Here is an 89429-nt window from a genome sequence, read left to right on the forward strand (position 1 = left end):
CAGGCGTTATAATGTTTTTGGTGCAACTCTTCTACAACCGCTAACATATCATCATCTGCTTTAAATAAATTAAAGAAGGCTTCATCAAGCTTTGTGCTCGCTATACCATTATAGGGATGACCATAGCCAGAAATCGCTTTTGCTCCAGTAATATCTAAAAAGTATTGTGCTTCTTCCTCGTCTAAATCCAAAATTTTTGCATTTGAAAAATGTAAAATCTTTCCGTTTAATTGGCCTTCAAAAAGTTCTGCGATTTCTTGTAAACTATAGTAATAGTCATTTAAACAAATGTTATTGGCTTCTCCCCTAATCACCAAATAGATGATTTCATAAGCCTTAAAATTATGATCATCTAATACCAGTGCGTTTAAACTATCTTCTAGGCCTTCAATGGTGTCGCACGTTTTATATATACTGGCTATGCCATAGTTTAGGGCCAATTGCTCTAAGTTTTCTTGTGCTTCTGTTACCGTGTTGGCGTCTACATCATCAACGCCTTCTAAGCAATAAATAAAGTAATCTATTTCTGTAATTTGTTCTTGTGGTAATTGTGGTCTTTTTTCTAGCAAGCTTCTAAATTTAGGCAGCGTTTGTAAAGCACAAAATTAAAACAACGCTTTTAATCTTTTTAGTGGTTTGGTATGAAATTTTATGAGGTCTTATATGAGTATTATTAGAAATTAGATTCTTCTTCATAACCAAGTAATTCTAGAGCTTTTACTAGTAGAAAATACGACAGCCAACAGCTATGTGTATAAAGTCGCTAGCAATAATTAAAAACAATCTATACCTATGCAAATAATGTATTAGAACAAGGCACGACTAATCATACCTTGTATAATTTTACTTTTAGGTTGAAGGAGTGAAACTACATTTAAAATACAAAATTTGTCAATTTCAATAATTACAAAATATTAGAGGATTGTAATCCGCCATATTCCCACAAAGTCTTATTAGCAGAAAATAAGATTGGAACCAAATGCGGTAATAGATATGCTTTAAAACATCATAAATAATGGAGCGCAGCTATCAGATACAGGAGAGTGTATTTATATTCTTTTCCACCTAAGGTATAATGAAGAGTATAAAAAAATTATAAGGCATGATATTCATCATCATTGAATTGCTGATAACAGTCTTTCTATAATTCTAATAAACATCGTAAAATTTCACTTTTACCTTTTATGAAATTGAAATATGGACCTTTATATATATCTTTAGTGTCGTAAAACCTAAAGTCATTAGATTTTAGTATGTGGTGTTTTTTTATCTTAAGATTTAATTATTCTAAATCCATTCATCCATTAATATATTTATCAATAACCCCTATAATAATGCTGATACCTATCTATCCGTTTTCAAAAATTTTATGAGGACATTTTGAGATGCATTTACGTTAATATTATTCTACATTTTTATTATATCCAAATAGTTTTAAAATTGATAATTCGAACTTTTTTCTAAATGCAGCGAAAAGGCCTCCACTTATTGCTAAATAACCGAATAAGCCTAAAACGGCATTCAAATTATCTAAAAAAGCTTTCACATCTTTATTTAGAGATACTAATACATATAAATAATAGACCGCTAACAATAAAAATAAAGAATAAATAAAACTTGAAAAAATCTTAATTCTTTTTTTAAATCTAATTTCGAATGATTTAAGGAAATTATGTTCTTCTCTATTAGGGAATTCTTTAATTAAAGACAATATAGATTCAAAAGCCTTTAAAGAAATTATAATATGGAAGTCATTTTTATTTTCAAATAAGTTGGAATTATTTAAAATCGATTTATAAGTAAATTCCAAAATATCACTTGTAAGTTTACGTTCCTTAGTCAAGTATAAAAAAACGGTAACAATCTCTTGAACATTACTGTTACTTTGATAATTTTCATTTAATATATTTTCAAAAGTTGTTGAAATTGATGATTTAGTTCTTTTTCCAATCACCATTTTTATCCAATTCCTATCTACCTTAAAAATAAAAACAGCTAAGATAATTGAGAAAATCAGTAAGTCATTATGGATAAAAGGAGAATTCTCTGTCGGTATGCGCTTACTTATAACTTTATAGCAATCTTTGAAGTCTTTTCTGCTGTTCTTTATGACACTATTTATAATTCTATAATAGATTTCATCAATTTCACTCAAATCAATACTTGAATACTTAAATTTTGAAAGTTGGAGTAATGAATAAAAAGCTAGAAGCTTTTCATTTTTAATTGCCTTTGTTAGATAATTATTTTGTTCTTCTAAAGAAACCATTTCTTTCTTTTTAATTTATAATTCAAACTATCAGGATCCCAACCTTCAACTTTTCTCATTTTACCTAATAACTTTGATATTAAATCCGAATATAACATTGATGCTGGTTTTTCGCCAGGTAAAAAACTTCTCCAAGATAAATAAGTAAAAGAATAAATTTGTTGAACAATATAATTTAAATCTGTAAATAGCAATCTATCCAATTCTTTATCTTCAAAATTACCAGTTGGCATATGTATTTTTATCTGAATTGGATTACTCATACCATGTGTATGCATTTTCAATTCTCTGGCTCCTAACATTTGAACCAAGCACGTTGTAGAATCAAGAAAAATATTAGTTCCTCTTTTCGGTATATTTTCCCCTTTTAATTGTTTGCTATTATAACTAATAGGTACTCCTTTTTCATTCCCATCAAACATTTTATATGGATGTCTTTTACCAATTGTTACAAAGGCAAATTGAATCTTAAAATCTTCGAATTTTTTGATTAAAGAACTAACAACATCATATTCGATGTTTTTAATTGGTTTAAATATGTGAAATATTAATCTTACTGTATCTCCCTTACTCCAACCTTGTTCCGATTTTAATCTCTCAAAAGAATTTTCCAAACTAGAGAGTAATTCTTCAAAATAGTAATCATATTCAACATCTTTTACCTTATCACCGAGTAGATATTGACCATCACTAGACATAAACGTCGTTATACCCACAATCCTTTTTTGTTCAGCTCCTTTATATGTGTTTGCTCTTAGCCAACTATTTCCGATACCAATTATCAACTCTCTATCGACAGACCTATTAGAAGGCAAAACCCATGGAGTACCACCAATTTTCGCATATAACTGAAGTGCTATTGAATTTAAAATATAGTCATTATGAGCTTTAATTTTACTTGTAGTTATAAATTGAACAGGGATTTCTAATGATAAAAGCTTTGCTTTTATACTATAATATGGATTATGCTCATCATCTAAAATCCTGAATTCATTAGGGATTTCAATTATGGCTAAATCAGGTTTCATATCTAATTCACTTCTTATTATTGTATTATAGTTTTCAAATTGATAAGATGTGATTTCATCTATTAACAAATTAACATTATGCAAATCATATTTCTTTTTGAATCCTTTTTTAAAATACTTTGAAGAAGGCAATCCATCAATTAAATTTGCTAAAAATGCAGTAAAACTACCTCTTATATCTTTATGACAAATACATAAAACATTAGGTGTTTTTATATCAAAATTCACGCTATCATAAGGACCAAAATCATTTAGTCCTGAATCGGGACGATTATTTTTTGTTTTAATGCCAGCATGATCAAATATAAATGTAGGAACTCTCAAATTCATTGAATTCGTAGTTCTCTTTAATGAATTTTCAACAGTAAAACAAAAACCATCTTTGTTTTGAAATAGGATAGGTTGCTTATAACCTTTAGAAGAAACTCTTTCACTAAACAGTAAAGTTGCAATACTATTAATTTCTACGGATAATTTTTTCGCATTATATATTTCACTACGCTTTCCCTCTATTATTTCAAATATCTCTCTACTTTTAGTTTCAGAAATACTGTATGTTAAATACTTTTCGATATTAGATTTATTTTTTTTTATAAATAATTCTTTCAAATCGACTTTGACAATTCCTTCATTAGTATCAACTAATGCTTTGTTTTTTTCTACAGCCTTTATAACACCTATGAATTCTTCATTAGGTGCCAAAATACTTTCTAAACCAGGAAAGATTTCCGACCTTAAAACCTCAATGCCTATTAAATTAAACCCTTCTTCATTTAATTCAAAACATGATTTGGTAAATATCCAATTTCGCTTAATATTAATAATAAAACCAAATTGCTCCTTTCCGTCAACTTTCAATATTCTCAACTGAATCTCAATGAGCTTTTTATAGGCAATCTTATCTTTTAAATCGTCTGGAAGTAATCTATATATTACATTATCTTTTTCTTGTCTAGAAAAAAATCTAAATGGATAAAAATCTATAGGTTTAAGACTAGGAAACCTTTCTTTAAATGTTCTAAAAAACAAATGCTTTATTAAAGAGGAAGTGATTTTGAAATCATCATAGACACTCACTGTTTCTGTTTCTCCTAGTTTAACGTCTTCATCACCATCTTTATTAGAAATAAATAGTTCATCCCCATTTCTAAAAAATGAATGTGTATGATTATGTTTCCCTCTTAATTCCAATAATCTATCTTCGGAATAGGAGACTTTACTAATCTGATAATCTTCAAATTCAAAGTTTATTGGGTAAAAATTCAAATTCATATTATATAATTCTTGTTATTAATATTATGTTCAATAGTTTATTCAATAAAACTGTCATCTTGATAATAATCAAAATGATAATTGAATAACTATTATTAATTAAGGGAGAGTTAAATATAGTAAATTTTGTAGGAATTGATTTGCGTGAAAACCGTAAATAATTGAAAGTTATTAACTCATAAACATTTCACGCTCATTCCACTATAGCCCTATCATCGTTTCGTAAAAAAAAGAGTTTGTTCACAAAATTCGCATGTTTGGAGTGAGTGCATTTATCTTCTTCCCAAAGTTGTTAATTAAATGTGGTATAGTAAGATTTACTCCTGACGCCTAGCCAACCGCTCCATCAAAAAAATCAAAGCCAAACGATACGCACTATCACTAAACCCAACAAATCTGTCAGAACCATCAGAATGGCCATTAGAAAAGTTTGTTTTTAATTGTTTATAAGGTTCTCGATACATCCTGACGAAAAAGGTCGGGACACTTGAGCTGACGCAAAGGTTCTCGATACATTTATTAATTCTTCGTTGCACTTCGCATTAAGAAACACTCGAACTGACGTAGAGGGTTTTTGATATTTTATGGTGGAATGGTCTAACCACTCCAACTGACGATTGATATTTAAATGACCTTAAGGTTTAGAAACCTTTAACTCCTTCGCTTTTCTCAATCGCTCCATCTCAAAAATCAAAGCCAAACGGTACGCACTATCCCTAAACCCAGCAAAACGGCCAGAACCACCAGAATGACCATTAGAAAAATCGGTTTTTAAGAGTCTACGCTACTAAACCTCATTATAAAACAGCATCAAAGAAACAATAAAAAAGCAAACAGTCACCTCCTACATTCCGATACAATCGGAAGCAACGATTTTCAGAAATAATGAGCTAAAAACAAAGTTAATTTACTCAATCAAGTATCAGCACTATTACTATCATAAAAACCTTAAATCACTAATTTATTAGCGAATGGTACCTCAGGTAATTTCCTAATAAATCGTTTTGATTTTTTGGGCAGCCTGTCCTGATCTCAGTCGAAGGGTTTGAAACAAGGCAAATGCGATAGCATTCATAAACACCTATTTAATAAAATAGAAAAATAGTGCACTAAAATGAATAAACAATCAACACCCACATTCCAACATACTAAACTAATTACAATCAAAACGTTTGAATCAAGAACCTATTTCCCTTTATAATAGTATGAGAACAGCTAAGAAATAAACAATCAAAGAACAGAAACAACTACTAAGCAAACAATCACCACCATATTCCGACAGCGTCGGAAGCAACGATTTTCAGAAATAATGAGCTAAAAATAAAGTTAATTTACCCAATCAAGTATTAGCACTATTACTATCATAAAAATCTTTGATCATTAATGCCTTAGCGAATGGTACCTTAGGTAATTTCCTAACAAATCGTTTTGATTTTTTGGTTCGTTTTGTATCAAGACAAAATGAACACATAAACAATCAACTCCCTAACTCCGACATGTCACAGCATCATGAACTACCAAGCACATCATGAGTTCTTAAACAATAGAAAACAACGAATACAAATGCGATAGCATTCATTAGCTCGTATTTAATAAAATAGAAACCTAGTGCACTAAAATGAATAAAGAAACAAGTAAAACACCTACTCCTCAAGCCTAGCCAATCGATCCAACTCAAAAATCAAAGCCAAACGATACGCACTATCTCTAAAACCAGAAAAACGGCCAGAACCACCAGAATGGCCATTAGAAAAATCTGTTTTTAACAGCAACACATTATCATCAGTTTTAGTAGCTCTCAGTTTCGCTACCATTTTTGCAGGTTCCCAGTACCCTACTCTAGTATCATTAAGGCCTGTAAAAAACAACAAATTGGGATAGTTTTGCGCTTTTACATTATCATAAGGACTATAAGATTTAATGTACTGGTACTGCTTTTTGTTTTTAGGATTTCCCCATTCTTCAAACTCACCAACGGTTAAAGGTAAATTTTCATCTAACATAGTATTAATCACATCTACAAAAGGAACGTCTAGAATGACGGTATTAAATAAATCTGGGCGTTCATTAACCACTGCTCCCATTAATAAACCGCCTGCGCTTCCGCCAGAGGCAACAATACTGCCTGCTTTGGCATAATTTTCTGCGACTAAATAATCGGCACAGGCTATAAAATCGGTGAATGTATTTTTCTTGTTAAACAGTTTACCGTCCTCATACCATTCTTTTCCCATGTCATCACCACCTCTAACATGTGCAATGGCATAGGTATAACCTGAGTTTACCAAATGATGTACGGTTGGTCCGCCAGGAATCCCTTGACCAGAACCGTAAGAACCGTAAGAGGTTAAATACACCTTATGATTATTGTTTTTATTAGAATTATACTTGTTTCTAATCAACGTCAACGGAATCAGTTTGCCATCTTTTGCCGTTACCCATTTGCGTTCTACCACATATTTAAAATACGGATGCGTAATGGGTTTGCTATGTTGCTTTACCAGTCGTTTCTTCTTGGTGCTCATGTGATAGTTATACGTGGTAGCTGGTGTTTCAAATGAACTATAACTAAATTGTAAGCTATCGGTGGCAAACTCTGGATTGTAACCCATACTAATATTATAAAAGTCTTCTTTCAGTTTAATGAAATGACTTTTTTGAGTGGTTTGGTTGATGATTTTTAGTCGCGATTGTGCATTTTCTTTTTCATTAATCACGAGGTAATTATCAAACACTTGCAAATCTTGAATTAAAACGCCTTTTTGATGTGGAATGACATCCGTCCATTTCCCTTTTGAAACGTCATCAGCATTAACCGTGGCAATTTTATAATTGAGCGCATTTTTATTGGTGACAATATAAAACAGGTCCTTATAATGCGTAATTCCATATAAATGATTTTTTTCGCGTGGTCGAATCACTTTAAAGTCGCCTGTTGGGTTATCTGTTTTTAAGTACCACATTTCGGAAGATGTACTGCTACTGGCACTTAAGAAAATATAAGCTTTAGACTTTGATTTCTGAATGCTAACACTAAACATTGGGTCTTTTTCCTCGTAAATAATAGTATCTGTTTTAGAATCGGTACCTAAGATATGACGCATCACTTTTGAAGCTCTATACGTCCCTTTTTCAATGTTGACGTAAAGAAAAGTCTCGTCGTCTAACCAAAGCATACCACCAACACGACTAATAGAATCGGTTAAAAAAGTACGGTTGCTAAGGTCTTTTATTTTTAGCATATACGCATCAGTACCTGTGGTGTTTTCATACACAGTAACTTTTTGATTATTTGGACTCACAGCACCTAAACGCGCATTGTAATAGTCTTTCTCTTTGGCTAATTCATTAACATTGAGTAATTCTTCGGGTATGGTATCATTGGCAACCGCTTTTCTGTAATAAATAGGATAGTCGTCATCTTCACTATACGAGGTGTAATAGACATAGCCATTCTTTTTAATGGGTAATGAGGTTGTGTTTTTTTCGATAGTATTAACCAATAGCTTGTAGATGTTCCGTTGTGCTTTTTTTAGTGGAATGATATAGTTGTCGGTGTATTTGTTTTCTTGGCGCAAATAATCCATTACTGGTTGATTGTTTTTAGGCGCTTTGGTATCCTTTAACCAGGCATAATTATCCGTATAAGTTTCACCATGTATCTTAAAACTAGAAGGCTTAATTTCAGCAATTGGTGCTGGCATAGAATCGTTTCGGATGTGCTTATCTCTAAATTGTTTTTCTAGGGTTTTCTCGAATTCCATATCGGTTCTAATGGCTGTATCGATAGTTGCTAAAGGGTTTTTAGAGGTATAGTTGTCCCAGAATTTGGCATCGTAATCTAATGGGAATTCATACAACTGATTAGACATTGTATTGGCAAAATTGTCGTCTCTCGCGAATTTCTTGACGTTTTGGGTGTTGATTGCTGTGGTCTTAAATTCCGAAATAGCAGAATAATACGTGGTGGCTAAACTGATGCTGTCTTTATAGATAAACTCATCCTCATGTCTCATGTTATCAATGTAATACTGACTGCCTTTTTTCTTAAACCGAACGTCTAACTTGTAATCAAAGTGCTTTACTTGGTTGAATTTGTAACCACAGAAGTAGGCTTTCAGTTGGTTAGGCACCACACACTCATAGCGCACAATAGCCAAATCCTTTTGGTCGATATAAATTCTACCTTTTAATAATTTACGTTTGTTAGCCTTTAACCATTGCTTTCTGTTTCTAGGATTAGGTGATGCTAAATCGTCTAAATCTGCTTTGGTGGTTTTGGTATGAAAATCTAAAACGTATAACCAGTTACCTGTCTCGCTGTCTAGTTCTTCTGAAATGGTATAGTCGAAATCACGAATCGCTTTTTTACCGAGAAAACTCTGTTGGTATTTCACTCTATTTCTGGCAAACAACCCTAAAGGACCACCTTCAATATTCGCATGAAACTCGCGTTGACTCAGGCTACTACTAGAACGTGAATTAATAATGTTCACCTGCTCCTCTTTTAAAGTTTGATGATGAAAGTGAATGCGATGTAAGGAATGATCACTAAAACTAAACGTACCACTGCTCATTGAAAAATCATAAGGACTTTGGTAATCGCGCCATTTGTATTTCTTTTTACTGTAAGGCGCTTCGTAATAATCACAAGCAGCATCTGTGTATTTAATATACACACCATTTTCTTTCATCGTCTCACGATAATAACCAGAAAGTAAGGCTGGCGAACTGGTATAATTAGAAGGGATTTTCTTTATGGCTTTTCGCAATAAGGATTTAGCGCTAGGCAGTTTCTTTTGTTTCTCAACTAAAACTTCATCTAGTGAAACGGCTTCGGAGGTGAGATAAAAAATGCTTCCGGTTTTAGCTTTAAAAACCGAAATCTCTAAGGTTAAATCTTGAAAGCCTAAATAGCTTAGTGTAATGGTATGATTATCGTATTTTTTCGGAATAGTAATCTGGAATTTACCATTACCATCCGTTACTGTACCCAAGGCAACTTGGTCTATTTTTAAATACGCATAAGGCAATGGCGAACCATCAGCTTTATCTACTATAGTCCCTTTAATAGTGGTTTGTGAAGTTGGGTTGTTTTGTGCGTTTGTAAGTGATGTGATAACTAATAACAAGGTTAAAAGCAGTCTTGATGTCATAATTGGTCGATTGATTGATATAGATTACAATTGTAATTATACCAAATAAAACAGTTCTAATACCCTAATTAACATTTTGTTGTCATTTTAATTAGGGAATTAATAAGTAATTAACCAGGAAAATATTGATGTGTTTTTTACGTGTTTTGAACTATTTATGGAATGTGCTGGAAAAGGTTAGAATTAAACAATCAAAGAATAAAAACAACTACCAAGCAAACAGTCACCTCCTACATTCCGATACAATCGGAAGCAACGATTATAAGTTATAAAAACAAGAACTTAAATGAATAGAACGACAACAAAATAAAGCTGAAAAGAAAAAACATAAATATTAAGCTGAAAGATAATTAACAAGCATCACCCAAATTCCGATACAATCGGAAGCAACGATTTTCAGAAATAATGAGCTAAAAACAAAGTTAATTTACCTAATCAAGTATCAGTACTATTACTACAATAAAAACCCTAAATCATTAATGCCTTAGCGAATGGTACCTCAGGTAATTTCCTAACAAATCGTTTTGATTATTTGGTTCGTTTATTCGCTCTTACTAATTTTATGGAGCTCATGATGTGCTTCGCAGTTTGTATCAAGACAAATGCAATAGCATTCATAAACACCTATTTAATAAAATAGAAACATAGTGCACTAAAATGAACACATAAGCAAGAAAGACACCAATAGCCACCTACTCCTCAACTCTAGCCAATCACTCCAACAAAAAAATAAAAGCCAAACGATAAGCACTATCTCTAAACCCAGCAAATCTGCCAGAACCACCAGAATATATAAACTTTTATAAAAACAGGATCAAAAATGGTCATAATGTGCAATAGATGCTCATTCGGGTTTGCGTCGGGTCAGCAGAATAAATAATTAGAAGGACACTATGCCTACCAAGTTTAGAAATAACTAATCAAAGAAACAATTAAAAAGTAAACAAGCACCACCCACATTCCGATACAATCGGAAGCAACGATTTTCAGAAATAATGAGCTAAAAATAAAGTTAATTGACACAATCAAGTATTACCACTATTACTATCATAAAAACCTTAAATCATTAATGCCTTAGCGAATGGTACCTCAGGTAATTTCCTAACAAATCGTTTTGATTTTTTGGTTCGTTTTGCATCAAGGCAAAATGAACACATAAACAAGAAAAACAACAATAGCCACCTACACCTCAAGCCTAGCCAATCACTCCATCTCAAAACTCAAAGCCAAACGATACGCACTATCTCTAAACCCAGAAAATCTCCCAGAACCACCAGAATATATAAACTCTTATAAAAACAGCATCAAAAATGGTCATAATGTACAATAGGTGCTCATTCGGGTTTGCGTCGGGTCAGCAGAATAAATAATTTAGAAGGACACTATGCCTACCAAGTTTAGAAATAACTAATCAAAGAAACAATTAAAAAATAAACAAGCACCACCCACATTCCGATACAATCGGAAGCAACGATTTTCAGAAATAATGAGCTAAAAATAAAGTTAATTGACACAATCAAGTATTAGCACTATTACTATCATAAAAACCTTAAATCACTAATTTATTAGCGAATGGTACCTCAGGTAATTTCCTAACAAATCGTTTTGATTTTTTGGTTCGTTTATTCGCTCTTACTAATTTTATGGAGCTCATGATGTGCTTCGCAGTTTGCATCAAGGCAAAATGAATAGATAAAAGAGCAACTACCATACTCCAAGATATCAAACACAGCAATCATTCACGAATTCCGATATATACAATAAGAATCCATGAGTATTTCCTAACATATCGTTTTGATTTTTTGGGCAGCCTGTCCTGAGCATTACTGAAATGAAAATATATTTTCATTGAAAGTACCTTGTGCAACAAGTCGAAGGGTTTGTATCATGACAAATGCGATAGCATTCATAAACACCTATTTAATAAAATAGAAACATAGTGCACTAAAATGAATAAAGAAACAAGAAAAACACCAATAGCCACCTACACCTCAAGCCTAGCCAATCACTCCATCTCAAAACTCAAAGCCAAACGATACGCACTATCTCTAAACCCAGAAAATCTGCCAGAACCACCAGAATATATAAACTCTTATAAAAACAGCATCAAAAATGGTCATAATGTGCAATAGGTGCTCATTCGGGTTTGCGTCGGGTCAGCAGAATAAATAATTAGAAGGACACTATGCCTACCAAGTTTAGAAATAACTAATCAAAGAAACAATTAAAAAGTAAACAAGCACCACCCACATTCCGATACAATCGGAAGCAACGATTTTCAGAAATAATGAGCTAAAAATAAAGTTAATTGACACAATCAAGTATTAGCACTATTACTATCATAAAAACCTTAAATCATTAATGCCTTAGCGAATGGTACCTCAGGTAATTTCCTAACAAATCGTTTTGATTTTTTGGTTCGTTTTGCATCAAGGCAAAATGAACACATAAGCAAACAAATCACCTACTCCTCAAGCATAGCCAATCACTCCATCTCAAAACTCAAAGCCAAACGATAAGCACTATCTCTAAACCCAGCAAATCGGCCAGAACCACCAGAATATATAAACTCTTATAAAAACAGCATCAAAAATGGTCATAATGTACAATAGGTGCTCCTTCGGGTTTGCGTCGGGTCTCCTTCGGGTATGCGTCGGATATGCGTCGGGTCAGCTATAGTAAATTCCTACAAAGAATAAAGGATTAGAAGACACTATGACACCAAGTAGGAAATGACTAACCAAAGAAACAATAAAAAAGTAAACAAGAACCACCACATTCCGATACAATCGGAAGCAACGATTTTCAGAAATAATGAGCAATAATCATTATTATTAATTCAAATCTAGGATCGGAACTCATATATCCATTACAACTATAAAACACCCTAATCTCCACTATTGACTGTTTATTTCATAAATAATAGCCAATAATAGCTGCTACAATGCCGCCTATAATAAATAAGATGTAAACCGCTTTGCCTGCAATGGCAACTGCTTCTCCCATAAGAGCATATATTGCTGCACCAATCATAGCACCAACACCTATGCCAGCGACAGACCATAAGCTCATTTTTTTTGTAGTAGTATTTAAATGTAAAAATGGTTTGTCTGTTAGTCTAACAGTTGGTTGGATTTTATACTATAAATATCAATTCCGTGTTCCAGTAATAGCATCTATTTCTATAGTAAATATGATGGGAATATCGTTTTTATTAATCTTACTAGAAAACTGATTGATAAAATCCAATTGGCTTTCTTTCTTATTTCTCATGAGTTTCTGTATCCCTAAATGCATATTGTGGAGTATGGATTTAGCACCACTGCCTTTGTGCTCTTTAAAAGTACCATGCACTAAAACCGATTTCCAATCATTAATAGAGTGGATTGCAGAGACACATAACGACACACTACGATTTTCTCGTAAAGCTTTTATTTTATGTGTATTACTTAAATGACACGTAATATTATTTTCGTCTTCATTATAAAAATAAGTAATGGGTGCAATTGAAGGTTCATTATGATATAAATAGCCTAAATCACCAATGTAATTCGTATGAAGTATGAAGGCTTTTTCATTAGTATTTAAGTTGTCAATCATAATTTCTATTATTTAATTTTAAAAGTAATACATTGTTTAGACCTGCAGAATGACTACAGTCAACTTAATAAGAAACCACCAACACTATGTTTTGCTAAAACTTATAATGTTTAAGCCTATAAAAAAAGCACCAATTTTATAATGTAATTGTACACTATGGTATTGATGCTTTTACTTTGTTTAAAATCACTTATGTGATTAATAGCTCAATAATTACTTGTTAAAATAGTTTTCTACAAAAGCAACTTTCTCATTATTTGTCATCTTATCTGCTGATTCTACCTTAACATTAATGTCCTTAAAATGTAAATCGGTATTTAAGTAATTATGGAGTTCAGTTTTGGCATGCGTTGGACCAAATAAAAGCACCTTGTTATATTTTAAAATAACAGCTGCAATGTCTTTGTAATAATCGCCTTGCATTTGCTGCCTTTTATTATGCATAAGGCTTTCGCTTCTATTTAATGCATCTTCTTTTGTATCGAAAGTAAATTTAGATGCGATAGCATAACTGTTTTTCTTGGAGGCTAAATCAATCAAATTTGCGGTTGAATGATCCATCCATATTCCTAATTTTTTTTGAGTATTCATTTTATGAAGTGTTTTAATGATTTTGTAATCTACCAAAAATGGTATCTAAAGAAGCGCTAAGTTTATCTATAGCGCCTGACACGGCAAGTTCAACGGTATTATCTTGACATGATACAGCAATCGGTTGTTTGCCTTCAATTCTGGCTTCTAGTAAGCATCGCACATCATGGACGCCTTCTTTATTTCCATTCTCATCGGCAAGATGAACTTCTACTCTTGTAATATGGTCTTCATAATTAGTTAAAGCTTCTGCAATCATGGCTGTAAAATAGTTCTGATTTTTTTCACTTCCACTTATTGTTTTATCGGTATTAAATTGAATTGTCATAATTGTATTATTTAATTATTAAGGGGAATTATTTATGTTCTACTTTGGTTTTCATCTATGGTTTTTTTATCGATATTAAATTCTCTATTTTTAATATCGGTTCCACCAGTTGGATTTGTAGGATTGGTTTGACGTACTTTAGTCTTAAATTTTCTGTTATCGCTCATAAATGTATTTTATTGATTTTTAATTACTTATAAGGTAACGTATTACTTACGGATGCACGATGAAATAAGGTTAAGTCTTTGTTAAAGCTAGCCTTCAGGCTATAGAGATAACCTTCTGTAGAACTAAAATAATGGCATAGAATTACCTCCTTATTCTAAACAAAAAAAAAGGGCTACCTATAATAGGACTTGTTTAGTAGATATAAAAGATAAGATATTTGAGGATTTTATTTAATTAAGTATTTAAGGGTTTCATAAACCATTGCTTACACTAACACCTACTCCACCACAAAACGAACCGAAGCCGTTTCAGTTTTTAAAATATAAACACCAGAAGAAAACTCACGAATATCAATTTGAGCACTTTCATCTTCTATATGCTTAGTAAGAAGTAATTTTCCTTGAATATCAAATATGTTGATTGTTCCGATAACTTCATTCTTTTTTGAAATAATTAATTCACCAAAACTAGGTATAGGATACAATTTAAGAGCATTCGCTTCTAAAGTTACATCACTAACAGACAAAGCATTAAACGCACCAAAACCTATGGTACTACCAACATTAGCAACGTCATAAGGTCCAACGGTTCCACCTGCGCCAAACTCTTCTGCTCCTGCATCAAAATTAGCGTCTCTGTTTCCATAGAGAATATCATTGGTTAAAAATGAATACGTTCCTACACCTGCATCAATAGCTGCGCTTCCTGTGGCTAGTCTGTAAAAATCACTTCCACTAGTTAATAAACCAGAAGTTACCGTCTGATTTGAATTGACACCATTGCTTAAATCCCAACTTCCGTTTTGAGTGATGTTGCCTTCGTAGATTGAATTCCCTATAGGTGCTGTAGTTTCTTGAAACGCATTATCACTTGAGTTTAAGATGATGTTATTAGCCACTATTAAGTTTTCTGGGGCTAGAGTCGCGCCACTCAAACTCGTTCCGATTCTAATACCGAGATCACAGTCCACTAATGTATTATTAACTACAAGCACATTTTTTACTTGATAATAACCACTTAAAGGCGAATTTTCTAAACCATTCATAACATTTAAAGCTCCTGTAGTGCTAGAACCTGAACCACTTGGTTTTCTATATCTAAGCCCTTCAAAATAATTATTATAGACTTTATGATCTTCGCCAATAATCCTTACACCACCCGAAAATGAATTGTTATTCCCGAAGAAATAATTTCCATAAACCTCAGTATTATTGCCATGTCTAAGCGTTAAAGTACCTTGGTAATCCCTAAAAGTGTTATTGTAATATTTATTACTTCCGCTTTTGTTTGAAATGATCTCTACTTCACCAGCCCAATTATTAAAAAGATTATCATAAACCTCAGTAAAGGAATCGGAAAGCGATGTTGTACTAACACCAATTCTTATCGCATCTTGGTCATTTAAGCCTAAAACATCATTATTTACAGGAACTCTATCTGCAAAATAGTTATGATGTATTTTAGAATAATCTGGTGTAGAATTGTTATGGTTATCGTTGATAATACTACCAACGCCATTTTTTCCAATAAAAGACGAATAGCTGACCTCATTATAGGCGCCATAAATAATAACCCATTTAAAAACGTCCTCTTCTTGTGCTGACGTCCCATTATAAGCATCCACTTTTATATTTCTAACTGTACAATTAAAACAATCGTTGTTGCTAGTATCTCTGAATTCGATAATAGGCTCTATTCTATCATTATTAGATATTAATCCAGATGCATTTTGAAAAATAACACCTTCAAAAATAATATACGAACCTCCTAAGCTGATGTTTGAACGTCCTTCAAAAAACACATTTCCAGGATTCTGAGCCTTTATAACACATGGTTGCGATGCCGTAGCAGTGACATTTATGGATAATTGCACATTAGTCCAAGTGCCATCAGCAAGTTCAATGATAGTGCCAGCCTGGGCATTTGATACCGCATTTTGAAGTTCGGTGTTAGTATTAACAATTTGTGCGTTAACATTAATAATTAATACGAGTAAAAACAGTGTTACATAATTTTTCATAATTTCTTTATAAAATGGCACACCAAACTGGTTAACCAATTTCAAATATACACATTTATAAAATAGATGTTTTATAAACATATGCTGTATTTGGGTCTTAAACAGTTGTATTTTTGCACCTCTTTTAATTTACTGCATTCAACATGATAATACCTAAGCTACATTATATAACTCAAGGAAATTCTCCAAAGGAGCATATTGCTAATATTCAAAAAGCATGTACGTCTGGTGCCGAATTAGTACAGTTGCGTTTAAAAGATATATCTGAGAAAAAGATATTAAAATTAGCAACAGAAGCTCGAGAAATCACTTCTCATTATCAAACCCGATTAATCATTAATGATCATTACAAAATAGCTAAAGACGTTAAAGCTGATGGTGTGCACTTAGGATTAACTGACATCTGTCCTACTGTGGCTAGAAAACATTTATTTACTTGGCAAATGATTGGAGGCACTGCAAATAATCTGGAAGATTGTGAAACATTAATTGCTAAAAACATTGACTATATTAGCTTAAGTCCGTTTAGAATTGCAGCAGACACTAACCCTTTAATTAAGGCTTTAGGCTTAAAAGGTTACACGGCAATTACTGAAGTTTTAAACACCGAGACTCCAATTCTTGGTTTTGGAGGAATTACTACAAATGATGTTAAAGCGATATTAGAAGCTGGTATTTCTGGTATAGCAGTTGCTACTGAAATCACTAATGATTTTGATAGCATAAAAACATTTAATCAATTGTTAAATGCTTCTGCTACAGCAGAACAACGCCATACATTCAAATAAAAGCTTTTCTTACATAGTAATCATGCCGACTTAGAATCAATCAAGATTTACAAATAACTTTTTATATGAAAAGAAGTAAGCTTGGGTTTATTAAAACTTAATTTTAAAAGCATCAAATAAATGACTCATTGTCCAAGCAGGACCAATCATTAAAAACTGTAAATCTTTTAAGAATGATGGTTTTTTACCTTCATGATTATGACCTATAAATTGACCAATCCAAGACACTACAAAAATGCCAAGCATCACTAGCCAAAGTGGTGCAATTTGTAATAGCGAAATTTGGTCTATTGTTAAAAGTACAATCGCAGAAAACACAAGCATACCAATAAATAATACAAGAGATAAACGCAAATAATAGATGAGACCTAATACAATTACAAGCGTCCCAAAATGAATATAAGGTACCAAAACATGAGGAAAAACAGCACGTATAGCTTCTGGTACAGGAATACTAGCCAATAAACCAATAAGACTAAAAAAGATGAGAGGTACACAAACATAATGTATGGCAATATTTAATTTGGTTTGGTGACTCACTGCATATTCGCTTAAAAGGGCATCTATTTTTCTCATCTAATAGTATTTAGTTTGTTGTTGTTTTAATAAATTTTCGGAGTTCTTGGTATTCGTTTAACCCTTTTTCAGTTAAATATGGCAAGAGCAAATTCCACTGAATTTCTATAGATGGTCGCTTGTTAACCTCGTACTGTTCCGTTTTCATTATTTTTTTTTGGGCTTGCCAAAATGTGCTAATCATCCAAATGGTATAAATAACCTGATCGTAATCAATAGTTTGGTTTTCTGCTACCATTCTACCCGATTCTACATAGTAATCAATCAGTTTTCTAGCATCTTTAAAACGCACTAAATTTGAGGCTTCATATGGTTTTGAAATGCTAGGGTAAACAGTAGAGATGTGCACTATGTCTTTAAAGAAAAAGGCATAACGTTGCTGCAGATTATCAAATTTCTGCATCATCTCTTCAAAATGAAACAAAGTGATATAGGTGTTCTCTGGAAGAATATAATCTAATGTTTCATCATACATTTCTGTATAAATAACCTTTAATAAAGCCTCCTTGTTTACGTAATGATATCTTAAATTCCCTGCACTAATCCCAAGTTTATCGGCTATTTGTTTCATAGAAACTACCGAAAATCCTAAGACATTAAATAAAGAAATCGCTTCTGTTTTAATTTTATGTTTCATAATGATGGTTACGAATATAGAACATAATTACTAGAATATAAAAATAATTAGTAGACGTTGACTAATTAAGGTTATTGTTAATTAGTGTTTTGAAAAAAGAAATTATTAACTATACCGATTGAGGAAGGTTTATCTCGTACAGTGTTTTATTTTATGAAAATTTATACTTTTTCTCGATGAATTCTAAATTGATTACAGAGATATAAAATTAGTTTAAGCTTTAGGTAAAACTCTAATCATCTAAGTTCTTTTTGAAGATTTTTTTTCTCATATATATTAAGTAAATAAGTCCACCAAGTAGAAAAGAATCAATGAAATACGCTTTTGTAAGTTCAAATACTTCTAAATAAGTAAAAATAGTAATGATTGAACTCAACACCCAACTTATTAATGCTGGGAATTCCCATTTGTTAATGTCTTCTAGATTATATTTCTGATTTTTTATCCAAAAGAAATGAATAAAATATATTGAAGAAATTGAAGGCGCAAGAATTCCTAAAAACTCTAAAAAATCAAAGAGATAAGTTGCAAAACCTAAAAGCGCCAAAATAGTTCCCAAAATACTTGAAACAATAGCTACTTTTTTGAATGTCCAGTTTTTATTAATTGTTGAAAATGTTAGACTAGCGGAATATAAATTAGTGGCATTAGTACTCCAGGTTGCAATAAACAATAATATAAAAGCAGGAATTACAAGATTGTATTGTTCCATTATCTTAATAATATCTACTTCGCCAGTTTGTATTGATGGCACAGCACTAAGCATATAAGCTAAAGGTGTGCCAATAGTTAAACCTAATACGGACAATAAACTTTGCTTATCTGTTTTTATAAATCTAGAAAAATCTGCCATTAATACCGGAAACAGAATAGCTGCACCTACTAAGATTGATGTAGCTTCAAAAAGTGTCATTGTACTTTCGTTAGGTACATAGTTGAAAAGTTGAGAAAGACTATCTAAATCCTCAACTGAAAGATAAAATACATAGCCTAAAAAAGCTGTTAAAATAGGAATTGAGATATTAGCAAGTTTTTCAATGCTACGAATACCATAAACAGTTGTTATAGTTATGAATAAACTTGTTACTATTATTATGAGTTCTTTTGATACTTCAATTTTAAATGTACTTATTGATGTATCATATATAGCAATGGCTAAAAGCTCAATGGCTACAGCAAACCAACCAATTAAAGTTATACCAAAAATAAAATTTACAATCTTAGCGCCATATTCTCCAAAACTAAAATGCAGAATCATGTAAGTTGATAAGCGAGAACGATTACCTATTAATGTGGTGGCCGTGCACATTATAGTTAATACAAATGTGGAAATACCAAAGGCTATTAATGCTTGCTTGAGTCCTAAATTAAGAGCAATTTCTGAACCTAAAAATAATGTAGAAACGGATAAACCTGTGCTGGCAATAATGAAACCAACAACCCAACCAGAAACAAAATCTTTTGGTTGTACTTTGGTCGTAGTATATTGGTTTCCTTCTTCTGCCATGTTTAGTTATTTAATAATTTATCTGCTAGTAGTTTTAAATCTTTATGACATACGTTTCCTTTATCTGTAATTTTAATATCATCAAAATAGATAGTAGTGTTAACAACCACGCCATCAAAATGAGATACTGCTTCTTGTCCTAAAGGAGGCATGTCCATAGGGCTTGTATGTCCAAAACCAAAATCTACGCCTCCCCAAATACGTTCATCTTCTACCAGCTCGTGTGTTAACTCTCTCACCTTTGGATTTAAACCTAGCATATTATGTGATATTTTGTACATGTTTTTATCTTTAAAAGCCTCTAAATAGCTTTTAAATTGATGGGCCTCTTCCCCTCCGCTGACTTCGATAATTAGGCCTTCTTTCATAGTAAATGTTACATTACTATTTAAACTGGTATGCTGTAAATGGTCAAAAACTATAGTGCCATTCATGCTACTTAATTTCGGAACAATATTTACAAAACCAGGTGCTGTACCAAATTTAGGCATTGAAAAATCGCCATCATCATAATCGAATGCATAATTTAAATCAACGTCATAAGACACATCAGTTCCATTATCACTAGTAATGTGTACTTTTTTAGAAGCCTTAGCCATTTTGGTAACTTCACTCAGCAACTGTTTTAAGGTTTCAATTTCAAAACCAGTAAAAACACGATGTAGAGAAGTAATAGAACTGTCTGCAATAATGAGGTAACGTAATTTTTTATTATCTCTCATAGCTGTTTCCCAAATATCGGAATATAATAGAACCACAGAATTAGCTTCTATCCAAACGTCAACTTTACAAAGTGCTGCAGTAAGTGCTTCAGAAGGCCAATCTTTCATGCCAGCTTGACTATCTTTTTCCGCTTTAGGAATCCACATTAATAACGGTAAGCCACCAACATCTTGTGTGGCTTTAGCTAAGGCTTCAACAATTTCGGGCTTAGAACCTATATCTACCGTAATGGCAACGGTTTCGCCTTTTTTTACTTTAAACATATTATTAATTAATATGTTAGCAAATTCAGTGATTTGTGATTGCATGTTTTTAATATTTTATTACAAAAGAAAGACGGAAAATTCCACTAATTATTTAAATCGTTTTAAAACTTGAAAGACAATGAGGTGCCAACTGAAAGCGGTTGTCCTCTCCAAGCCACATCATCTGGACTACCAACATATTCTCCTGGTGAGAATTCTTGGTAATACTGTTTATCAGTTAGGTTTTTGCCCCAAATCTCTAATTTCCAGTTCTTGTACGATAGACCTACTCTAGCATCTAAAAGAGAATAAGGGTCTGTGGTATTAGCATCTTGGTTGCTTTCGTGCCAGTACGTTTTCCCTGTAGTATCTAAATTTAAAAATCCATTAAATTTTAATGTATCTGTTATATTGAAAGAGGATTCTAAACCAACAGCAAATGTACTCACAGGTACAAAAGGTGTCTTATTTCCGTTATAGTTAGAGTTGTCCGTAGTTGTGCCATTATCTCCTCCTGTAGTTCCACCTTCAACGATTTCAGCATCAGATAATCCAAAGTTGGCAAATACATCTAAATAGTTGGTTAAACGTGCGCGAGATTCTATTTCAAAGCCAAATATTTTAGTTTCATCATAGTTGTAAACTCCAGCAATAAACGTATTAAGGTCTAATATATATTGTTGTTGATTCTTTAATTTTGAACTAAACACAGATCCATTGAAAATTAAGCGGTCATTCCAAGAGGTTGTTTTAAAACCAAATTCATAGTTGTCTGATGTCTCGTCGTCAAAATCTCTGTTAAATAAATCTGTCGCTTGAGCATTAAATCCTCCATTTCTATAACCTCTTCCGTAATTAGCATAAAACAATACATTTTTATTTGCTTGATATGAAAGTGAAACTTTTGGTTGAAACTCATTATTGTCTCTATCAGAGTTAGTTAAAAACAAATAATCATCTTGTGTAAATTTGTCAATATCATATCTAAATCCAGCAGAAAATGTAAGTTTGTCCGTGATTTTATAATCTCCAAATCCAAATAAAGCAACCGTTTTAGTTTCATTTAAATAGTCAGCAGTATCGTATTCAAAAGGACCGCCAAAGTCAACTCCAGTTGTTCCGTTTTGGTAAAATTCCTTTTTAATATTTTGATAAAACCCTCCTAAACTCCAATCTAATTTAGTATCAGTATTGGTATTAGAAAGTCTAAGTTCTTGGTTAAATGTTTTAGTTGTTATTTCTTCACCTTGTGTTAATCCATCTAATTCTAAGAAATCTAAATCACCAATGGTTGAGCGTTCAACACGATTAAAAGAAGTGATACTCTGCAATTTTACACCACCTAAATTATAGTCCATTTTAAAGTTACCGTAATTGTTAATCATATCTGATTTCCCTAATACATCAGCAAATATTACATTATTTCCGTCTGATGGATTAGGGTTGAGAATTCCACCAGTAAACTCACCATCAGTACCAGTTGGATTGACAGAATAATAGGTTGCACCACCATCTAATTTAAAATATTGGTAAGTGGCAGAAACCGTAAAATTATTAGTTAAATTGGCTTTAATTTGACCTCTTATATTGAAATCTTCAGCAAAATCAACCTTTTTGTCTAAAAACTCGTTGGTAAGTAAGCCGTCGAAGTTTTTGTACTGCGTAGAAAATCTATAAAACACTTTATCCTTAGCAATGGCACCTGACGAAATAAATTGGCCTTTAAAATAACCGCCATTTCCAACACCCAATTGAACGCGATTAGACATTTTATTTGTTGGGTCTTTAGTATAGATATTTACAGCTCCTCCTATGGCATTTTTACCATACAAAGCACCTTGTGGTCCTTTTACAACTTCTACTAAAGCTAAATCATACAATTCTTGACTCAATAAACTTGGATCTGGTATAGTAACTCCATCTACCACAAATGCTAAAGGTGCATCTCCTCCTCTAACTTGTGGTATACCTCTAACAGAAATGAAATTTAAACCTATAGATTGAGCTGAATTAAATTTTAAATTTGGAACTAAGGTTGAAAAAGAACTAATATCTGTTATTCCAGCACTTTCTATACCTTCAGCATTAAAAGCAGTAACCGATTCTGGTGTCACTTGAATAGATTCTGTACGTTTTCTAGATTTACCAATAACACCAGAAAAACCTTTAATATTAACTTCTCCTAAAGACTCTGCAGATTCCGCCAATTCTATATTTATACGGCTTAATCCACCTACATTTATTTCTTGACTTTCAAAACCTACATAAGATATTACTAAAACAGCATTTTCTGTTGTAGTTAATAACTGGTAATTACCATTAAAATCCGAGATAACGCCATTTGAAGTGCCTTTTTCTAAAACATTTGCGCCTGGTAATGGCTCACCAGTGTTGTCAGTAATTTTCCCTGTTACAATTATTTGAGAAAAACCTAAAGCGGAAACTAAAAGAAATACGATTAATATACTTTTTTTCATGATTCAATAAATTAATTAGTTAATCAAATTTAAAATATCAAATATTAATTATGGTTAATTCTTAATACTAAAAATATTTTTAATAATTTTATAATCATTTTAGGAATTTATGAAAACAACTAGCAATGCCTTGGTTTTAAGACCAGAATACTTCAAAATATTAATTGACAAAGTTCATGAGGTATTTATTAATAAACACCAACTTACAAGACTACCAAAAACGTTTCAATTGTATGGTTATGGAGATTTTGATGAGAAAAAACCTAATTTAAAGTCGGATTTTGAAGCCATTGGTTCAGAATTTATAAATGGAAAATATTTATATGATAAATCGAGAGATTTAGAAAAAGGTAAACCTCTTATAAAGCTAAATCAATATTATAAAACCATATTATTACTGTATTTAGGTTATGATAATATAAATACATTTTTAGAAGACCATAAGCTATCAGATTTTGAATACCAGAAACAGATAGATCTTATTTACAGTCATAACAAAGATGTGAGTTATTACTACAATAACTATTATTTTGGTGAGGATGATACGATATTAAAAGGTCAATCTATTATATATGACAACTGGAAAAAAATAAAACATATTTTTATGTATCCATTAGAAGATGGAACTATTAGAGAACATTATAGTCATGGCAGTATAAAAAGACAAGGTGATACTATTTCAATAAAAACCAATACACTTTCTGGCGATAGATATATTGATGGTGCAAGTGAGATTTATTATATAGGTCACAAATCACCATCAAACATAAAGTACCTTATTGGAACGTATTGCACATTTGATTTATTTAATAATTCTGTTGCTGGACGCTCTATTTTAGAAAAATGCAATAGCAAAGAAGAAATGGAAGCGAAATCTAAATCACCAAAAATACCGCCTTACATTGCTATGGAAGTGCGCAACAAACGTATAGTAAATAATAGAATAGTTCCAAGAAATGAATTAGAACTTTCTAGTAATAGTCCTTATGCTTCATTGTATGGGAAGCTTCCTGGTATTTATGATTTAACTTTTAATTTTGATGATGGTTTCGTAGAAACATTAAAATTTAAAATTCTACCAACCAATTTTAGAATTATCACTTTAACGGAAAATGTTTATATTGAGAAAGACCGTATTGAATTATTAAATAAAGGTACTGTAGTAAATTTTAGATTTAATTTTTCAGGTATTATCGCCTTGCAAAGGGTTAATATTTACTTTAAAAGTTATTATCTAAAAACGGATAGTAACACACAACAAGGCGTTTTTAGTGGTATAGACAATGAAAATAGATTAGTACATGGTAAACTTACTGTAAGTTATAGTATTGATTAATTCATATACAATTGGTGGTATACTTATAATTAGTAATAAGCGCAGACTAAAACGATAATATTCTATTTCAGAATATAAAAATAAATAGATATTGAGGTTGGGTAAAACTAGATTTTAAACGTAGTAAGGAAAGTATTGTGGCTTTTTTTATGCTTAATTTTAAGAGCGTAGTTCTATTTGTCTGCGGTTCATCGAAAAAATGTAGTAAAAAACCAACTATTCGATGACTGACATTCTTTTTTGGTTTAAATTATTAATTTTGATTTACTTAACCTACAAAATCAAATGATATGGAATTTAAAAAACTACTATTTAGTTTAGTTGTTGGGTCCTCATTTCTAAATATTACGAGTTATTTAGAAGCCCAAACTAACCCAATTAACCCAACAGAAGCCGCAACTCAATTTAATGTTTTTACCTCTGGTAATGCTATTGCTGTTAAAACAGAATCTGAAGGATCTTGGGCTATTGGTGGTGATTTAACCTTAGATGGCACCATCAATATCTTCGGTGGCGTAAATTATTTTAATGGCGATTCCCAACCTACTGCTTTAGTGGTTAACGGAAAAGTAATTTATACGTCTGGTAGATTACAAATTCTACAAAACAACTATGTTAAAATAGGTGACTTATCAACAAGCACTATTTTTGAAGTTGATCAAAACAATGTAACTAGTAACACCAGAATCACAGCTGTTGGAAATAATTATGATAGCACGCCAAGTATTGCATTAGCAACACCACAAGCTGCGAGTTCTATTGCAGAGAATCCTCAAATAGATTTTGACATTGCTTTTAATCAATTTGAAACAATTTCTACTTTTTTAAGCAGCCAAAGTACTAATGTCACTTGGAATGAAAATGAATTAAGCCAAGGAAAGTTGTGGGTTAATCTAATTGCTAATGAAACCAATATTATTAACTTAACTGTTGCCGAATTCAATGCCTTAGCTGAAATTAAATTTAATACTTTAGAGCCTTCAGAGACTACGCCTTTTATTATAAACATTACAGATACTAGCAATAATGACGAGCTTATTACCATTAACAGTTGGCCAAATATTGTAGGAAGCCCATTAAGTTATTCGCCTTACATATTATACAATTTCCCGAATATAACTTCGACAATAAACTACGTTGGAGGTGCACAGATATACGGAACTATATATGCACCAAAAGCACGTTTTAATAATCGAAGTAATTTTAATATTGATGGTCAAATTATTGTTGAAGCGTTTGAACAAAATTCAGGAGAAGTTCATCCTTATATATTTGATGCTACAATAGATATACCTGATACGCCTACGGAAGAAATATGTGACGGAATTGACAATGACAATGACGGACTCATAGACGAAGGTTTTGCGGATACAGATGGTGATGGTGTTGCGGATTGTATTGATAACTGTATTGATACATACAACCCAAACCAAACCGATGCAGATGAAAATGGCATTGGAGATATTTGTGAAACTACTGAAGAAGAAGAAATCTGTGACGGAATTGACAATGACAATGACGGACTCATAGACGAAGGTTTTGCGGATACAGATAGTGATGGTGTTGCGGATTGTATTGATAACTGTATTGATACTTACAACCCAAACCAAACCGATGCAGACGAAAATGGCATTGGAGATATTTGTGAAACTACTGAAGAAGAAGAAATCTGTGACGGAATTGACAATGACAATGACGGACTCATAGACGAAGGTTTTGCGGATACAGATGGTGATGGTGTTGCGGATTGTATTGATAACTGTATTGACACTTATAACCCTAACCAAACCGATGCAGATGAAAATGGCATTGGAGATATATGTGAGTCTCCTGAATTGGAAGATTATTGTGATGGCATTGATAATGATGGCGATGGTCTTATAGACGAAGGTTTTTTTGACACTGATGGCGATGGTGTTGCAGATTGTATAGATAATTGTCTGTACACTTTTAATCCGGATCAAGCAGACTTAGATGGTAATTTAATAGGTGATGTATGTGAATACCCAGATGGTGCTGCTGGTCGATCGGCTAATTATTTAGACGTATACCCTATTCCATTTGAAGGTATTATTAATTTAAAATACAATGCAGCTATAGGTACAACTGCCACTATTGAAATATTTGATGTTACAGGAAACGTACTTAAACGTATCAATAATTCTATTGGTAAAGCCACTACTTTAACCACTCTAGACTTAGGTGATACAGCCATTGGACATCATATTCTATTTGTACGTTTAACAACCAATGATGGCACCATAGTCAAAAAAATCATTAAAAATTAAAGCTAAAAGAGCAGAGAATTAAATAAGCAAAACTAAAAGCCAGATAAATATTATTTATCTGGCTTTTAATTTTAACACTATGCTTTAGTTATTTTATTTGTTTTCCGTTTCCGCTTTCCTAAAGGCTTCCATCATTTCTATTGCAGATAAATGTGGTCTTCCTGTAACTGTTTCAAAATCTGAAGGCACATCATTTGCACCTTCTTTAATGCCTTCATAAATACCTGCAATAACAGTTCCCATAAAATCACCTAAAGCTTCAATTCTTTCTGCTTTGTATGCTTCAACAGATTCGTTTTTAAAAACTAAATTGGTATTAAAAACCGTATTAATATCCTCTGCAAGTTGCTTTTGTGTAATGGCATTACCCACAAGATTATAAATATGATTATTGTGTTTCTCCTCAGTTAACATTTTAGCGTAAGCATAACCTAATTCTTCTCGGCTTGTGTATGTGCATTTTCCATCTGCAGCACAATTTCTTATTTCACCTTCTTTTACATAGGTGTCTATGTATTCTAAGTCTGGTTCTATATAAATGCCGTTTCTTCCAATAACCCATTCTAATCCTGAGTTTTGAATATCTTTTTCGGTTTGCCTGTTGGTTTGTACAATTGGACTAAATGCATTGTTTTCTTCGGCTCCAACAATACTTGTGTACACTATTTTTTTAACACCATTTTGCTTTGCTGCTTCAATAACATTTCTATGTTGCACAATTCTCTTATCTGGTGTGTCCATTCCGGAAACCAATAAAACAGCATCTATTCCACTTAAAACGGCATCAAACTGTTCTCTACTGTTATAATCTCCTTTTCTTATTTCAACACCTAAATGCGCTGCTTTTTCTGGTGTACGTGCAATTCCTATTACATTATCCTTACCAATTAAATTCACAAGATGTTTCACTATGGAAGCGCCTAATTTTCCGCTTGCTGATGTTACTGCTATTTTCATGATAGTTGTTTTTAACAATTAATAATTTGCTCATACAAAGATGCCTGATTTTCTAAGAAAACTTAAGATGAATCTTAGCCAAAAAATGGTAAATGTATGCGCTAAGCTAGACAGTGTTTTATAGCTTCTTCTATTTGTACATCTGCCATATCTAATAGATTCTTATTCCCTTTTGGTTTCAAAATAGATAACTCTGTACAAGATAATACCACAGGATGTTGAGCTGTATAAGTATTTATTATACTATGATATTTTTCAATTAATTGGGCTGTCTCAGTTTCGCTGTAAATTTGCTTTCTCACAGTATCGATAATTAGCATATCCTCTTCAGAAGGCAATATGACTTCAATACCATTTGCTACAAATTGATTTTTAATATATGTAGCATTCATGCTGAATAACGAACCAAACAAAACAACCTTAGTCCAATTGTTTTCTTTAATTCTTTTAATACTCAAATGAACAGGATGCAGTACGTTTTTGGTGATATTTAATCTATCTATAGTTTCGTGAAGTGTAATATTTGGAACTAAAACCTGCTGTATATTATAGGTTTCTATTTTGCTTGTATAAACTCTTAGAGCCGCATCTAATTCCTTTGAAGGGTTTGGTAATAAAGGATTAATAGCGTTGAAGTCTATATTTAATAATACAAATGGACATGTGCTGTAACCACCTTTCGCTTCATTGTATAAACGATTCAATTCGCTCAAATAAAATAAGGTTGAACGACTCCCAAGTCCTAATATGGCAAGTTTTGTTTCTGGCATTTTAGTCTCTTGTCAAAATATAATCTGCAAAATAGGCTTTGCTATCCATTATTTTGGTGTCTAGCTTAAAATCTGTTTCTGCAATAATTTGTTCAATCAAAGCATCATTATATTTTCTTGAAATTTCGGTATGTATTTTTTCACCAGCCTCAAAATGATAGGAAACTCCAATAGATTTTATGTGCACCGTTTGTTGGGTTGTACTAACAATAAAACTTTTCGCAATGCCATCATCTTCATTATATTCTGGCTCATGTTTAAATTGATTCAGGTTAAAATCACCTCCTAATTCATTATTGATTCGTTCTAATAAATTCAAGTTGAATTTTGCGGTAATCCCTTGATTATCATTGTAAGCAGGAAGTACAATATCCTTAGATTTTATTAAATCTACACCTAATAACAATTTATCACCAGGTTTTAGATTAGCGCCTAAATTATAGATGAATTGTGCGGCTTTTTCATCATTCATATTTCCAATATTAGACCCTAAAAACAAAATAACTTTGGGTTTGTTACTTTCTTTTAAAGACGCTAATACTTCAAAATAATCACCCTGTTGTGTTTTTACAGAAACGTTTGGTAAAACTTCCGATAAATCTTCCTTTAACAAACTCAATGCGTTTGCAGAGATATCAATTGGAAAATAATCGAAACTAAACTGTTGAGCATCTAATGCGTTTAGAAGTTTTTTTGTTTTTAAACCATCACCTGCACCTAACTCAATAAGTTCAAAATAAGAGTCTGGCTTTAACTGAAAAGCACTAATTAAATCTTGGGTTTTATTTTGAAAAATATCTAACTCACTACGTGTTAAATAATATTCAGGAAGATTCATTATTTCAACAAAAAGGGCATCACCGATTTTGTTGTAAAAATATTTTGAAGGTAGCGTTTTTGGATGGTTCTCTAATCCTTGTTTTACTTCTTTCTTAAACGTTTCAATCATCTATTTTACTAATCTTATTCCAGTAAATTGCCAGCTTTCTGTTGGGTTAAAAAAATTACGATATGTAGGTCTGCTGTGATTTTTAGATGTTGCCACAGATGCGCCTCGCAATACCATTTTATTACTCATAAATTTGCCGTTATACTCACCTACTGCTCCATTTGCTTTTTCAAAATTTGGGTATGGTAAATAGGCACTGTTTGTCCATTCCCAACGTTTTCCCCAATGTAGTTGCTGAGCAGCAATCTCCCATTCGAATTCTGTTGGCAATCGCATACCTTTCCACTCCGCATAGGCATTTGCTTCGTAATAATTGATATGACTTAATATCGCATTTTTGTCTACTTTTTGTAATCCTGAAAGGGAATAATAATGCCATTCTCCTTCAATATTATGCCAATATAATGGTGATTTTATATCATTTTTATTGACCCAAGACCAACCTTCATCTAACCAAAGATTAAAATCAGAATAGGCACCAGATGCCATAAACTCTAGATATTCTCCATTAGTCACCAAATGATTATTTATCTCAAAATCATCCACATATACTTTATGAACACCTAACTCGTTATCATAGCAAAAGTCATCTCCTTGGTGACCAATTTTATAAATGCCAGCTTTAATCTTGATGCTTTCGGTATTTGAATTTGTATCTTTTATAAGATTAAAATCTTCATCATACACAGGAAAAAGAGGATTGTGACCAAGCATGTACTTTATATCTGTCACCAATAATTCTTGATGTTGCTGCTCATGGTTTAAACCTAATGTTACTAATTCTATTATTTTAGTATCGGAAATAGCACTTAAAAGCTCTTGTATTTTAGCATCTACATAAGCTCTATATTCATAGATTTTATCTGTACTAGGTCGCGACATATTACCTCTATTGGTTTGCAATATTCGGTCTCCCACATTATTGTAATAGCTATTAAATAAAAAGTTAAAATCAGCATCAAAAGTTATATAATTCTGAACGTAATTTTTAAGAATAAAGGTTTCAAAAAACCAAGTTGTATGTGCTAAGTGCCATTTTGCCGGACTTGCAAATTGTACGACTTGAATCGAATAGTCTTCTATCTGTAAGGGTTTACAAATAGCTTCCGTTTGTTGTCGGATGTTTTTATATGTATGTATAATTTCTTTGGACAAAATAAATTGTTTAACTATTAATATTGGTTAATTGCTTCTTTAAAAAAATCTACAGCATCAGCTTCTGTTACATTTAAAGCTGGTAAGATAGCACCTTTGAAGCCATCAGTCTTCCAATCACCTTTTTTAAGTGAACTAAAATGAGATGGATTTATAGTGTTATTTTCTTTATAACCACTGATGTACAAATAATGGTAATCACTTAAACTATCTGGTATGGCAAGCCCAAGCCCTAAATATATGTCGTTATTAAGCAATTGACTATAAATACCAGTATCAAAATGATGAGGCCATATCCTGATGTCTGCATTTTTACCAAAGTCTTTATTAATTTGCTCGAGACTTAATTGTGCCATCGTTCTCAATTGTACCAACTCTTGTAATTCTTCCGTACTTTTTAATTGAAAAACGTAAGAATTATTAATACTGTATGGTAAATCGTAATGTAAATTATACCTGTATTCTTTACCTAAATGTGCTTTTGAAGTATCTGCTAACCAACTTAAAACATCTTGATGCGTTGCACCATCTAAATCAAAAGAAACTGTTCCAGTTTTTGATTTCCACTGTAATGAAAAGTCGTTATAATTTAGACATAATTGGTCTCCATTTTCTGAGAGCACATGTGTTTCTAAAGTGCCATTTTTAATATTAAATCCTAAATTGGTATGGCTGTCATCAGCTTTTTTGTCAAGGAAACTAATTCCTGCTGCTGCTAAATATTGTGCAGCTAAATGCATTTGTTCTTTCATGGATTCTTAGTTTATTCCTGCGTAATTAATTCCTGTAAGTTTATGAATATCAACATCAAAAGTGGATAAATCATCGTGATTAAATTTATTGACATCATCATAACCACAAGCTCTTGCTACGACTTTAATTAAATCATTTGTAGCATCAAAAAAGTTATGTAATTGTTTTGCTGAAGAGTCTATAATTAATCGACTACGTAAAGATTCTTTTTGAGTTGCAATTCCCACAGGACAATTGTTACTTCCACAAGCGCGCATGCCTAAGCAACCAATGGCTTGTAAAGCAGAGTTTGAAACTGCAATGGCATCTGCACCAAGCATTAATGCTTTTGCAAAATCTTCTGCAACCCTTAATCCACCAGTAATTACTAGAGTAACATGGTTGGCTCCAAATTTATCTAAATATTTACGCGCTCTAGCTAATGCCGGAATTGTTGGCACATTTATATGGTCTCTTAAAATGGTTGGTGCAGAACCTGTTCCGCCACCACGACCATCGAGTATGATGTAATCCACACCAACATCGAGTGCAAATTGGATATCTTTTTCAATATGACTTGCTGCTATTTTGAATCCAATAGGAATTCCACCAGTTCTCTCACGAACTTGTTTCGCGAATTTTTTAAAATCATCTACACCATGAAAATTAGGAAACGTTGCTGGTGAGATAGCCGTTTCTCCTTCTTTTAATCCTCTTACTTCAGCAATTTCTTTACTTACTTTACTACCTGGTAAATGTCCTCCTGTGCCTGTTTTTGCACCTTGACCACCTTTAAAATGAAAGGCTTGAACATTATCTAACTTATCCCAAGAAAACCCAAATTGAGCGGATGCCAATTCATAAAAATATCTCGAATTATTAGCTTGTTCCTCAGGAAGCATGCCGCCTTCACCAGAACAAATACCTGTTCCTGCAAGCTCTGCTCCTTTAGATAATGAGATTTTAGCTTCTCTAGATAAAGCACCAAAACTCATGTCACTAACAAATAAAGGAATATCTAATTCTAATGGTTTTTTAGCATTTGGACCAATAACCACTTTAGTTGCCACAGACTCTTCATCCAATAATGGACGAGTTGCTAATTGCGCTGGCAAAAACTGTATACTATCCCATTTAGGTAATGTATTTCTATCCACTCCCATGGAAGCAGAAAACCCATGGTGTCCAAGATTTTTAAGTCCGTTTTGAGCTAATTCTTTAATATAACCTGTATATGGTTCTGTCTCTTCAGGATGTGTATCTGCATAAGCACCTAAGTAGGCGTTGCGATTAAAGGGTTGTGGATAATTAACTAAGTAAGCATCGATTTCAAACGCATCTACATATAAATCATCACCTTCAATTTTTGTTGAAAATTTATGAAGTACTTCTTTGTTATTGTATTCAGAAACACCAGAATCTACACGATAATCCCATCCATGAACACCACAAATTAAGTTGTGTCCATCAACATGTCCATCAGACATTAAAGCGCCTCGATGCAAACACCTTCCATAAAGTACAGAAATATCGTCATCGAACTTTACAATGACTAAATCTAAACCATTGACCAAAGCGTGTTCAGGCTCTTTATTTTTTAATTGACTTACTTTAAATACTTTGGTTGGTTGTTTCATTTTTTGAGCTTTTTTTGGTTTTTGATTCTCTTTAGGTCGAACCAATTTTAAAAAAATTACAGAAGCACAAAATATAAAAGTAAAGACTGACCAACTTGACTAAGAATTTGCAATTTTTTTGTTTTTTCTAAAAATAACGAATTTATTTTTTACAACCGGAATTCTTATAACGAAACCTAAACCAACAATTACAGCATAAATCATCCAAGTTTTATCTAAAATGGCAACATGAATTAGGCTTAATAAAACAGCAACATATGCAAAGCTTTGTAGTTTTTTCCAATTCTTTTTAAGTCGCTTCATAGATTTTCTATTAGACGTAAAAAGCAACGGAATTAATATTAATATGGCAATAAAACCTAGAACATAATTAACTTGTGAAAATGTTTCCAAAAAACCTTCAGCTGCAATAAAAATAGCGAAATGAATTAAACTCCATATTGCCGTTGCAATTCCCATAGCTTGCCGTACAAAGAGGTTGTTAATTCCAAAAATAATAAAAACTGGTGTACATGTTAGTACTGCTGTCATCCATCTTATGGCAAATTCTCCAGAAACATGATATAACATCTCTACTGTTGTTTTGTCATTTCCCACTACATTCTCTGCAAAGGAAACTGACAAGCCATTAGAGAAATCAACGTTTATCATTTTAAAAATTACCAATAAAGGTAAACTAGCTAAAATGGCAACAATTATCCAACCGAAATTCTTTTTTAGAAAATTCATAGCATCTTATTTATACATGGTATTGTTATTATTAGACGTTTTTGGTATTTGCTGAATACTATCCCAATGCTCTACAATTTTTCCGTTTTCATCACATCTAAAAAAATCCATAGTAATATATTCATCATTATCTGGCCAAATTTGATGTGTATGCAATGCTACTAAATCACCTTCTGCAACATTTCTTACAAAATCAATAGATTTTACAGGAAACTCCTTTTGCATTCTGTCAAAATAATCTATAAAAGCCTGTGGACCATCAGCAACCATTGGGTTGTGTTGTATATATGTTTCACCAACATATAATTCTACAGCTTTGGTTGGGTTGCCTTCATAAGCCATTTTGTAAAACGCAATGGCATTTTTTTTATTCAGTTCTGTATTCATACTGTTACGTTTTAGACTTTAATTCTTCTAATTCTTTTTCTAAAGCTTCGGCTTTTTCTTTAAACTTTTGCATTGCTTTTTTAAGTTGACCTACTTTTTTTATCAATTCTTCATCTTGAAGGGATTGGTAAGAAATCACACTGTTAAGTTCTTTTATTTTTGACTTGCCACCACAAGTTGGGCAATTAGATACTTGACTCATAATCTCATTATTTTTTAATGGTTATTAATACTACTTTTCCGCCAAATTGATACTTTAATTGATACTTACTATTTTGACGAATAACATTTATAAATGCTTTAGTTTCTGCCATTTCTGCATTATCAACATAGATAAATGTATTGCTATGAAAATTAGATTCTAGCATTTGAAATATAGGTAAGTACAAATCTTTCCATCCATCTAACAATAATAAGTCAATTGGATCGTCATGATTTTTTAAGGTTTCCATAGCATCTCCAATTCTTACATCAATAAGGTCGCTAACTCTTGCTTTTTTAAAATTATCTATAGCCTTTTGGGCTTTCGAGTCAATTAATTCTGTGGTAATTATGTGTCCACCTGTTTCAATGACACCTTGAGCTAAAAACAGTGTTGAAATACCAAAAGAAGTTCCAAATTCTACAATATTTTTTAGTTTATTATCTTTAATTAGTTTTATTAATCCTTGGCCTTGTTCTTTAGAAATAGACAGATATGCATCTTTAAAATCTAATGGTTGCATTCGTCTAAAAATACTTTTTGCTGCACCCTTCATCATTTTTAGCATATCGTATTTTGAATCTTCAAATAGTTCGCTTATGGTTGTTTTTATTTGATTTTGTGGTGAAGTTATCATATTTTCTATTTTAAAAAAGAAGGAATATCAAAATAGTATTGATACTCCTTCATGCTATTAATCACTATTTAATTAAAACTTACCGTTTGTATTTTTCCATTCAGATTCTGCTGGAATTGGTGCAATTACATCCCAATGTTCAACAATTTGTCCATTTTCAAGTCTGAATAAATCATAAAAAGCTGTGTGTTCACCTTTACCAAATTTTCCTTCGCTCATTGCTAACACAAAGTTGCCTTGTCCTAATACCTTATGTACTTTCGTGAACTCCATAACCAATCCGTTTTCAACAAAATACTGCATTGCTGCGCCAAAGCCCTCCAAACCATCAGCAATAGCTGGATTGTGTTGGATGTATTTTTCAGGATTTATATAAGTCGTCAATTTATCCATTTCATGATTTATGACTACTTTTTCAAGAAACTGACTAACCGTATTTTTGTTTGCTTCTGTTTTTTCTAAATCTGATACTTCAGTTGCGCCATCAAATTGAGTGTGTCCACTTGGATTTGGCTTTTGAATCTCTAATAGATTATCCCAATGTTCTACAATTAAACCATCTTCAAAACGAAATACATCAAACCCTACTTTTGGTCCGTAAAAATCATATTCAGTTTGCGTAAACACATATTCTCCATCTTCAAAAGCACGAATTACATTTGCTTTAAAACCTCCTGGAGGCGCATGTTGCATAACTGCTCCAAAACCAGCTAAACCATCTGCTACACCTAAGTTATGTTGAATGTATTTGTTAGGATTGATATAAGAAATTGGTGTTTTATCTCCTGTATTAAAACTGTTTAATAATGCGACTACTTTATCCTTTTTTGATAATTTAGCACCATTGTTTTTTAATGAATTAAGTGTTTGATAACGTCCCATCCATATGGATGACTGATTCATCATACCCATAAATTCTTTGGATATGTTATTGTTCATAAATGGTTGTAAAGCTGCATCAGAATGACCTTTGTTATCCCAATACACAGCAACAATTTGCTCTCCATTTTCATTTACACCAGTAATACGTTGTAAAAAACCTTCTTGTTTTGATGTAAACCCTTTCTCTACTCTTTTATTGATTTTATTAAATGTATTCATGTCAATACCTTCTTTTGTTTCAAAAGACATGACTTCAACAAAATTGCTATTAGTTGCCTTAAATTTATCATCAATGATATAACGAGACATTTTCATAGAAGCACCCTCAATCATAGAAGCATAATCGGCTACAGATGCATCAGACATAAATTTTTCCATGGATGCTTTGGCATTTTCAAGAGTTTCCCAATATACCAAAACCACATATTCTCCATTTTCATTGATACCACTTTGACGCTTAATAAAACCTGGCTGCTTTTTTGTGAAATTGGCTTCTATTTCAGCATCAAGTTTATTAAAAACCGGTGTATTGGTAACAGATTTTGTTTTGAAGGTTGTAACCTCTAAAACAGATTTTGCATTACTACAACTGCCAACAAATAAACCTAGTATGACTAATGCTATTAATTTAATTTTCATTTTTAATATATTTTAATATTGGGTAATAATTTTTTGTAAGCAGGATTAAAACCAATCTGCACCTAGATCTCCTGGGAAAAAGGCTTCTGGTAACGATAAATAAAGTCCGCCGTCTAAATATGTTGGATACAACACTTCTAGTTCGTCTATAACTTCTTGGTGTGTAGTAGCTGTGCCACCACCAGTAATGGTTTGAGTACCTTTTATAATACCTTGAGCATTTTGTAAATAATCAATATTTTCATCGATAGCAGTGCCAACATCAGAGCGAGAACCATTATGACCTACAAAAAGATGATTGTAATTAGCAAAGTTTACTTTCAATATATTTAGACCAGCAATCCAATTATTAATCTCATCCTCTCCACTATTTGGTGTGTATTCTCTTAAATATGGATGCGATAAATTATAAACAAGATCTCCTGCAAAAACAACCTTATGTTCTTCGTTATAGATATAACCGTTTTCTCCAGTTTCAGCGTTAGATACCTTGTCAAAAATAAAAGTTAAACCTCCTATTTCTTGAGAACCAGTAACTCCAATTACATTATTAGGATATAAATTGGTAAAGTCTACAGTATTATTTAATTCTGCAGCAACAGTGCTTTCGGCATAAAAATCTAAATCTGTAAAATTTGCTGCACCACCATAATGATCGCCATGATTATGGGTAATAATTACTGCTCCTGATTTATTAATAGCATCTACATATGCTTCTAATTCATTTGCAAAAACAGGTGCAGGTCCTAAATCTACCAAAACAACATTGTTTTCCGTCTCTACAATAGTTACTGTATATGGAGCAGTATCAAAATTGATAGTGTGGTATCTTACGGTATTTTCTGTAATTACATTCACAGAACCTGTAGTTATAATCGAACTTGATGGAGCTATTCCAAAATCAATAACATGTTGTGAATTTGAATCATCGTCATCATTACTACAAGAGAAAACTGTGAAAGCCAACATAATAATGGCAATAAATTTTAATTTAAAATACTTCATCATTTTTATTTTTTATGTTAATAATTAATACCGCAAAATTATAGCAGCATAAAACTTAACTAAAGATGAATGTGAGTGTAAAAATGGTATATATCGAACCTAAAACTCTAATTTAACGGTTTTTTTAAATTGATTTGGGGTAAATCCTGTATGTTTCTTAAAGTATTTTACAAAGTTAGTTGGTTCTTCAAAACCTAAAGAATAAGCTAATTCTGTACTTTTTAATTCCGAATTAATAAGTAACCGTTTGGCTTCTAATATTAAAAACTGGTCAATAAATTGTTTGGCAGTAATCGCAACGGTCTCTTTACAAATGGTATTAAGATGTTTGTAAGTAATGTTTAATTTTTCAGCATAAAAATCTGCATTTCTACTTTTACTAAAGTGAACTTCAAGTAATGATTTAAAGCTTAAAAATGTGTTTAATTTATCTGAACGTTTAAGGTGCAAGGTTTGGTACTGCTTTAAGCGTTCTAACTTAGAAAAGATAATGGTATGCAACGCACTATACGTATTATCTTGATTATAATTTTCTTGAGAATTAGAATATTCTTCATCAAATAACCGAATATACGTCTCCACATTAGAATCTACAGGAACTTGAATAATTGGCGAAAATAATTGCGCGTTAAACAACCTATCAATTTCATTTTTTGGTAACGTGCTAATTTGTTTTTTTAAATACGCTTCCGTAAATAATATGATATATCCTTTTAGTTCTGGTGTAAACTGAAAGGCGTTAATTTGACCTTTAGAAATATGAATTAGCGTATTTTTTTTAACTGGATGCCAAACAAAATCTACCAAATGTTTACTCTCACCAGCAGTATAAAACACAATCATATTAAATGTAACTTGATGCGCTTTTTCAGGATTATGACCTGTTTCATCTTTACGTTCAGCAAGACTTTCAATAGTTAAAATCTCTATTCCACTATTATCTGGTTTTTTAGAATCAAATTCAATATGCGGAATATCTTTTGCCATTATTTTTTGGTGTTTGGATTTTCTAAAGCTTTTCTAATATGTTCGCTATCCCAATGATTATCATAGTCTACAACACCACGTTTAAAATCTTCATTTAAGAATTTCTCTTGTTGCTCTAATTCTTTTTTAGCTTTAAAAATATAGTCATCTTCTCGTTTAGGCTCTGATGCTAATCGTCTTAAACTATCTTCATCATACTTAATAAAGTTCTGAACCTGTCTGGTTAGCGTGTATTTTCTGAAGCCCATTTTGCTCAACACATCTTTAGCTAAAGTTAAGGACGTTTCTAAAGATTCTCTATATATGTTTTGATGCCCTAAATTTAATAATTCGTAGGCATCATATCTATTTTTAGTCCGAATCATGAATTCTACATGCGGATATTTCTCCTTCACTATTTTACTTATCGCTTTTGAAACACTGAGTTTATTAGTTGCACAAATAATAATTTTGGCTTCCGAAATTCCGGCTGATTCTAATAAATCTAGTCGTGTGGCATCTCCATAATACACTTCGAAACCCATTTTTCTAAGGAAATCTACACGGTTAGAATCGTGGTCTAAAATAGTAGCTTCAACACCATGAGAGCGTAAAAAACGTCCAATTGTACTTCCAAAATGACCAAAACCAACGAGTATTATTTTTTGCGATTTAGCAATGTGGTCCATTGGTCGTTTTATGGATTCTTTGGTACCAATTTTAGGCAGTATTAAACGTTCGTTAATCATGCTAATAATTGGTGTTATCGACATTGACAATGCTGTAATTACGAGCATCATATCCATTTGTTCTTGCTCTAAAATATTCAATCCGAAAGCAAAAGACAGCAGTACAAAAGCGAATTCTCCGATTTGAGCTAAACTAAAGGTTAGCAATAATTTTTGGTCTAGTTTTAGTTTGAAAATATGTCCGGTTATAAATAGCACCACTGCTTTTAAAACAATAATTGCTAATAAAATACCACCAATAGTCAATGGACTTTTGGCGATAACAATAAAGTTAATTGAAGCACCAACAGCCATAAAGAACAAACCTAAAAGCAGATTTTTAAAAGGCTCTAAGGTACTTTCTAGTTCATGTTTAAATTCACTATTAGAAAGTACAACGCCTCCTAAAAAGGCACCCAAAGCAGGACTAATACCAACATACTCCATTAAGAATGAAATACCAAAAACAATTAACAAAGCAGCAGCGATTAACAACTCACGAACACCTGTTTTTGCCACTTTACGTAACATTGGTACAATTAAATAACGACCAGCGACAATGATTAACACTACTGATAAAATTATTGCCAAAGTTTGAAGACCTACTGGAAGATTTTCTAATAAGTTAGCATGCTCGCTGTGATTTTCCGTGGACGTTTTATGTTCTGAATTAGCTAATAACGGAATAAAACCCAACATAAAAATCACAATGATATCTTGAAACAATAGTATGGAAAAAGACGACGTACCAAAGGTGGTATTCATCAATCCTTTTTCTTTTATGGTTTGCAATGCAATTGCGGTAGATGATAGTGCCACAGCCATTGAAATTACTAAAGCCACTTTCCAGTCGAAACCTAATGCAGCGAATAGAATATATGAGAGTAGCATGGTTCCTCCTACTTGTATACCTCCCATGCCCAGAATAGTTTTTCGCATGTTCCAGAAGTTTTTTGGCTCAATTTCTAGTCCAATTAAAAACAGCATAACCACCACACCAAATTCGGCAAAGTGTAAAATATCTTGCCCTTCTTGTCCTATAAATCCGAGGACATAAGGCCCAATTAACACACCTGCCAATAAATAACCAATAACAGAACTTAAGCCTAAACGTTTTGCGATAGAGACACAAATTATGGCTCCTGCTAAAAATACTATGGCTTCAAAAAGTATACTTCCAGTCATAGTTTATGTGGCTTTAAGTTGAGGAATATCGTTTAAAAACGATTTGTTATCAAAATCATTAATAGATAAATCAGCTTGTAATAAGTCAATTAGTTTACCGTAGTTATTTTTATAATCGTTTAAGTCTTCATCAGATAATGTATGCGTTCCCATAACAGCAAAAGGTGGAAAATAAGTCATACCACACAAAATTGCCGTTTGTTCAAAAGGCCTTAAAAATTGTCTAATAGTAAAGCTGTTATAACCCTCTGAGCAATAGACTTCTCTAGAACCTCCAGTAGTAATAACATTTAAGCATGTTTTATTCTGTAATGCATTACCTTCTGGGCCGTAAGCCCAATTAAACTCTAACACCATATCCATCCATTGTTTCATTAAAGGTGGACAACTATACCAATAAAAAGGGTGATGCCAAATGATAATATCATGTTGGCTTAGTAATTCCTTTTCTTTAACTACATCAATATGAAAATTGGGATATTCCTCGTACAAGTCATGAATAGTAACTTGTTCTTTATCTTTAATATGATTAACTAAAGCTTGGTTAACCCTAGATTTTTCGAACTTAGGATGCGAAAACAGAATAAGTATTTTTTTCATAGGACTAAAAGCTATAAATAAATAAGCGACTATAAAATTAATTTTAATCGCTTATAGTACAAACTTATGTGATTAAGTTCTTGTTATTTTTAAAGTAATTTAAGCCTAAGCCATTAAATTAAAAGATAATTTAATGCCTGTAATAATCATACCAGTTCCAATAATAGCAATGATTAATCCCATAATTTTTCCGATTACAGAAATGACATTATGGCCAACTATTTTTACAATTAAATCACTTAATTTAAAAGTAAAATAGGTAATTAAACTCATTGATCCAAAAATTAAAATCACCAAAATAATATGAATAGTTTCTACATTCGCAACAAAATTCATTGCGGTAACAATAGTACCTGGTCCTGCTAAAATTGGAATAGCTAAAGGGGAAACAGCAATGTTTTCATCTACATGTACATCATTAAGACTTTTTACATTAGATGTTTTGGACTGTAGCATATCAAAACCAATGAAAAATATCAAAATACCACCTGTAATCTTAAACGCAGGAATACTGATATTAAATAATTCGAAAATGTATTTACCTAAAAGGACAAAAACAGCAACAATAATAAACGCAATAAAATTTGACCGCTTATTTATATCGTGTTTTGTTTTTACATCTGCACCTTGCGTTAAGGACACAAAAACAGTCATATTTGATATAGGATTAGTTATAGCAAAAAAGGCTGTAAATACTGTAATTGAAAATGTAATTAAGTTATCCATCTATTGGAAATTTTTCATTTAAAAAAAACGCAAAACTACTTCTTTATCTCTAAAGTAATTTTATTTTTATTAAAATAGTTTTAAGACTAAAAAGTGGTGCCTTTTTATGACGCTTTAAAAGGTACAAAATTTGAAGAAACTTATTAAAAATCTTAAGCAACAAAGTCTAACATCCTAATAAATTACTGGTTAAATCTAACAAATTAGTGATTTTTGAAACATCATAAGCATCTGGATGCGCTGGTGCAAAATAACCTTTTGGATCACCTTTATCGTTGTCAAAATACTTTCCAGAATCATTTTTATAATCATCAGACAATGCCAAATCTAATAAGATATCCACTCCTTTTTCTGCTGGAGACCAATGTTGACCATACGCTTCATTAGCCATTTTGGTATTTAATAACGAACCAGGATTTACAGCAATAACCGTGATTTTAGGCTCTTGTTTTGCTAGATTAAAACTCCACATCGTTAATGCTAACTTACTTTGTGCATAAGTGCTATTTTCTGAATCTTGCTCCTTCCCTATTAAAACAGCTTCAGAAATTGGCGCTTGTGCAGCAGAACTTAAATTAATAATTCTTGGTGCTTCGGATTGCTTTATGTTTTCTAATATGGCATTTGTCAACACATAAGGTGCTAAATAATTTACCACCATTCTAATGTCTAATCCGTTTTTATTCTGAACCTCTTTCGTTTTAAAAATCCCTGCATTATTGATTAGTATATCAATTTTAGGAAGGTCCTTTTTAATCTGTGCTGCTAATTTTGAAACAGCTTCTAAATCGGAAAAATCAGCCACCAAACCATGAATGTTCTGATTGTTCGTTGTTGTTTTTATTTCTAAAACAATCGCGTCTACTTTTTCTCCATTTCTTCCATGTACATAAACCGTATGTCCTTTTTCAGCTAAGCTAAAAGCGGTTAACTTTCCAATACCGTCTGTACTTCCTGTTACTATTATTGTTTTACTCATCATTTTTTGTTTTTTTATTAAAACATCACCTTGAGTTCAGCTGTGAACTATAAAACCTTTCGGTTGTGCTCAAGGTGACATTTTCTTGTTTTTTTTTGAATCTTATTATAAAATTCTAATAAATAGTCCAGTAGCTATTTTTGCATATAATCATTGCCTAAAGCAAGATGAAAGATTTCTAATCCTTTTAAAAAGGTGCAAAGGTATCTTTGGTGCTCTTTGGTACACTCCAACGCTCACGAGCACTAATACTTTCTGGTGTAACAACTTTAGACTCTGAGTTATCGACACTACCGTAGCTACTTGCTCCACCTCTCGGAATTTGCATACGGTCTCCGTATAACCACACTACCAAGTTACTACGTTGTCCACTAATAATTGGGTGCGTAGCGTGTGCTACATCACCTCTATGAATAATTGCTTTACCTGATTCAAACGTAGTTTGCACTGTTTTTCCTGTGGTTTTATCATAGAAATCAACTTGTGAACCTGTAAATGCTTCATCGGGTAAGTTAATGTTGATATTCAAAGTGGCAGCAGAAGCATCCGTGTGACCATTTAAATCCTTGTCTTTATCTGGATTGTATTGAATAGAAAAACCAAATGTTTGGTTATCATAACCATAAGTCCCCAATAACAAACGTGCTATAGGACGCATATAACGATTCATAATTTCGTTATAAAATACTTGAAAATTAGGTGCTGCTAGGTATCCTTCTGAGCGTGGATCTAGCATAACTCCGTAACGATTTAATTGAATACCATAAGGTGCACGTCTAGGAATTTCAGAATTTACAGTAGCTTCTAAATACTTACGAAATTCCGCCAAGCGTTCTAAATCAAAAAACTGAGCAGAATACACACCCGGAATAATTTCTTCCCATAAATCTGCGACAGCAGATTCTTTTTCTGGGTTTTCCCATGCGTCTTTAATCGCCTTTTGTAATCGTGAATCTAGCAACGTCTCATCAGGAACTAATAAATTGTCTTTGTTTTCAATTTCCCATTCCGTCCATGCCTCTTCGAGTAAATCTCGGTTACTATTCCAAAAGTGTGAAACTGAAGCTTCACGATTTAACGAGGCTTCACGAGAAGGTAAAGCAAGTGCACGAGCTTGTGCTAATATATTTTTATTTGTCATTGTTTCTATTTTTTTTACCAAAAACTACTGTTATAGACTATTTGGGATTTGCATGCATTCTTGATTTTAAGTTAAAATCAATAGAAAAGCCACTTAAACAGTGGCTTCTCTTCTTATTTAATAATAATAAAAGGGATTCAACTATTAATCAATTCATAAATTATCTAAAAGAAACACCTGTTGTAATAGGCTTAAACCTGAAAATGTAAAATGGTTTTGTAGATAAATCTTTACCATCATTAAACGCAGCACCTTTGTTTACCTGGGCAGCGGACACATACATATAACCGTCTACATGATTGTAGCTTACACCATCTGGCCAAACCATATTAACATCTTTCACCATGGTTTTTACACTTTTATCTTTGGTCAAAACAACAGCAACACTATTGGTTTCTAAAGCTGTTAAATAAATATTACCTGTTGTATCAATACTCATTCCACCATTGTTTGGTTTTTCAGAATAAGTTTCAATTTTGCCATCTAATTCTGTTTCCGTAAAATCTTCATTTACTAAATCTAAGGTTTTAATTCTGTAAATTTTAGTTCCGTTTAACGGACCATAATAAATGTATTCAAAATTAGCATCTGCAGTAATACCATCATTTCCGACTAATAAATCCGTACCGTTAACCGCTAAATGTTTACCGTTAATTACTGTTGGTGTGTTTTCTGGTAATGTTGTGCGTGTACCTTCAAGTATTCGACGTGTTTTACCCGTTTTCATGTCTACAATAATAAATGCAGAATTTGTACCATCTCCTCCATTTCCAATACCTTCATCAGCAATTATAAAATAACCGTTTGTAGTATCAACAACCATATCATTGGGTTGTGCATGCTTTGGTACGGAAGATTTAGGTAAATAATAAATACGTTCTAACTGATTAGTTTTTGTGTTCCAACCCACTATTTTAGGTGTTACATTATCGCGTTGCGCCATATCTAACATCCAAACAATTCCGTTTTCATCGTTTCTAATACCTAAAACATTACTTAGATAATTATCGTCTGTAGTTCGTGGTGTATTCCACGCTTTATTTGGAAAAGGTTTGCTTGTTTTTGTTTTAGTATCCATAATCATTACTCTATTTTCTGGTGAGAAAAAAGGATGATGACTATAAACTAAATCGCCAGTATCAGTAAAGGTAATATTACCAACTGCTTGCGCTGTAGTTGCAAAAACTTCGGCTTCAGTTATTGTATTTTGTGCTTGTATCGACATCACTGACGTGATTAAAATTAATAAGAAACTAATATTTTTCATTTTACTTGCTCTTTTTTAAATATTCTGGTAACTCTTTAGATAACCAATCTTCACGTACAGGAACATGTACATCTAAATCTACGGTTTCTTCTAAAGCCCAAAACTCGTGAGGTACATTTTCTGGAAACACAATAACTTCTCCTGCTCCAACTTCTACAAAAGTTTCTTTACCATCAATAATGGTTTTAATTTTTACTTTTCCAGACATAATGTATGTAATCTGTTCGTTTGGATGCTGGTGCCAAGGAATATGAGCTCCTTTTTCTAAATTAAAAATGGTCATTTGTCCTTTTTCGCCATGAAACCATTTACGTTGGATTCCTTCTCCAATAGTTTCAGATTCCATGTCATCAAAATTGAAATGCTGCACTTTTGAAGTGGCTATAGAATCTTTGGTGGTGACTTGTGCATTTGCAGTATTACCAACAAACAGTGCTGTTACTGCTAATGCAGCTATAATTGATCTGAAATTCATTTTTTTATATGTTTCTTTTGTCCGTTCGAGTGAAATTCTCTTTTAGAATTTTGTATCGAGAACCATTAGAGTTAATAAGCTTCTCGATACTAATTTCTCGTGCCTCAAAATTCACTCGAAGTGACAATTCTATTTATGTTTTACTTCCTGAAAAGATTAAAATCCTTCTAAAACTATTTTACCTTTTGCTTTTCCTGTTTCTAGAAATGCATGTGCTTTACGTAGGTTTTCTGCATTAATACTTCCGAAATTTTCACCTAAGGTGGTTTTAATCGTTCCGTTGTCAATCAATTCAGAAACTTTGTTTAAAATGTTGTGCTGCTCTATCATATCTTCGGTTTGGAACATAGAACGTGTAAACATCAACTCGATATGCGTAGACACTGCTTTTGCTTTAAAAGGCATCACATTAAACGTTTTTGGATCGTCAATAAAACCAAATCTTCCTTGTGGTTTTATTACTTTAACAATCTCATCTGCATGCTGTTCGGTTGCATTTAAACTCACAATATAATCTGGTGCAGGAAGATTGTATTTCTCGAACTCTTCACTTAATTTATTTCTGTGGTTGATAACTGAATCTGCACCTAAATCTTTCAACCAAGCAGTAGTTTCTTCACGAGAAGCAGTTCCTATAATATTCAGTTTTGTTAGCTTTTTAGCTAATTGCACCAATATAGAACCAACACCTCCAGCAGCACCAATAACTAAAATGGATTTGCTAGCATCCTCTTTTGCAACTTGTAATCTATCAAACAATAGTTCGTAAGCAGTAAGCGATGTTAATGGTAACGCAGCAGCTTCAGGAAAAGATAAACCTGAAGGTTTTTTACCAACAATACGTTCATCTACAACTTGGTATTGTGCATAACTTCCTTGACGGGTAAAATCACCTGCATACCAAACTTCGTCTCCAACTTTAAATAGCGATACTTCATCACCAACTTCTTTTACAATTCCGGTAGCATCCCATCCAATAACTTTCCAATCGTCACCTTCTACTGGCATTCCTGCACGTACTTTGTATTCTGCAGGGTTTACAGAAATGGCTTTTATCTCTACTAAAATATCTCTTCCAGTAGCTTTTGGCGTATTTAATTCTATGTCTTGTAATGAGTTAACATCTTCTATTGGAAGATTCTCTTTATATCCTATTGCTTTCATTTTTTGTGTTTTTTAGAAGGAATTGTTTACTTGAATGTTACGATATCTTCAAAATTACGTCTTGATTTTCCAAATTCTGGATCCGCTTTTCTATACCCAAAAGCAACCATAAATGATAAACCATATTTATCTGTATCTACGCCGAATTTTTCTTTTAATAACGCTTCTGCTTTTTCTTGATGGAAACCTTCAATTGGACAAGAATCAATTCCTGTTAAAGCAGCAGCTGTCATCATATTTCCTAAAGCAATGTAAGTTTGTTTAGAAGACCAATCGAATAACTTTTTATCGGTATCTAAATCGAAATCACGCTCTTGAAACTCTCTGTAAAATGTAGAATACATATCAATAACTTCTTGTGGTAATTGTTTTACATCCTTCATCATGTGCATAATATATTCTGAATCATGTTTAACCATAGGTGCTTTCATACTTAAACCTAATACAAAATGACTAGCAGTATCCAATTTTAAAGGTGCTCCCCAAGCAACAGGTTTTAATAACTCACGTAATTCTTTATCCTGAACTACGATAAAATGCCAAGGCTCGAAACCAAATGAACTTGGTGATAAATGTGCTGTTTCTAGGATGAATTTCATATCCACATCTGAAACCTTTTTAGTGGCATCAAATTCCTTTGTTGCATGTCTAAAATTGAAAGCGTTTAATATATCTTCTTTTGCAAAGTTTGGTGTATTCATTTTATATGTTTTAATGATTAGTTTTAAATTTGATACAAAGATAAAACCACTACACAGGTAAATTGAAGTATAAAAAAAGGTGAATTAGGTATAAATGGAGGTTTTAGACTTTAAAAAACATAAATATTTCTTAATTTTAATAAAATAACCCGACTATAGCCAATCATTTATACTTTTAAAACCATCGTAATCCTTTATTAATACCAAAAAATATTACTGAACCCATCTAAAGGTTAAGTTAATTCTTGGTAGAATAGGTTTTACTGTTTTAGGGATTTTGTGTTTCCAGTTTTCTTGTGTAGCACCTTGCATTATTAGCATGCTACCATGGGTTAACGGAATTTCGATACGTTTTAAATCCTTACGTGTGGCGTGTTTTAACTGAAACGGTCGTGTGGCTCCTAAAGTTACCGATCCAATTACCGTGTTTTTACGTTTACCGACTTCATAATCTTGATGCCAATCTACACTATCCTTTCCGTCGCGATAATAATTAAGTAAGCAGCGTGTAAACTTGACATCGACCTCCTGCTCTATACGTTCCTTGATTTTAATTAATTCTGCAGTCCAAGGACGTAACTTTGCTGTTTTTCCAACATAAGCAACTTCTAAATCCGTATCACCATACCATGCTGTAAGTCTAGGTAAATCTATTTGCTTACCATAAATAGTCATTTGGTCCTGCTCCCAAGTTGTATTATTTAATAGACTTGTATATAAGGCATTACTTTCTTCTATGCTGAAGAAATTTTCGAATAAAGTAACATCTGCACCTGGTAAATCAAATACTGTTTTTACGACCTGATCTGTAGAAAATAAGTTAGATTGATTAAACACATCCATACTTTTATTGTTTATATATTAATCGAAAAAAGGGCTAAAAACTTACAGTAATTACTACTTTGTTTTACTAGGTATTGCTGTGTTTTTCCTTAGGTCTTTAACAAAAAGAATCAACATAATTATAATAAAGAAAGCGAACGGTAAAGACGTGATTATTAGTAAACGTTGTACTGCTTCTAAAACATTGATATCAGCCTTAATATTACCCAACAATACTAAAGCTATGGTTGCTAATAAAATAAAAATAGACCAGATAACACGATGTGCTTTACTTGGATTTTTAGCGCCTTTATCTGTAAACATACTTAATACAAATACTGTCGAATCTACAGAAGTAATTAAAAAGCTGATCAATAATATAATTGAAGTTATGTTTAAAAATGTCGCAAACGGATAATGTTCAAAGAATACAAAAATGGAAGAAAATACGTTGCTAAATTCATTATTATAAGTTCCCCATTCTTCTATTAATTGAAAGGCAGAGGTTCCGAAAACGGAAAACCAGAAAAAAGTCCCCAAAGACGGAATGATTAAAACTCCTAATAGCAGTTGTCTAATGGTACGACCTTTAGAAATACGCGCAATAAATATACCTGTAAATGGTGCCCAAGCCAACCAAAAGGCCCAATAGTAAAAGGTCCAACCGGTTAAGAATTCTAAACCAGGATTATAATCGCCAAGCGCTAAACTCATTGGCACAAAATCGATTATATAATGATATGTAGATGTGAAAAATGCTATTAATATTTGTTTTACATCACTAGTAAAAAAGATAAACAACAAGATGGCAAAAGTGACAATGATATTTAGGTTCGAGAATATTTTAATCCCTTTATTAACACCTTGCCAAGCAGAATAACAAGCCACAGTAGAAATAAACACACATAGCAAAATTGTAGTTATTAGTCCAAAATCTTGATTTGAAATATGATTTAAACCACCATTAATCTGCGTTGTTCCTAATCCAATTGCAGCCACCAAACCAAAGACAGTCGTTATAATAGTTATAACATCTACACTGTTTTTTAAGGTCTTACTTTTAACATCGTCTTCTATAGTTGCGCTTATTCTTACCTTCTTTTTCTTGACGTGCAAGGCGTAACCAACAATTACTGCAAAAAGTCCATAAAAAGCCCATGCTGTAAGTCCCCATTGATAAAACGTAAACTCTAAAGCGACGGTTTGTGCAGATAAACCAGAAGTAAAAGGCGGATTTTGTTGCATAAAAACAGGCTCTTGCACTGCTCTTAATAAAATACCAGATCCCATTCCTGCACTATAAAGCATAGCCGTCCAAGACCATAAAGAGTATTCTGGTTTAGACGATGGTTTCCCGAGTTTTATTCGTCCATATTTTGAAAACGCAATTAACAAAAGCGCTAAAACACAACCAAAACCTAAATACAGATAAAAATACCCAAAATAGTTCCTTACCCATAATGAAGCACTTTCAATAGCATTATAACTAGCTTCCGTAGCAAAAAACACAACCAATGTACACGCAAATATGATACTTACTGATATTGATAAAATGGTGTGTTTTTTAAGGTGTTTAAACATTAAAGGAGTTTTGATTTATTCAAAAATAGGGATTAGATTTCAAATCTTAATCCCTATTTATTGTTCTACAACCGTTCTATTTTTTAATTTACAGTTTCAGTCATTTCATTTAAAATAAATTCGTCAACCTTGCCTTCTGTTACTTTTAAATAATGCGCTAAATATTTATTACCCATATGTTTTTGCCATAACTCACGATTAACCCATTTTTCATGAAATATAAAGAAGTTTGGATTGTCATTATCCTGATTTAAATCATAACTTATATTACCTTCTTCGGCTCTAGTCACATCTAAAAGTTTTAATAATTCTGCTTTTACAAAATCTCTATGCTGCTCTTTAACTAAAATTCTTGCAACAATTGTTAAATACGATTTCTTCATAAGTATAATATTTAGATGTATTCAAGATTAGTCTTAAATACAATACAAAGATATCATCAGACACACCCCTTTTAATGTACTTTAAATGGATAATTATGTAGATATAAAGGTTAGAAACATAGAATTATAGGTTGATATTTCTTTTTTCTCTAAATTTGAATAGAATTTGTAACAAAACAAACCATAATGCAAGTAATTGAAGCGTATAAACCTTTTGAAATACAAGAAATAGAATTAACCGATTGGAAACAACGTCCTATTAAAAACAATTTTTTCGAATTGGTTTTAATTAAAAATGGCGAAGGATTTCAATGTATAAATTATAATGACTATACCTATACTAAAGGAAGTATGTTCTTATTACCACCATTGAAATGCCATTCTTTTACCATAGAAAAACCTACTCAATTTGTATTTTTAAAATTTACGGATTCATTTTTTAAAAATATAAATAGAATAAATATTGATCGAAACGAATGGTTTAAAGAGGCTTCCTATATTTTGTCTAACTACAACCAGTTACCTGGTGATATTATAAAAAATGAAATAGATAGAAATCATTTAGAAAGTTTAATCGCTATGATTTTGCAAGAATCAAGAAACTATGGAGACTCATCTATTAATTTAGTAACTAGCTTAATGACTAGTGTTTTAGAAATATTAATTAGAAACATTAAAAAGAGTAGCTATTTTGAATTACCTAAAAATAATTCGGATGATAGAATTACAAAAATGTTAACCTACATTAATGAAAACATTGATAAAACAGAACTACTTAAAGTTGAAAATTTAGCCGATGTTTTTATGATGTCTCCAACGTATGTTAGCGAGTTTTTTAAGAAACAAGTACGTATGTCTCTAAGGGAATATATTATTAAAGCAAAACTGAAATTGGTAGAAATACGTTTGTTAAATTCCGATTTTACACTAACACAAATCGCGGATGAATTAGGTTTTACTGACGTTAGCCATTTATCTAAAACTTTTAAACGATATGTAGGAACCTCCATTCGTGAATTTAAAAACAAAGGAGAATACATGTTGTTAAAGCGCAATGCATGTGCGAGTTAAAAATTCTAAAACGATTATTCAAATACAAGAACCACATCTTGTAGAAGCCATCGCACCTGTGTTATTGGCAATTACTAATTGCAGAACTACTGTTACCAAAGTAAAAGTAGAAATAATTGAATGGTTTTAAAAACTAGTTATCTTTTACAAAGGTAAAATAGAACGTAGTTCCTATACCCTCTTCACTTTCTAACCAAATAGAACCTTTATAAAAAGTAATAATCTTTTTAACGATTGATAACCCAATTCCCGAAGAAGAACCAGTACTTTCTAGTTTCGTAAATACCTTGAATATTTGATCGAAATAATTTGAATTAATACCAATCCCATTGTCTTTTACAAAAAATTCGTAACTATCACTTTTTTCAGTAAACCCAACTTCAATCGTTCCGTTATCTTTATCACTATACTTTATAGCATTTTGAATTAAATTCTGAAACACTTGCTTAAATCGCCAAGCATTACCATTAATACTAGGAAGATTTTCTTGAATTGTTACTTTGGTAGTACTAGGAATTAGCATGGTTTGAAGCACTTCTTCTATCATGACATTAAAATCAATAAGAAAGTCTTGTGATTCTAATTTAGTAATGGTAGAATAATCTAAAATACCTTTTATTAAAAAATCCATTTTTTCCACATTAAACAATACTTGGTTTAAAGGATAAAGGTCTTTTTCTTCCAATTTATCCTTGTTATCATCCATAAACCAACCAACTAAGGTGTGAATATTAATAAGTGGTGCTTTTAAATCATGAGACACAACATGAGCATATTCATTTAACTGCTCATTTTGAAATGATAAATTTTGTAATAATTCTTCTTTCTTCTGTTCTTGTGCTTTTATTTTTTCCTCCTGCTCTTTTCTCTGAAGTACGTTTACCAACATGTTTGCAAAAACGAAAAGTATATCCTTTTCATTATCATTATACTTATTGATTTTTTTTACTGAGTCGAAACCTACAAACCCAATCAGCTCATTGTTTTTTATTTTCGGAATAACAATTAAACTTTTAATGCCTTGTGGCTCTAAAATAGCACGCAAACCAAATTCTCCATCATCAGGCAGCAGACTTACATCTTCTACATAAAAAGCCTCTCCTTTTTTGTGCGCATCTAACCAATGCGTAATATAATCTATTGGTATGTTTTGTAAATTATCTAATTCTGGTTCAATACCTTCAGCACACCATTCATAAGTGTTAGAAGTTGTGTTATTTACAAAATCATAAGAAAAAATATAACTTCTATCCGATTCTACAAATTCTCCAATCTGTTGCAATGATTCTCTAATTAACGTATCTATATCAGATAAATCAGAATTAATATATTGTGTAGAAATGCTAATGAGAAGTTCTTGAAAACGTAATTGTCTTTCAATAATTTTATCTTTTTCTACCTGACTAAAATCACTGTTATTCTGAGATTTTTGAGATTCAGAATTCTTATTAATATCCTCTAAGTTTTGTTTTTCCATTTGATAATTAATGATTTAAGGCAGAAATTCAGTTTGCTTTCGAAATATACTATATTGATTATAATAATAAAAATTTAGATTAATAAATCAGCTTCACATTCTTAATAATTATTCCTAACCACTTCTTTTTTAACGGTTTTAGATTTTAAAATAAGTGCTTTATTATTGCATGTGTGCTAATATCGGGACCTAGAGTGCACTGTATTCTTTCACTTCTATTTCAAATTTCATTTTGTTAATTATAAAGCTTTGTTAAAAAAAGAATGAACGTTCACTTTTATTGTATATTTGTACAAGAATTACAATAAAAATGGCAAAACTTCAAAAAAGTATAGACAAACGTAATGCGTTGGTAAAAGCAACAATCGAGTTGGTTAACAACAACGGTTTTCATGCTACACCAATGAGTAAAATAGCTAAAATGGCTAACGTTTCTCCTGCTACAATTTATTTATATTTTGAAAACAAACAGGATTTAGTAAATCAAACCTATATAGAAGTAAAAGCAGAATATACAAAGTATGCTTTTGAGAATTTTGATACCACATTATCTGTTGAAGCTGGTTTTGAACACATCTGGAAACGCATTGCAGATTTTAAACTAAAGGAGTGTGAAAACGCTATGTTTTTAGCCCAATGTGATAATACACCAATGATTGATGAGGAAAGTAGACAACAAGGTATTAAACACTTACAACCACTACTCGACCTTTGGGCTCGTGGTAAAAAAGAAGGTATTATTAAACCCTTATCAGATTACCTTTTGTATGCGTATTCTATAAATCCATTATCATTTTTAATGATTAATCAAAAACGCGGCACTTTTCAATTAGATAAAACACATTTAGAAGAAGCCTATCAATCTGCTTGGAGCAGTATTAAAGCGTGTAAATAACATGAAAAAGACAGCAATAGTATTAGGTGCAACTGGATTAACTGGAGGTATTTTACTCCAAAAATTAATTGAAGACAAGAACTACCTGAGTATCAAATTATTTTCACGTTCCAAAATTGAAGGTTTACCATCTAAAGTCTCACAATATATTGGTGATTTACTAAATCTGGAGCAATTTAAAGCAGATTTTAAAGCAGACGAAGTCTACTGTTCCATTGGTACAACCAAAGCAAAAACACCAGATAAAGAGGTTTACAAACAAATAGATTATGGTATTCCTGTTGCTGCTGCAAAGCTTTCAAAAGAAAACAAAATTGATACCTTTTTAGTGGTTTCAGCATTAGGAGCAAATGCAAATAGTAGCGTTTTTTACAATAAAACTAAAGGCGAAATGGAACGCGATGTACAAAAGCAAAACATTAAAAACACCTTTATTTTTAGACCTTCTTTAATTGGAGGCGAACGTAAAGAACAACGTACGCTAGAAAAAATAGGGTTAGCCATTTTTAAAGTGATTCAACCTTTATTTTTAGGAAGACTTAAGCAATACAGAATCACAGAACCAAATGATATTGCGCAAGCCATGATTAATTTAGCCAATAGTACAAGTCATGCCGAAGTCATTATCACTTCAAACGATATAAAAAGAATTACAAAACACATATAATAAAACACAATTGAACATATGGAATTATTAGATAAATTAAAGTGGAGATACGCAGCAAAAGCAATGAATGGTAAAAAAGTTGCTGAAGATAAAATAGAACGTATTTTAGAAGCTGCTCGTTTAGCACCAACATCAAGTGGATTGCAACCTTTCGAGATTTTTGTAATAAAAAATCAAGACGTAAAAGAAAAAATTAAACCAGTAGCTTGGAACCAATCTGTAATTACAGACTGTTCTCACCTATTAGTTTTTGCAGCTTGGGACACTTATACTGCAGAGCGTATTAACCACATGTTTGATTTAACAAATGAAATTAGAGGATTTGAAAACGAAGGATGGGAAAATTACCGTCAAATGTTATTAAGTTCTTACCCACAAAAAGATGCCGAAGAAAACTTTAATCATGCTGCAAAACAAGCCTACATTGCGTTTGCAGAAGCTTTAACTGCTGCTGCTTTTGAAGGCGTTGATGCAACTCCTTTAGAAGGTTTTGATCCTTCTGCTGTAGATGAAATTTTAGGCTTACGCGACAAAGGATTGCGTAGTGCGGTAATGTTACCAATTGGTTACAGAAAAGAAGATGAAGATTGGTTAGTAAACTTAGTAAAGGTTAGAAAACCTATGAAAGAATTAGTGACTGTAATTGAATAAATAAAATAGCTATGAGAAAGACAATTTTATTAAATAACAGACCAAAAGGAAAACCTACAGTTTCAAATTTTGAATTTGTTACAGAGGATGCTGAACTTACAATTTCTGAAGGTGAAATCCTTTTAGAAGCAGCCTACGTATCTGTAGATCCTTATTTAAGAGGACGAATGAGCGATGCCAAATCTTACATTCCTCCTTTTGAGTTAAACAAACCTGTACATTCTGGTGTTGTTGCAAAAGTAATTGCTTCCAAAAACGAAAAATTTACTAAAGGCGATTACGTTTCTGGTATGTTAAACTGGTCGACGCAACAAATCTCGAATGGTGAAGGTTTAAATAAAGTAGATGGTTCTAAAGCACCTTTAAGCACCTATTTAGGTGTTTTAGGAATGACAGGATTAACGGCTTATTTAGGGTTAACACAAATTGGTAAACCTAAAGCTGGCGAAACAATTGTAGTGTCTGGAGCTGCTGGAGCTGTTGGTAGTGTTGTTGGACAAATAGCAAAAATATTAGGACTCCATGTTATTGGTATTGCTGGAACAGATGAAAAAATTAACATGTTAAAAAGCGAATTTGGCTTTGATGCAGGAATCAATTACAACACTAGCAAAGACATTAATGCAGACCTTAAAAAATTAACTCCAAATGGCGTTGATATTTATTTTGATAATGTTGGAGGACCAATTTCGGATGCTGTATTGTTTAACATTAATCGTTTTGCACGTATTATAATTTGTGGCGCAATTTCGGTTTATAATGAAACCGAATTACCAACAAGCCTAAGCGTACAACCTTTCTTAGTTAAGAATAGTGCTTTAATGCAAGGATTTATTGTCTCAAATTATGCAGATAAATTCCCAGAAGCTATGCAGCATTTAGCTGGTTGGTTAGCTGAAGGAAAATTAAAATACACCGAAACTATAGTAGAAGGTTTTGATAATATTCCAAATGCTTTTATCGATTTATTTGAAGGTAAAAACAAAGGGAAAATGATAGTTAAAATTTAGATTTTAATAATTTTAAAAAAGAAAAAGAAGATGAACAATTTTGAATTTAAAAATCCTACCAAAATTATTTTTGGAAAGGATACCATAGAAAAAGTAAAAGAAGAAATCCCTCAAGACGCCAAAGTATTACTACTTTATGGTGGAGGAAGTATCAAGAAAAACGGTATTTACGACCAAGTAAAAACAGCTTTAGTAAATGTAGATGTTACTGAGTTTGGAGGTATTCCTGCAAATCCTGAATATGCAACATTAATGGAAGCATTACAGGTTATAAAAGACAAAAAAATCACTTATTTGCTAGCTGTTGGTGGTGGTTCTGTAATAGATGGTACTAAATTTTTATCTGCTGCAGCAGTGTACGATGGCGACACACCTTGGGATATTTTAACTAAAAATATCAGAACCGAAAAAGGAATGCCTTTTGGAACGGTTTTAACCTTACCAGCAACAGGATCAGAAATGAATTCTGGAGCAGTAATTACAAGAGCAGAAACTAAAGAAAAATTGGCAATGGGTGGACCTGGTCTATTCCCTCAATTTTCAATATTAGACCCTCAAGTTATACAATCAATTCCGCAACGTCAATTGGCAAATGGTTTAACGGACGCTTTTACACACGTTTTAGAGCAATATATGACGTATCCAATTGGAGCGTTATTACAAGACCGTTTTGCTGAAAGTATTTTACAAACACTTATTGAAGTTGCACCAAAGGTTTTAAAAGACCCAACCGATTACAAAGCGGCTTCAAACTTTATGTGGAGTTGTACTATGGCTCTAAATGGCTTAATACAAAAAGGAGTGCCAACGGATTGGGCTGTTCATGCAATTGGTCACGAGTTAACTGCCTTATTTGGTATTGATCATGCACGTACATTAGCTGTAATTGCGCCAAGCCATTACAAGTTTAATTTTGAAGCTAAAAAAGAAAAATTAGCACAATATGGTGAACGTGTTTGGAATATTACTGAAGGTAGTACAGACGATAAAGCCTATGCTGCAATTGAAAAAACAGTAGATTTTTTCCATGAATTAGGAATCGATACAAAACTATCCGATTACACTAAAGACTATGAAGGTACAGCAGAAATAATTGTAAAACGTTTTACAGATCGTGGCTGGATGGGATTAGGTGAACACCAATCTTTATCACCAGATAAGGTAGAAAAGATTGTAAAAATGGCTTATTAGTTTTAATATGAAATTTATTAAAACAATCGCTATTGCATTAACAGTCATTGCAGCTTCAAATTGAAAAAACCAAGTAAGCAAAACACCTTCCGAAACCATTTCAGAAGGCATAACAACACTTAAAAAAGAAAAAGAAATGAAAGTATTATTTGTATTAACATCTCATGATAAATTAGGAGAAACAGGGAAAAAAACAGGATTTTGGGTAGAAGAATTTGCGAGTCCTTATTACACATTATTAGATAAAGGGGCAACTATCACTTTGGCAACTCCAAAAGGAGGCGCTGCACCAATTGACCCAAGTAGTGATTCTCCAGATGCTGCAACAGAAGCAACAGAACGTTTTAATAAGGATGAGAAAACTAAAGCATTAATAGCAAACACTAAAGTTTTAGCTGATATGAATGCAGATGATTTTGATGCCGTATTTTATCCTGGTGGTCATGGACCATTATGGGATTTAGCGAACGATAAAAATTCAATTGCTTTAATTGAAAAATTCAATACTCAGAAAAAACCAATTGCTTTTGTATGTCACGCACCAGCTGCATTAAAAGACGTAAAAAACGAAGATGGAACGCGTTTAGTAAAAGGTAAAAAAGTAACCGGATTTTCTAATCATGAAGAAGCTGCAGTTGGTTTAACAGAAGTTGTACCAATTTTAGTTGAAGACATGCTGATTGAAAATGGTGGCCACTACTCTAATGCAGACGCTTGGCAAGCTTATGCATTGCAAGATGGCAACTTAATTACAGGTCAAAATCCTGCGTCATCAGAGTTAGTAGCCGAAAAGTTATTAGATGCATTAAAATAAATTGTGCTTATTGATTGATAGCGAAAGCCTGTATAACATTATGTTTGCAGGCTTTTATTTTTTTTGCCATTTTAATAAATAAGTCATTAATACGCAATCAGCACTACCCTTCTCTACGTAACACTTCTAAAGGCGAACTCTTTAAAACTGATCTAATATTACTTAACCCAATTACTAAGACTAACAACGTAATACCTGGTAAAAACACTAGAAAAGGAATTAATGAAGGTGTAAAAGGTTCTTTAAAGACCAAGAGCGCCAAGCAGAAACTACTAATCAAAGCCAATAAAACACCTACTAAACTGCCAAGTAATCCTAGAAACAAATATTCAAACGCTGAGATTTGTAAAATTTGTTTGTTTTTAGCTCCAAGTGTTCGTAGCAAAACACTTTCCTTTATGCGCTGGTATTTACTCGTTCTCACAGAGCCAATTAATACAATAATACCAGTAACAATGCTAAAGAAAGCCATGAAATTTATAATCCATGATACCTTATTCAAAATATCTTCAATAATTGTGTAAACCTGTCGTAAATCTATAATAGATACATTTGGGTATTTCGCTACCAAATCGCGCTGTAAATCCGCAGAACCAGCTTCGTCTGGCACTGAAGTTAAAATAATATTAAACTGTGGTGCTTGTTCAAGAACACCTTTTGGAAACACAACATTAAAATTGGGTTGTAATTGTTTCCAATCGACTTCTCTTATGCTTCCAATGGTCGTTTCCATCAACACGCCTTGTACATTAAAAACAATAGTATCACCAATTGTCACTTTGGTTGACTCTGCTAAATTTTCAGAAATTGAAATAACCACAGGATCATTAGGTTTTAACTCTGCAATCCATTTACCATTTATCACCTCTTCTGAATCTATTACCGAATCACGATATGTACTTCTAAATTCATGATTTAAAAACCCACGACGTCTTTTTGTCGAATCTTGTCGCAAATCATTTACCAAATCTCCTTTTATTTTATGCATTCGCATCGTCACGATAGGAATATTATTTATAATCGGTAAATTCTTTGTCTTAATATTGTTTTCTATCGCTTCACGCTGTTCTGCTTGTACATCTAAAATAATAATATTAGCATTTTTAGAACTCTGCTCAATATCTGTTTTAGCTAACAAAATATCCTTTGTAAAATACAACGTACTGATTAAGCTTGTACCTAAACCAATAGCTACAATTAAAACAACAGTTTGATTATTAGGTCTAAACAAGTTTAATAAACTTTGTCTGGCTGTAAATCCCCAACTTTTAGGAAAAAAACGTCTGATACCTCTAATACATAATAAAGCGATACCTGCTAAAACAGCAAAAGCTACAAAAGTTGCGATTATAAAACCTAAGGCATACATTACATTATTAAGCAACCAGAACGAAAATAAAAACAGAAATACTAATATGGCAACAAGTACTAGTAATCTTACTTTTAGAGGTTCTTTTGAAGCCTGCTCATCTACACGCAATACTTCTAAAGGCGATACATACCATGTTCTCAACAATGGTAATAATGCAAACAACACAGACATAAACAGACCTAAAAAAATGCCCATAAATATCGGTTGAGCCGAAATTGAAATATCTACTGTAAACGGTAAAAAGTCTTTTAAAAATAAAGGAAACAACTCTTGAAGTCCCGCACCAATCAACGAACCAATTAATCCGCCAACAATACCAATTCCTGCAATTTGAATAAGATAAATAAGAAAACTTTGTTTTCTAGAAGCTCCCATACATTTTAAAACTGCAATAGCTCTTAGTTTTTCTTTTATATAAATATGAACCGAACTCGCAATCCCAATGCAACCTAACAATAAAGCGATAAAAGCTGCTAGATTGAGAAATTTGCTCACATTCTCATAACGATTTCCTAAACGTTCACTGGTTTTAATATGTGTGTTTATTGAGGCACTTTCAGCCTTTAACTTAGGCTGTAGCTTTTTGTCGAGTGCATTTAAATCTAAAGTTTCTGCTACTTTAAAAAAGAATTTGTATTCCTTTCGACTTCCAAATTGTAAGAGTTCTGTGTCTTTTACAAAGCGATAAGGAATCACTATTGGTGGAGCAACAGAAGTAGATATTGCTGTACTACCTGGAATTGCTTTTAGACTTCCTGAAATAGGCAATGTAACGTTACCCACTTTTATAGAATCACCAGGTTTTACATTAAACTGAAGCATTAAAGTCGCGTCAACTAATGCTCCACCTAATTCTTGGTAAGTCGTTGCAGCAGAAGTAGGTTGCGTGTCTATAGTTCCATAAAAAGGAAAGCCACCTTCTAAACCTCGTACTTCTACTAATTTAGTGCCTCCATTCTTTGGGAAAGCAATCATGGAAACAAAGTTGACTTCCGATGCATTAGGTTGTAAAGAGTCTACAATGGCTTGGGCTCGTTCTGTAGGAACTTGTCTGGTTTCTATTACATAATCGGCGCCTAATAAGGCTTTAGATTGGCGTTTAATATTATCGATAAGGTTGGTGCTGAATAATTGAATGGATACCACAGCAGCAATACCTAAAATAATAGAAGCCATAAATAACAACAAGCGTACTCTACTTGCTTTGGCATCTCGCCATGCCATTTTAAACAGCCACTTTGTATTTTGATTCATGTTTAAAATGAAGATTTACTGAACTAAAGTCTGTTCGTTGGTTAAAATTTGTCCACCCTTAAGCCTTAAGATTTGTTGTGTTCGGTTGGCTAAATCTAAATCGTGCGTAATAATAACCAAAGTAGTTCCTGCTTCTTTATTCAATTCAAACAACAACTGAATCACTTTTTCACCAGTTTCTTCATCTAAATTCCCTGTGGGTTCATCAGCAAATAATATAGAAGGTGCATTTGCAAAAGCACGTGCTAAGGCCACACGTTGTTGCTCGCCTCCAGATAGTTGTGATGGATAATGATGATAACGATCTGCCAAACCTACTTTTTCTAATAATGCCATACTCTTTTTAACAGCTTCTTTACTGCCTTGTAATTCTAATGGTACACTTACATTTTCAAGCGCTGTAAGTGTTGGTAATAATTGAAAATTCTGAAATATAAAGCCTACATTCTTATTTCGTAATTGAGCGCGTTGATCTTCATTTAGATTATTTAAATCTTCACCACAAAGCTCTACGCTTCCTGCATTAGGTTCATCTAGACCAGCACACAACCCTAATAAGGTTGTTTTACCGCTTCCTGATGGTCCAACGATAGAAAAGGTCTGCCCTTTTTCTACATCGAAAGAAATATTATGTAATACCGTTAATTGTTTGTTACCGCTAGAATATGTCTTTTCTAGACCACTTATCTTTAATATCTTTGGCATATTAATTTTAATTTATAGAACTTCTTATGTCGAAGGCTCAAAATAATCAATTGGTTTCACTTTCTCTCATTTCAATACGACCTAAATTCTTAAAGTTTTGTTATTTTATAATGGGCTTTTTATTACTAGCTTGTGGTGATGATAAATCTGAAAAAACTTCGGTAGAAGCTGAACCCTCTACCGAAATAGAAAAAAAAGAACAAGCCACAACTAATAATACCCAAACTAAAACCATCTTATGTTTTGGCGATAGCATCACAGCTGGTTATGGATTAGATGATAGTAATGACGCTTTTCCGGCAGTAATACAACAAAAAATAGATTCGTTAGCATTGAATTATACGGTAATTAATTCAGGTTTGAGTGGCGAAACTACAGCAGGTGGAAAAAGTAGAATCAGCTGGATTTTAAATCAACCGATTGATGTTTTCATACTAGAATTAGGCGCTAATGATGGGCTTCGTGGTGTTCCTTTAACTGAAACCAGAGCAAATCTACAAGGAATTATAGACGCAGTAAAAACTAAAAGTCCTGAAACTAAAATTATCCTTGCTGGTATGCAATTACCACCAAATATGGGACAAGATTATACCACAGAATTCAAGCAAATATTCATTGATTTAGCAGAAAAGAACGAATTAGAATTTATTCCTTTTATTTTGAAAGACGTTGGTGGTATTGCTGAATTTAATCAAAGAGATGGTATCCATCCTACTGTTGAAGGTCATAAAATACTTGCTAATACAGTTTGGGAGGTTTTAGAACCTCTAGTTAAATAGAATTAGAAGCTAAACTTAATCATCACAACTCGCAAAAAACAAACTGTTTTCTGAAACTACGACATCTTTTGAAGATTTAATAGTGACTTCTAAGCGCTTAAACGGAATAAGATCATTATCTGTTGGATCTTCTACATGCGGAAAAAACTCATTCCCATATTCTAAAAGACTTGGTAAAATTTCAGATTCTGTATGCGAGTTCACAAAATTGCATGTCTCTTCATCTATATCATTATAGGCTTTACCTCTTTTAAGATTAGTACTTTCGTCGAGAGATAAAATACCATCTTTATATTTAGCAATAAAAGAACCACCTTGTGAGTATTCTTCAGACAAACCTGCTATAATAAAATCATTATAATCGTCTGTAATCTCAAAATTGTAAAATCCAGGTAAATCATCTAGTTTTCCATCTCTATAATTTCTATAATCTGGAGAAAAAGCATCTACACTAGTCAACTTTTCTGTTTGTTTAAGTATATAAGGATAACTAAAACAATTGGCGCCTTTATTAAACATTGGTCTAAACTCATCGTTTTTATCTCCATTAATTCTAAATGCAATTCCTCTACTCCTATCTACAGCAAAACTAATCGCAACCGAATCTTTAAGCTGTGGATTTTGTCTTCCATATAATACAAACTTGGGTTCAGAATGGTATTTAAACTCATATGTATTATTTTCTAATAATTTCCAAGTGCCTTTTTGTACGCCTCCAAAATAAGCGACTACAAAATGATTATTCGGCGACACAATAAAACTTGTTCCACCTTCTGGATTTCCGCTACTTTGATAATAAGAACCAGCAATAGAATCATTTTGAGCATGCATAACTAATGAGAAAAAGATTAAGGCTACAGTTGTAAAAGACTTCATTGATTTTTGTTTAAAGAATTAAAGATAGATTTATTGTAACGCTAATTGCAATAGTTTTTAATCTTTTTTTTGATTGAAGATTGAATTTAGAATCTTCTTTTTGCAATCATTTTACACTTTTTTGACATTTAAAAACCACGACATCACTAATTTTACAAATACTAAATAATCAAAATATGTCTAAGTTGCTTTCAAAATGTATTATTCTATTATTTCTATTAAGCCTATCTTTTACTGCTGCGTGTCAAGATAGCATTCAGAAATCAATTGTAAAAGCAGACAGTACGTGGAGCACTGAAATTATTCCTTTTCCTGTTGATTGGTTACCTGAACTTACTTTTGAAGGTTTTGAAGAATTAAGATTCTCACCTAATTGGAACAATCCAAAGCATCAAGAATTTTGGACAATCGCTATGGCTTGGCAAGTTGAGACCACCTCAGAAATTCCTTTAGAAGCTATTGCCTTTAATTTCAATCACTATTTTACTGAATTAATGCATCCTAATCATTGGGCTCAAGAATTCCCTGACCCTAAACTCGAGTTAAAAGCTTTAGAAACTCCAGAAAATGGTGCACAATTTAAAGGGCACATCACCATATTTGATGGTTTTCATACAGGTAAAATTATCACGCTTAATATATTAGGTTACCAAACCTTATGTGAAACGACAAGTAAAGCTGTTATTCTATTTAAGTTATCTCCAAAGAATTTTGACACTCCTATTTGGGAGGAATTGAATGCTGTTGTTGTTAATGAGGATGATTGTTTAGACTAAAAACCCCTATTATATCAAAAGTTTTCAGGATTAAAAAAACAGTAGAAACGACATGTTTTAACTAATTGTTTTTAAGACTGTTTAATATTTACTGCAACGTCAGTTAGATTGTCACGACTTTTTTTGAAGATATGTACAGAACAATTATCAAAATAAATTAGCAATACTGTAACCTATTCATTCTCAAGTACGTCTTAATTTTATACATTCATAAAATCAAATCATCACATCATGAAAATTTTCAAAAATCAAATCGTATTTAGTTTACTCTTTTTAGTTTTTACACTAACCACATTGCATGCTCAAATGACGAGCCAGCAAATAGATAGTTTAGTCCTAAGAGCTATAGAAAAGATAGATTACACCGTAGGTTTTTCAATAGGTGTAGTAAAAGACGGAAAAATACTTCATGCTAAAGGTTACGGACTAACAGAAGTTAATTCTAATACAAATGTTACAGAGCATACACCTTTTGGTATTGCTTCTAATTCTAAAGCCTTTACATCTGCAGCACTAGCCATATTAGTGGATCAAGATAAAATTACGTGGACTGATAAAGTGATTGATCATATACCTGAGTTTAAAATGTATAATGATTATGTGACCAACAACTTTACCATTCAAGATCTATTAACCCATCGTAGTGGTTTAGCATTAGGTGTTGGTGATTTAATGCTATTTCCTAATGATTCAGACTTTACAATAGATGACGTCTTAAACAGTTTTCAATATTTTAAACCAATTTCAGAATTTAGAACTAAATTTGAATACGACAACTTACTCTATTTAGTTGCAGGCGAATTAACCGCAAGAGTTACTAGCCAAACTTGGGAAACCTTTGTAGAGACTAACATTCTAAAACCTCTTGGCATGACGAATTCTTCAGGGAGTTTATTTACTGCACTAAATTATGAAACTTTAGCAGCTCCACATGGTTTTATTAACGACACTATAGTTGCTTTAAATAATAAAACTTCTAACAACAAAATGAATGGAGCAGCCGGCGGAATTTGGGCAAGTGCAACAGATATGAGTCAATGGATTTTAACGCAGCTTAATGAAGGTAAATATGGTACAGATTTAAAGAACACCTTATTTTCTTTGGAGCAACAGCAAGAAATGTGGCGTATTCACACCATAATTCCTAGACAGACAGATCCTAATTCACCATTTAAATCGCACTTTTATGGTTATGGCTTGGGTTGGATGGTTTCTGATTTTAATGGTTTTTTACATATTGAACATTCCGGACTCATTGAAGGCATGACTTCTGATGTTGTTATTATTCCAGAATTAGAATTTGGTTTTGTACTACTTAACAATTCTGAAAAATCAGTAATACTAAATGGCCTAATTATGTATGCTTTGTTAGATGAGTTTTTAGATCTAAACACTGGTATTAATTGGGTAGAAATGGGTGATAAAAGACAAAAGCGCCAAAACAATAACATAGATACAATAACAGAATCAGTTTGGCAACAGGTAGAAACCCATAAAAACACCACCTATAACAAAGACCATTATGTCGGTATTTACGAAGACAATTGGTTTGGTAAAGTTGAAATTTTTAACAACAATGGCGACTTATGGTTTAAATCTTTTAAATCTCCAAGATTAAACGGAAAACTACAGTTTTACAAAGACCAGACTTTTGCCATAAAATGGGAATACCAAGACATGAATGCAGATGCATTAGCAACTTTTACTTTAGATCAAAAAGGAAAAGCCCAAAGTATTACAATGAAAGGTATTTCTGAATTTATTGACTTTAGTTTCGATTTTCAGGATTTGGATTTGAGACGTATTGGTGTGAATTAATTTTTGGTTATTTAATAAATTATCAGTTAGTCAATAAACCAAAATAAACCAATATCTTCGCGCGCATTATGTGGATGTATCTTGGACTATTAGCGGCTTTATTTTTAGGTTTACACAATTTGTGCAAAAAACATGCAGTACAAGGTAATGAAGTGTTTCCTGTGCTTTTTGGTACTATATTTTCTGGGTTTTTATTTTTATTACCACTTTATTTCGGTTCTCTATTTTATGAAGAACAGCTAATTAACATGCAATTATACATTGCCGAAATTCCGTGGAAAACACATGGTTTTATCGTTATAAAGTCTGCAATAATGGCAAGTTCTTGGATATTAGCTTATCAAGCTCTAAAGCATTTACCCATTACTATTGTAACTCCTATTCGTTCTGCTGGTCCGTTTTTCACTTTTATAGGTGCGATTTTAATTTACCAAGAGAAACCTAACTTTTTACAATGGATTGGTTTTTTCCTTATTATTTTTTCTGTGTTACTTTATTCTAGAATCGGAAAAAAAGAAGGCATTAACTTTAAACGTAACAAATGGATTTTTGCCATCATTGGAGCCACGTTTTTAGGAGCTTCTAGTGGCTTGTATGATAAATTTTTAATTCAGAGTTTAGAATTAAATCCGCAAACCTTACAATTCTGGTTTTGCTTTTACACCGTTTTAATTCTCTTAGTTATTTTATCCGTAACGTGGTTTCCTTATCCAGAAAAGCGAAAAGCATTTAAATTCCGCTGGACCATCATTGCTGTTGGTGTGTTGTTAGTTGCAGCAGATTACTTCTATTTTAAAGCATTGCAAGATCCAGATGCTTTAATAATGCTGTTGTCCGCCATAAAAAGAAGTCAGATTTTAATCGCTGTAGTTATTGGAGGTTTAGTATTTAAAGAGCAAAATAAACGTAAAAAATTAGTGCCTTTAGCTGGAATTTTAATTGGTGTGGGTTTAATATTGTATTCTTAGGTAGAATTGATTGTTATAGGTTATGTTGTCATTTGGATAGCATAAAAATCGTGACGATAAATCATGTAGTTCAGCGTAGTTCAATCTTATAAGAAAAGAGATTGCTCTAATAATGAGATTCCTCTGAGTACATCATTCGGAATGATAAAACTTGAATATTATTATTTAGTACTAAATTTAGATGTCGACTGAGCTCAACCGGACGAAAATGTTACTCTAAAATAAAGAAAAAGGTCCAAACCAAAATAAACAATCAACTCCATTATTCCGACATTTTCGAAGGCACCTATTTTCAGAAATAATGAGTTAGTAAAAAAAGTTAGTTTACTGTTTATTGGTGTTAACTTCTATTGTTTACATAAAACGTTAAAGCAAAATATAAAAGTCCCATAGTAATAATGGTAAAAAAGACTGATATAGATTCAAAACTAGTATTTGCAGTTATTAATGCATTTATCATATTTGCTCCAAAAAAGCTTAACACAATTCTAATGAAGGTTATCTTTAAATATTTCATAACTATTTTTTAGGCTTTAAAGTCATAAATAGAAAATCCATGATAGTTTAATTAAACAAGCTGGAATCTAGCAATTTATTAGACATATTGTTAAGCATTCGTTTTTATTCTTATTTTTTCTGATAGCGTTTCAATTTCAGTTTTAAAATCTGCGCTTTTTGATTCTATAGTTTGAACACCATAAGAGTCTGTCAAAAGTTTAAAAGCACTTTTAACTATTTCTTTATTTCCTTTTTTATTTATTATGTCATTTAATATTCTTGCTGAAAGTGAATCATATTCATCTTCTGGTGCTCCATTTGCAATAAACCCTAACAAATCAAATTCATTTGTGATTTCTCTCGCAACTTTAGATGTGATTTTCAAAGAATTTTTATTTTCTATTTTGTCTCATATATATTCCCCAAACACACATAGAAAATTCTCCAGCAACAAATTCCACTTTTCTATTAGATAACTCAATCCAAAATCTGTTAAATGATATCGTTTTACCGTAAAGTGGGTCTTTGACAATTACATTTTCATAATCAGATTTCCATTCGTAATTCCAAATATTAATGCCTTCTATACCACAATATTCACCATCCAATACTGTTTTAAAATGTTTCCACTCGTTATTCATTTCAAATGTATTTTAACACACATATATCATCAAGATACTCTATACGTTTTTACTTTATTATCTATTTGATGTACCAATCCACTTAAAAAATTACCAGGACCAATTTCTGTAAATTCGGTTGCACCATCCTCAATCATATGTAAAATAGTGTGTCGCCACATCACAGGATGTGTTAATTGATCAATTAAGTTAGATTTAATTAATTCAATATTAGTTGTAGGTCGTCCTTTAATATTCTGATAAATAGGACAAATCGGTGTAATGAATTTTGTGCTTTCTACAGCCAAAGTAATTTCTTCAATAATGGGTGTCATTAATGGTGAATGAAATGCACCATTAACTGGTAAGTTTAACACTCTTACTGCTCCGGGTTTTAATTTTTCGGAAGCTTCTTTAAGTGCTTTCATTTCTCCAGAAATCACTACTTGATGCAAGGCGTTGTAATTGGCAGGCACAACAATACCATCTATTTGATCACAAATATCTTTTACAATAACATCATATAAACCCACAACAACCGTCATACCAGCATTTTCATCATCGCACACTTTTTGCATTGCAATGGCTCGTTTGGCTATAAGGTTTAAACCTGATTCAAAATCCAAAGCATTAATAGCTGCCAAAGCAGATATTTCACCTAATGAATGACCTGCAACCATACTTGGCTTAAATGCTTTACCTAAGGTTTTAGATAGAATATAAGAGTGTAAAAAAATTGCTGGTTGACAAAATTGCGTTTGTTTTAAATCTTTAGCAGAACCATTAAACATCACATCAGTAATAGAAAACCCTAAAATAGCATTGGCTCTATTAAAGTAATTTTGGGCCAATTTAGAATCATCATACAACTGTTTTCCCATACCTGGAAATTGAGTTCCTTGACCTGGAAATAAATATGCGTGCATAATTAAAGTAGATTATTTTGAAAATATAAATTTAATGCCATCCATAGACTGAATTAACAATTAACTAAATATACAATTGATTTCCAAAATAATAGGTTGATGAGCAATAAATAAAGATGATATTGTTTTCTCACTAATTAGATTTCCATAACTCTAACCTTCTTTCGTTTTAAGCGCACATTATTCAGTTTTTCAACCATATCATCTGCAATACTAATAGGTACTGCAACAAAAGCACAATCTTGCTTCAATTCTATAACACCTAATTGGTCTTTGGTAATATGTCCTTGTTTAAAGAACAATCCTGCAATATCACCTTTAGATATTTTATCTTTTCTACCTCCAGAAATAAATAACGTTGTCCAGAAAGGTGGTTTAATTTCGCCTGTTTTAGATAGCGTCTGAATTTTAGATTTTTCCACAAACTCTGGAAATACTTCTCCAGCTCCTTTTATAAGATAAGCTGTTCCTTTAGCGTTTACTCTGGCTGTTCTACCATTTCTATGTGTATATTCTTGTATGGCTTGTGGCAGTTCGTAATGAATAATGTAACTCATTTCTGGTATATCAATTCCTCTTGCTGCTAAATCGCTAGCAACCAAAATTGTTACACTTCCATTTCTAAGTTTTATTAAAGCACGCTCCCGATCACGTTGCTCCATACCACCATGAAAACATGTATGTGCTATATTTTTCTTATCTAAAAATCGACTTAAATCTTCGAGCCGTTCTTTTTTATTACAAAATACAATTCCTGGTTCGTTTCCTAAATGTGCTAATAAATCTACCAACGTATTATGCTTGTTAGCAGAAGGAGATATTACGGTTTTAATAGTCAATTTAGGGCTTGCTTTGTCCTTTAAGAAGTTTAAAGTTTTAGCACCACTCATTTTTAAATATGCAGGAATTGAAGCACCTTCTGTAGCAGATGTTAAAATGCGCTTGTTGACATTTGCTAAATAACCCATTATAAATTTCATCTCACCACCTGCACCAACTTCAATTGAAATATCAAACTCGTCAATCACTAAAGTTTTAATGTATTTGGTTGTAAAACGCGCTTGTTCAAAATGATCAGCTAAACGTCCTGGCGTACCGATTAAAATAGCAGGTGTGTGTTTTAATTCAATTTTATCCTTAGAAATAGCGCGTCCTCCATAAATAGCATTGGCTTTATAACCAGAACCCATATTTCTAATAACCGTTTCAATTTGAATAGCTAATTCACGTGATGGTACAATGATTAAAGCTTGTACTTCTTCTTCAATTGTTGGATCTAAAGCTTCTAACAATGGTAATAAAAAAGCTAAAGTTTTCCCTGTGCCTGTTGGAGATAATAATATGGTATTTACGTTTTTTTCAATAGATTCTATGGCAGATTCTTGCATAGAATTTAGCGCGTAGATATTTAGTTTTTCAAGAATATCTTGTTGTGCTTTTATGTTATTTGCCATATTATTTCTTCTTTTTCTTCGGCTTTGATGCTTCAGATTTTAATGTGTTGCTTTGTGTTTCTACTAAATAGTTAGCTAGAATTTTATCCACTAGCTCTTCTTTCGTTAAATGATGAAAGATGGTTTTTATTTTCGATTTAAAATCTTCTGAAACCTCACGATTTGGCTTCATTTTAAACACTTTTTTAGCCCATAAAAGTGCATTGTTTTCTTCGATACTTTGGGCATCTGCTTTTTTGAATTCGTGAAATGTAATGCCTAATTCATCTTCAAAATCGGCAATATCAATCACTTCTTCTTGTTGTAAAACCGTTAGAGATAAGCCCTTTGCTCCTGCTCTAGCTGTTCGTCCACTTCTATGTACATAAGCATCATAAGTATCTGGTAAATGGTAATTCACCACATAAGAAATATCTTTTACATCAATACCACGAGCTGCTAAATCCGTTGCGACTAAAATAGAAATATGTCCTTCTCTAAATTGTCCCATTATACGATCACGAATACCTTGAGATAAACTTCCATGAAGCGCTCCAGAAGAGAACTTGTTAATCGCTAAATTTTTAGCAAGCTTGTTCACTGCTGCTTTCGTTTTACAAAATATTATACCACGTTGTCCTTCCTTAGAATTTAAGAAATGGAGTAAAACAGCCAACTTTTCAATTGGTTCTACAACAACAAATTGATGATCTATTCCTTGATGACCAACAGTTGACATATCTGCTTCTACTTGAACCACATGCTTAGACATATAATTCTGAACCAATTGTTTAATGGCTCCAGATAACGTTGCAGTAAATAAAAATGTTCGTCTCTTTTTAGGAATACCTTTGATAATAAGGTCTAAATCAGTTTTTAGAGCGCTTACCATTTCATCAGCTTCATCTAAAACTAAATATTTTAATTCTTTTAAATTTACAGCTCCACGACTCACTAAATCGACCAATCGACCTGGTGTTGCCACTATAATTTGAGTAGTTTCCTTTAAACGTTCTATTTGCGGTTTTATAGGAATACCTCCAAAAGTTGCTGCAATAGAAACCTCAGTATTATACTTAGAAAATGAAAGTAAATTAGCGTATATTTGTTGACCTAATTCGCGTGTTGGTGCTAAGATTACAGCTTGTACTTTTTCATCATTAACATCAATTAATTGTAATAATGGCAATCCGAAAGCAGCTGTTTTACCTGTACCTGTTTTAGCTAATGCGACGACATCTTCTTTTTTATTTAATATAACAGGAATTGCTTTTTGCTGAATATCTGTAGGTACAGAAATCTTTAATTCTGCTAATTTTTTTAAACTGTTTTCGTTGATTCCTAATTCGGAAAAATGCTTGGACATAAAAAATAATTTTTGCAAAGGTAAGGATACTGCTCTTGGGAAATGGTTTTATTCGGATTCATTCCACTTAAATAATATCTAAAAAGATAGAATAAAACCTTCAGATTAATTTAACATTAAATAACAGTTATTGGTTTGTCTTTTTACGCATTTATCTTGAACTTCGCTAAAAAGGAATAGCATGACAATATTTGTAGATATGGACGATGTGTTGGCCGACACTTACGGTAAACACATAGAATTATATAATAAAGAACACCAACAAGAATTAAACATTAATCAGATTTCTTCTGGTGAAATGTGGCAAAATGTACCAGAAGAGCATCATCTAAGTATTAGGCAGCATGCACTACAACCAGGCTTTTTTAGAGATTTAGAACCTATAAAAGATGCTATACCAGTTATGGAAGCACTTTATAATAAGCATGACGTTTACATTGCAACAGCTGCTACCCAATTTCCGAATTCATTAATTGAAAAAAGTGAATGGCTAGCAGAACATATGCCTTTTATTACATGGCAACATCAAATAATGTGTGGTGATAAATTTATATTAAATGGTGATTTACTTATAGATGACAGAACCTATAATTTAAAGGATTTTAAAGGTGATACGTTACTTTTTAATTCGCCTCATAACGTTAATGACACAGGTTTTACTAGAGTAGCTACTTGGGAAGAAATTGCAAAAATTTTACTCTAGAAACATCAAAATCTAAAAATAATAAGTAACACCTTCCGTAATGCAGATTGCTTAAGTAATCTTAAATTCCTAGAACCATTTTCTAGAACCTATTGTATGGTTTAAATACGCAATGAAACTATGAAGAATATGTATCTTTGCGTTTCAATATATATTTTCAATACTTGTGCTACAAATTAAAGCGTACTTAGACCAAATAGCAGCCATTTCTGATGCAGACTGGGAATTCTTTATGTCTAAATTAAAACGTCGTGTTATCCCAAAGAAGACAGTATTTTTAGAACGCAACCAAATTGAAGAGCATATATCTTTTATAGAATCTGGTGTAGTGCGTTTATTTATCCCAAAGGAAAATCCGGATAAAGAAATCACCTTTGGCTTTAGCTTTAAAAACCAATTTATTAGTGCCTACGATTCTTTTTTAACACAAACACCATCTGCTTATCAATTACAAGCCTTAACAAAAACAACACTTCTAAGTATCAGTTATGACGACTTACAAGATGTTTATAAAACCACACAAATCGGTAATCTTATTGGTAGATTAACTGCAGAACGTTTGTTTTTAATTAAATCTAAACGCGAGCAAAATTTACTAAATCTCACTGCAGAAGAGCGTTACGTTAAACTATTTAAAGAACGACCTGAAGTATTAAAGGTCATTCCGTTAAAATATGTAAGTTCTTATATTGGCGTTACACCACAAGCTTTAAGTCGTATTCGTAAACGTTTGGTATAGCGTTTTATTGATTTAGGTTCATTGTTTGCTACTTCACTTCAAATTATCTTTACCAAAAAATATTTTATGGTTATAGTAATTTTTGTAGCAATACTTTGGTATGGAGGTTTATTCTTTCAGTCGTTTTTTTTACATCGTTATGCTGCACACCAGGTTTTTACAATGTCTAAAGCTATGGAGCGTATAACTTTTGTTTTAACATGGATTTTTCAAGGTTCTAGTTACTTAAGTGCTTATGGTTATGGCGTAATGCATCGTATGCATCATGCTTACACAGACACAGAACAAGATCCACACTCTCCATCTTATGATGCTAATCTTTTTGCAATGATGTGGAAAACTAAAACCATTTATCAAGATATTAATAAGCAACGTATAACCGTAGATCCTCGTTTTACCAAAAATGTACCACAATGGAAAAGCTTTGATGCCTTTGCTAGTTCTCGTATCTCTAGAGTATTATGGATATCAGGATATGTATTGTTCTTTGCCATTTTTGTGACGTCTTGGTGGCAATGGCTATTACTGCCTATCGCCTTTTTAATGGCTCCAATCCATGGTGTTATTATTAATTGGTTCGGACATATTTATGGATATGTCAATTTTAAAATGAAAAACACTAGTAAAAACCTCTTCCGTTTCGATTTTTTAATGATGGGTGAAGGCTACCATAATAACCATCATAAATTTGCAAGTAGAGCTAATTTTGGTGTAAAATGGTACGAAATTGATGTGACTTATCTAATTATTAAATTGCTAAATGCTTTTGGTGTTATTAGATTGAAACCAATAAAAGTGAAACCGTAACTGGCTAAATCTCTATTTCAAATTCCCATTAAAAGGCATTATCTTGCAGTTACTTTAAAACATCTTACATTAGGTTATAATGTTAAGATAAAAAACTAAAGGACTAAGAATGATGTACACTATTATTGATGTTGAAACCACAGGACAGAGTAATCGCATGACCGAGATTTCTGTTTTTAAATTTGATGGACATCAAGTTATTGACGAGTTTACATCTTTAATTAATCCTGAAGCCTTTATTCCGCAACACATTACAGCATTAACAGGTATAGATTCTGATATGGTGGCAGATGCACCAACCTTTGCAGAAGTTGCACAGGATATCTTAAAAATTACAGAAGACACCATATTTGTAGCACACAATGTTAACTTTGATTACAATGTGATTCAAGGTGAGTTTAAACGCATCGGACAAGAATTTACAAGGAAAAAACTGTGTACCGTTAGGTTATCTAGGCGTTTAATTCCTGGTCATCGTTCTTACAGTTTAGGAAAGATTTGCAAAGCTTTAGATATTAATTTAGTCGATAGACACAGAGCAAAAGGTGATGCCGAAGCTACTGTAATTTTGTTTGAATTACTCTTACAACAACCCAATTCAGAAAACGTTTTTAAAGAATTTTTAAACAAGAATTCTAGAGAATCTACTTTACCTCCTAACCTTCTGAAAGAAAAATTTGAAGCCTTACCAACCACAGCTGGTATTTATTATTTTAAGAATAAAAAAGGCAAGGTTATTTATGTCGGTAAAGCTATTAATATAAAAAAACGTGTTCTCAGTCATTTTTATAGCAAGACTAAAAAGTCTTTAGAAATGGTAAGAGAAACAGGTGATGTTGATTTTGAATCATCTGGAAGTGAACTGGTTGCCTTACTTATGGAAGATGCAGCAATTAAGCATCATTTCCCTATATACAATAAGGTTGCTAAACGTGCTATTCAATCGTTTTCTATTTTTTCTTACGAAGACAGAAAAGGTATACTGCATTTGGCGAGTAATAAAACAAAATTAGTACCTAGTCCAATCATTACTTTATTTAATGTGAGAGACGTTCGTTCTTATTTAGAGAAAATTTGCGGAAAATTTAATTTATGCCCTAAATATTGTCATTTACAAGAGGCTGTTTCGGAATGTTCACATTACAACATTAAAAATTGCAATGGAATTTGCAGAGATGAAGAATCTGTAGAAAGTTATAACAATAGAGTTTTAGAAGCAATACACGACATGTCTAATCAAAAAGACGATGTGGTTTTAAAAGAAAAAGGCAGAAATGAGGACGAAGAAGCCTTTGTTATGATAAAAGATGGTGAATATTTAGGCTACGGATTTATTGGCAAACACGAGCAGATTAATCATATAGATGATTTAAATACGTTCCTTATTCCTCAAAAAAACAGTGTAGATATTCAGAAGATTTTACGTCCTGTTTTGATGAGCAGATAGCTTTGAGCTTAAAATAGAATTTAGACATAAATTCTAATATTTTTTCTTTTATAAATTAGTGTGGACAAGCGAATAAAAATTTAATATTTCAAATGATAAAAAAAAATAAAACCACATACTTTATTATACTACTGTGTTTAATAAGTACTAGTGTGTTTTCAAATTCATTTATACGTTTAGACTCCGCAAGTTTGGCTAATGCTAAAATGAAAATTGAAAATGGTACTGCTTCTGCGCAGACCTTAATTGCTTATAAAAAACTGATAAAGGATGCTGACAAATTGCTTACAAGAAAGAATCCAACAGTAACGGATAAAACCATATTACCACCAACAGGCAATAAACATGATTACTTAAGTATTAGTCGATATTGGTGGCCAAATCCTGATACAAAGGACGGATTACCTTGGGTAAGACACGACGGAAAAACGAATCCGGAAACACAAACCGATGCTGTAGATAGACCAAGATTTGGCGCAATGGGACGAGGCACTTGGATATTGAGTTTAGCTTACTATTTCACAGAAGACGAAATCTATGCAGAAAAAGCAATCAGTAGAATTGAGACTTGGTTTATAAACCCTGAAACCTTAATGAATCCGCATTTAGAATTTGCGCAAAGTGTCCCAGGAAATCCAAATCGTCGGCCTTCAGGTATTTTAGATGGTCGCTCTATAACGATGTTTATACCAGATGCAGTTCAATTATTATCAACTTCTGAGCATTGGGACGATAATCACCAAACAAAAATGAATACTTGGTTGTCTGATTATTTAGTATGGTTAACAGAAAGCGAATTAGGTATAAAAGGAAGTCATCAAAAGAATAATCACGGCTCTTGGTATAAATTTCAAGTTGCTTCTTTGGCTTATTATTTAGGAAAAACTGACTTAGTAAAAAGCACTATTGAATTAGCTCAAAAAAGCTTAGACCAAATGCTAGATGAAAAGGGAAGACAAACGCATGAGCTCGCACGATCACGATCGTTTTTCTATAGTTGCTTTAATTTACAAGCCTTAACCAACATAGCTGTAATTGGAGGTAAAATTGGTATAGATATGTGGCACTACAAATCTGAAAATAAAAAGAGTTTAACTCTAGCTATCGACTATTTAACACCTGTTATTAATGGACAAACATGGCATCATAATACTTTAAAAGCTATTGACTATACAGGACTAATCCCTATACTTTCAATAGCTTCTAAAAATGAAAATTATGAAGACTATAAAGATATTCTAACGACAATCTTAAAGGATAGTGAGCAAAAGAAACCAAACCAAGTATTGTTTGAATACTGGTTATTTCTGTAATTCCTTAATTTAGGGAAAGACAAAACTTTAAATCTCAATAAATAATATAGAATAAATCCAATAAATTAGACTAAGCTAACTTCACATTAACAGCAGTTGGGCCTTTTTTCCCTTCTTCAATCTGAAAAGTTACTTTATTGTGTTGCTTAATTTTGTCTACACAGTTTGTGGTATGCACAAAGATTTCGTCGTCAGTATCATTTATGCTTATAAAGCCGAAACCTTTGCTATAATTGAAAAATTTTACTGTTCCTTGCTTTACTTCGCTAGCTTTATTGCCTTTAAATAAATTCTTAAAAAATTGTACTATCATTTTAAACTGCCATTAATTTGTAATTCGTTTGGAGGTACAAATTTACATTTTGTTTTTGTCCTACCAAACGTATCTACTAAGTATCCTTAGATTTTACTTTGGCATTAGTACATTAATTGTAGTAATTATGTTAAAAACAGCTCGTAATTATTCCAAATACATGATAAAAATCAACTTATTAACATATTCTAATCCTTAATTTTGTTCTTTTATTTTTACAAAACGAATACAATTTATAGTTTCAATTTAAAATATGAACCAAAAACTAACTAACAAAGCCGTTTACATAACGACTACGGAACCCAATAGCGGAAAATCAATTATTTCTTTAGGATTAATGCAATTATTATTAGGTAAAGCTGCGAAAGTAGGCTACTTCAGACCTATTATAGATGATTTAGCTCCTGGTGAAATAGATAATCATATAAATACAGTAATAAGTTATTTTAATCTCGATTTAAAATTTGAAGATGCTTATGCTTTTAAAAGAAGTGAGGTCATAAAAAAGAAAAACGAGAATAAGGACGACGAAATTATAGGTACTATTATAGATAAGTTTAAATCTATAGAAGAACGTTTCGATTTTATTTTAGTGGAAGGTAGTAGTTTTGTTGGTGAAGGTGCTATTATAGAATTTGATATTAACGTTTTAATCGCCAAAAACTTAGGTGTACCAGCTATTATTTTAGCAAGTGCAAAGGGTAAAACCATGGAAGAGCTTGTTAGCAATCTTTACATGGCTTACGATACTTTTAGAGACAAAGGTGTTGAAGTACTTTCTGTTATAGCAAATAAAGTAGAACCTCAAAAGCTAGAATTAGCAGTTTCCGAATTAGAGAAAGTATTACCTGCAAATGTTATAGCAAATGCAATTCCTGCTAATCCTAAATTATCTAATCCTTCTATTAAAGAAATTGTAGATGCTTTAGATGCCTCAGTACTATTTGGAGAAGCTTATATTAACAATCAAGCTGGTAATTTTAGTGTAGGTGCTATGCAACTCCGTAATTACTTAACGCATTTAAAAGAAAATGCATTAGTTATTACACCTGGTGACAGAGCAGATATTATTTTAGGTGCTTTACAAGCAAATCTTTCTGAAAATTACCCTTCTGTTTCTGGTATTGTCCTCACAGGTGGTTTAACACCAGAAGATTCTATAATTAAACTTATTGAAGGACTTTCTGATATTGTACCAATTATTTCAGCACCAAGAGGAACATATTCTGTAACCAACCAAATAGGTGAAATTAAATCTCAAATTTATGCTGAGAACACAGAGAAGATTTTAACTTCAATTCAAGAATTTGAAAAACATATTAAAGTAGATGATTTGGTTGAACGTTTAATTACGTTTGAAACTAAAGGTGTAACGCCAAGAATGTTTCAGTATAACTTATTAAAAGAAGCTAAATCTAATAAGAAACATATTGTTTTACCAGAAGGTTTAGACGAGCGTGTATTAAGAGCGACAAAACAACTTGTAGATTTAGATGCCGTTGAAATCACCTTACTTGGTGATAAAAAAGAAATTGAAGAAAAACTTTTAAACCTCGATTTAGACTTAGATTTAAGCTTGGTAAATATCATAAACCCAATTGAATCTCCTCTATTTGAGTCGTACTCAGAAACATTATATGAATTACGTAAGCACAAAAATGTAAATCTAGCAATGGCTCAAGATTTAATGGAAGATGTTTCTTATTTCGGAACTATGATGGTGCATAAAGGTGATGCAGATGGGATGGTGTCTGGTGCAGTACATACAACCCAACATACTATTAGACCAGCACTTCAATTTATAAAAACAAAACCTGAGACTTCAATTGTTTCTTCTGTATTCTTTATGTGTTTAGAAGATCGTGTATCCGTTTATGGTGATTGTGCTATTAATCCAAACCCAACTGCAGAGCAGTTATCTGAAATTGCAATTTCATCTGCAAAAACAAGTATTGCTTTTGGTATAGAGCCAAAAATAGCAATGCTCTCCTACTCTTCTGGCACATCAGGTGTTGGTGAAGATGTAGAAAAAGTAAGAGCAGCAACTGCACTAATAAAGTCTAAACGTCCAGATTTAAAAGTAGAAGGTCCAATACAATACGATGCAGCAGTAGATATGAATGTTGGTAAAACTAAATTACCAAATTCTGAAGTTGCTGGTCAAGCAAACGTCTTTATCTTCCCTGATTTAAATACAGGTAACAACACGTATAAGGCCGTACAACGAGAAACCAAAGCCTTAGCTATAGGACCAATAATACAAGGACTTAACAAACCTGTTAATGATTTAAGTAGAGGTTGTACAACAGACGATATTTTTAATACCGTAATTGTAACCGTTATTCAAGCACAAGATTTTTAAAATAAAGTTTATGAACATATTAGTAATCAACTCTGGGAGTTCTTCCATAAAATTTCAATTAATACAAATGCCATCCGAAACATTAATTTGTAGTGGTTTGGTAGAACGTATCGGTCAAAAAGATGCTATTCTTAATTACGAAACAGATAAAGTAGATACCAAAGAAATACATCACATTGCAGATCATAATGACGGTCTAAAACGAGTTGTAGATTTATTATTAGATCCAGAAAAAGGGGTTATACAAAATACGGACGAAATTGCAATTGTTGGTCATCGGGTTGTACATGGTGGAAATTCGTTTTCTAATACCACATTAATTACTAAAGATGTAAAAGAGAAGATTAATGAATTTTCAGCTTTAGCACCTTTACATAATCCTAATAATCTAGAAGGAATTAAAGTAGCAGAGCAGCTTTTCCCTAATGCAAAGCAAGCGGCTATTTTTGATACTGCATTTTTTCAAACCTTACCAGAAAAGGCTAAAAAGTATGCTATCCCTAATTACTTATACAAAGATCATGGCATTCAAGTTTATGGCTTTCATGGTACAAGTCATAAATATGTTACTGAAAAGGCAATCAATTATTTAAACCTAGAAACGTCTAAAATTATTACCATTCATTTAGGTAATGGTTGCAGTATGACGGCTGTTGAGAATGGAAAAAGTATAGACCACAATCTTGGATTTACGCCTTCTAATGGTTTAATAATGGGAACACGAAGTGGTGATATTGATCATGCTATTGTATTTTATTTAGTAAACAGTTTAGGGTATGATTTAGACAAAGTAAATAGAATCTTAACTAAAGAAAGTGGTATGTATGGTCTTACCGGTTATAGTGATTTAAGAGATATTGAAGCAGAAGCTGTAAAAGGAAATGAAGATTGTAAATTAGCTTTAATAATGAATGCTTACCGAATAAAAAAATACATTGGTGCTTACACGGCTGCAATGAACGGTTTAGATGCTATTGTATTTACTGCTGGTATTGGTGAAAACTCTAACTATATAAGAGAGAAAGTTTGTGTAGACATGGATTATTTTGGAATTAAATTAGATTCGATTAAAAATAATTTAAGATCTAAAGAATTACGAGAAATCAACACTGTAGATGCTAAAACTAAAATTTTAGTAATTCCTACAAATGAAGAATTAGAAATTGCAAAACAAGCTTATGGGTTGGTGAATTAAAGACTTCATTTTCTATAATATTAAATTCACTCATAAAAGCTCCAGAAATTCTCTGGAGCTTTTATATTTATATTAGCAGATTATTAAATGTTTCTTTTTAGCGATTTTAAAAAATCAATTACTTTATGTTTCATTTAATAACTTGTTTTAAAGATAGGTATAGCAATTAAGATTTAAAACAACATATTTACCAGAAACTTATACTATATTGACTTTAGAAACTTGAAATTGAGTGTTTTAAACTAAAAAAAATGAATATACCAATATCATTAATTTTATTACGATTAATTTTAGCACCAATAATTTTAGCTTTAGCTTATTTTATAGGAGAAACTTCTAAAACAATAATCGTTATTTTAATGTATTTAGGATTGATCTCTGATATACTAGATGGGATAATTGCACGAAAACAAAATATATCTTCACCTAAATTAAGACGAATGGATAGTCAAACTGATATGATATTTTGGTTGTCTATCGGTTTTTCTACTTGGATACTCTATCCCAAATTAATAGCCGATAATTCAATTGTAATTTGGACAATCCTAATCATGGAAATTGCGTGTTACGTCATTAGTTTAATTAAGTTTAAAAAAGAAACTTGTACACATGCTTTTCTTTCAAAACTTTGGGGAATTACTCTATTAATTGCGTTTACCTCGTTAATTGGGTTTAATCACGCTGGCATTCCGTTTGCAATGGCTATAATTATGGGATTAATCTCTCATATAGACAGAATACTAATTACTCTAATCTTACCGAAATGGACACATGATATTCCCAGTGCATATCATGCTTATTTAATTAGAAAAGGAATTGATTTTAAACGAAATGAATATTTAAACGGATAAATAAGTTTTACATTTTACGATGTTTAAAATCTGCTTCGACTTGTACAATTACCCAATTGGTAATTTTAGAAGCAATGAGTCCCTTAAAAAGTGAAACTAAAGGCTTTAACCACCAGGTTTTTACTCTTCCTTTTAATTCGGCTTTTAAGATAGCCTTTATCCTATTTTTTATAGGTTTTTTTAAATTTTTAAAAGCTTTTGAATCAAATTTTGGAAAATCTTCAACTTCATATTTTGTAGGGTTGGTATCACCATCAATTTTACTCAAATCAGGAATAATTGGCATATACACCTTTACACTACCATCCTTTTGTTCTACATTTTTCTTAAACGCATCTATAGCTTCGTCACTTACACCATAGAATAAGTTATTAGGATCATCCTTATCGCATTCTAAAAATAAAATACCTCTTAAAAAATTGCGAGCGTTGTCTCTTCCTAAAAAGAAATCATGTTGTCTAAATTTAATATCTAAGAAACCACCAAAACCTTCTAAAGCACCAGTCGCCAAAGGAGGATGCTCTCTTACTTCCATTTTTCCTGACTTCAATTTCCTGGGAAAAGACATTAATTTAAACAAACCAACACCATAGGTATCATTTTGTTTATTTCTGGCTTGATTAAGAATCGTCGGTACAAGAGCACCTAAAATGCCCATAATACTAGATACTCTATAATTAATACTGTCTACAGACTCAGCATCAAAAAAACTAGGAAATGGATCTATTAAAACAGTCCCGAATTTTGGATTCTCAGAGTTTGGTTCACCATGCTTATTAATAAGATGACGTAAAACCTCATCAAACGGTTCGTTATTAATTGTACCACCATCAATAGCAGTAAACTGAAAGTTTGGACTGACTTCTGGTTCAATAAAAACATCTTTTTCTTCTACTAACGATTTTCTAACTGTTAAACTATTATTTAAATAACTCGTAGTAAATTCGTTATCAAAATATCTTGGTTTTAAACCAATAGGAAATGCACCTGTTGCCTTAGTCACTTTAATTAAAAAATCCTTCGATTTTAAGTTTTTAGGATGAAATGGTAAGTATTGATTTTTATCTTTCAACTCATCATAATTAAGCTTAAAATGTGCCACAATATCATGGCTACTTACTCTGTGAGCAGGTGTTGCATCTAAAAACTTAGATTTAATTCTACTTAACTTTACTTTATAATCTAATGGTCTAAGACTCGTTAAAGTAATTAGCAAGCGTAAATCTTTAGACATAAATTTAGGAAAATTGTCTAAACTTGCATCTGTTGACAATTCATTGAAAACACGTTCGGCAATTGCATCAATAGGATTAGAGTTTAAAAGCGATGTCGCACCAACTTCAGGATGAATATCTGAAGTGTCGAGCATTTTTTCAAAAGTAGATTTCCCACTTTTTGTTTTGTCATAAAGATTTAAGTCATCATCTAAAAACACCCAACTGTCATATAGAATATTACCAGTTTTTGTGTTAGAGACTTTCTTTACAGGTTTCCAATTGCCTGAATACATTGCCAAAGTTGCAATCATGCCAACCATTCCACCAGCAGAAGCACCTCCAATGGCATCAATAATTACATCATGGTTCGGAATATTACTGCTCTTATTGTCTGCTTGTTCTTCTTTTGCCTTTTCCCACTCTGATAATGCTTCTAGAAGATAATCTACAAAACCAGCTGTGTAAGCACCTGCAGAAACTGCTCCTGCTAATGAAAGTCCTAAATGAAAAGTTTGTTTACTCATTATTTATTCGTTTTTCAAAATAAGTAAATAAATATAGAACTAATCTTTTGGAAAGCCTTGATTTAATCTAAGTCTTAGATTAAAACCATTTGTATTTTTAAAAAACGGAATCATAAATTGCTATGCTTTAGTTAAAACACATCTAAAGAAACAAACTAAATCTTAGACATAAAAAAGTCCTGAATTATATTCAGGACCTTAATAATATGAGATAATATATGTTTTATTGTTTAATAATCTGCTTTTAAAACAATATCGCGTTGTGCAACAAGCATTCCTTCTTCTGTGATTAACTTTAATATTCTTGTTGGATCTCCTTTTTTTGCCATTCTTTTTCTACATGTTTTTGTAAGTAGAGGATCTTCATCAAAAAGAAATGTTTCTACTTCGTAAGCATCCTTAGAAGGTTCCTTTACAATAGGGTATAATTGTTGCAATTGATTATATCTTCTGTCTCCTCCTGGTACAAATGTATAAAACGTATAACGACCATCAGCATCTGTCTTTACCCAACCTCTATGATTTACATAACGTTTATCATTCTCTTCTATTAATTCGAAATCACCATTTTCATCTGGCTGTTGTACATATAAGATAACATCTTTTGCTGGTGTAACACCATCACTCTTATATATAACACCAGAAATTTTTAGTTTATTTATTTTAGACTCAAAATCCGGAATTGTATCTACATTTCTTAAATTAAGATCTTCTTTATCATAAATAGGAAGTTCCATATTAGAAGTTTGAGCAGAAATAAAACTACTAACACTTATAAGGCAAATTAAAGAAAATAAAGAAAATGTCGTTTTCATAAGAATATGTATTACGGTTGCATCAAAATTCACACTTTTTATTACTATTTCAATAAAAATCTTATCAATGTGATATTTATACGATAAACAGAAATTGAAAACTTATAACTCCGACGAAGTACCCAACTTTTATTATTTAATTATGCTTTGATTTAGATGATTAGCTTAAAAATTGTATTTAATTCAATTAATATATCTCTTTAAACTAGCATTTAGACTAGATATATAATAGTCCCTGAACCTGTTGCTGTTTTCTTAAATCAAATCTTCTTATTTATGTACTATTATTTTAATACAGCTCAAGCAAATATTAGTCATAATTTCATTAAAATTTAAGCCAAGAATAGATACTTTCTTGAGTTGAAAAAACAACACATTATTGAAGTAGAATTCCATTTTAGGAATTAAAAATTAAGTTGTTTTTTCACTTAAAACTAATAAAACACGACCAAAATCAGAATTCAACAGACAAATGTATTTCGTCGGTGTTATTTGCTTTTTGTCAACAAAAACAACACTTTAACCAATTATTTTGTTATTTAATCGATAAATATTTTGTAAAAAAATGAGTATTTTAATTGTTTTTTTTAAATAATTGTATAGATTTGTCTCACTAAGAATAACATAAAAGCATAATTATGAAACTAAAATTTACTTTATTCAGTGCCTTTTTTTTACTGATGATGACTATGAGTTTTGCTCAAAAAAACAAAGAGTCTCAAAGCATCATTAGCGGCAAAGTAAATATCTCAAAATACCATAGTCGTGAAGACTTAGAAGGTATGGATAAGGGGCAATTACTGACCTTATACATAGAGCGTATTGAAGTAATTGTAAATATATTACCAAATATTGCCTTTGCAACTAAGCCAGGTGTAACGATGGCATCTTTAGGGATACCTGAAACAAAAGACAATAAAAAAGCTTTAGAAGAAAATATAGAAGCTTCAGATACTTATTTTGAAAGTACGATAGAATTTCAAAAATCGATACTACCATACTCCGATACTACAGATTTAATAGCTGCAATTTTGTTTTACGAATCAACATTGAAAGCATTACATACATATGAAGACTTTAAAAAAGATTAGTTAGTTTTATTTATTATAGTGTTTTAAACCTTGTCTTTTTTAAGTCAAGGTTTTTTTATACCCTATTTCTAATTTGTTATAACATCTTGTTTTTAAAACACATAAAAACCCTTTTAAAAGTACTTATTAGTAAGAATTACGTGACAAAAGTAATTAATTAGTGTATTTCATCGATATTATTTGTGTTTCATGGAATTTATTGTTAGTTTTGACCTAATAGTAAAATGTCCCTTAAATATCTATTAAAAGAATTAACCTATTATGAAAAAAAATACTCTCACTTTATTTCTCATTCTTTTTGTGCTTTGCAATATAAATGCTCAGCAAGAAAAAGGAATAACTGGTTACGATAACTGGTTAGACACTTGGACGGATTTTAAACCTAATAAGGCTAACTACGATGAAGCTACTCAAATTCTCTCTGGAGATATTGATGAAAATACAACCTTAACAAAAAGAAACATTTATTTATTACTAGGTGAAGTTTATGTAATGAACAACGCTACATTAACTATTGAACCTGGTACAGTAATTTTAGGTGATTACGAAACCAATGGATCTTTAACAATCAGTAGAGGTTCTAAATTAGAAGCCAAAGGCACCATTCTCGACCCTATAGTATTTACATCTAGTAGAACAGACAAAAAATCTGGTGATTGGGGCGGAATTTTTATTCTTGGTGATGCACCTATAAATACATTTGGAAATGTTAGCTCAGTAAATTATGGATTAAACCCTTCTTCTACAGAAAACATCAGTTATGGTGGTGATATAGTTGAAAGTGATTCTGGTAACATGGAATATGTAAGAATAGAATACGCTGGTAAAAAAACAAAGTCTTTTGGTAACTACAGTGGACTTACACTTGCTGCTATAGGATTAAAAACTATTATAAAAAATGTAATGGTTAGTTATTGCGAAGGAAACTCATTTAATATCTTAGGTGGTAATGTAGACCTATCACATACTGTATCTTTTAGATCTAGTAAAAATGACTATAATTTTAATTATGGAGCACAATGCAGTATTAATAACTCTTTAGCAATTAGATCTCCATACGTTTCTAGTGCTGACGGTTCAAGATGTATGTATGTTAAATCTTATGATATAAAGGAAAACGCAGATACCGATAAAAAAGAAACCTATGTACGTGCTGAGAATCTTACTCTAGTTAATGTAAGTAATGATTTAGAATCTGACATAAAAGTTGGTTTAGTACAAGAAGCAATTTACTTAGGAACTGATGTATCATTTCATATTGATAAAAGTGTAATATCAGGATTTAAACCTGCAGTTTATTTCGATGCTAGGATAGCAATCAATAGTAAAAATCTTGATAAGATAAAGTTCACAAATTCATATTTTAATAATTGTCAAGGTAATATTTTCAGAAAAGACTATACTAATAATGACGATTTAGAAAGCTGGTATGGTAGCAGAGCATTTAACAATGTTTACTCTAAAGGTCCTGACTCTGAAACATTCATTGACTCTAATAATAGTAGATACCCAGATTTTAGATTAAGAATTAATAAAATTATTGCTTCTAACGATAATTCAGATGATGATAATTAAAATTTAATCCATTCCTATACAAAAAAAATACAATCCCAAACTAAATGCTTACACCTACTAACCTAAAACGTCTATTTTTTGGACTTTGTCTTTTTGCAACTATGCTGCAACAAAGTTTAAATGCACAAATAGTAATTGGCACACCAAATCTTGGTTTTAGTCAGGCTTGTGCAAATGAGAGTTTTAATAGTTTTAGTACAACTTTTATTTTTTCACCAGAAGCTGGTTTGTATCCTTCAAATAAGTTTTCTATAGAAATGTCAGATTCTGATGGTGATTTTACTAATGCAGTTGTAATTTATTCATCAACACCTGGTTCAATAACCACGTCGCCTGCAACTTTAAATTTCCCAATACCAGAAACAGCAGCTGGCGAAAATTATAAAATAAGAATTACAAGTAGTGCTCCAGTAGCAACAAGCTCTAGTTCAGTTTCATTTGCGGCTTATTATAAGCCACAAGATTCTCCTTTTAGTATTAATCATTTAGTATCAACAGGTGCTTTTTGTACAGGAGGAAGTTACTTATTAAGTATCGATAATCCTGGTACTGGTAATAATGATTCTCCTTTATTATATCCTAACCTTACATTCAAATGGTATAAAGAAACGAGTCCTACAACCTTTGTATTTGTTGCAGATGGACCAACTTTAGATGTAACTACTGATGGAACTTATTTTGCACGAACAAATTATGGAAGCTGTACATCAGACTCCTTTTCTAATCGTGTTACAATTTCTGAAGTCACTTCTGGTGTAGCAAATGCTACAATAGTTTCAAGTTTAGGTAATCCATATTGTCCTGGCCAAGGAACTACAACACTAAGTACATTTGTAGGAAATTCTTACCAATGGTTTAAAGATGGAAATTCAATTGAAGGTGCTACCTCTCAGATGCTTCAAACTAATGAATCTGGAACATTTACTGTTCAGGTAGATTTAGGTGATTGTTCAGCTTCTGGTTCAATAGAGTTAGTTAGTGAATCATTTGAAAGCAGTATAGATGTTGATGACGTTGTTGAAACATTAGAAGGCTATCCTATTGAAGTAACTATAACAGACAATGCACAAGCTCCTGAATACTCTTGGTATTTAGACGGTGTTTTAATTCCTGGAGCAACAGCAGCTACTTTTGAAGCTGAGGAATTTGGCGATTATACAGCTACTGTATCCGAAACAACAGGGTGTTTAGTAACCGTTGAGTATAATTTCACAGTTGAAGAGTCAGTGAATTTTTTCCCAGATGTAGAAAAAATTCCTAATGTAATAAGCCCAAATGGTGATGGTATAAATGATACTTGGATCATTCCACAGATATACCATACTAATGATGCCAATACAGAAGTGCTAATAATGGACAATAAAGGTAATGTAGTTTTAAAAACTGTTTCGTACCAAAATAATTGGCCAGAAGTTGATTTAAACCTTAGTAGTGTTAATCAAGTTTATTACTACGTCATTACAACAGAAGACAATAAAACAAAAAAAGGATCAATAACTGTAGTAAAATAAAATGAAAAGACTTCTACTCTTTATATTATGTATCTGTTTTGTGCAGGCTTTCTATGCGCAAGAAGAAGATAGTGATGGTGTCGTTTCACTTAATATACCTGCCAGAAATTCATTAACGTTTAACAGAATTAATATCAATCCAACTTTTAGTTTTGTTAGAGAACAATCAAAATACATTAGTTTTAATAACAAAAGAGAATGGGCACAATTTGAAAATGCACCACTCACCTACTTTGGAAGTTTCTCTGGTAGATTTGGAGAAAATATTGGTGCCGGAATTGGAGTTTTTCAACAAAACTATGGTGTTTTAACAACTTTTGGTGGTCTATTAAACTTTGCTTATAACGCGAGAATCGGTAGTGTTAACAATCTTACATTTGGTTTAAATGTAGGTGCTTATAAAAGTGGTATTAACACAGGAGATGTAGTTACAAATTTTGATGACCCTTCTTTACAAAATGTTCCAGAAAACACGTTATTGACTATCAATCCTGGTATTAACTTTGGTACAGAGTATCTAGATTTTGGGTTGTCTTTTAATAATTTGGTAATGTATAATTTCCAAACTTCTTCAGTTATAGATGTTAATCCAGAACAAAGCCTAGAAACGCATATTATGTATACTGGCTACATGGATAGTAGAGGTTTTTTTGATGAAAGTAAATTTACAGGTCTTTTAAAAGCTGATATATATGAAGACAAAACAATTGTTTCTGCTTTAGCAATGATAACCGTTCCTAAGGGGTTTTGGTTTCAAGGTGGTTATAATTCTGTTTATGGAGTTTCTGCTGGTATAGGACTAAATATTACTAAAAATATTGCCTTAGAATATAATTATGAAAACGCAATTGGTAAACTTGGAGACCTTGGTAATTCTCACGACTTCACTATTGCATATAGATTTGAGAACAATAATTATTACGACTATAGTCCACAAGATGATTTAACAGGTATTCTATCTAATGACAATAAAAAACGTCGTATAGTAAAATCTAAAGCAAAGGAAGTTAAAGCTAAAAAAGAAGCAAATGCTAAATTAGCTTCAGAACAAAAAGCGATAGAAAAAGAAGCTGCTGAAATAGAATCTAAAGCAGAAGCACTTGCTAAGAAAAAAGCAATACAAGACTTAGAAGAACAAAAGTTAAAACAGCAACAAATTGAGCAAGCAAAAATTGAACAAATTGAAGCAGACAAAAAAGCTCAAGCAATAGTAGAAAAAAGAGAAGCCATTGCTGCTCAACAAAGAGCTAAGGCTAAAGAAGAAGCTGATGCACAAGCTAAAATAGTTGCAGAACAAAAAGCTAAAGTAGAAGCTGATGCGCAAGCCAAACTAGTCGCAGAACAAAAAGCTAAAGAAGAAGCTGATGCGCAAGCTAAAATAGTTGCAGAAC

General features: G+C 32.0%; 81 protein-coding genes and 1 pseudogene (1 of these 82 only partly in view). 29 read left to right on the forward strand and 53 right to left on the reverse strand.

Annotated elements, in window-relative coordinates; genetic code table 11:
• Positions 1-569, reverse strand: partial view of a DUF6642 family protein gene (locus Q0807_RS11610; RefSeq protein WP_299110032.1) — the 5' portion only. The gene continues 31 nt to the left of window position 1, outside the view; the window shows 569 of its 600 coding nt (coding positions 1-569); its start codon is at positions 567-569; its stop codon lies off the left edge, out of view.
• A gap of 333 nt (positions 570-902) precedes the next feature.
• On the opposite strand from Q0807_RS11610, the pseudogene Q0807_RS11615 reads away from it, so the two are divergent.
• Positions 903-1016, forward strand: a pseudogene (locus Q0807_RS11615) (hypothetical protein); the annotation flags it as partial.
• A 386-nt stretch (positions 1017-1402) separates the two neighbouring features.
• On the opposite strand, the gene Q0807_RS11620 reads toward Q0807_RS11615, so the two are convergent.
• The 3 genes from Q0807_RS11620 to Q0807_RS11630 form a co-directional block, all read right to left on the reverse strand.
• Positions 1403-2269: a hypothetical protein gene (locus tag Q0807_RS11620; RefSeq protein ID WP_299110034.1), complete on the reverse strand. Its 867-nt coding sequence runs from the start codon at positions 2267-2269 to the stop codon at positions 1403-1405.
• Entirely contained in the window at positions 2257-4569 is a 2313-nt protein-coding gene (locus Q0807_RS11625; protein WP_299110036.1) for a Piwi domain-containing protein, read from the reverse strand. Before Q0807_RS11625 ends, Q0807_RS11620 begins: the two co-directional genes overlap by 13 nt.
• A 1643-nt stretch (positions 4570-6212) precedes the next feature.
• On the reverse strand, positions 6213-9725 hold the full coding sequence (locus Q0807_RS11630) for a prolyl oligopeptidase family serine peptidase (RefSeq protein ID WP_299110038.1): 3513 nt from the start codon (positions 9723-9725) through the stop codon (positions 6213-6215).
• Positions 9726-11674: 1949 nt separating this feature from the next.
• Here Q0807_RS11630 and Q0807_RS11635 point away from each other — a divergent pair.
• A complete protein-coding gene (locus Q0807_RS11635) occupies positions 11675-11857 on the forward strand; it encodes a hypothetical protein (RefSeq protein WP_299110040.1) in 183 nt (60 codons plus the stop codon).
• A 781-nt stretch (positions 11858-12638) separates the two neighbouring features.
• On the opposite strand, the gene Q0807_RS11640 is transcribed toward Q0807_RS11635, so the two are convergent.
• The 6 genes from Q0807_RS11640 to Q0807_RS11665 all read right to left on the reverse strand — a co-directional run bounded on the left by Q0807_RS11640 (position 12639) and on the right by Q0807_RS11665 (position 16432).
• Entirely contained in the window at positions 12639-12797 is a 159-nt protein-coding gene (locus Q0807_RS11640; RefSeq protein WP_299110042.1) for a hypothetical protein, read from the reverse strand.
• Positions 12798-12875: 78 nt separating this feature from the next.
• The gene (locus Q0807_RS11645) at positions 12876-13325 is read right to left on the reverse strand and encodes a pyridoxamine 5'-phosphate oxidase family protein (RefSeq protein ID WP_299110044.1); all 450 of its coding nucleotides are present in this window, start codon (positions 13323-13325) and stop codon (positions 12876-12878) included.
• A gap of 213 nt (positions 13326-13538) precedes the next feature.
• Entirely contained in the window at positions 13539-13916 is a 378-nt protein-coding gene (locus Q0807_RS11650; RefSeq protein WP_299110046.1) for a hypothetical protein, read from the reverse strand.
• Between the two features lie 13 nt (positions 13917-13929).
• The gene (locus tag Q0807_RS11655) at positions 13930-14244 is read right to left on the reverse strand and encodes an HPF/RaiA family ribosome-associated protein (RefSeq protein ID WP_299110048.1); all 315 of its coding nucleotides are present in this window, start codon (positions 14242-14244) and stop codon (positions 13930-13932) included.
• 32 nt (positions 14245-14276) lie between these two features.
• The gene (locus Q0807_RS11660) at positions 14277-14411 is read right to left on the reverse strand and encodes a hypothetical protein (protein WP_299110050.1); all 135 of its coding nucleotides are present in this window, start codon (positions 14409-14411) and stop codon (positions 14277-14279) included.
• Between the two features lie 278 nt (positions 14412-14689).
• Positions 14690-16432, reverse strand: coding sequence for a chondroitinase-B domain-containing protein (locus Q0807_RS11665; protein WP_299110053.1), 1743 nt, complete (start codon positions 16430-16432; stop codon positions 14690-14692).
• A gap of 143 nt (positions 16433-16575) precedes the next feature.
• Here Q0807_RS11665 and Q0807_RS11670 point away from each other — a divergent pair, with 143 nt between their 5' ends.
• Entirely contained in the window at positions 16576-17220 is a 645-nt protein-coding gene (locus Q0807_RS11670; RefSeq protein WP_299110056.1) for a thiamine phosphate synthase, read from the forward strand.
• Positions 17221-17310: 90 nt separating this feature from the next.
• On the opposite strand, the gene Q0807_RS11675 is transcribed toward Q0807_RS11670, so the two are convergent.
• The 5 genes from Q0807_RS11675 to Q0807_RS11695 form a co-directional block, all read right to left on the reverse strand.
• Positions 17311-17796 (reverse strand): DUF962 domain-containing protein, encoded by a 486-nt coding sequence (locus tag Q0807_RS11675; protein ID WP_299110060.1) that lies wholly within the window; start codon positions 17794-17796, stop codon positions 17311-17313.
• Between the two features lie 10 nt (positions 17797-17806).
• Complete coding sequence (locus tag Q0807_RS11680) at positions 17807-18433, reverse strand: TetR/AcrR family transcriptional regulator (RefSeq protein ID WP_299110063.1); 627 nt, start codon at positions 18431-18433, stop codon at positions 17807-17809.
• Between the two features lie 232 nt (positions 18434-18665).
• The gene (locus Q0807_RS11685; protein WP_299110069.1) at positions 18666-19940 is read right to left on the reverse strand and encodes a cytosine permease; all 1275 of its coding nucleotides are present in this window, start codon (positions 19938-19940) and stop codon (positions 18666-18668) included.
• A gap of 2 nt (positions 19941-19942) precedes the next feature.
• Entirely contained in the window at positions 19943-20971 is a 1029-nt protein-coding gene (locus Q0807_RS11690; protein WP_299110072.1) for a hypothetical protein, read from the reverse strand.
• A gap of 59 nt (positions 20972-21030) precedes the next feature.
• Positions 21031-23385 (reverse strand): TonB-dependent receptor, encoded by a 2355-nt coding sequence (locus Q0807_RS11695; protein ID WP_299110076.1) that lies wholly within the window; start codon positions 23383-23385, stop codon positions 21031-21033.
• A 109-nt stretch (positions 23386-23494) separates the two neighbouring features.
• Between Q0807_RS11695 and Q0807_RS11700 the strand changes: the two genes are divergently transcribed.
• Positions 23495-24721, forward strand: coding sequence for a hypothetical protein (locus tag Q0807_RS11700; RefSeq protein WP_299110079.1), 1227 nt, complete (start codon positions 23495-23497; stop codon positions 24719-24721).
• 290 nt (positions 24722-25011) lie between these two features.
• A complete protein-coding gene (locus Q0807_RS11705; protein WP_299110082.1) occupies positions 25012-27009 on the forward strand; it encodes a collagen-binding domain-containing protein in 1998 nt (665 codons plus the stop codon).
• A gap of 93 nt (positions 27010-27102) precedes the next feature.
• Here the strand turns inward: Q0807_RS11705 and Q0807_RS11710 are convergent, their stop codons facing one another.
• From Q0807_RS11710 to Q0807_RS11830, 25 genes are all read right to left on the reverse strand, one after another.
• Positions 27103-27966 carry an SDR family oxidoreductase gene (locus Q0807_RS11710; protein ID WP_299110085.1) on the reverse strand — a complete coding sequence of 288 codons (864 nt, stop codon included), beginning with the start codon at positions 27964-27966 and terminating at the stop codon, positions 27103-27105.
• 101 nt (positions 27967-28067) lie between these two features.
• Complete coding sequence (locus Q0807_RS11715) at positions 28068-28736, reverse strand: aspartate/glutamate racemase family protein (RefSeq protein WP_299110088.1); 669 nt, start codon at positions 28734-28736, stop codon at positions 28068-28070.
• Position 28737: 1 nt separating this feature from the next.
• The gene (egtD, locus tag Q0807_RS11720; protein ID WP_299110091.1) at positions 28738-29685 is read right to left on the reverse strand and encodes an L-histidine N(alpha)-methyltransferase; all 948 of its coding nucleotides are present in this window, start codon (positions 29683-29685) and stop codon (positions 28738-28740) included.
• On the reverse strand, positions 29686-30843 hold the full coding sequence (gene egtB, locus Q0807_RS11725; protein ID WP_299110230.1) for an ergothioneine biosynthesis protein EgtB: 1158 nt from the start codon (positions 30841-30843) through the stop codon (positions 29686-29688).
• A gap of 14 nt (positions 30844-30857) precedes the next feature.
• Positions 30858-31592, reverse strand: a complete 735-nt coding sequence (locus Q0807_RS11730; protein ID WP_299110094.1) for a hypothetical protein — start codon at positions 31590-31592, stop codon at positions 30858-30860.
• 6 nt (positions 31593-31598) lie between these two features.
• Positions 31599-33209, reverse strand: coding sequence for a glutamate synthase-related protein (locus Q0807_RS11735; protein ID WP_299110097.1), 1611 nt, complete (start codon positions 33207-33209; stop codon positions 31599-31601).
• A gap of 99 nt (positions 33210-33308) precedes the next feature.
• Positions 33309-33938: a ferric reductase-like transmembrane domain-containing protein gene (locus Q0807_RS11740; protein ID WP_299110100.1), complete on the reverse strand. Its 630-nt coding sequence runs from the start codon at positions 33936-33938 to the stop codon at positions 33309-33311.
• A gap of 6 nt (positions 33939-33944) precedes the next feature.
• Positions 33945-34325, reverse strand: coding sequence for an ester cyclase (locus tag Q0807_RS11745; protein WP_299110103.1), 381 nt, complete (start codon positions 34323-34325; stop codon positions 33945-33947).
• A 4-nt stretch (positions 34326-34329) separates the two neighbouring features.
• Positions 34330-34527: a hypothetical protein gene (locus Q0807_RS11750; RefSeq protein ID WP_299110106.1), complete on the reverse strand. Its 198-nt coding sequence runs from the start codon at positions 34525-34527 to the stop codon at positions 34330-34332.
• Positions 34528-34534: 7 nt separating this feature from the next.
• Positions 34535-35164: an O-methyltransferase gene (locus tag Q0807_RS11755; protein ID WP_299110109.1), complete on the reverse strand. Its 630-nt coding sequence runs from the start codon at positions 35162-35164 to the stop codon at positions 34535-34537.
• A gap of 72 nt (positions 35165-35236) precedes the next feature.
• Positions 35237-36685, reverse strand: a complete 1449-nt coding sequence (locus Q0807_RS11760; RefSeq protein WP_299110112.1) for a nuclear transport factor 2 family protein — start codon at positions 36683-36685, stop codon at positions 35237-35239.
• Positions 36686-36730: 45 nt separating this feature from the next.
• A complete protein-coding gene (locus tag Q0807_RS11765) occupies positions 36731-37690 on the reverse strand; it encodes an MBL fold metallo-hydrolase (protein ID WP_299110115.1) in 960 nt (319 codons plus the stop codon).
• Between the two features lie 99 nt (positions 37691-37789).
• The gene (locus tag Q0807_RS11770) at positions 37790-38677 is read right to left on the reverse strand and encodes an AraC family transcriptional regulator (protein WP_299110118.1); all 888 of its coding nucleotides are present in this window, start codon (positions 38675-38677) and stop codon (positions 37790-37792) included.
• The gene (locus Q0807_RS11775; RefSeq protein WP_299110121.1) at positions 38677-40569 is read right to left on the reverse strand and encodes a monovalent cation:proton antiporter-2 (CPA2) family protein; all 1893 of its coding nucleotides are present in this window, start codon (positions 40567-40569) and stop codon (positions 38677-38679) included. Before Q0807_RS11775 ends, Q0807_RS11770 begins: the two co-directional genes overlap by 1 nt.
• 3 nt (positions 40570-40572) lie before the next feature.
• Entirely contained in the window at positions 40573-41169 is a 597-nt protein-coding gene (locus Q0807_RS11780; protein WP_299110124.1) for an NAD(P)H-dependent oxidoreductase, read from the reverse strand.
• A gap of 105 nt (positions 41170-41274) precedes the next feature.
• On the reverse strand, positions 41275-41895 hold the full coding sequence (locus tag Q0807_RS11785) for a MarC family protein (protein ID WP_299110127.1): 621 nt from the start codon (positions 41893-41895) through the stop codon (positions 41275-41277).
• Between the two features lie 166 nt (positions 41896-42061).
• Positions 42062-42874, reverse strand: a complete 813-nt coding sequence (locus tag Q0807_RS11790; protein WP_299110130.1) for an SDR family NAD(P)-dependent oxidoreductase — start codon at positions 42872-42874, stop codon at positions 42062-42064.
• 187 nt (positions 42875-43061) lie between these two features.
• Entirely contained in the window at positions 43062-44015 is a 954-nt protein-coding gene (locus Q0807_RS11795; RefSeq protein ID WP_299110133.1) for a 2OG-Fe(II) oxygenase, read from the reverse strand.
• A 160-nt stretch (positions 44016-44175) separates the two neighbouring features.
• Entirely contained in the window at positions 44176-45282 is a 1107-nt protein-coding gene (locus Q0807_RS11800) for an L-dopachrome tautomerase-related protein (protein WP_299110136.1), read from the reverse strand.
• Position 45283: 1 nt separating this feature from the next.
• The gene (locus Q0807_RS11805; protein WP_299110138.1) at positions 45284-45757 is read right to left on the reverse strand and encodes a cupin domain-containing protein; all 474 of its coding nucleotides are present in this window, start codon (positions 45755-45757) and stop codon (positions 45284-45286) included.
• Between the two features lie 156 nt (positions 45758-45913).
• Positions 45914-46921, reverse strand: a complete 1008-nt coding sequence (locus tag Q0807_RS11810) for a zinc-binding alcohol dehydrogenase family protein (RefSeq protein WP_299110141.1) — start codon at positions 46919-46921, stop codon at positions 45914-45916.
• Positions 46922-46947: 26 nt separating this feature from the next.
• Positions 46948-47622, reverse strand: coding sequence for an NAD(P)H-dependent oxidoreductase (locus tag Q0807_RS11815; RefSeq protein ID WP_299110143.1), 675 nt, complete (start codon positions 47620-47622; stop codon positions 46948-46950).
• A 213-nt stretch (positions 47623-47835) separates the two neighbouring features.
• Positions 47836-48465: an alpha-ketoglutarate-dependent dioxygenase AlkB gene (locus Q0807_RS11820; RefSeq protein ID WP_299110145.1), complete on the reverse strand. Its 630-nt coding sequence runs from the start codon at positions 48463-48465 to the stop codon at positions 47836-47838.
• A 54-nt stretch (positions 48466-48519) separates the two neighbouring features.
• Positions 48520-50025: a BCCT family transporter gene (locus Q0807_RS11825; RefSeq protein WP_299110147.1), complete on the reverse strand. Its 1506-nt coding sequence runs from the start codon at positions 50023-50025 to the stop codon at positions 48520-48522.
• Between the two features lie 83 nt (positions 50026-50108).
• Positions 50109-50408 (reverse strand): putative quinol monooxygenase, encoded by a 300-nt coding sequence (locus tag Q0807_RS11830; protein ID WP_299110149.1) that lies wholly within the window; start codon positions 50406-50408, stop codon positions 50109-50111.
• Positions 50409-50594: 186 nt separating this feature from the next.
• On the opposite strand from Q0807_RS11830, the gene Q0807_RS11835 reads away from it, so the two are divergent.
• On the forward strand, positions 50595-51479 hold the full coding sequence (locus tag Q0807_RS11835; protein ID WP_299110151.1) for an AraC family transcriptional regulator: 885 nt from the start codon (positions 50595-50597) through the stop codon (positions 51477-51479).
• A complete protein-coding gene (locus Q0807_RS11840; RefSeq protein ID WP_299110153.1) occupies positions 51469-51609 on the forward strand; it encodes a hypothetical protein in 141 nt (46 codons plus the stop codon). The genes Q0807_RS11835 and Q0807_RS11840 overlap by 11 nt, the downstream gene beginning before the upstream one ends.
• Before the next feature lie 3 nt (positions 51610-51612).
• On the opposite strand, the gene Q0807_RS11845 is transcribed toward Q0807_RS11840, so the two are convergent.
• Positions 51613-52956, reverse strand: a complete 1344-nt coding sequence (locus Q0807_RS11845; protein ID WP_299110155.1) for an ATP-binding protein — start codon at positions 52954-52956, stop codon at positions 51613-51615.
• A 310-nt stretch (positions 52957-53266) separates the two neighbouring features.
• On the opposite strand from Q0807_RS11845, the gene Q0807_RS11850 reads away from it, so the two are divergent.
• The 6 genes from Q0807_RS11850 to Q0807_RS11875 all read left to right on the forward strand — a co-directional run bounded on the left by Q0807_RS11850 (position 53267) and on the right by Q0807_RS11875 (position 58184).
• Entirely contained in the window at positions 53267-53851 is a 585-nt protein-coding gene (locus tag Q0807_RS11850) for a TetR/AcrR family transcriptional regulator (RefSeq protein ID WP_299110157.1), read from the forward strand.
• A gap of 1 nt (position 53852) precedes the next feature.
• A complete protein-coding gene (locus tag Q0807_RS11855) occupies positions 53853-54518 on the forward strand; it encodes an NAD(P)H-binding protein (RefSeq protein ID WP_299110159.1) in 666 nt (221 codons plus the stop codon).
• An 18-nt stretch (positions 54519-54536) separates the two neighbouring features.
• A complete protein-coding gene (locus tag Q0807_RS11860) occupies positions 54537-55169 on the forward strand; it encodes a nitroreductase family protein (RefSeq protein ID WP_299110161.1) in 633 nt (210 codons plus the stop codon).
• An 11-nt stretch (positions 55170-55180) separates the two neighbouring features.
• On the forward strand, positions 55181-56179 hold the full coding sequence (locus Q0807_RS11865; protein WP_299110163.1) for an NADP-dependent oxidoreductase: 999 nt from the start codon (positions 55181-55183) through the stop codon (positions 56177-56179).
• A 30-nt stretch (positions 56180-56209) separates the two neighbouring features.
• Complete coding sequence (locus Q0807_RS11870; protein ID WP_299110165.1) at positions 56210-57370, forward strand: iron-containing alcohol dehydrogenase; 1161 nt, start codon at positions 56210-56212, stop codon at positions 57368-57370.
• Positions 57371-57506: 136 nt separating this feature from the next.
• On the forward strand, positions 57507-58184 hold the full coding sequence (locus tag Q0807_RS11875) for a type 1 glutamine amidotransferase domain-containing protein (RefSeq protein ID WP_367180247.1): 678 nt from the start codon (positions 57507-57509) through the stop codon (positions 58182-58184).
• 103 nt (positions 58185-58287) lie between these two features.
• On the opposite strand, the gene Q0807_RS11880 is transcribed toward Q0807_RS11875, so the two are convergent.
• Positions 58288-60780, reverse strand: coding sequence for an ABC transporter permease (locus Q0807_RS11880; protein WP_299110233.1), 2493 nt, complete (start codon positions 60778-60780; stop codon positions 58288-58290).
• A 45-nt stretch (positions 60781-60825) separates the two neighbouring features.
• Positions 60826-61515: an ABC transporter ATP-binding protein gene (locus tag Q0807_RS11885; RefSeq protein WP_299110167.1), complete on the reverse strand. Its 690-nt coding sequence runs from the start codon at positions 61513-61515 to the stop codon at positions 60826-60828.
• A 26-nt stretch (positions 61516-61541) separates the two neighbouring features.
• Between Q0807_RS11885 and Q0807_RS11890 the strand changes: the two genes are divergently transcribed.
• Complete coding sequence (locus tag Q0807_RS11890; protein ID WP_299110168.1) at positions 61542-62294, forward strand: arylesterase; 753 nt, start codon at positions 61542-61544, stop codon at positions 62292-62294.
• Positions 62295-62309: 15 nt separating this feature from the next.
• Here the strand turns inward: Q0807_RS11890 and Q0807_RS11895 are convergent, their stop codons facing one another.
• Positions 62310-63170 carry a hypothetical protein gene (locus Q0807_RS11895; RefSeq protein WP_299110170.1) on the reverse strand — a complete coding sequence of 287 codons (861 nt, stop codon included), beginning with the start codon at positions 63168-63170 and terminating at the stop codon, positions 62310-62312.
• A 176-nt stretch (positions 63171-63346) separates the two neighbouring features.
• On the opposite strand from Q0807_RS11895, the gene Q0807_RS11900 reads away from it, so the two are divergent.
• The 3 genes from Q0807_RS11900 (at position 63347) to Q0807_RS11910 (ending at position 66732) form a co-directional block, all read left to right on the forward strand.
• Positions 63347-63946 carry a hypothetical protein gene (locus Q0807_RS11900; protein WP_299110172.1) on the forward strand — a complete coding sequence of 200 codons (600 nt, stop codon included), beginning with the start codon at positions 63347-63349 and terminating at the stop codon, positions 63944-63946.
• A gap of 231 nt (positions 63947-64177) precedes the next feature.
• Positions 64178-65764: a serine hydrolase gene (locus Q0807_RS11905; RefSeq protein WP_299110174.1), complete on the forward strand. Its 1587-nt coding sequence runs from the start codon at positions 64178-64180 to the stop codon at positions 65762-65764.
• Between the two features lie 68 nt (positions 65765-65832).
• A complete protein-coding gene (locus Q0807_RS11910) occupies positions 65833-66732 on the forward strand; it encodes an EamA family transporter (protein ID WP_299110176.1) in 900 nt (299 codons plus the stop codon).
• A gap of 340 nt (positions 66733-67072) precedes the next feature.
• On the opposite strand, the gene Q0807_RS11915 is transcribed toward Q0807_RS11910, so the two are convergent.
• The 6 genes from Q0807_RS11915 to Q0807_RS11940 form a co-directional block, all read right to left on the reverse strand.
• Complete coding sequence (locus Q0807_RS11915; RefSeq protein ID WP_299110178.1) at positions 67073-67249, reverse strand: hypothetical protein; 177 nt, start codon at positions 67247-67249, stop codon at positions 67073-67075.
• Between the two features lie 90 nt (positions 67250-67339).
• On the reverse strand, positions 67340-67615 hold the full coding sequence (locus tag Q0807_RS11920) for a hypothetical protein (protein WP_299110181.1): 276 nt from the start codon (positions 67613-67615) through the stop codon (positions 67340-67342).
• 7 nt (positions 67616-67622) lie between these two features.
• Positions 67623-67871: a hypothetical protein gene (locus Q0807_RS11925; RefSeq protein ID WP_299110183.1), complete on the reverse strand. Its 249-nt coding sequence runs from the start codon at positions 67869-67871 to the stop codon at positions 67623-67625.
• Between the two features lie 29 nt (positions 67872-67900).
• A complete protein-coding gene (fabD, locus tag Q0807_RS11930) occupies positions 67901-68776 on the reverse strand; it encodes an ACP S-malonyltransferase (RefSeq protein WP_299110185.1) in 876 nt (291 codons plus the stop codon).
• A gap of 137 nt (positions 68777-68913) precedes the next feature.
• Positions 68914-70230, reverse strand: coding sequence for a DEAD/DEAH box helicase (locus tag Q0807_RS11935; protein ID WP_299110187.1), 1317 nt, complete (start codon positions 70228-70230; stop codon positions 68914-68916).
• 1 nt (position 70231) lies between these two features.
• Entirely contained in the window at positions 70232-71575 is a 1344-nt protein-coding gene (locus tag Q0807_RS11940; protein ID WP_299110189.1) for a DEAD/DEAH box helicase, read from the reverse strand.
• Positions 71576-71756: 181 nt separating this feature from the next.
• Between Q0807_RS11940 and Q0807_RS11945 the strand changes: the two genes are divergently transcribed.
• The 5 genes from Q0807_RS11945 to Q0807_RS11965 all read left to right on the forward strand — a co-directional run bounded on the left by Q0807_RS11945 (position 71757) and on the right by Q0807_RS11965 (position 76584).
• Positions 71757-72278, forward strand: a complete 522-nt coding sequence (locus Q0807_RS11945; RefSeq protein WP_299110191.1) for a 5'(3')-deoxyribonucleotidase — start codon at positions 71757-71759, stop codon at positions 72276-72278.
• 166 nt (positions 72279-72444) lie between these two features.
• Complete coding sequence (locus Q0807_RS11950) at positions 72445-73017, forward strand: Crp/Fnr family transcriptional regulator (protein WP_299110193.1); 573 nt, start codon at positions 72445-72447, stop codon at positions 73015-73017.
• 66 nt (positions 73018-73083) lie between these two features.
• Entirely contained in the window at positions 73084-73824 is a 741-nt protein-coding gene (locus Q0807_RS11955) for an acyl-CoA desaturase (protein WP_299110195.1), read from the forward strand.
• A 109-nt stretch (positions 73825-73933) separates the two neighbouring features.
• Positions 73934-75271, forward strand: a complete 1338-nt coding sequence (locus tag Q0807_RS11960; RefSeq protein WP_299110197.1) for an exonuclease domain-containing protein — start codon at positions 73934-73936, stop codon at positions 75269-75271.
• Positions 75272-75363: 92 nt separating this feature from the next.
• Positions 75364-76584, forward strand: coding sequence for an alginate lyase family protein (locus tag Q0807_RS11965; protein WP_299110199.1), 1221 nt, complete (start codon positions 75364-75366; stop codon positions 76582-76584).
• Between the two features lie 70 nt (positions 76585-76654).
• Here the strand turns inward: Q0807_RS11965 and Q0807_RS11970 are convergent, their stop codons facing one another.
• Positions 76655-76897 (reverse strand): cold-shock protein, encoded by a 243-nt coding sequence (locus Q0807_RS11970; protein WP_299110201.1) that lies wholly within the window; start codon positions 76895-76897, stop codon positions 76655-76657.
• 253 nt (positions 76898-77150) lie between these two features.
• Here Q0807_RS11970 and pta point away from each other — a divergent pair, with 253 nt between their 5' ends.
• The 3 genes from pta (at position 77151) to Q0807_RS11985 (ending at position 81305) form a co-directional block, all read left to right on the forward strand.
• On the forward strand, positions 77151-79259 hold the full coding sequence (gene pta / locus Q0807_RS11975) for a phosphate acetyltransferase (protein WP_299110203.1): 2109 nt from the start codon (positions 77151-77153) through the stop codon (positions 79257-79259).
• 10 nt (positions 79260-79269) lie between these two features.
• A complete protein-coding gene (locus Q0807_RS11980) occupies positions 79270-80454 on the forward strand; it encodes an acetate/propionate family kinase (RefSeq protein WP_299110204.1) in 1185 nt (394 codons plus the stop codon).
• Positions 80455-80705: 251 nt separating this feature from the next.
• Positions 80706-81305 (forward strand): CDP-alcohol phosphatidyltransferase family protein, encoded by a 600-nt coding sequence (locus Q0807_RS11985; RefSeq protein ID WP_299110206.1) that lies wholly within the window; start codon positions 80706-80708, stop codon positions 81303-81305.
• Between the two features lie 7 nt (positions 81306-81312).
• On the opposite strand, the gene Q0807_RS11990 is transcribed toward Q0807_RS11985, so the two are convergent.
• Both Q0807_RS11990 and Q0807_RS11995 read right to left on the reverse strand, forming a co-directional pair.
• A complete protein-coding gene (locus Q0807_RS11990; RefSeq protein WP_299110208.1) occupies positions 81313-83046 on the reverse strand; it encodes a patatin-like phospholipase family protein in 1734 nt (577 codons plus the stop codon).
• A 230-nt stretch (positions 83047-83276) separates the two neighbouring features.
• Positions 83277-83861: a hypothetical protein gene (locus Q0807_RS11995; RefSeq protein ID WP_299110210.1), complete on the reverse strand. Its 585-nt coding sequence runs from the start codon at positions 83859-83861 to the stop codon at positions 83277-83279.
• Between the two features lie 689 nt (positions 83862-84550).
• Between Q0807_RS11995 and Q0807_RS12000 the strand changes: the two genes are divergently transcribed.
• The 4 genes from Q0807_RS12000 to Q0807_RS12015 all read left to right on the forward strand — a co-directional run.
• Complete coding sequence (locus Q0807_RS12000; protein WP_367180250.1) at positions 84551-84952, forward strand: hypothetical protein; 402 nt, start codon at positions 84551-84553, stop codon at positions 84950-84952.
• A 261-nt stretch (positions 84953-85213) separates the two neighbouring features.
• Positions 85214-86527, forward strand: a complete 1314-nt coding sequence (locus Q0807_RS12005) for a hypothetical protein (RefSeq protein WP_299110214.1) — start codon at positions 85214-85216, stop codon at positions 86525-86527.
• Between the two features lie 44 nt (positions 86528-86571).
• Positions 86572-88038, forward strand: a complete 1467-nt coding sequence (locus tag Q0807_RS12010) for a gliding motility-associated C-terminal domain-containing protein (RefSeq protein WP_299110216.1) — start codon at positions 86572-86574, stop codon at positions 88036-88038.
• A gap of 1 nt (position 88039) precedes the next feature.
• The coding region (locus Q0807_RS12015; RefSeq protein ID WP_299110218.1) for a PorP/SprF family type IX secretion system membrane protein at positions 88040-89429 on the forward strand (1390 nt) is incomplete at its 3' end.

Origin of the sequence: uncultured Winogradskyella sp. (assembly GCF_947495255.1) — a bacterium.
Lineage (GTDB): Bacteria > Bacteroidota > Bacteroidia > Flavobacteriales > Flavobacteriaceae > Winogradskyella.

Bases quoted from the DNA above. Each gene is read 5' to 3' on its own strand.
- Q0807_RS11825 (WP_299110147.1), bottom strand. From the start codon at position 50,025: ATGTTTAAACACCTTAAAAAACACACCATTTTATCAATATCAGTAAGT.
- Q0807_RS11885 (WP_299110167.1), bottom strand. From the start codon at position 61,515: ATGCCAAAGATATTAAAGATAAGTGGTCTAGAAAAGACATATTCTAGC.
- Q0807_RS11620 (WP_299110034.1), bottom strand. From the start codon at position 2,269: ATGGTTTCTTTAGAAGAACAAAATAATTATCTAACAAAGGCAATTAAA.
- Q0807_RS11985 (WP_299110206.1), top strand. From the start codon at position 80,706: ATGAATATACCAATATCATTAATTTTATTACGATTAATTTTAGCACCA.
- Q0807_RS11995 (WP_299110210.1), bottom strand. From the start codon at position 83,861: ATGAAAACGACATTTTCTTTATTTTCTTTAATTTGCCTTATAAGTGTT.
- Q0807_RS11935 (WP_299110187.1), bottom strand. From the start codon at position 70,230: ATGGCAAATAACATAAAAGCACAACAAGATATTCTTGAAAAACTAAAT.
- Q0807_RS11965 (WP_299110199.1), top strand. From the start codon at position 75,364: ATGATAAAAAAAAATAAAACCACATACTTTATTATACTACTGTGTTTA.
- Q0807_RS12010 (WP_299110216.1), top strand. From the start codon at position 86,572: ATGCTTACACCTACTAACCTAAAACGTCTATTTTTTGGACTTTGTCTT.
- Q0807_RS11850 (WP_299110157.1), top strand. From the start codon at position 53,267: ATGGCAAAACTTCAAAAAAGTATAGACAAACGTAATGCGTTGGTAAAA.
- Q0807_RS11940 (WP_299110189.1), bottom strand. From the start codon at position 71,575: ATGTCCAAGCATTTTTCCGAATTAGGAATCAACGAAAACAGTTTAAAA.
- Q0807_RS11745 (WP_299110103.1), bottom strand. From the start codon at position 34,325: ATGAATACAGAACTGAATAAAAAAAATGCCATTGCGTTTTACAAAATG.
- fabD (WP_299110185.1), bottom strand. From the start codon at position 68,776: ATGCACGCATATTTATTTCCAGGTCAAGGAACTCAATTTCCAGGTATG.
- Q0807_RS11905 (WP_299110174.1), top strand. From the start codon at position 64,178: ATGAAAATTTTCAAAAATCAAATCGTATTTAGTTTACTCTTTTTAGTT.
- pta (WP_299110203.1), top strand. From the start codon at position 77,151: ATGAACCAAAAACTAACTAACAAAGCCGTTTACATAACGACTACGGAA.
- Q0807_RS11715 (WP_299110088.1), bottom strand. From the start codon at position 28,736: ATGCCAGAAACAAAACTTGCCATATTAGGACTTGGGAGTCGTTCAACC.
- Q0807_RS11685 (WP_299110069.1), bottom strand. From the start codon at position 19,940: ATGGCAGAAGAAGGAAACCAATATACTACGACCAAAGTACAACCAAAA.
- Q0807_RS11770 (WP_299110118.1), bottom strand. From the start codon at position 38,677: ATGGCAAAAGATATTCCGCATATTGAATTTGATTCTAAAAAACCAGAT.
- Q0807_RS11665 (WP_299110053.1), bottom strand. From the start codon at position 16,432: ATGAAAAATTATGTAACACTGTTTTTACTCGTATTAATTATTAATGTT.
- Q0807_RS11895 (WP_299110170.1), bottom strand. From the start codon at position 63,170: ATGAAGTCTTTTACAACTGTAGCCTTAATCTTTTTCTCATTAGTTATG.
- Q0807_RS11730 (WP_299110094.1), bottom strand. From the start codon at position 31,592: ATGAAAGAACAAATGCATTTAGCTGCACAATATTTAGCAGCAGCAGGA.
- Q0807_RS11970 (WP_299110201.1), bottom strand. From the start codon at position 76,897: ATGATAGTACAATTTTTTAAGAATTTATTTAAAGGCAATAAAGCTAGC.
- Q0807_RS11675 (WP_299110060.1), bottom strand. From the start codon at position 17,796: ATGAGAAAAATAGATGCCCTTTTAAGCGAATATGCAGTGAGTCACCAA.
- Q0807_RS11900 (WP_299110172.1), top strand. From the start codon at position 63,347: ATGTCTAAGTTGCTTTCAAAATGTATTATTCTATTATTTCTATTAAGC.
- Q0807_RS11755 (WP_299110109.1), bottom strand. From the start codon at position 35,164: ATGATAACTTCACCACAAAATCAAATAAAAACAACCATAAGCGAACTA.
- Q0807_RS11925 (WP_299110183.1), bottom strand. From the start codon at position 67,871: ATGAATAACGAGTGGAAACATTTTAAAACAGTATTGGATGGTGAATAT.
- Q0807_RS11735 (WP_299110097.1), bottom strand. From the start codon at position 33,209: ATGAAACAACCAACCAAAGTATTTAAAGTAAGTCAATTAAAAAATAAA.
- Q0807_RS12000 (WP_367180250.1), top strand. From the start codon at position 84,551: ATGAGTTTTGCTCAAAAAAACAAAGAGTCTCAAAGCATCATTAGCGGC.
- egtD (WP_299110091.1), bottom strand. From the start codon at position 29,685: ATGATTGAAACGTTTAAGAAAGAAGTAAAACAAGGATTAGAGAACCAT.
- Q0807_RS11625 (WP_299110036.1), bottom strand. From the start codon at position 4,569: ATGAATTTGAATTTTTACCCAATAAACTTTGAATTTGAAGATTATCAG.
- Q0807_RS11710 (WP_299110085.1), bottom strand. From the start codon at position 27,966: ATGAAAATAGCAGTAACATCAGCAAGCGGAAAATTAGGCGCTTCCATA.
- Q0807_RS11870 (WP_299110165.1), top strand. From the start codon at position 56,210: ATGAACAATTTTGAATTTAAAAATCCTACCAAAATTATTTTTGGAAAG.
- Q0807_RS11740 (WP_299110100.1), bottom strand. From the start codon at position 33,938: ATGAATTTTCTAAAAAAGAATTTCGGTTGGATAATTGTTGCCATTTTA.
- Q0807_RS11910 (WP_299110176.1), top strand. From the start codon at position 65,833: ATGTGGATGTATCTTGGACTATTAGCGGCTTTATTTTTAGGTTTACAC.
- Q0807_RS11690 (WP_299110072.1), bottom strand. From the start codon at position 20,971: ATGCAATCACAAATCACTGAATTTGCTAACATATTAATTAATAATATG.
- Q0807_RS11890 (WP_299110168.1), top strand. From the start codon at position 61,542: ATGTCGAAGGCTCAAAATAATCAATTGGTTTCACTTTCTCTCATTTCA.
- Q0807_RS11820 (WP_299110145.1), bottom strand. From the start codon at position 48,465: ATGGATGTGTTTAATCAATCTAACTTATTTTCTACAGATCAGGTCGTA.
- Q0807_RS11775 (WP_299110121.1), bottom strand. From the start codon at position 40,569: ATGACTGGAAGTATACTTTTTGAAGCCATAGTATTTTTAGCAGGAGCC.
- Q0807_RS11855 (WP_299110159.1), top strand. From the start codon at position 53,853: ATGAAAAAGACAGCAATAGTATTAGGTGCAACTGGATTAACTGGAGGT.
- Q0807_RS11660 (WP_299110050.1), bottom strand. From the start codon at position 14,411: ATGAGCGATAACAGAAAATTTAAGACTAAAGTACGTCAAACCAATCCT.
- Q0807_RS11990 (WP_299110208.1), bottom strand. From the start codon at position 83,046: ATGAGTAAACAAACTTTTCATTTAGGACTTTCATTAGCAGGAGCAGTT.
- Q0807_RS11790 (WP_299110130.1), bottom strand. From the start codon at position 42,874: ATGAGTAAAACAATAATAGTAACAGGAAGTACAGACGGTATTGGAAAG.
- Q0807_RS11640 (WP_299110042.1), bottom strand. From the start codon at position 12,797: ATGAGCTTATGGTCTGTCGCTGGCATAGGTGTTGGTGCTATGATTGGT.
- Q0807_RS11835 (WP_299110151.1), top strand. From the start codon at position 50,595: ATGCAAGTAATTGAAGCGTATAAACCTTTTGAAATACAAGAAATAGAA.
- Q0807_RS11860 (WP_299110161.1), top strand. From the start codon at position 54,537: ATGGAATTATTAGATAAATTAAAGTGGAGATACGCAGCAAAAGCAATG.
- Q0807_RS11680 (WP_299110063.1), bottom strand. From the start codon at position 18,433: ATGAAACATAAAATTAAAACAGAAGCGATTTCTTTATTTAATGTCTTA.
- Q0807_RS11645 (WP_299110044.1), bottom strand. From the start codon at position 13,325: ATGATTGACAACTTAAATACTAATGAAAAAGCCTTCATACTTCATACG.
- Q0807_RS11670 (WP_299110056.1), top strand. From the start codon at position 16,576: ATGATAATACCTAAGCTACATTATATAACTCAAGGAAATTCTCCAAAG.
- Q0807_RS11630 (WP_299110038.1), bottom strand. From the start codon at position 9,725: ATGACATCAAGACTGCTTTTAACCTTGTTATTAGTTATCACATCACTT.
- Q0807_RS11875 (WP_367180247.1), top strand. From the start codon at position 57,507: ATGAAAGTATTATTTGTATTAACATCTCATGATAAATTAGGAGAAACA.
- Q0807_RS11785 (WP_299110127.1), bottom strand. From the start codon at position 41,895: ATGGATAACTTAATTACATTTTCAATTACAGTATTTACAGCCTTTTTT.
- Q0807_RS11800 (WP_299110136.1), bottom strand. From the start codon at position 45,282: ATGAAAAATATTAGTTTCTTATTAATTTTAATCACGTCAGTGATGTCG.
- Q0807_RS11655 (WP_299110048.1), bottom strand. From the start codon at position 14,244: ATGACAATTCAATTTAATACCGATAAAACAATAAGTGGAAGTGAAAAA.
- Q0807_RS11810 (WP_299110141.1), bottom strand. From the start codon at position 46,921: ATGAAAGCAATAGGATATAAAGAGAATCTTCCAATAGAAGATGTTAAC.
- Q0807_RS11880 (WP_299110233.1), bottom strand. From the start codon at position 60,780: ATGGCATGGCGAGATGCCAAAGCAAGTAGAGTACGCTTGTTGTTATTT.
- Q0807_RS11980 (WP_299110204.1), top strand. From the start codon at position 79,270: ATGAACATATTAGTAATCAACTCTGGGAGTTCTTCCATAAAATTTCAA.
- Q0807_RS12005 (WP_299110214.1), top strand. From the start codon at position 85,214: ATGAAAAAAAATACTCTCACTTTATTTCTCATTCTTTTTGTGCTTTGC.
- Q0807_RS11845 (WP_299110155.1), bottom strand. From the start codon at position 52,956: ATGGAAAAACAAAACTTAGAGGATATTAATAAGAATTCTGAATCTCAA.
- Q0807_RS11750 (WP_299110106.1), bottom strand. From the start codon at position 34,527: ATGAGTCAAGTATCTAATTGCCCAACTTGTGGTGGCAAGTCAAAAATA.
- Q0807_RS11945 (WP_299110191.1), top strand. From the start codon at position 71,757: ATGACAATATTTGTAGATATGGACGATGTGTTGGCCGACACTTACGGT.
- Q0807_RS11795 (WP_299110133.1), bottom strand. From the start codon at position 44,015: ATGACAAATAAAAATATATTAGCACAAGCTCGTGCACTTGCTTTACCT.
- Q0807_RS11765 (WP_299110115.1), bottom strand. From the start codon at position 37,690: ATGAAGTATTTTAAATTAAAATTTATTGCCATTATTATGTTGGCTTTC.
- Q0807_RS11705 (WP_299110082.1), top strand. From the start codon at position 25,012: ATGGAATTTAAAAAACTACTATTTAGTTTAGTTGTTGGGTCCTCATTT.
- Q0807_RS11760 (WP_299110112.1), bottom strand. From the start codon at position 36,685: ATGAAAATTAAATTAATAGCATTAGTCATACTAGGTTTATTTGTTGGC.
- Q0807_RS11960 (WP_299110197.1), top strand. From the start codon at position 73,934: ATGATGTACACTATTATTGATGTTGAAACCACAGGACAGAGTAATCGC.
- Q0807_RS11700 (WP_299110079.1), top strand. From the start codon at position 23,495: ATGAAAACAACTAGCAATGCCTTGGTTTTAAGACCAGAATACTTCAAA.
- Q0807_RS11635 (WP_299110040.1), top strand. From the start codon at position 11,675: ATGAATAAAGAAACAAGAAAAACACCAATAGCCACCTACACCTCAAGC.
- Q0807_RS11695 (WP_299110076.1), bottom strand. From the start codon at position 23,385: ATGAAAAAAAGTATATTAATCGTATTTCTTTTAGTTTCCGCTTTAGGT.
- Q0807_RS11955 (WP_299110195.1), top strand. From the start codon at position 73,084: ATGGTTATAGTAATTTTTGTAGCAATACTTTGGTATGGAGGTTTATTC.
- Q0807_RS11830 (WP_299110149.1), bottom strand. From the start codon at position 50,408: ATGAAGAAATCGTATTTAACAATTGTTGCAAGAATTTTAGTTAAAGAG.
- Q0807_RS11780 (WP_299110124.1), bottom strand. From the start codon at position 41,169: ATGAAAAAAATACTTATTCTGTTTTCGCATCCTAAGTTCGAAAAATCT.
- Q0807_RS11815 (WP_299110143.1), bottom strand. From the start codon at position 47,622: ATGAATACACCAAACTTTGCAAAAGAAGATATATTAAACGCTTTCAAT.
- Q0807_RS11650 (WP_299110046.1), bottom strand. From the start codon at position 13,916: ATGAATACTCAAAAAAAATTAGGAATATGGATGGATCATTCAACCGCA.
- Q0807_RS11915 (WP_299110178.1), bottom strand. From the start codon at position 67,249: ATGAAATATTTAAAGATAACCTTCATTAGAATTGTGTTAAGCTTTTTT.
- Q0807_RS11865 (WP_299110163.1), top strand. From the start codon at position 55,181: ATGAGAAAGACAATTTTATTAAATAACAGACCAAAAGGAAAACCTACA.
- Q0807_RS11805 (WP_299110138.1), bottom strand. From the start codon at position 45,757: ATGAATTTCAGATCAATTATAGCTGCATTAGCAGTAACAGCACTGTTT.